This is a genomic window from Shewanella sp. 5S214, assembly GCF_041439795.1.
In the GTDB taxonomy this organism is placed as follows: Bacteria; Pseudomonadota; Gammaproteobacteria; order Enterobacterales; family Shewanellaceae; genus Shewanella; species Shewanella vesiculosa.
The window spans coordinates 1-115,343 of the sequence record NZ_JBGOOV010000003.1; the positions used below are offsets into that span (position 1 = coordinate 1).

Sequence of the window (115,343 nt, forward strand, 5' to 3'; positions counted from 1 at the left end):
TGGCCAACACAGATGCGTCATCGACAGGTGTGACTTCGATGGTCAGCGTCGCGGTTTCACCAGTGTTAGTCGTATAGGTAATGACCGGCACTTGGCCATTCCAATCTTCATTAGGAGAAAAAGTAAAAGAACCATCAGGATTGATAACGAGCACGCCACCTTCAAGCTCGATTTCTGTACCCGCAGGATAGGTTTGTCCATCTACTTCAAAACTCACTACACTCAAACTTGAGTCAGTATCGCTGTCGTTATCTAAAACATTTCCAGAAGCAACTTGATCTTCGCTAACTGTAATGACGTCATTTAATACAACCGATGGGGAATCATTTTCAATAAGCACTTCTTCTTGAGTCACTGCTGTTGGGGTAGCAGTTTGTCCTGTCGTGTCGTAGCCTGTATTCGCAATGGTCTCTGCACCATCTCTTGATACTGAGACATAACCAAAATCACCTTGGTTGGCTGTTGGGGTGCCAGCGGCGGTTTCTGGTAGGTTTGCTGTTGGATCTTCGCCAGATGCAATTAATGTCTGCAAGGCTGCGATTTCATCTATAGCTTGTTGATCTGCTACTTGCTCGATAATGGCATCATCAGGAGTATCTGCACTATTAAAAATAGTGCCGTCATCGAATGTAATAACAAAAGCAAACTCATTGCTGCCTGAAACTAATGCTCCAGCAGGAATTGTCTGGCCAAGTTGTAATTCCTTGGTTTCATTGTTAATTGTTATTGTTACTGTACCTTCTGAAGCAGAAAGTATTCCATTTTTTGACGTAGTAATTGATTCCATTTGAAGCTCCCAACAGCTTTATATACTTAAGATAACAATGAGTTAATTTGCATCATATTTGCTTAATATAATAATAGTATTAACATTAAAATTATTTTATAAACATTAGGTCAAATAATATCACTTACCACAATGGTAGTCAATTTTTTGACGTTAAGGCGTTTCTAAACAAGCTAGTTATAATAAGCATATAAAACAAAGTATTAATTTTTTGACGTATGAGTCCTATATATTTTTACGTCATAAAAAAGTCGTAATTACTTGTAGTGGCATATTCTCGTTTATTTCCTTATATCGGCATAGATAACAAAAATGAAGCAGAATAACTAAAAAAGCCTACGAGATTGTAGGCTTTGAGATGAGCTTAAAAATAACTTTATTGCTTAGATTATGTTTGCAGCATTACGATAACTGTTTGCCGCAGAAGAGTTTTCACCTAACTGTTCTTGGGCTTGCGCTAACGCTAACCATGATTGATGTGTTGGTGCTATACGACAGACATTTTGCCAATGAGTTTTAGCTTGTTTAGTGTCACGACTTTGAATGGCAAGCTTTGCCAGACACATTTGATAGTCAGCATCATTTTCATGAGTGGTTTCTAGTCGGCTGAGTAATTTACGCACCTCTTGATCTTGTGCATCGATCAAATCAGGTATTGCGGCAAATAAAGTCGCCGATGGTGCAGCGCTAAGTTGTTTAATGATTAACTTTATTGCTTTATCTTTATACCCATACTGAGTTAATCCATGAGCATAAGCGACAACTAATTCATCTTGTTTACGCTCCGACTGACTTAACCAATGCCAACATTTATTCAATTCTGCTTCAGAAGTCTTAGCTGCATTTACCATTAAAATACTGTTGGTTTTAGTGTTTAATTGGTTGAACTCAGTTTCAGAAAGTAATTGGCGTTTTTTCAGGATTGGTAACAACAATTTTAATGCCTGCCAATCATTTTGCTGCAAATATAACTCTTGTGCTAGTTTCAGTACTGGTGCACTACTTTTACTTGTTGGATTTAGTTTATCAAGTACTACTCGAGCTTGAGTGAGCTCCCCCTGCTTCATTAAGTAGCGGGTACGCGATGTATAAACCGCTGTCTTGGCAATAGGGTTATTTTCTGCTTGAGTTAAATAATGATCTCTCGCAGTAATATCACCTTGATAGTGAGCTGCTCTTGCTGCCGCAAAAAGATTTAATACTGGAATTTCACCTTTTTCAGCACCTTTAGCCATGGCTTTTTCAGCCGCAGGCCAATCTTCTTCAGCCAGTGCTAAAGCGCCGGTTAAAGTATGCTTTTTAGCCGCTTTTCTGCGCCATTGCTCTGGCAGGTAGCGACTGCTAAGTAGCATATTTAATAATAATAAAATTAACCACTCGAGTAATTGCAGCGCAAAATAAAATACAATTAACCCCACAACACCTATGACCAAGCTAGTTTCAATCTGATAGTCACCAATTGCGATATAAACGTAACCGCTTTGTCCAACAATAAGTGGGCTGAGACACAGTCCAATTAAAATGAGAACAACATAAACCAGCGTCTTAATCATTGTGCTGGCTCCTGTGTAGGCATTATTTCACCATAGGTAACCAGCTGCTGGAGTAGTGGCGAGGCTTGAAATTTATTAAGAGTCACTTTTTCAACTTTAACCTTGGCTAGTTTATCCAAAGACGCAATTATTGCTTTAGTCTTTGGATCTGTTAAGTCAAAGTATTGTTGTAACCACTTGTCTGCTAAAGCAATAGATTGCTGATAATTCACTTGGTCAAATCGGTACAGTGCTAATTGTGCTTGCAATAATTTGTTGCGAATATTTTCAACTAAATACCATTGCTGTTCCGGTGATAACAGCGGCTCCAAATCAGTGGTCCGTTTGCGGATAGTAATAAAACCATCAGTTAAGTCATGCCAGGTTGTGGCGAGATTTTGTTGCCAATCATCAATGGAGTCGGTGACTGCCTGGGTGTTTTTATTTTCTGTAAAATTATCATCCACACGATTTAACGGTAAACCTTCTACATCATTGATAATATTATCTAAGTCAAAGATGGTATTGGTTATGTCAGTGGTTTTTAATGCGTTAACTTTAATGATGTCTTCAGCTAAGGCTTTACGTAAAAGAGTTAATGCAGGATCTTTCATCGCACTGATACGTTCATCTGCAGACTGTAATAAACCAATTGCTGTTTGCGGATCGTTTTCTAACCATAGTTTTCTGCCAGCCATGCGAACTAAATATTCGGCTTCTGATGCCATCCAATGGTTAGGACTGCGCTGGGCAATAACAGCTACACGTTCTTGCAGTTGTTTATTTGATTGCTGTAGTTCAGCTAATTTTGCATAAGCTTTAGTATCGTTCAGCTGTTGTTGCTCTAACGTACCAAAGCGTTTATTGGAAGCCATGACGGTTTGTTGTAATTCATATTTTAACGATTTATTTTGTGTAACTTGTTCAGTGATACTTTGTTCTAATTGAGTTTGGCCTTGAATTTGTTGGCTAAGCTGCAAATAAAGCCAGTAACAAGACGCCACAGCAACAATGGCAACCAGTAAACTGAATAATACCCCAATACGGATCCACCAAGAGCTAGGTTTAGCTTTGCGTCGGCTGTTATTTACCGGAGAATTTGTCTGATTATTTTTGTTGTTGTCAGCAGATTGTTGGCTCGTTGCATTGACTTTTTTTGCCTGTAGCGGCTTTTCTATTGGATTTTGCGCAGGAGAAATCACTTTCTCATCCTTGTGTGCTGGCGAGTTTGGATCTTTTTTATTGTTTTCCATGAACAGTCCTTGAAAGCAAAAATACAACCAATATAAGCAATATTAGAAAATGTGTGTCGATGCAAGGTAACAATACAATAACAAATTATAACGCAAGACTCGTGAGTATAGCTTGAGTATTTGCTCCATTTGCATTGGTAATATGGCTTAATCCCATTGCTTTTGCTTGTAATTCGACGCGATGACTAGGCACTATGATATGACATGCACGTAACCATGCAAATAATTCTTTTGGGACAAGGTCAACTAAATTGGATAATATTTCGCCGCTGGTGACCACAATGGTATCAATACCGAAGGATTGCCATTGTTGAATGGTCTGTTTTGCATTGAGCTTAGGTCTCACGCGCTGATAGACCTGCCAATAGTTCACCTTTGCACCTCGAAGCGCTAATTGTTCAGCGAGCATTTCACGTCCACCTAATCCACGTACAATAATAAATGACTGCTGATCGACATCTCGTAATTGGGGTTGTGATAATAAACCTTCACTATCTTGGCTTTCTTCGGGCGAGCTAATCGCTTGGATATTATAGTGAGCTAGGCTATCGGCGGTTGCTTGACCAACAGCGAAATAGCGACAGTGCTGTGGGAATGAATTGTGGAGTTTAGTGGCGGCAAAATCGACGGCATTAGTGCTAATAAAGAGCAAATTATCAGTGTGGGCTAAAGTAGTATTGCTCATTGATTCGTTTGTTTCAATTACCGCTAAAAGTGGGGTAACAAGATAAGCAACGTCTCGTTGTGAGAGTTGCTCTTCCATTGCTTGATTGCGCCCTTGTGGGCGCGTTAGCAAGACTTTCATGGCCAGTTATCTCTTAACTAGCATAAACAGCATCTAAAATAGTTTTAGCCCCGCGACTAAGTAAATCTTCTGCAAGAGACTCTCCAAGTGCAACGGCATCAGTTTTAGAACCCGATACCATACCCGTTATTATTTCACTACCATCAGGATTGCCGACTAAACCACGTAGGGTTAAATTATCGCCTTGAATTTCAGCAAAAGCACCGATAGGCACTTGGCATCCGCCTTCTAGGCGAGTGTTCATTGCTCGTTCAGCCAGCACTCTGTAACGGGTTTCTAAATGTTCAAGTGGTGCGAGTAATGCTTTAACACGCTCGTCATTTAGACGACATTCAATGCCGACAGCACCTTGTCCATTGGCTGGAAGTGACTCTTCTGCAGAGATAAATCCTGCAATTCGTTGATTGAGTTTTAAGCGGATTAATCCCGCAGCAGCCAGGATAATAGCATCATAATCACCACTATCGAGTTTGGCTAAACGGGTACCAACATTACCGCGTAAGTCTTTAATAATAAGATCTGGACGAGCGGCTCTAATTTGACACTGACGGCGCAGACTTGAGGTGCCCACAACCGCGCCTTGAGGTAATTCACTAATGGATTTATAGCTATTTGATACAAAAGCATCGCGTGGATCTTCACGTTCGCAAATTACCTGTAGGCCTAAACCTTCAGGAAAATCTACTGGTAAATCCTTCATTGAGTGCACTGCAATATCGGCACGATTTTCAAGCATCGCGACTTCTAACTCTTTAACAAATAGCCCTTTGCCACCAATTTTAGCTAAAGGAGTATCTAAAATGACATCACCTTTGGTGCTCATTGGTAATAATTCAACCGTGAGATCGGGGTGAATGCGTTCAAGTTCAGCTTTAACAAATTCAGCTTGCCACATTGCCAGTGGGCTTTTACGTGTTGCGATACGAATTATATTTTCAGACATGGTAGTAGATCCATTAGATAGCCTCAATGGAGTAATGCTATCACCGCTCTCGCTTGGATGTAACAAATCGATGGTAATTGTTTGAAGTCTGTAGGGCTTATTTGTGATTCATCTTGTTGAACAACTACTGGTGAAATACAAAATAAATGCTACGATGATCACTGTTTTGACGAAAGCGTGACCTTGGTCGAAAATTTGAGCTTAGGTTCGAGTGTGTTAGAAAAATTTGTCACCAAATAGTTTGTGTAGCAAAAAGCGTAAATGGAGTGAGTCTTGACCGATAAAACGGCATATTATCAAAAGGATTTAGCTGAGAAACTAAATAACATTAGATTAACTAGAGTGACTAATGTTCTGCCTGATTTGCAGCAGCATTTATTTCATATAATTCCTTTTTTAATACATCATAATCAAATAGATGTGTCCGGTATTATCGACCCCAACACGCCGTGTGGTGTTCATGGGTTTGATTTGTCAGACGCAATGATTGCAGCATGTGATGCCTTATGTTTGTCTGTACCCTCCGCGATTGATTCAAGCGTTGATGCTTTTGAAGGTATCTATGCCATGGGCAGTACTGCTAGTTTTGGGCAAAATCCTCAAAGCGATTTCGATATCTGGTTGGTTTACAATAGTAAACTGACTCAAGCACAACTTAAACTCATTGAATATAAAAACAAACTCATCAGTGACTGGTTTGCCGGTTTTGAGTTTGAAGTGAATTTTTATCTAGTACATCCGATGCAATTTAGAGAATGCAGCGCATTTGATAATTGCCAACCAGTAGGATTAGAGCACAGTGGCAGTAGCCAACACTGGTTATTATTAGAAGAGTTTTACCGTTCTCATATTAGGCTCGCCGGTAAAACTGTGGCTTGGTGGCCCGATGCACAAAGCCAAGATACTCAGTCTAATGCCAACTTACTTTATCTTGGCAATGTCAATTCATTACCTGCGGCAGAGTATTTTGGCGCCTCATTATGGCAGCTCTATAAAGGGCTCAATAAACCTCATAAAGCCTTGTTAAAAGTGTTGTTATTGGAAACTTATGCCTCAGAATATCCCCATACAAGACTAATAACTCAACAACTTTGGCAATATTGCCTAGATCAAGATTTTAGTGTTGCTAATGACGCTTATTTATTGCTGTATCAAAGAATTGAAACTTACTTGATAGCTCAAGGTGATGATAACCGTTTAGAGATCGTTAGGCGTTGTTTTTATTTAAAGTCTGGTATCACTTTATCGAGTTTGTCACCTACCAATAGTGCAACAGACTGGCGGGTTGAAAAAATGGCCAGCCTGGTTAAACAATGGGGCTGGAGCCATGAGCTAATCACCACATTGGATAATAGTCCTTATTGGCATGCTGGCCAGTTGAAATGGTTCAACCAGCAGCTCAGTGAACTGTTATTAGTCAGTTACAAAAATCTATTGAAATTTGCTTCAAAACAAACCTTAAGTGAACGTATGCGAGTTGAAGAACTCGGCTTATTGGCTCGTAAATTACATACTTATTTTAGTGATGATGACCATTTAATACAGCCTCTAAACCGACTTTGGAGTTTATCGACAGCTGAAAAATCGTTGACTATCTTTCATTGCAAGCAAGCATCACGTTTTTATCTCTATCGCCAAACTTATGTCGAACAGGATCCGTCTCAAGCTGTTACAGATAATCAAGGACATGAGTTCGATAATCATCCCATCCATGAAGCGGATAATATATGCAGTTTAGTTGCGTGGTCAGTGTTAAATGGGCTCGCAACTACCGATACTAAGTGGTTTCAAGTTGGGCGAGGTAAAAGACGGACAGATAAATTGAGTTACCTAACCCGTAAACTTATCCCTATTATGCACAATGTACCCACTGTCTATAAACGTGATTTATGCGAACCTTGGTGCTATCAAAAAATTGTGTTGATTACCAATATGGATAAAGATCCGACCACTCAATTGAATGAGCAAGAACTGATGTTGGAACATATTAATGCCAATATTCTTTCCTTTGGACAGAAAAAAATCAGTATGTTGTCGTCGGTGGCGGTTGTGTGTTTAAACAGCTGGGGAGAATGGCAAAGCCATCGTTTTAATGGCAATACCGCATTACTTGAAGCTATTTCATTTATTATTCTGGGATTAAAGCGTTCAAATGACCAAGTTGATTTATCGATTATTAGTTGCTCATCTAAGCTAAAACAACCGATTTTTAATCAGCTTAAAACCTTATTATTACGATGTTATGGTTTAATGAAAAAGGTCAATCAGAGCAATACATTGATGCATCCAATAATTATGGGCGATCAACAATACAGTATGTACTTTAATGCGTTAGGTATGATGTATCGCAAGACTGACGTTGTGGCACAGGTCAGAAATGATCACACTCATGAGTTACCACTACCTTATACCGTGGATGATACTAACGTTAATGTACCATCGGTGATTCGCAAATTTATTGTCATGGATGCTAAGCAATATTTTGTCCGTCAACGTAAGCAAGTGCTTGATGTGTTTATTGCAGACGAGAAGAATCAGCTTGAACATTTACAATATCAACATACCAGTATCAATGATTTTGTGGCTAAAGAAAGCCATTTGTATGTCTTTGACGAACAAAAACAGCACCGGCCTGTTTTTAATATGCCGCAGTTTTTTCAACTTGTGCATATTGAAGGTAAATTAACCGTAATGCCATTTGGCTTGTCAGTAGATGAAATGGGCTCAGCATTTTAAGCACAAGCCCAAATTCAATGACCATTTAATCACTCACTTAGTGCTATTACACACTAAGTTATTGTGTGGTTTATGCGTTTATCTCGAGCAAAATACCGCTTTGTTTATTGATGGCATCAATCACAAAAGACATAAATTCTAATCCATTACGGGTATCTAACCATTTGCCATCATTGTAATTAAAGTGATAACCACCTGATTTTGTCGCCAGCCAAATTTCATGAAGAGGCTCTTGTTTATTGATGACGATTTGCGAATTATCTTCAAAAGCCAACTGCAAAACATTGCCGCTGGCATTAATATCGACATCGGCATCTTGCTCGTCAATTGCTTTTTCTACCGCGTTCTCTATTTCGCCAAACATTTCATCGGCTAATCGATGAAACTCAGTATCTGTAATAGCCATGTATTTCTATCCTTTGCTTTCTGCGTTATGAATGCGATTATAAGACCATTATTCACTAGATGCACAGATGTTGAAAAAAATGAGACTGCTTTTATTTATTATGCTTGCTAGCCTATTTGTAACCGCATGTGGTCAAAAAGGCGTTTTATACAAAACTCCTGAGCCAGTGGCCAATAAAGTCGCCCCAAAATCTGCCAGCACAGATGTGCCCAAGCAAACAGAGGTGCTCGACTCTCAACCTTCAACCTCACAACAAGAATAGCATTTATAAGGGACCGCATTTTGGATTACTTTTCATATCAAAATGATTCACTATTCGCAGAAGACTGCGATGTAGCAAAACTGGCTAAAACACACGGTACGCCGTTGTATATTTATTCTCGTGCCACATTAGAGCGCCATTGGCATGCCTTTAATAATGCCGTTGCTGATCATCCTCATCTTATTTGTTATGCGGTTAAGGCGAATTCAAACCTTGCAGTGTTAAATGTATTGGCCCGTTTAGGCAGTGGTTTTGATATTGTTTCTGGTGGTGAGCTCTCGCGTGTATTACAAGCGGGCGGCGACCCTAAAAAAGTGGTTTTTTCTGGTGTGGGCAAAACGGTTGCCGAAATGGAGCAAGCCCTAAACATTGGTATTTACTGTTTTAATGTTGAGTCCAGTGCTGAACTTGAACAGCTTAATGACGTCGCCGGGCGCTTAGGTAAAGTGGCACCGGTTTCTTTGCGGATTAATCCCGATGTTGATGCTGGTACTCATCCTTATATTTCCACAGGTCTTAAAGAAAATAAATTTGGCATCGCCATGGATGAGGCTGATACGGTTTTTGCTCGTGCCGCTGAATTAGCTCATTTACATGTAAAAGGTGTCGACTGCCATATTGGTTCACAGCTTACCGAGATTAAACCCTTTTTAGATGCGATGGATCGCATGCTGGCGTTGATCGACCGTTTAGGTGAGCAAGGTATTAAGATTGAACATTTTGACGTGGGTGGCGGCTTAGGGGTTACCTATAATAGTGAAACTCCGCCGCATCCAGATAAATACGCCGCAGCATTACTCGATCGTCTAAATGGTCGTAAGTTAACATTAATTTTTGAACCGGGTCGTGCGATTGCGGCTAACGCAGGTATTTTCGTCACTCAAGTGCTTTACCTAAAAGAAAATAGCGATAAGCGTTTTGCGATTGTCGATGGTGCCATGAACGATCTTATTCGCCCTGCGCTTTATAGTGCGTGGCAAAATATTATTCCGGTACAACAAAATGATGCGCCAACTTTCGCTTATGATATTGTAGGTCCTGTATGTGAGACTGGTGACTTTCTCGGTAAAGACAGGCAGTTAGCGGTAAAAGCGGGTGACTTATTAGCCGTTCGTTCAAGTGGTGCTTATGGTTTTGTGATGGCCTCAAATTATAACTCTCGTCCAAGAGTCGCGGAGATTATGGTTGATGGTAGTGATGATTTTGTTGTTCGTCAGCGCGAAACGCTACAACAACTTTGGCAAGGCGAATATTTATTGCCATAGGCAATAAGCAAACGGCATAACGTTTTATAAGGAAACTTTTGTGATCCATTTCACTAAGATGCACGGACTGGGTAATGACTTTATGGTCGTTGATGGTGTAACACAAAATGTGTTTTTTTCGCCTGAACAAATTCGCCGTCTTGCCGATCGAAATTTTGGGATTGGTTTTGATCAATTATTGTTGGTCGAGCCGCCCTATGATCCTGATTTAGATTTTCATTATCGCATCTTTAATGCCGATGGCAGTGAAGTTGAGCAGTGTGGCAATGGTGCACGCTGTTTTGCTCGTTTTGTTCGCAATAAAGGCCTCACCCAAAAAAATAAAATTCGGGTGAGTACTAACTCAGGTAAAATTACTTTGCGGATAGAGCGTGATGGTAACATCACAGTTAATATGGGGGTTCCCGTTATTGAACCAAGCCAAATTCCGTTTAAAGCTAAAAAAAGCGAAAAGACCTACTTACTGCAAACCGCAATGCAAACTTACCTGTGTGGCGCTATTTCTATGGGTAACCCCCATTGCGTTATCGAGGTTGAAGATGTGCAAACCGTCAAGGTTGATGAAATTGGCAGTATGTTAACTCGCCACGAACGCTTCCCTAAGGGCGTCAATGTTGGCTTTATGCAAGTCATTAACCCTGGGCATATTAAGTTGCGCGTGTATGAACGTGGCGCAGCAGAAACGCTAGCCTGTGGCACGGGCGCATGCGCTGCAGCAGCCGTTGGTCAATTACAGGGTAAGCTTGATAAGCAGGTGAGAGTCGATTTACCTGGTGGTAGCTTAGTCATTAATTGGGACGGCGAGGGTAAACCTCTGTGGATGACGGGCCCGGCAGAACATGTATATGATGGACAAATACAACTATGAGTGAGATTACCTCCGAAGTCAGTTTAGCTAACGAAGTGGCAGGCAATACGGTTAGCAGTGCACAAGCCAAAGATATCAATTCAATTGGCCAAGATCTTGCTGTCGACATGATGGCCAGTTTGCAACAAGCCCCTTTTGATGAAATGCTGATCCGCGAATACTTGTTAGATAATCCTGACTTTTTTAATCGTTATCCAGAGTTGTTAGTGGCCATGCGTGTTCCGCATGCAGAACGTGGTGCGGTTTCATTAGTTGAGCGTCGACAAGAGCTGCTTCGCCAGCGCGTCAATCAGCTTGAAGAAGAAATTACTTCGCTGATGAACATAGCGACTCATAATGAGAGAATCTTTAAATTTAATACTGAGTTATCGTTTAAAATGCTTGCAAGTCAAGACTTAGGCGAGCTGCGTCAAGTATTGTCTGAAGGATTAAAAACTGAGTTTGGCTTTAGTCACGTTAGGTTGATTACGGTGCACGATATTGACAGCGAATTAGCAAAAATTTGGCGTCATCGTGTCCAAAGCGGTTATTACTTTGGGCGGCTCACGCAATCAGAATCTAAACGTTTATTTGGCAGTGATGTGGGGTCTGTAGCATTGACTAAATTATCTGATGACAATGGCCAGGTGATATTTGCCATTGCCAGTAAAGATCCCACTCATTTTCATCCTGATATGGACTCATTGCTATTTAGCCAATTGCGTCGTTTGTTAGACCATAAGCTACCGCAACTGTAATAGTTAATGCTCAGTGTGTTGTTTAGGATGCACAGCGTACTCCAATCGTTCATGTACTGGGAGCATTGTGATGCAGCCAACAGACTGGCAAACGATATTTAGCCAACATTTAACTTCAGAAAGGCAACTATCAAGCTATACCGTGCGTAATTATATGTTTGAATTACGAAGGGTTGAAGGCATCTTAACCGAATCAACTCAGCTTATTGATGTTACCCGCGACGAGCTACAATCTATGTTGGCAACATTACACCGCAAAGGCTTGAGTCCACGTTCGTTATCTTTGTGTTTGTCAGCCGTAAAACAGTTCTTTGATTTCCTATTGCGCGAAGGTGCCATAACGGTTAACCCAGCACACAGCTTAAGTGCTCCAAAACAAAACAAACCTTTGCCAAAAAATATGGATGTCGATGCCGTCAGTCATTTGTTGTCTATCGAGGGTGACGATCCGTTGTGCTTACGTGATAAAGCTATTATGGAATTATTTTATTCCAGTGGCTTACGTTTAGCTGAGCTCGCCAGCCTAGATTGCGCTGACATTAAGTTTGATCAAAGCGAAGTTAAAGTGCTGGGTAAGGGCAGTAAACAGCGGGTTGTGCCCATTGGCAAACTAGCCTTAAATGCATTAACGGCATGGCTAAACTGCCGCAGCCAGTTACCTTGTAGTCAAGCGGGTGATGCATTATTTGTCAGTAGCCAAGGTAAACGATTATCTCATCGCAGTATTCAAGCGCGGATGGCTAAGTGGGGTCAGGAACAAGCTATGGCGGTAAAAGTTCACCCACATAAATTGCGTCATTCGTTTGCAACCCATATGCTTGAATCAAGTCAAGATTTACGTGCCGTACAAGAACTGCTTGGTCATGCTAACTTATCGACCACGCAGATTTACACTAGTTTAGACTTTCAACACCTTGCCAAAGTGTACGATAACGCGCATCCAAGAGCGAAAAAAGACAGGGGGAAATAATGACAACGCCATTACTTAAAGCATCAATGATCCAGTATCAACGTCTACAACCGTTTAGCGCGATCAGTTTTGATTTAGACGACACACTCTATAATAATCTTCCTTACGTATTACATGCCAGCGATGAACTGTTTTCGCTAATTAATCAAACCTATCCCGCCACTACAGCATGGGGGGCAGATCAATGGCAGCAACTTAAACATCAGTTATTTATTCATCATCCAGAGTTAGTACACGATACCACTGCAGCCCGTTATGCCATGTTGCGCCAAGGCCTTTTACACTTTGGTTATAGCGAAGTTGAAGCCAGCAAAGGGGCCCAAGATGGCATGGCATGTTTTACCCATCATCGTAGTAACTTTACCGTTGATAATAATGTATTGCAGGTACTAGAGCGTTTAAGTCAACGCTATCAGCTTATTGGTATTACTAATGGCAATGTCGACAGCCAACGTATTGGCTTAGATAAGGTCATGAAATTTGTGCTTCATCCAGGCCACGGAGTTAAAATGAAGCCTGCTGCCGACATGTTTAGCCTCGCTTGCCGTCAACTGGATATTAAGCCTGCAGCATTATTGCATGTGGGTGATCATCCGCTGTCTGATATTGCTGGGGCAAAAATGGCAGGGTGCCAAACTGTGTGGTTAAATCCTTGTATGCAGCAACGGCATAAAAAAGCTCAACCGGTTTTGCCACACATTGAAATTAATCATTTAGATCTTCTGTTAGGCTTACTTTAGGGTGACGTTAGCGTTTTAGGTCTATGCCTGCTTTAAGGCTCATTTGTTCTACTTGCTCGCGGCTAGCATGCATATCGGCATCACCTACACGAAAGTAGGTGCCGCTATACGGATCAGTACCAACATAAATAGGCCTAAGTTTTACATCGACACATGGCACATGGATACGAATAAGCTTTTTCGTCATAATTTCAATAATTTGTACATCAGTTGGAGCTAAAATATTGTGACTGATCTTTTTCGGATCGTGTAATATTTGCCAAATTTCACTCAGCATCGGCATAGGATTAACAATCCCCTCAATAGTAAACTCACCTTGTTGCTCCTTTACGCCTAAAATAATTTCACCACCTAAGGTGTTGGCAAAAGCGCTATAGCTTTCCCACATGCCTTCGGGCAATGTACCCTTGCCGTCTCGTCCACCTGCTAATTTAAATTCAACTTGAGCTGATTCATGTAAGTTAGCAATGTCGTCTAAGGCAAACGTTGGGTAATGATGAGGTGACATTTAGGCTCCATATCGTCTTATGCAATCAGTAGATAAAAATAGATATGATCACTGTATGAAGTTTTGCCCACAAAAGGAAGATCATCAGTTCGGCTGTGCTGGAGGTTAATTAACCAATCAGCTGTTTTAGTACTTAAATTAAATCCGCAATTGTGAATTATTTACTGTAAAGTTATCTTATATATTAGTTGGTTAATTCCAGAAACCATTTAGTCGTAGGTTTTACATTGTCAGCACAATATTCAGTTAACCCTATTCCTCACAGTTGGTTCGGACATTTATATCATCGCAATGCCAATGCGCTTGAGATAACGGCAGAGGGCATAAGCTTTGTTCCAACCCAGAGTCTATTTTTATCGCGTTTGCCATTGACGAATCTTGAGCATGTATCTTGGCAGCAGTTAGATCATCCACCACTGTTTAGTGCCAGCTTACTGGGTAGCTTATTAAGTTTTACCGCCTCTGGCGTGAGCTATCAAATTCCATTTCTGAGTTATTTTGCTCGCTCTCATTTTAAACTCCAAGTCGAATTACTGTGGGCGTTATCCCATGAACAAGCATTGTATGATTTGATAGCACGGATTGAAAAAGCCATATCGAAGCGCTATTTACGTCAGTCATTGCTAGCGAAAATGAGTTCAAGAATCGCGCGCGAATATCGCCGTTGGTTTCCGTGGAGTGCAAGTGTTGAATTACCACCTAAAACACGCGCGGCATTAACTCAATTACACCATTTTTACCATTGGAAGAATGCGCATGTAGAGCATTTGCGTGAAGATTATATTCAATCGCAGTTAGTGGCATTTGCTGATTTTTTCGATAGTGTTGAATCAAATCCATTAACGGATAAACAGCGCCGCGCCTGCATTATTGATGATGATAACAATCTACTGTTAGCGGGTGCCGGAACCGGTAAAACCAGTGTTATGGTTGGCCGTGCAGGGTATTTAGTCGCCAGCGGTCAAGCGAAAGCGGATGATATTCTATTGTTGGCTTATGGTACAAAAGCCGCCAAAGAAATGGATCTACGGATTAAACACAAACTTGGTACTGCTGACATTAAAGCCAGCACGTTTCATAGTTTAGGCTTAAAAATTATTACCGAGGTTGAAGGTGTAAAACCAAGCTTATCAGCGTGGGTAAATGATGAACCCGCCAAAGACAAATGGGTGCATGATAGATTAGAAACGTTGATTGAAAATGAGTCTTACCGTAAACACCTTTTCGACTATTTTAGCCGTTACTATTACGTTGAAAAAAGCCCATTCGAATTTTCAACTGAAGGTGAGTATTTTGAATATTTACATGACAACGACATTCGTTCATTAAAAGGCGAAAGAGTAAAAAGTTTTGGTGAGCTGTATATCGCCAACTGGCTATTTAGCAATGGCATTGAATATCAGTATGAAGCTAAATATGAATATGATGTCAGCACGCTTGAGTTTCGTCAGTATCAGCCTGATTTTTACCTACCACAATATAACGTTTACATTGAATATTACGGCATCGATTCCGCCAATAATACCGCTCCTTATATTGATAACGCAGCGTATTTGGCATCAATGGCGTGGAAACGCCAGTTACATCAAAAACAGCAAACTAATTGTATTGAATTATTTTATTATCAGCACAAGAAAAATCAGTTAATCAACAAGCTTGAACAGGCTTTAACGGTATTTAAGGTTAACTACTCGCCTTTGCCTGATGACGCGATATTGGCCACCCTTTATGAGCTGGGGCGGGTAACTGAACTGGCTAAATTGTTCAGTCAGTTAATCGGTTTGTACAAAGCGGCTTGTGTGGATAAAACAGGTTTACAACGCATATTTAGCCAAGCAGCGGATCCTCAACAAGCTCGTAAAGCATTTCAATTGCTGCAACCTATTTTACAGCAGTATCAGGAGTATTTATCTGCAACGGGTGATATCGACTTTGAAGACATGATTGCTAAAGCGCTGGCCTATCTGCAAAGCGGCCAATACGTTAGCCCGTGGCGATATATTATGGTCGATGAGTTTCAGGATATTTCAGAACCTAGAGCGCGTTTAGTGCGTGCGCTGCGAGATTCAAGATCGAAAACCTCCAGTAGTGAAACTTCACTCTTTTGTGTGGGTGATGACTGGCAGGCTATTTATCGCTTCAGTGGGGCAGATGTCAGCTTAACGACGCAATTCGCCCAGTATTTCGGTCAGACTAGCGAAACTCATTTGGACCTAACGTTTAGATTTAATAACCGTATCGGCGAAGTTGCCAGCGCTTTTGTGACTAAAAACCCGCATCAACTTAATAAAGAGGTTCATTCGTTAATACAGGTGGTTGATCCTGCTATCTCGATACTACGCCGCGGAGTAAATGAGCGCGCACGCCAAGATGAACCGAGTGCTAATGCATTAGCGCAAGCTTTGAACGCCTTGTCTGTTCATGTGGCTAAAGCCAGTGCGACATCTACTACTGAGCCCTCGACTAAATCCATAACGAAACCGACAGTCTATTTACTGGCACGTTTTTGGTTTCAATTACCCGATAAAGATCTATTGTGTCAGTTAAATGCTCAGTACCCCATGTTATCGATTGAGTGTTTATCTTTTCATGCCTCAAAGGGCAAAGAGGCCGACTATGTGGTAATACTGGGGCTGACTCAAGGTATACACGGATTTCCATCACAGAAAATACCCCCACCTTTACTCGACGCTTTCTTGCCCCAAGCTGAAGCTTTTCAATTTGCCGAAGAGCGACGCTTGTTTTATGTCGCACTGACTCGAGCTAAGCATCGTGTTTATGTATTAGCGGATATGACCAATGTCAGTCCCTTTGTGGTTGAGCTTATTCAGCAACCCTATAAGGTTGAACTGAATGAATTCAGTACTTCATTGGTACAAACGTTATTTGAGCAAATTAAATGTGCTCGATGTACGACTGGCACATTAACAGCGCGAACTGGCAAGTTTTCATCATTTTTCTCATGCTCGCATTTTCCTTTGTGCGATCACCAAGAAGCGGGGTGTGACCTCTGTGGTAGCCCGATGACGCGCAAGCGCACTAATGGTTTTGCTGTTTGCTTAGATGAACATTGTGGTCACATAGCACCGCTGTGTAACCTCTGTGGCGCAGACATGAGCTTAAGAGAAAGTGCTCGAGGAACTTTTTGGGGGTGTAAAAATTATCGCGGTAACAGCGTGCCTAGTTGTAGCAATACCATTGATACAGCGACAATATCCTTTAAAAGCAAACCACATCAAAAACTCAAGCAACCACGTGATACAACACTGCCTAAGCCGCGGCAAAAGGTGTAAGTACAACTATTACTATGGGTCAATGATCTGGTAAAGCGCCGTTAAGTCTCCATTGCGGTAAAGGTATATCACATTGGATTTTTTATACCTATTTCACTGCACCTGTATAGATTTAGCCGCTTTATATACATATGGGCATGGTCTTAAATGAAGGTTAAAGATGTCGATGCCATCGACATTAGTAAATCAATGTCGCATTACATGTCGATAAATTAAGGTTTTATAAACATGTTTTCACTTAATATAAGCGAGGATAGTTTGGTCATAATGATATCGATCATATCTAGTGTAGCTCTCTAGCTTGTTAGTCAGTAATCATCTTGTGACTGACTATGAATGAAATTAATAAAACAAAAAGGGCTTGTCATCACTGATAAGCCCTTTTCATTACAATTAATTATGAACGAGCTATTAGTTCATGTTGAATTCATTGAGACATTTATGCTTTACGAAAAAACGTTACGGGCGTTATAAACCAATAGAACTTTCTGATGCTAAAGGATTAGGTGTCCGAATCTCCAGGAAAATGCTGGAATATGTGGAGTAGGCCACATCATAGAGGCAAGCGAAATAGCGAGTTTGTGTTCAAATTTATCAGCACGAACTTCTGCCGTAAACTGTAAAAGCTCTGCAAAAATGCAGAGCTTTATTTCGATTACATGTAGTTAATAAGTAAGCTTTTTATGGGCAGCTAGCTATACCAATATCTACCCAAACAGCAGCCATACCAGGAATATCACCTTTGGTCCAATAACTGGCTTGCCATTGACGGCCGTTATAACTGGTCGTAGCGCCACCGCTATAGGCAATGGTAGCATCCCAACCTAACTCAACTTCACTTATTAGCTGCCATTGATCCGCAGTGCGGGAAGGCTTATTGCCTTGAGTCCAGTACTTAGCTTTCCAAACTAAACTACTGTAGCTAACGGTATCACCCGTGTTGTAAACCACGTTGGCTTGCCAAGTAGGATATTGATCCGCATTAGGGTCGGTTGCATCACAGCCCCCACCGATTACCTTAGGTGTGACTGTCAATGTGGTTGAGCCATTGGCATCTAAAGCACCATCAGAAACTAACACGCTTAATAAGTAGCTAGTCGACTCTGTGACATTGGCACCGGTGACGACTAGCGTGGCACTATTTTGTCCTGTTGCAGAAATATCTGCTGGCACAGTCCAGTTGTAAGTGAGTGCATCACCATCGGCATCAGAGGCATTGGCTACAATACTGACAGACTTACCGGCTTCGACAATGGCTGTCGCAGCCACACTCACGACTGGGGCTTGGTTAGGCGCATCCGCCTTATTCGTTAAAAGGACTGAATCTGTTGCCGATGCACCTTGAGGATCCGTTACTTGAAGGCTAAAACCATAGACGACATCGGTCAGAGTGGCTTCTAATGGGATAATGACATTGGCCATATCCGCGTTAGCGAGAGTTATCGTTGGGCCGGATACTTGTGTCCAAAGATACGTTAGGGCGCCATTTTCAGGATCACGTGAACCATTTCCATTAAGTGTTACATCGGCAGGGCCAGTTACTGATATGTCTGCTCCAGCATTGGCAATAGGGGCTTTATTCACCGGTGGCGTAGTGCCTTCATCGTGGCCAAGACCTTCGTGCATCGCATTAAGAATATCGCCATTATCAGCATCAATTTCCCAAGCGAATAGTCCTCCAAGTTGATTTGATAACACATATTGGCCTTTGGCTTTTACCGAACGAGGATCGTCAAAGGTAATCAAATCGCCTGTCGTTGGGTTAAACACTGACGGTGCTTCGGCGGTTTCATCGTAGTTATAAGTCCAACCGCTCCCCATGTACTCATTCACGATCTGGCGATAATCCACCACGCCATCTTCCCATGTGCCTTTTACTTTACCGGTGGCCGTACCCGTGAATGGATTATTGCCAGTGTAGCCATTAACGCCAGTCCAACCACGGCCATACATAGCCGCACCGACCACAATTTTACCAGGCGTAACACCTTGCGCTAAAAGGTTTTTCACCCCTTTGTCTGTGGTGTAGCGGGTATCAGGATCCCAACTGGCTTCATACAAATTGGTTTGATGGCCAAGTTCGGTATTGGTCCAGCCGCCGTTGAAGTCGTAGCTCATTAAAAAGATGTAATCCATGTATTGCTGGGCAGCTTGATAATCAACTTTGGCAATTTTATCGTCACCAGCGCTAATGGCTGAGGTCAGTTCATAACTTCGTCCCGTTTCAGCGCTTAACTCATCTAACATGGCTCGCAGTTCTCGCATCAAAATGACATAGGTTTCGCCATCATTAGCATTGCCTAAACTTGGGTTTGCACCGCTCCCCCCGGGGAACTCCCAATCAATGTCTACACCATCGAAAAATTTCCACGTTTGTAAGAATTCTTTAACTGATGCCACAAAAACATCACGCTTGGTTTTATCTCCTAGAAAATAGAATGGATCGGATAATGTCCAGCCGCCAACAGAAGGCAAAATTTTCAAATCAGGATAAGCTTGCTTAAGTGCCATCAATTGACCGAAATTACCTTTGTAAGGATCAGAAAAATCACTCACACCAGCCTGAGGCATTTGGACCGCCGCCCAAGGATCGTGGATAGCCACTTTAAAATCTTCACGGCCACTACAGGCACGTTGGAGCGCTTGGAAACTGCCGTCGATTTCTTTCAAGCTGTCGTTGATACCATCCCCGCCGCATATTGGGGTAAAACCATATAAAATATGAGTTAAATTTTGTGCAGGGAGCTTATCGACCGCGAATTTGCGGCCGTACACCCCCCATTCAACAAAGTAACTGCCGACCACTTTGCCTGATTTATTGGCATAGGGACGGTTGTTTTCTTTAAGCGGAGCATTGAGTGGCACTAAGTGGCTGCCATCTGTATCTGCGACCATAATTTCTTTGGCATCGCTCGCCGTACAACCATCGCTGTTACACAGCTGAACTTGCATTTGATAGCGGCCACCTTGCTGTACCTTGAAACTTGCAGAGCCAGATGCACTCGAAGGGCCTTCCCATACCGCATTACCATCAAGCAGTACTTTCGCCACAGTGCCAACATCACCACTCCAAAGATTCCAGTTAACTGATACATCCGCTGCATCTTTGACTTTCACTAATTGGTTGTAGGCTGTTGCGGCTTGATCAACCTCGATGATGGCAAACTTTGTTTCACCCCAACCAATAGTGGGTTTACCCGGAGTGGCAGCGATAACATGTGCAGATAACGAAGATGAAATAATCAACGCTAATGTTGAAATACGTGTATTAAACATGAGACTTCCCTATTGAATTATTTAAACCAATAAGGCAAAAAACGCGAACAGGACAGCTGTTCTTTCTAAAACTCATGCGTCAAAAATGCATGAAGAAGGATCCCTGTGGTGTCCCCGCTATCATAGGTACTAAATTCCCCTTAGACCGGAGGCTTTGCGTCCCAATCTTTCAATTGGTTTGCCTTTCTCAAACAAGTGACAGCGTTGTCATTTGTTTCATTAGCATAGTCTTAACTTTTATAAAAATGCAATGAAATAATCCGATTAAGATAAATATTTTTATATGTGATGTTTTTTTGACAATGATGAAAATCAAATGCTTCTGTTTATTTTTAGTTAAGGATTTGTAATTAATGAAGTATTTTTTGGTTGAAAATCAAGGTGTCAAAAAATAAGAAAAATACTTAAGCGTTAAACATTAAGTGTTAGGGTTACCATCTAGCAACTGTTGCCACTTTTTATCATCTGCGAGTTTTATTTTATTTGAAAAGGTTGGGCTATTGAAGAGCGTTAGCCTTAGTTCAAATTCATTAAGAAATTCATCAAGGTTGAGATCAGCGATGCATTCATCATGATTGAGAACTCATTAGGCTATTGAGGATGTTGCGAGTTTTTGATTTTGGGTGGATCAGGAGTATGAGTTTTTATTTACGTTACTTTGTAAGGAATTTACTCAGGGTACATATGAAGGTACATATAAGCAAAACGGGCTTATCATTACTGATAAGCCCGTTTCATTACAATCACTTAGACGCTAGGTCTTAGTTCATGCCGTATTTCTTTAATTTCTTACGTAAAGTACCACGGTTGATACCTAACATATTAGCAGCGCGCGTTTGGTTGCCACGAGTGTGTTGCATGATGATGTCTAGTAAAGGTGCTTCAACTTCGCACAATACCATTTCATATACTTCAGAAGCTTCCTGACCGTCTAACTGAGAGAAGAAGTTAGTCACGGCACGTTTTACTGCGTCACGTAATAACTGCGGCTTGATAGTGCCGTTTGCTGTTTCGATTTTGCCTACGGTAAGCTGGTGAACTTCTGTGTTAGTTGTCTGATCAAACATTCTATTCTGCTCTTTATTAAATTCTAAACTAATTCATCAAAATAACATTCTACGAGGGAATGTTGCTGGGCAGCGGTTTCAAGCCGATTGAAGTCAGCACGAAATTGGCGCTGTTCCTCATGGTTTAGGTACCACCCGACATGCTTTCTAGCAAATCGGACACCTTTGTATTCGCCATATAAGTCATAAAGTTTATTAAGGTGTTCAAGCATCACAGTGCGTTGCTCTTCTGCCTTAATTGGCGCTAACTTTTTACCTGTTTCCAAGTAATATAGGATTTCTTTAAAAATCCATGGCCTTCCTTGTGCACCTCTTCCAATCATCAGGGCGTCAACGCCAGTGTAGTCAAGCACAAACTTGGCCTTCTCTGGTGTGTCGATGTCCCCGTTGGCGACAACAGGAATTGAGACAGTCTGTTTAATTGCTTTAATGGTGTCGTACTCAGCAAAGCCTTTGTACATGCATTGTCTGGTTCGGCCGTGAACGGCGAGCGAGACAATGCCACAATCTTCAGCAATTTGGGCTATTTCAACACCATTACGATGTTCAGGCTCCCAACCTGTGCGGATCTTTAACGTTACTGGCACATCTACTGCAGCAACCACGGCTTGTAAAATCTCTTTTACTAAGCTTGGGCTTTGCATTAGCGCTGAACCCGCAAACTTTTTATTCACTTTCTTTGCTGGGCAACCCATATTGATATCAATGATATGCGCACCTTGTTCAACGTTGAACTTGGCAGCGTTAGCCATTAAATCAGGGTCTGCACCTGCTATTTGTACGGAGCGTATACCTTCTTCACCAGAATGCATCATGCGCTGGCGGCTTTTATCGCTATCCCAAACCTCAGGATTAGATGAAAGCATTTCTGATACGGCTAAAGCTGCGCCATAGCGTAAGCAGAGATTTCGGAAGGCCTGATCGGTGACACCTGCCATTGGTGCCACAATCAGCTGATTTGACAGTTGATACGGGCCAATTTGCATTGCGAACTTCACCTTGCTCTCCAAAGGGGCGCTATAGTAGCCCTTTTTTACGCTTGTGAAAAGGTCAATAAATGACCTAAATGCAACTTTTTTGCTTGACTTTTATTAGCCGTCACATCTTTGACTAATAAATGGCAAATTTCGGTTATTTTTGAGCACTGGTGCGAGTTGCAGAGAGACTTTTTCCTGTATACAAGTGTCAATAAACAATGTTAATAACCTGTAAACTAGGATGGATGCACTCAATTAGCTCAAAATATAGCCCATAATTGAGTGCATTTTAGGCTTGCGAGTAGACTACTTACGCACCCCTGTTAAGCGGCTCCAGTCTTCTTTGTTGCTAACCGGATCCATGACGAACCATTGGCTGTAAAAGTCGGATACTTCTTGTGCTTGTTCTTGTAATAAACCCGATAGTGCCAGTTTACCGCCCACACGTACTTTTTCTGCTATCAATGGCGCGAGTTCTTTTAACGGGCCAGCAAGAATATTGGCGACTAATACGTCTGCTTGTAAGTTGGCAGGTTGATCTTCTGGTAAGTATAAAGCCAGTTGATCGACGACATCGTTCCGTTCTGCATTGGCTTTTGAGGCGTCAATAGCTTGATAGTCAATATCAACACCCGTGACTTTCTTAGCTCCGAGTTTAATTGCTGCAATGGCCAAAATGCCTGAACCACAACCAAAGTCGATAACTTCTTGGTTTGATAAATCTAGGCTGTCTAACCATTCTAAACACAAGGCCGTAGTAGGGTGGGTGCCAGTACCAAAGGCTAAACCAGGATCGAGAATAACGTTAACCGCGGTCGGGTCAGGAATTTCACGCCAGCTTGGGCATATCCATAAGCGTTGACCAAATTGGATTGGGTGAAAGCTGTCCATCCACTCGCGGATCCAGTCTTTGTCTTCGACTTGTTCAATTTTATGAGTAAAACCTTTACCCAGAAATGGCATAGATTCTAAAAACTCTATGGTTGGCGCTAAGTCTGTGCCTGCATCAAATAATGCAATCATAACAGTGTCTTGCCACAGCGGTGTTTCACCAAGCTTGGGTTCAAAAATAGGTTCATCTTGGCCATCTTCGTAAGTGATGGAAAGCGAGCCTTGATCCATTAATAAGTCGCCAAGCATGTCGGCATTATCGCGATGAGTGTGAATACGTAATTGGATCCAAGCCATGGGGTTTTCCTAACTGTGGTAAAAGTAGTATCAAATTGGCGCTTATTATACCCAAGTTATTTTAAGATGCTCGTTTAGGTGAGAGTTTATTGGTTATTAGCTCGGTGAAGAGGGATCCTTCACGGCCGTGTTTAGATAAAAAAACGCGCTGGATGCAAAACATGCAGCGCGATTAAGTGATGAGGTACTGCGGATTAACGAAGCAGAGCGTTAAGCTACAAATCCTTCCAGGACTATTTTCCCGACACTCGTGTTAGTTTCTATTTGCTGGTGGGCACGGGTCAAGTTAGCGGCATTGATGTGACCATAATGTTCGCCCAGAGTGCTTTTTATCGTGCCGGCATCAATGAGTTGGCTCACTTCATTGAGTAAGTGGTGTTGGGCAATCATATCGTCGGTAGCGAACATGCTACGGGTAAACATTAATTCCCAATGCAGTGAAATGCTTTTTAGTTTTAGCTTCATAATGTCGATTGGTTGTAGGGGATCGTCAATTAAGGCTATTTTGCCCTGTGGCTGAAGCGATGCGACGATTTCGTCAAAGTGACTGTCGGTGTGATTTAAACTGATAACATGGGTCACGTTATCAAAACCGGCATTATTTAACTCAGTTGATAAGGGTTTACTGTGGTCGATCACAACATCGGCTCCTAAGCTCAGAACCCAATCGCGGCTTTGCTGACGAGAGGCTGTAGCAATCACTTTAGCGCCAGTAAGTTTAGCTGCCAATTGCACTAAAATAGACCCGACACCACCGGCTGCACCTATAATCATAATCCGCGCATCTGTTGCGCTGCCATCTTTAGGTAAGCCCAAGCGATCAAATAAAATTTCCCACGCGGTAATGGTGGTTAACGGTAATGCTGCCGCTTGTGCATCTGTTAATGATTGCGGTTTATGACCCACTATCCGTTCGTCAACCAACTGATATTCGGCGTTGCTTCCTTGGCGAGTAATGTCACCTGCATACCATACTTTATCGCCAACTTTGAATAAACTGACCTGATCACCAATGGCTTTGATAGTACCCACTGCATCATAACCAATGATGTTAGGCTGGCCTTCCTCAGGCTGTCTTGCTTGACGAACTTTTGCATCTACAGGGTTAACGGCTATGGCTTGTACCGCAATTAATAAATCATGCCCAGTGGCCACTGGCGTTGCTATTTCAATGTCTTGAAGTGCATTTATCGCATCAATATTGCCTGCTTGATAGTATCCAATCGCTTTCATGGTGACTCCTTGAGTGGTGAAGAGTGTCAGTTATGCTGAGTTTATACGTGCTGAATGCTAGGTTTTGGTTATTGTGGCCTAATTTATTGTTAAAATTAACAGGGTAATATTTGTATCTTTACCAAATTATTTTTGGTAAAGATGAGGCTGACACAAGCAAAATAACCGAGTATTTACGCTGGGATGACAGATGTTAATTAACGATTTAAGCTTGTTTGTTAGGGTGGCTGATTGTGGCAGCATTGCAGGCGCAGCAGTTGAGTTAGATATTTCAGCTGCCGCCGCGAGTGCCGGATTAAAGCGCTTGGAGAAACAATTAGATGCAGTGCTGTTTATTCGTACAACTAGAAGCCTACGGTTAACTGCGCAGGGTGAGCGTTACCTTATTCATTGTCGTGAAGCATTAGCTAGCTTGCTGTTAGGTGAGCAAGCATTGGCGAGTGAAAAAGGGACTATTTCGGGCGAGTTAACCGTTTCTGTATCATCGGATTTTGGCCGTAATGTGTTATTGCCATGGTTAGATGGCTTTTTAAATGATTATCCTAATTTGTCGATTAAGTTAGATATTGGCGACAATTTGAGTCATTTCTTACATGATAAAATTGATGTTGCTTTGCGTTATGGTCAGCCGCCTGATTCTAACCAAGTGGCATTTACGATTTGTAATACTCGACGTATTTTATGTGCTTCGCCTGGTTATATTGCGCAACATGGCGTGCCAGAAACCTTGGCACAGTTAAGCCAACATAACTGTTTAATTTTTAAATTAGACCAACGTGATCATGATTTATGGTCGTTTAATCGAGATCAGCAACAATATAAAGTTCGTGTTAGTGGCAATCGTAGCAGTAACGATGCAGAAATTACCCGGCGCTGGGCGGTCGCGGGTCAAGGAATTGTATTTAAAGTGGCTCTTGATGTTGCTGATGATTTGAAAACCGGCAAGTTAGTACCGATACTTACCGAATATATTGGTGAGTCAGTTGCGCTAAACTTGATCTGTCCTGGTCGCGAGCATGTCACTCCGGTCATGTTGCTATTACGCGATAAGTTACGCCAACATTGCCAGCAAATATTACCGTAATGCGACTTTTTTAGCTAAAGCGTTCGATAGGTTTGAACTACCGAACACTCGTGCCGATATTTAGTTAACTATCAGTATTGTTTAGATTTTACTTTCTAGTTTGTGTGACCAGCTTCTAACTCCCGCTGATTAGTAGGTGAACATTATCACGGTTTGATGATTGTTCATTGCCGCTATTGAAAAACTCTTGCTATGGTCAATACTTGTTATTGTGCCTGACAGGATATGATGCTTTATGGCTGCGAATTTTTTGCAAGGGAAAGCCGACCGTGCGGTAAATACCGATAAAGGTTTTACTCACCCTCTTTGGGCTGCTCGTGCGGATAAACTACAAAGTCTATCTGGAGTGTTGCTGGGGCTCTTCCTGGTGCTGCATTTGCATTTTGAGTCGAGTATCTTGTTTGGCAAAGAAGCTTTCTACCAAGTGGCACAGTTTCTTGAGGGCGGAGTATTTAGTGAAACTGGCCATGGCTACCCTTTGGTGACCCAAATTTTTTCCTGCTTTATGTTATTGGTTGTGCTGATCCATGCGGTATTTGCCTTACGTCGTTTTCCGACTCAATTAGGTCAATGGCGCGCCTTACGAAATCAAATGCGTTTTTTACCCCATGAAGATACCAAAATTTGGTTTTGGCAAATGATCACGGGTTTTTTATTGTTCTTCCTCGTACCAACGCATTTATTCACCATGATAACCCATCCTGAAATAGGCCCACATCTTTCGGCCGAGCGGGTGTATCACTTCAATGCTTGGGCGTTATATATCCTGCTGTTACCGGTCGTTGCAGTGCATGGCGTATTTGGTTTATATCGCGTGGTGGTGAAATGGGGCTTGGTTGAGCAACGTTTTGCCATGCTCAAATTTGCTAAGGTGTTGTTAGCGTATTTAATGGTGTTAGGAGTGGCGAGTTTGCTGACTTATCTTTTGATTGGCCACTCGTTAGCGTTACCCGTAGTGCCATATATGTCGACCTTATAAGGAATTCGCATGAAAATTATCTATACCGAGACCTTAGTGGTTGGCGCAGGGCTAGCAGGATTAAGAGTCGCGATAGCATCAAAAGAGCGCGGACTTGATACCTTAGTTTTATCGCTTATTCCTGCAAAACGTTCGCACTCTGTCGCTGCCCAAGGTGGTATGCAAGCCAGTTTAGCCAATACCATTAAAGGTGCTGGTGACGATGAAGATATACATTTTCAAGATACGGTAAAAGGTTCTGACTGGGGCTGCGATCAAACCGTGGCTCGAATGTTTGCTCATTGCGCGCCTAAAGCGGTAAGAGAGTTGGCTCAGTGGGGCGTCCCCTGGACTCGAGTGACTAAAGGCGACAGACAAGTGATTGTTAACGCAAAAAAGGTCACTATTACTGAGGCTGAGGCTGCTCACGGATTAATTAACGCGCGTGACTTTGGTGGCACCCAAAAATGGCGCACTTGTTACACCGCAGATGGTACCGGTCATTCTTTGTTGTACGCTGTCGATAATAAGGCTATTTCGTTAGGTATTCCTGTGCACGAACGCATGGAAGCATTAACCCTTATCCACGACGGCAAGCGCTGTCATGGGGTGATTGCTCGCTGCTTAATTAGCGGTGAACTGCGTGCCTATATCGCTAAATCGACCACCATTGCCACTGGCGGCTACGGACGGATTTATGCTGTGTCGACCAATGCCATGATTTGTGAAGGTATCGGCCAAGCGTTGGCGTTAGAGACTGGCGTCGCGACGCTGGGCAATATGGAAGCGGTACAGTTTCATCCTACGGCTATCGTACCGGTGGGGATTTTAACCACAGAAGGCTGTCGAGGTGACGGTGGTGTACTGCGCGATAAAGACGGTTACCGCTTTATGCCTGATTATGAGCCCGATAAAAAAGAGCTAGCTTCTCGCGATGTGGTCTCTCGCAGAATGACCGAGCATATCCGCAAAGGTAAGGGGGTCAATAGTCCTTATGGGCCGCATTTATGGCTAGATATAACCTTATTAGGTCAAAAGCACATCGAGACGAATCTGCGTGAAGTGAAAGAAATTTGTGAGAACTTTCTGGGCATCGATCCGGTAAAAGAGTGGATTCCGGTTAGGCCGACTCAGCATTATTCTATGGGGGGCATTCGGACTAAGGCGAACGGAGAAAGCCCGCAATTATCAGGATTGTTTAGTGTTGGAGAAGCCGCTTGCTGGGACATGCATGGCTTTAATCGGCTCGGCGGTAATTCTTTGGCTGAAACAGTGGTTGGCGGGATGATTATTGGTAAATATGTCGCTGATTTTGGCGAGCAAAACAGTTTGGTGATTGATACTGAATTAATTGCGCAGTTTGCGCAGCAGTTACAAACTGAAATAGATCAGTTAATTGACGGCGAAGGTACTGAAGACCCCTTTAAGCTTAAAGCTGTGATGCAAAAAATTATGATGGATTATGTGGGTATTTTTCGAAATGGGCCGGATCTTGAGCTGGCTGTTAATCAATTGTCTGAACTACTTAAACGTTCGAAAAATTTGGGCTTAAAGTGCAAAAAACGTCATGCCAACCCAGAATTAGTTGAGGCGTTAAGGATTAAACGGATGCTGAAAGTCGCGCTTACCGTTGCATGTGGAGCCCATGCTCGCACAGAAAGTCGTGGCGCCCATTCTCGTGAAGACTTTCCACAACGTAACGATAAAGACTGGTTAAACCGGACATTAACCAGTTGGCCAGATACCGATAGTTTTCGGCCACAACTACACTATGAAGCGATTGATGTCATGCAAATGGAGTTACCGCCCGGGTATCGCGGTTATGGTGTTGATAATGTTATTGCTCATCCTGATACGCAAAAACGTCAGCAACAGGTTGAAGCTATTTTGGCTGATCTAGATGAAAACACCGATAGGCATGTCAAGCAAGCGGCATTAATGCCTTTTGAGTTACCCGAAGAATATCAACCTGGAAATCAGCGATTAACTGATGTCATAGCGAATGCTTCGACGGGAGTAAAGTAACATGAGTCAAGCTCGTACGTTAACCTTCTCTATTTTTCGATATGACCCACAAGAGCCTGGTGATAAAGCGAAAATGGTCAGATACAGCCTCACTGAAACACCCGGAATGACGGTGTTTATCGCCTTAAATCAATTACGTGAAACTCAAGACCCATCGCTGCAATTTGACTTTGTTTGCCGTGCAGGTATTTGTGGCAGTTGTGCCATGGTGATCAATGGTAAACCGACTTTAGCTTGTCGAACCTTAACCGCTAATTATCCTGATGGGCATATTAAGCTCATGCCATTACCAGGCTTTGAGCTGATTGGCGATTTATCGGTGAATACGGGCAAATTTATGCGCCAATTATCTGAGCGCTTAGCGCTGTGGTTGCATCCCAATACAGCTGATAATGATATTCATCGAATTGAAACACCGATGTCGCCAGAAGAAGCCACCAAACTTTATGAGTTAGAGCGATGTATAGAGTGCGGTGTGTGTGTCTCAGCTTGTGCCACTAAACAAATGCGTGAAACCTTTGTTGGCGCTGTGGGGATGATGAAAATTGCCCGTTTTGAATTAGACAGTCGTGATACTCGCAGTGCAGATGATTTTTATCATGTGATTGGTAATCAAGACGGTGTTTTTGGCTGCATGACATTATTAGGTTGCCAAGATACTTGCCCGAAAGATTTACCGCATATGCAACAAATTGCCTATTTACGTCGAAAAATGGCATCTGTTTAAGGCGGGAAGAGTGGTAACCAGCGCTAGAATGATAACCGGCGATAGCAAGCGAAAAGCATAGAGGCTAGGGCGCTTGGGCTGCTAGATGCTATACAAGCTAAGGCTTTAAAAGCGGGAACCAGCGCTAGAATGATAACAGCGATAGAAAGCAGAAAGGCTAGATGTTAGAGCGCTTGGCTGCTAGATGCTATACAAGCTAAGGCTTTAAAGCGGTAACCAGCGCTAGAATGATAACCGGCGATAGCAACCCGAAAGCCTAGAGACTAATACTTTTATCGCTGCGGTTCGGGCGAGTAGGGCTGAGTCTTATCAAGATCTTTAGTCATAGGTTATTGAGACATAAAAAATGCCGCTAAATTAGCGGCATTTTTGCGATTATAGTGCGTGTTGGTAATAAATTACTTAGCGCGCTTCATTGCAGTGAAGAATTCTTCGTTAGTTTTGGTCATCGCCAATTTATCGATTAAGAATTCCATTGCTGAAACTTCATCCATTGGGTGTAAGATTTTACGTAAAATCCACATCTTCTGAAGTTCTTCCGGTGTCGTTAGTTTTTCTTCACGACGAGTACCAGAGCGGTTGAAGTCAATCGCTGGGAATACGCGTTTTTCAGCGGCTTTACGAGAAAGGTGTAACTCTTGGTTACCAGTACCTTTAAACTCTTCGTAAATCACTTCATCCATTTTTGAGCCGGTATCAACAAGCGCGGTAGCGATAATGGTCAAGCTGCCACCGTGTTCGATGTTACGTGCTGCACCAAAGAAACGCTTTGGACGATGCAGTGCGTTAGCATCGACACCACCGGTAAGCACTTTACCTGATGATGGGATAACCGTGTTATATGCACGAGCTAAACGAGTGATAGAGTCTAACAAAATCACCACGTCTTTTTTATGCTCAACAAGACGTTTTGCTTTCTCGATAACCATTTCGGCTACTTGAACGTGACGGCTGGCTGGTTCATCAAAGGTAGAAGCAATCACTTCACCTTTAACCATGCGTTGCATTTCGGTCACTTCTTCAGGACGTTCGTCAATCAGTAATACCATTAACACCACATCTGGGTTGTTGTAGGTAATACTTTGAGCAATGCTTTGAAGTAATAATGTTTTACCCGCTTTAGGCGGCGCAACAATCAAACCACGCTGACCTTTACCGATCGGTGAACATAGATCAAGGATTCGCGAGGTGATGTCTTCAGTAGAACCATTACCGCGTTCCATACGAAGACGTTCTTCAGCATGAAGTGGGGTTAAGTTTTCAAATAGGATTTTATTACGAGAGCTTTCTGGTTTATCGAAGTTAACTTCACTGACTTTCAATAGTGCGAAGTATCTTTCGCCTTCTTTTGGCGGTCTGATTTTACCAAAAATGCTGTCACCGGTTCGCATATTAAAGCGGCGGATCTGGCTTGGAGAAACATAAATATCGTCAGGACCCGCAAGGTATGAGCCATCTGAACTTCTTAAAAATCCAAATCCATCTTGGAGGATTTCTAATACACCGCCACCGAAAATGTCTTCTCCGCTTTTAGCGTGAGCTTTCAAAATAGAGAAGATGATATCTTGTTTACGGGTACGAGCCATGTTTTCCAGATTCATACTTTCAGCAAGCGAAACTAGATCTGAAATTGGCGTGTCTTTTAATTCTGTTAAATTCATGTATGGGAGTCTTGTATTGCGCGACGAAGCTTACCGCAATCAATCAGTAAGGTTGAAAAGATATTTTTTGATTGATAAGCGAGAAGAGGTTAATTGAAAAAATCTGATGATTAAATTAGCACTTTATGTGTTGGCCGTCCAGAAATTTAGACTAAATAAAAACTAAAAATGGCACAAATTGTTTAAAACTTGTGCCATTTAACATTTTTAGCTACTTCTGATTAGATTTTAGCGTCAATGAATTCTTTTAGTTGCGTCTTTGATAATGCACCCACTTTGGTTGCTACCAACTCGCCAGCTTTAAATATTAACAATGTTGGAATGCCGCGCACGCCGTATTTAGCTGGTGAAACGCTGTTTTGGTCAACGTTAAGTTTTGCTACGGTCAGTTTGCCTACATATTCTTCAGCAACGTCGTTGAGAATTGGAGCAATCATTTTACAAGGACCACACCACTCAGCCCAGAAGTCTACTAATACTGGTGTTTCAGACTTTATTACATCGTTTTCAAAGCTGTCATCGCTTAGGTATACAATTTTATCGCTCATGTTGTTCTCCAGATTTGGTTCCATTGCTAGTTTATTAATGGCTTACCATGTATATTGGGTCAGTTAAATAGCTTTTCAAGAGACCGTTTTAGTAATGTAGCTATTTCAAACGATCGAATCTTTTTTTGCAACCCCTACAGGTATGCTTGTGCTATGAGCCAAACACATTTATCGACCAAGAAATTCGCCGACTTCCCTTTAAAGCCCGAAGTACTAGCGGCGTTAAACGAGAACGGCTTTGAGTTTTGCACGCCCATTCAGGCGTTATCTTTACCAATATTACTTAATGCAAAAGACATTGCCGGACAAGCCCAAACCGGTACAGGTAAAACCATGGCCTTTTTAGTGGCCACGTTTAACCATTTATTAACCGTTGCTGCACCAGAGGGTCGCAAAGTAACAGAACCTCGCGCTATTATAATGGCGCCAACCCGTGAGTTAGCAATACAAATAGCCAAAGACGCTAATTTATTAGCGGCACATACCGGACTCAAAGTCGGTATTGTTTACGGTGGCGAAAGCTATGAAACTCAACGTGCAGTATTAGACAAAGGCGTTGATATTCTGATTGGTACCACAGGGCGTATTATTGATTATGTTCGTCAAGGTGTCATCAGTTTAAGCCACATTCAAGCAGTAGTGCTTGATGAAGCTGACCGTATGTTTGACCTTGGTTTTATTAAAGACATTCGCTTTTTATTCCGCAGAATGCCTGATGCTAAGTCACGCTTAAATATGTTGTTTTCTGCCACGCTTTCAATGAAAGTGCAGGAACTAGCTTATGATCATATGAACGACCCTGAAAAAGTTGAAATTGAACCATTAGAAAAAACCTCTAAAAATATCAAAGAGGAAATTTTCTATCCGTCAATGGAAGACAAGATGCGTTTATTACTGAGCTTAATCGAAGAAGATTGGCCAGATAAAGCGATTGTGTTTTCGAACACAAAACACAGCTGTGAAAAACTGTGGTCTTATTTAGAAGGTGATGGTCATCGAGTGGGTTTGTTAACTGGTGATGTTCCACAAAAGAAGCGTATTCGTATTCTTGAGCAATTTACCTCTGGTGATTTAGATTTATTAGTTGCAACAGATGTTGCCGCTCGTGGCTTGCATATTTCTGATGTGTCACACGTGTATAACTATGATTTACCAGATGATTGTGAAGATTATGTGCACCGTATTGGCCGTACAGGCCGCGCAGGACAAAAAGGCATTTCGGTGAGTTTTGCATGTGAAGAATATGCATTAAATCTTCCCGAAATTGAAACCTATATCAATCATTCAATTCCCGTATCTAATTACGATCGAGATGCACTATTGGATGATATTCCTGCACCGGTTCGTATTCACCGCAAGCCTGCGCCATCTCGCTCACGCGATGGTGCGAGTAAAGGTGCGCATCGTAGTGGCGGCAATACTTCGCGTCCTCCACGTCATAGGACCCGTAGACCATAGTCAATGCTAACAGTATCTCAACCCTATGCGGCGATAACATTAGGTTCTAACAGTTTTAATATGTTGGTGGCTAATTCGGTGGGAAATAAACCGATTGTTATCGCTAAATATAAACGTAAAGTTCGCCTTGCCGAAGGTATAGGTGACGATGGCATGTTGTCTGAACATGTTATGCAGCGTGGTTTAGAATGCTTGGCCATGTTTGCCCAGATGTTAAAGCAACACCATATTAATAGTGCTAACGTTGCCGTATTTGCTACCGCGACATTGCGTGTTATTGGTAATGCCGATGAATTTCATCAACGTGCGATGCCTATTTTACAGCATCCCATTGAGGTGATTTCAGGGCTACGTGAAGCTGAACTCATTTATCAAGGCATGGTGGCCACCACTAAAGGTGAGGGGCGCCGGTTAGTGATAGATATTGGCGGTGCCAGTACCGAGTTTATTATTGGTGACGGTAGTAACGTGCTGTTTAAAACCAGCCTGCCAATGGGATGTGTGCTGTTTAATCAACGATTTTTTAGTCAAACACCACTACAAATCATCGATGTTGAACAGGCAATAGACTATGTTAATCATATTTTGGCTGAATGTCGGCCTCAGTTGCTCGACTTAGGTTGGCAAAGTGTTGTCGGCGCTTCTGGAGCTGTGCAATCAGTCGTATCTGTATTACAGCACAGACAACGCCCAGAAGTGATTACCCTTAAGATTTTGTATGCTTTTCGTGATGAAATATTATCGCAAGCAGATGCCAGGCTTAGTGGCATTAAGGGCTTAAATGCCGAACAAGCTCCTACATTTGCGGCGGGAGTGGCAATATTAATCGCGCTATTTGAAAGTCTTTCTATTAGTCGTTTACATCTTGCTGGTGGTGCACTTCGTGAAGGTGTATTACAACTGTTAGCCGATCGTATCGCCGCTAAAGCATCGATGTAGTGGCTGACATAAGCGCAATAAAAAAATAGGTCGCCCATGGCGACCTTTTTTGATTATTTAAGTGATGACGATATTTGAGTTAAATAAGTCATTTACATCACTACTTTAAAATCTCAACTAAATCGGCTTCTAATGTGGCTTGCGGGCGTTCAACGATACGACCTAGCTCATTGCCCTGTTGTTTAACGATAAACGTTGGAATTCGGCTGAATGCGTATTTTGCCGCTAAACCTTCAGGATCCTGCTTGTTTCGGTCGACACCAATGTATTCAACCTCAATGTTGGGATTGGCTGCCGCTTCAATAATTCGCATAAAGTGCGGTGTTTCGCGATGGCAGTCTGGACACCAAGTGCCAATAATCACCACTATTTGTATCGGTTGTTTAATGGCTTTGAGTACATCGATGGCTTGCGCATCAACTTGATAATTAGTGAACCCTTCAGCATAGCCTGGTAATTGAGTTGTTAGAGTGTGTGGTTGGATTATGCCAGTTAAAATCACTTCTTGTTTCTCCTCGCTGCATGTTGCAATAAAGCCTTGTTGATCTTTTTCAAATGCGCATCCAGGATTTGCTGATGCGGCCATAGGCAACATTTGGGTACTGAAAAAGAGTGCGGTTGTGGCCAATAATGTTCTAACGTTATTGTGCATGATAATGTCTCGCTTAAGAAGAAAATACTGTACTTGAGTGTATTCAAGCATGCTTAATCAAGTCTGTTAAGAGGCGATAGCTTATGATGCAATGCTGATCACGATAATAGGAGGATTCACTTACTCAATAGGGTTAATGCTAGTGCAGAGTCTGGAGTATAAAATAAAAAGCCAACCCTGAATGGATTGGCTTAATACCTCAATAAGCGAGTTTTATTGGTTTTGCTCTTTAAGCCACTGGGCCGCGCGTTTAGCAAAGTAGGTTAAAATACCATCGGCACCAGCGCGTTTAAAGCAAAGTAACGACTCCATGACAATGGATTTTTCTGCAAGCCAACCGTTTTGGATAGCAGCCATGTGCATGGCGTATTCACCGCTGACTTGATAAGCAAAAGTCGGTACCGCTAATTCTGTTTTAACGCGGTGTACTATGTCTAGATATGGCATACCGGGCTTAACCATTACCATGTCGGCACCTTCTTGGATATCTAATGCCACTTCATGTAATGCTTCGTCGCTATTGGCAGGATCCATTTGATAACTGTGTTTATTGCCACCTTTTAGGTTGCTAGCCGATCCGACAGCATCACGAAATGGTCCATAATAGCTGGATGAATATTTAGCGGAATAAGCCATAATTTGGGTATTCACAAAGCCATTAGCTTCTAGAGCTTGGCGAATTGCGCCAATACGACCGTCCATCATGTCTGATGGCGCGACAATATCAGCACCTGCAGCAGCATGTGATAGCGCTTGTTTGACTAAAATGTCTGTAGTGATGTCATTGAGGATATAACCCGTATCATCAATGATACCGTCTTGCCCATGAGTCGTGTAAGGATCTAAGGCGACGTCAGTCATGATGCCAAGCTGTGGGAATGCTTGCTTTAATTCACGTACTGCACGTTGTACTAAACCATCAGGATTATAAGACTCTTCTGCAAGTAAGCTCTTTTTATCTGCCGGTGTTACCGGGAATAACGCGATAAGTGGAATACCAAGTTCAACCAGTTCAGCGGCCTCTTTTAATAATAGATCAACTGAAAAACGCTCGATACCCGGCATTGAAGCAATTTTCTCTGAACGTTGAAAACCTTCCAACACGAACATTGGATAAATCAGATCGTTAACGGTTAAAGTATTCTCAGACATTAAACGACGGCTAAATTCATGTTTACGCATGCGGCGCATTCTGCGCTGTGGAAAAGCACTGGTAATAATATTCAATTTCGACTCCTGGTTTAGATCGTGTCTGTTTCACGCTGGTAATAGCAGACTTGGTTTCGACCACTGCGTTTAGCTTGATACAGGGCTTTATCTGCTTGTTCTAGTAATAACATTGGATGCTCATCACTGTCGATAATGGTCTCGCTAATACCAATGCTAACAGTAACGGGTATTGTGTCTTCATTGTGTACTATGTTGAGTTCACTAACGGCTTGGCGAATTTGCTCTGCAACGAGCAGAGCACCTTCAATATCTGTGCAAGGTAAAATAATAGCAAATTCTTCACCACCAAAACGTGATACGAGATCCGTTGGACGTTTTACGTATTCAGACAGTGTGTTGGCTATTGCTCTTATGGTGTGGTCGCCACCAAGGTGTCCATATTTGTCATTAATATTTTTAAATTTATCGATATCAATCATTAGCAAAGACATTGGTGTTTGCTGACGACGGCTAATACGACCTTCAGCAATGAGACGGCGATCAAAAGCGCTGCGGTTTTTTACCCCAGTCAGGCTATCGATAGTATTTTGCTCAGTGAGCTTTTGATTAACCTCACTCAGTTCGCGCAAGGTAATTTCTAACTCAAGGGTACGCTCTTGTACCATTTTTTCCAATTTTTCACTGTTCTCTGCTTCACTTCGAAGTGCTTCTTCGCGGGTTTCACGCAATTTTTGGGCTTGTTCTAACGTGTGTTGCTGGATCTCAAATTTGGCTTTTCGTTCATCGTTATAGCGTAACGCAAGCACTGCAGCCATAGTAATAACTTCAAAGGTCAGCCCTAGCATTATGGGTATTTGCGGCGATATATTGGTAGAGAACAGGCCAAGATAAATGAGCCCTGTAACAATACAACCCAACATAAATCCCATACGGCCAATGGCGTATAAAGGGGCATTCCGTTGGCCGCCGAAGGCTTGGATCAATGAGAATGCCATCAAGATAGTACTGATTGTTAATACCACAAATACCAATACATACAGGGCAGAGCTGTAATTAATAAATGGCATGACAATCGTTAACCCAAAACTCAGTACTGCCATGATGCGGCATATACGTAACATTTTCAGATTATGATATTTAAGTTGTAAAACTTTCTCAGTAAACATCAATGAAAATCCCAGGGTTAAGGGGATAACAATAATGAAAATATACTGCTGCATAATGGGCCATTGAGGCCACAAATAGCGAAATGATACTCCGTGTATTGACGCCGAGAGTATCGTGAGCCCTAATACATAGCCGCTGTAATAACTGTAACTAAAAGATGCAGAAGCAAGTGCAATGAATAAACTGAACAAGCAAATCGCAAGTAGTACACCTATTTGCATGCCACTGAACAAGTTCTTGGTTTCGGTCAGTTGGGTAAGATCATTCGATGACCACAATATCAATGGTAAGCTGATGGTACCTTTATTATCGATTTTGAGATAAAAAGTATGGGTATCACCAGGTTCAAAGTTAACGGGATATAAAAAAATATTACTTTGTAATGGCCGTTGCTTAAACGGTAATGTATCTCCCATGACTTCAGTGCTGACCAGTTCCCCATTAATCAGGTGGTATATTTTAATGCTGTCGAGCAAAGGATTGTCTAAGGCAATAATGCGTGCAAGATGATCATTGGGGGTAAATATACTAAAACTCACCCAATAGTTTTTAACGCCTATTTTATAGGGTTGATCTGTGTTGAGCTTTTTCCAGCTATTTTCTGGCTGTTGTAATAATTGGCTTAGGGTTTCAATGTCGTTACTTTGATTGGCATATACCCAGTCTTGCAATTCAATTTTGGTGATGGAATTAGCGGTTAGCCGCAGCGGAGTAGGGTAAAGGGTATTAGACCAACTACTTTGGCTAATGAGCAGTAACAAAAGTCCAACAATAATCCTAACATGATATTGATTGTACAGCGTCAAACAACGATATTTTATGCTCATAATGCGTCGTTACTCGTGTGTAGAACCATAGGTAGTTGGAAAAAATCACAACTGTTTTGGTAACATTGTTGCGCTAGTAATATCGGCGACTGTTGACGTAAATTAGCCATATACTCAACAATATAAGGTAAGTATTGGGGTAGGTTCTTACTCGATTTTGGTTTAGGTCGCATGCTGCGCGGTAATAAATAGGGGCTATCTGTTTCTGCCATTATGCGATTATTGGGGATAAAAGGTACTAGTTTTGCTAAATCTTGGCCTCGGCGTTCATCACAAATCCACCCCGTAATACCAATATATAAATCTGTGTCTAGGCATTCAATCAACTCATCTCTGTTACCCGTAAAGCAGTGAAGTAAAGCATTTGGAAGTTGAGTTCGATATTCATTTACTATGGCAATAAAGTCGCTGTGGGCTTCACGGCAATGCATTAAAACCGGCATATTGAGTTCACAAGCCAGTTCTAATTGGGCGGAAAATGCTTTTCTTTGGGCAGCTCTTGGAGAGAAGTCACGGTTGTAATCAAGGCCACACTCACCAATCGCCACCACAGTATCTTGCTGCACAAGTTGTGTTAAACGTGTTTTGCTGTGTTGATCCCAAGAGGATGCATGATGGGGATGAACACCGGTAGTACAGTAGAGTTGTTGCGGATATTGTTGGCAGGTTGATATGGCTTCAGTGCTTTCATCGAGATCGCTGCCAATAACAATTAACGGCGAAACATGGTGTTTCGCCGCATCATTAATAACAGTGTCAATATCGTGCTTGAGCCTTTCGCTAAGCAGATTGACAGCAATGTCGATGTATTGAGTCATGTCATCATAATCAAAGTAATCAGGCTACTTTAATCGTTTAACTCGAGTCGTCGCATTACGATCATCACTGCCTAATAAAAACGAGTTTAATGCACCCGTTTCAATGAATATGTGTTGACCCTTTTTGATTCGATAACGCTCAGGACTATTTTGTTTCCAAACTTGGCCATTAGAGAGAGTAATTGTTAATTTGCCATACGGACCTTTTTTAACTGCTAGTACTTCCGAATAAATTTTGTTAATTTGTTTCTCTAATGCTTTTTTAGATAGACCAAAAGTATTCACAGTTTCGACCTGAGTTTGAGTTACAGGTGTTGGAGTCGGTTGTAATACTTCTATAGCGGTGGATTTTGTCGTAGCGACAATGGCTGTTGGGTGAGTAAGGGTTTCAACATTCGCCGCTAATGTGTCATAACAGGTCAATCGCGCCGTTTTGTCGGTTTTAGCGGCGCATATAGACAGCTGCTGACCAAGATTAGTATTGGCATATGCATTAGCTGACATCAATATGATCCCAGCAGCAATTAAACTTAAACGCATTGATTGTTCCTCATTATTATTTGCTTCTGAGCCTTAGAGACTTGTGCTATTGCCTAACTATCAGCTTGTTCGTTCTCTGGCTCATCATCTTCATTTTTACTGTAAAAACGTGCAGCGATTAGCCCACCTTCAAACAATAACAGCATTGGGATTGCTAGCATAGTCTGCGAGATAATATCTGGTGGTGTCAGTATCATACCAATAACAAAGGCGCCGACAACGATATAAGGACGTTTTTGACGTAACTCGTCAGGTGTAGTGACACCCGCCCAACAAAGTAAAACCACTGCTACTGGAATTTCAAAGGCTAAACCAAAAGCAAAAAACAGCTTTAAAATAAAACTCAAATAACTGCTGATATCAGTAGCGACTTGAACGCCTTCAGGAACTACGCTGGTAAAAAAGCCGAAAACAACCGGAAAAACGATGTAGTAAGCAAAGGCTATTCCAAGGTAAAACAGCAAGGTGCTACTAGCCAATAAGGGCACGACTAAGCGCTTTTCATGTTTGTATAACCCAGGGGCAACAAACGACCATACTTGATAAAGGACATAGGGAATGGCAATGAAAAATGCTAACACCAATGTTAGTTTAAATGGTGCAAAAAAGGGTGCAGCCACGTCGGTTGCAATCATGCTACCTGTTGCTGGCAGCGATCGCATTAATGGTAGGGCGATGTAGTGATAAATATCGTTGGCCCAATACACAATAGCAATAAATACCAGTAATACGCTGCCAATGGCTTTAAGCAATTTATTACGTAATTCAAGCAAATGGCTAATAAGCGGTTGCTGTTGCGACATGAATTATCCGTTTTATTTAGGGGTTGAGCTGCTTTCGCTAGTCACTTCTGATGACTTAGCTTCTGCGACAGGGGCCGAAGGTTCAGTTGGTTTTGCTGGAGTAACAGGTGATGTGTCTTCAACTTTGTAAGGTCTATTCACAGATGCAGCCGCTTTTTTTAACTGATCAATTGATTCTTGTAGCTCTGGCGATAAACCAGATAAACCTTTGCTTTCCGCTTTTTTTAAATCAGCATGCAACTGATCAATTTTAAGCTCTTGTTCAAGTTCATCTTTGACAGAGTTAGCCATGCGCTTGAGTGCGCGGATCCAACCCGTTACTGAACGCACTGCAATCGGAAGTCTTTCGGGGCCGAGAACCACTAGCCCCAAAATACCGATCAGCAGCAGCTCCATAAAGCCGATACCGTCAAACATAATAAATTACGCCTGTTTATCTTTAGATTCAGGTTGCTTTTCGTCAGCCTGTTGCGAGGTCGCTGCTGTCTTGTCTTTATCTTCTAATGATTTACTTTCATCTTCTGGTGTCATGGCGTTTTTAAAGCCTTTTACTGCCCCGCCTAAATCACCGCCCAAAGAACGTAATTTTTTAGTTCCAAATAATAGAATGACAATTAACGCTACGATTAGAAGCTGCCAAATACTGATGCCGCCCATGAAGATTATCCTCTTTAAATAAAAAATGGTTTTTGTAAAAAAATTATTTCAAAATCCACAATACCACCCAATTCTTTAAGTATTATGAACGTCTCATAAATTAGTGCTAGCTAAAATTTACGATTCTTTGGTCTAGATCGCCATCCTACCGCCCAAATTAATATACCAACACTAATACAGGTATACGCTGGCCATAGTGTAGCTATCTGAGTAAATAAAATTGTGCCACAGATCAATAATACAGCAGAAGTGATAAGTAGATAATTACTTTTGTGAGATTTTTGCTGATATTTTAAATACTTATCTAGCATCTGCTGTTGGGTGCCGAGTAATTTACGGCCTAATTTTAAGTTATCATAAATCAGTTCAGGAAATTCGGGGAGTTTATCGGCCCAAAACGGTGCATTGGATTTGACTTTTTTGAACATGGCTTTAGGGCCGACTTGCTCAGACATCCAGTTTTCTAGGAAGGGTTTTGCCGTTTGCCATAAATCTAATTGTGGATATAACTGGCGGCCTAAACCTTCAATATACAGTAAGGTTTTTTCCAATAATACCAGCTGTGGTTGCACCACAATATCAAAGTGGCGAGCTGTTCTAAACAGCTCCAGCAATACATGGCCAAATGAAATTTCATCAAGTGGTTTGTTAAACATGGGTTCGCACACTACTTTTACAGCTTGTTCAAAAGCAATGATATCTGTGTGTTCTGACACCCAGCCAGACTCAATATACAGCTGAGCAATCCGGTGATAGTCGCGATTAAAAAAGGCTAAAAAGTTTTCTGCAAGATAGCGCTTATCCACCTCGGTTAAGGTGCCCATAATGCCGCAGTCTAGGCCTATATAGAATGGGTCGTCTGGATGTTCACGACTAATAAAGATGTTACCCGGGTGCATATCGGCATGGAAAAAATTATCGCGAAATACTTGAGTAAAAAAGAGTTCTACGCCGCGTTCGGCAAGCAGTTTAAAGTTGGTTCCTTGTGCGCGAAGCGCTTCGGTATCAGAAACTGGAATACCGTAAATACGTTCCATGACCATTAATCGTTGGTAGCTGTGTTCTTCGTATACAAATGGCACGTACAGCGAATTGGAATCAATAAAATTATTGCGCAGCTTGATGGCGTTAAGTGCTTCGAGTTTAAGGTTTAGCTCGCCCAAAATAGTGGTTTGATAATCTTCAATCACTTCAGCAGGGCGTAAACGATTACCTTCACCTAATATTGCTTCCAGGATATTGGCTGTTTGCGTCATTAACTGGAGATCAGCTAAAATTTGCTGCTCAACATTTGGGCGTAATACTTTAAGCACCACAGCTTTACCGTTAGATTTTAAGGTTGCGGTATGCACTTGTGAAATTGATGCCGATGCTAATGGAGTATCGTTAAAATCATCAAAGTAGGTCGTGATGGGTGCACCCAGTTCAGCTTCGATTGCTTGGCGTGCTAAAGCGGAATCAAACGGCGGTACTCTGTCTTGCAGCATAGCCAATTGATAAGCCCATTCGTCGTCAAGTAAATCTCGACGAGTCGACAGCATCTGCCCTAGTTTGATGTACACAGGCCCTAAATCTTGCATCGCCAGTTTTAAGCGTTCGGCAGGTGATTTATCTTTGTGTTTATTGCGGATCCAAAACAGACTATTGCGCAGGATTGAGAAATACCAGGGCTTTTTGTGTCGAGGAATTAGGTCATCTAAGCCAAAATGTAAAATGGTTTTAATGACATGGTAACCACGCCTGATACTTGCAGTTGTCATTGAGTTATGTTTTCTCTTAATTGGGCTATTTTGGCTTCAATACTATCGGTTTGGCTAACGAGCTCATCCAGATTATCACGAAAATGTAGCCATTCAATTTTATGCGGTGCCAGACGATATTCTTCAGTGGTTAACTGGCTGATGTGCGAGCGTGTTTTATGGATGACTTGTTTAATATCATGGCTAAATTGTTTGGCGCTAGAGACAATTTTATGTGTCGGAGCATCACCGATATAGCGTGATATTGGCTCGGCAAAATCAACATGAATGTGCTGTAAATAGTGGCTTAATGATTGTAATAATTGAATATCACCTTGCAAGCTGAGCTTATCTTGTTTGATGAGCTCAGTTAAGTTGGCACCTTCGGTAAGCTGATATAAAGTCGATATATCAGCGCGCACAGTTACCGCAACGTCACCTTCATAATGGCTAAGCACTTGAACTTGCTTAGCAAATACTAAGTAAATAGGCCAATTTAACTGGCTTAACTGGATACAAAATACTTTGCCGTGCAATGATTTTTGTCGCGCATAGTCACTTTTAGCCTGTGCTGGCAGTTGGTTAAAAGCGGTTTCTATCGCGGCACAAGTTAGCAAAGCAAAGTGATTAGGTATCATTAGAACTTATAACCTCTGTGCAATGCGACAACGCCGTCTGTCATATTGGTGTAGTCAACTTGCTCAAACCCAGCATCTATCATCATTTGCTTAAGGGTTTCTTGGTCTGGGTGCATACGAATAGATTCAGCTAGGTATTCGTAGCTGTCAGCATCTTTGGTGATTATCGCGCCCATTTTTGGCAATACTTTAAAGCTGTACATGTCGTACACTTTGCGCATTAACTCATGTTTTGGGGTAGAAAATTCCAATACTAAAAGTTTCCCACCCGGTTTTAAGACGCGCTTCATCGAGCGTAACGCGGCATCTTTATCGGTTACATTACGTAAACCAAACGCAATAGTAATGATATCAAAATGGTTATCTGGAAACGGCAGTGCTTCAGCGTTAGCTTGTACATAGCTGACGTTATTGACTATGCCTTTGTCGCGTAATTTAGTGCGACCCACTTTGAGCATAGAATCATTAATATCGGCAAGTACCACTTGGCCACGTTCGCCAACTAAATGAGAGAACTTAGCGGTTAAGTCACCTGTTCCACCGGCTAAATCCAGCACTTTCATTCCTGGGCGAGCTGCAGCGACTTCAATAGTGTGACGCTTCCAAAAGCGATGAATACCAAAAGACATTACGTCATTCATAATGTCGTATTTTGCCGCGACGGAATGAAACACATCAGCGACTAAGTCTGCTTTTTTATCGGCTTCGACAGTTTTATATCCAAAATGAGTGTTTTTTGGTTCGCCTTCAGACATCGGTATATTCCTATAATGTGCGATTATTAATAGCAAGTGTATGCCATTGCGAATGATTGCTGAAATGTTGCGGTGTGAGAGTGTGACAACAATCAATTAGTTGTCTTGCTTTACACCTAATATACATTCCACATCAACTTGAACATAGCAATGATCTTCGCGCCAATTAGCCTCAATAAATATCCACTATTAGGGCTAAAAATTTGCACTGCATTAGAGCATAAAATTAGTGTTTAATGAATAGCTGCTACTGATTCTAATTGAGACAAGTTAGTCGTCCCTGGATATATGCATAGATTAGCTCGCTTAGACTTTGGCCTACATCGCGATATCCCGCATCTATCCCTGCGTGATGACATGCTGGAGCGGCTTCGGCAAAATGAGCATAACGACATGAACAATGCTTAGCGATATAGTGCACATAATGACAGGCATCGAGGAGTGGAATACCGGCAAAGGTAGCCGCGCTGCTAGGCATATTGGCAATCGCATCGACATCAAGCTCTAATGCTACTGGCAATTGGGTTTGATTTAATGATTTAGCGATCTGTTTTAATGCTGTTTCAAGTGACAGTTCACGCCGGATCCAAATTTGTTGAACACTGTTCCATGTAGCGCCAAACAAACTCAGTTGTTCTAGGGTTTGTTCGCTGTTTTTTAGCTCGTGCAATCCGAGGATATGATAATGGTCGAGGGCGCCATTAGCTGCCGCGTAACTGAACCCATTACCACTGTGGCGGCCTTCACGCGGTCTAAAGTCACTGTGAGGATCAAGGTTTACCGCTGCAACGGGTAAGCCTGTAATAGCCTTAGTCGCCATCAATAATCCATAGGCATTGTTGTGGCCGCCGCCAATGACGATAGGTTCTAGCCCGGCTTGCATTACATCACTTATCGCAGTAATAACGATGTCATCTAATTGCGCAGTTGCATCACGTAATTGTTCAATACTCGCTGTTATTGGTAGCGAATGGTCAAGACTAATTTGCCCCAAAATGGCACATTCATTGCCATTAAAAAAGCGATTGGACTGTAAGTTTAACAACTGCTGCATGCTGGCGATAAAGGCATCATCCGCTCCACCCCGGCCTAAATTAGCCCTTGGTCCAACATCTTCTGCAATGGCGATAATGGCAAACTGTGCGCCAGCAGATTTAGCCTGCTGGGCATTTTGTGCTAATGACCATTGTGTCGATGCCAGATAAACTTGCTGACCGAGTTTTGTTTCATTAGGCCGCAAGGTTAATAAGCTATCGCAGTGCTGTTGGGTAAATGCACTAAACATGATGATTCTCCAAATTACCTGAAAGACAAGATTCAGAGTCTCATCATCGGTTTCAATTCGAGTTAAAAATACAATCTAATGACGCTGTCATTGCATGCATTTCTAGACCACGAAACAGGGCCGATGATGGACTCCAAAGGGCCAGTGTTTTTGGCCGACAGCTTGCGTTAACCATTCTAGATGGAGAATAACTAATCCATGAAAATGATTACTTTGTCTAACAACCAAGCTATTTTTGCTGAACTAAGCATATTCAGGTCGCTTAGGTATAGCCATAAAAAAACCAGCATAGCTGGTTTTTAAAGTAATCGTTTGCCAGCTTTTTACAAAGCGAAATCGGCTATGAAGTCATTAATCAATATCTAATGGTTCTGGCGATAAAATAACACCGGTGTTATCGGCATAGATATGGTCACCAGGTAAGAAGGTTACGCCACCAAAATTAACTGGAATTTCGATTTCGCCTACTCCGTTACTTTCAGCTCCCACAGGAATTGAAGCAAGTGCCTGAATACCAATATCAAGTTCTTCAAGAGCATCAACATCGCGCACTGAACCGTAAATGAGAATACCTTCCCAGTTATTGGCAACAGCTAGTTCAGCTATTCTGGCATCAAGCAGAGCGCGTCTTAATGAGCCACCGCCATCAACAAGTAATACTTTACCTTCACCGTCTTCTTCTAAGGCTTCTGCAATCAGACCATTATCTTCAAAACACTTAATTGTACTGATTGAGCCACCGAAGGAGCTGCAACCACCGTAGTTACTGAACATTGGTTCAACGACATCGACTACATCTATATACATGTCGCAAAGTTCTGAGGTGTTGTATTCCATATTTAACTCCTGTTGGACAGCAAAGGTAAAATGCTGGGTAAAGCAAAGTTAAATGAATTATATGAGCTTTTTATGAAAATAAAAGCCTTATCAATCACCGGATTGTTATAAATCAACTTATGGTGTTACATATGCCTAAATATGCCATTGACCTAAATACAGAACAGGGATCAGATTTGGAAGTAATTTTCTTTCAAATTGAATGTATTAGTTGATATATGTTGATTTAGGTCATCCTAATACGTTTTTTAATTACATTTTTACTCAGCAGTTTGTTAGCATATTGGTAGATTAATTAATGTTAGTTTACAAAATAATGCTAGCTTTAGGGGCATGGAATCCTCGTTACGCTTACGGAAGGCAGAGAGCCTGATACAGAGGTTCTTATGGAAAATATCAATATTATTGAAATCTTAGGGTATGTTGCATCAGTTATGGTTGCCATTTCTCTGATGATGAAAGACATCATTTTACTAAGATGGTTAAATTTTACCGGTTGTGCTTTTTTTGTTGCTTATGGATATGCAATTGAAGCGTGGCCAGTGGCGGGCATGAATGCCTTTGTTGCATGTATTAATATTTATCACTTAGTGAAGATCTATCGTAATAAAGGTCAGCAGGCGCAAACGGCATAACGTTTGTCAAAGTGGGTTGACTCCACTTACGCTAAGCTTCTAAAAATACCCCCGCATACTTGTATGCGGGGGTATTTTTATGGGAATTAATCATCTGCTATTGATTGTATTAGTTAGCGGTATAGTCCAACACACTTTGACGACGCTCATCTTGACTAGTGATGAGCTAACATATCTCGGCAGACCGTTGATTCATTTCAGCTGTCACAAAACCTTAGGCTAACTGTCACCTCGCGTTCATTCCCTCACTCTATTATTCAGACTGTTAACAAATACATAACTTTAGTCAGACTAATATTAGCGCAATAATATTGCTGACATTTGGCATGGAGGCAAACATGAAGATGAGTATTAGTCAGTTAGATAAATATTGTTTTTATTGGATTGTACAGTTTAGCCGAGATAACGGCTTAAATGTGGCGGCTAAGCGTGTGTCAGCAACAGGTGATGGACATTATTATGCGTATCTATCTGTCGCATTATTATTTCTTCATCCAAATGGGCAGCATTTTTTTAATTTGGCACTTGGCAGTTTTGTCGTTGAATTTCCGTTGTATTTATTGTTGAAAAATACTATTCGACGTCATCGTCCATGTCACGCATTAGCCGGTTTTACGTCAAGTTATGAGCCTTCAGACAAATTTAGTTTACCTTCAGGGCATACCGCAGGTGCATTTTTATTTGCTAGTGTCATCAATGTGGTTTTTCCTGCCTTGGCCCCAGTAGCCTTTGCCTGGGCGTGCTTTGTCGGCATTTCACGTATCTCTCTTGGAGTGCACTACCCTATGGATATTATTGCTGGAGCAGGGTTAGGGATCGCAAGCGTATTATTTGTTGAACAATTCATATTATAGCGACATATATGGTAATTCTTCATAGTGCCACAGCGTATGTGGTAACCAGTGTAGCGTCTTGCAATCTTAATTAACAAGCCGTCAAGGAAAGTGAGCTAACATGAAAATTTTGTACGGAGTTCAAGGCACTGGGAATGGTCATATCAGTCGCGCTCGTGTGATGTCTAAAGCGCTTAAGCAACAGAATATTGATGTTGATTTTCTATTCTCTGGTCGCGCACCCCAACATTATTTCGATATGCAATGCTTTGGCGATTATCAGACTCGAAATGGTATGACATTCGTGACTGAAAGTGGCCGTGTTAATACTGCAAAAACGGTCATGTCTAATATGAAAACCTCAATTTTATCTGAGATAAAACAGTTAGATTTATCAGGTTATGATTTAGTGTTGAATGATTTTGAACCCGTGAGTGCCTGGGCTGCAAAGCAACAAAATGTTCCATCAATTGCCATTAGTCATCAGGCGGCATTACAATATCCTGTGCCTAAACAAGGTAATAGCTGGTTTAATGAGTATTTACTGAAACATTTTGCTCCAGTTGATATTGCTTTAGGCTGTCACTGGCATCACTTTGGCTTTCCTATTTTACCTCCTTTTGTTGAGGTCTCACCCAATGGCGGCGATCATAGTCATCAAATTCTAGTGTATTTACCGTTTGAGGATGCCGATAGCGTCGCTGAATTTTTAGCACCCTTTGATCAATACCACTTTTTTGTTTATCACAGTACACAACCTTTGAAACCGTTATCGGATCACATTCATTGGCATGGCTTTGATCGCGATGGTTTTAAGCAGCACATGGCGCAGTGCGGTGGCGTTATGGGTAATGCTGGTTTTGAGTTAGCCAGTGAAGCGATGACATTAGGTAAGAAATTATTAGTTAAACCTCTACAGGGACAGTATGAGCAATCAGCCAATGTTGCAGCGTTACAATTACTCGCCGCCGCAGATAGTATGCAAACGTTAGATCCTGTGGTGCTGAAACGCTGGTTGAAAAGTCCATCTCCTAAGCCTATCGCGTATCCGCAAATAGGAGATGCATTGGCTGAGTGGATAAAAATGGGGGATTGGCAGCAACCGCAAGAGTTATGTCAACAATTATGGTCACAAGTTGAGATACCTGAAAACTGGCGTAAGCGTCAATAATATTGGCAGTAATATAAACTTGTTGTGGTAAAATTCCCACGGCATTTAAAAGTGCGTAAACGTCGCACTTTTAAGAAACCATTTCACTTAAGGAAGGCGTTGGTATAGTAGTTCTATTAGCTCATCTTCTAATTCGAAACGTGACTCCATTGCTTGTGCCAAATGGGATAAATCGTTGTCGAGTTGATACAATACTTGCTCGTCTACCGCATCGGTATATTTATCATTAAAGTCTAATGCGATGTCAGTGCTTTCACTTATCATTGGCAATAAGCCGTTAGCGGTTTCTATACTGGCTTCACCAAACTTTTCACAGGCTTTAACAACATTGTTGTACACCTCAAAGTGGCCTTCCGAAACATAATCAACTAATTGAGCGCAAAACTGTTTTACTTGATCCATGCTAGGAAGTGATTTTTCGCTACGAGAATAGGGTGCTAAACCTGCAACGATAAAATATTGGATCAATAATTTACGGCGATGATTAATCCATTGGTCGATCAAATTATGAGAACCACCCCAGCGTTTCTCTGCTTTTTCTAATTTAGTTAGCATGTTTTCTCTCTAATTAGCCGTTTTTCTATAACAACTAATGTATTGGACAAAGTATATAACGATCAACTGTTTTATTTTATTTGCCTAGGAATAAGCCACTTTTGTGCAAAAGACATCAGATATTAAAACCACACTCATAAAAAACCCCGTGATGGGCATGCCATCACGGGGTAACTAAGTTTTCAAAGGCTCGATGTGTCGGGCTTCTTGATTGTTCTTGCTAGCGCACACTTTTTATACCAAACCCGATAACTCGACGCAACTTTTAATCCGATAAATTGCGATTTACACATCAGAGTTGTGCGTTTTGTGAGCATAAGGGCGGTTGTGCTAATAAAATCGCCAATAGATTTAGGATTAGCTCACATAAATTCGGCATCAGTGGTTACATTAATCGCGTAAGTGCTAAACTAACGCCCAGCAGAAATCATAACAGTCTAGGAACAAAGTCCACATGGCAGAATTAAAAAATGATCGTTATTTACGTGCGTTGCTAAAGCAGCCAGTCGATGTCACTCCAGTTTGGATGATGCGTCAAGCAGGCCGTTATTTACCTGAGTACAAAGAAGTTCGTGCCCAGGCTGGTGACTTTATGTCGTTATGTCGTAATGCGGAACTCGCTTGTGAAGTGACATTACAGCCATTACGTCGTTATGATTTAGATGCTGCGATTTTATTCTCAGATATCCTGACTGTGCCAGATGCAATGGGCCTAGGCTTGTACTTTGAAGCGGGTGAAGGTCCTCGTTTTGAGCGTCCAACTGACACAATTGATGCCATTAAAAAATTATCTATTCCTGATCCAGAAGACGAGCTAGGTTATGTAATGCGTGCTGTGAGCACCATTCGCCGTGAATTAAATGGTTCAGTGCCATTAATCGGTTTCTCTGGTTCACCTTGGACTTTAGCCACTTATATGGTTGAAGGTGGTTCAAGCAAAACCTTCGAAAAAATTAAGCGCATGGCCTATGCAGAACCTGCTGCATTGCACATGTTATTAGACAAGTTAGCAGACTCAGTAGTGTTATATCTTAATGCTCAGGTGGCTAATGGCGCACAATCGTTAATGATATTCGACTCGTGGGGCGGTGCATTATCGCATCACGCTTACCGTGAGTTCTCATTACGTTACATGCAAAAAATTGTTGATGGTTTAACCCGTTTTGCTGACGGCCGTAAAGTGCCTGTTACCTTGTTCACTAAGGGCGGCGGATTATGGTTAGAGTCTATGGCTGAAACCGGTTGTGATGCATTAGGTTTAGATTGGACTGTTGATATTGGTGATGCTCGTCGCCGCGTAGGTCATAAAGTGGCTTTACAAGGCAACATGGACCCATCAATGTTGTATGCTACGCCAGAGCGTATTCATCAAGAAGTTGATCAAATTCTAGCAAGTTACGGTGAAGGTACTGGCCATGTATTTAACTTAGGCCATGGCATTCATCAACATGTTGATCCTGAACATGCAGGTGCATTTATCAATTCTGTGCATGAGTTGTCTGGTAAATACCACAAGTAATTTAGTGGTACTGACTAACAAAAAAAGCGAATCTTCGGATTCGCTTTTTTGTTGCCAAAATTAAAAGTTGTTTGATGTTTTTCTAACATAGCCAGTTAAAATATACTTATCATTTTTGAGTAGGCCCTGCTTTTATCATAGTTATTTATGACTATGGAACGAAAAGGTTAAACATAATAAAATTATCCGTAATTACATTTGAGCTATAGATTGTGGTTCAAACATAACGTTTATTTAAAATGTGCACTTAATTAATCAAGGAAGATATTATGCCAATTGAAATTTGTATTTGCCCTAAAGGGCGGATAACAGGTCTTAGTTCTAATACACACCATCAATCTTAGAAGCAACTTTTCAGGCTCCAGGTGTTCCACAAGTTAACTTCATGGATAGTTTTAAAACAGCATATACTCAAGACCATTTATTGAATAATGAATTAGGTAAATTTAAAACTAAACCATTACATCAAAGACAAACCATTGCGCAGGTTAACGCAGCTGTTGGGCCTGATATGCTATTAGCATTATCTGATTTCTATGATCAACAGCTAGATAGTTTACCAAAAGATTTTTTTGCAGAGCAGAATAAAGCAATGATGGGAGCATCCATCGGTGCTATGGGTCATCATTTATCACAATTACAAAACGTAATAAAAGAATACCAAATGGCGCTTGAAAACGTGCGAAATGCTTACCTTTCAAAAATGCCAAAGCTAGAAGTCCTTAAGTTTGAACAAACGGCGCGGCAGTTACATAGTCGGTTAAATACACAGTTTCACAATGAAATTTCAAAACGACTAGCTAGCTCAAGAGCTCGTAAGGCGAGTATTTGGAACAATGCTGATCGTGGCCTTAATCAGGCCAAAAGTGCTAGAACGACTAAACCGATTCAAATTTCGTCTGCAAAAGAGCTAAGATCATTAAGTAAATTTGCTGGCGCAGCTAAATTTGGTGGTAATGCTCTATTACTGCTGGATGTTCACTCTCGAGCGACAGGAGTAAGGGATACCTTTGAGAGCGGCGGTAATTGGGAAAAACAGGCTTTGCAAGAAACTGTCGGTTTTTCTATGGGATTTGCTGCAGGAACTGCTACAACAACTGGTGTCTATGGCGTTGCGGTAGGAATTGCATTAGCGTTTACGCCCGCAGGATGGGCTGTGGTTATTGGTGTTGGAGTGGGAGCATCTGCTGGATTTTTAGCTGACCAGTTTGGGAAAGGTATAACAGGATCTGTTTATGAGTTAAGCAGTGGCTGGTGATTTTAAATGTTTGAGTATAAAGATCTATTTGTAATTATCAGTGTTTTAGTAATGATAAACTTTGGTGTATCACTACTAATATTTGCACAATTGACTGTTCATCCTTTAGAGAAAAAAATTAAGAGTTCAGGAGGAGAATTACCCAAATGGGACAGTATGGGAATTCGTATCTCGAGTTATGCCTTTTCTTTGATATATAGTATTAAAGAAACATCTGCACAAATGGTGGATGAAAATTCGGTACGAAAATTTGCAACTAAAAATGATCGTATCAGAGCTATTTATACTATAACTTCTCTTGTTATTTTTTTATTATTTGCAATATTCTATTCGCTTTTTTTGACGAAAACTAAAAACTAAACAGGTAGAAATTTATATGCTTACTGCAATGGTTAGTGGCTCCGCTTAAGCACTTGTTCAACTCAGATTGGTTTTTTCTGGAGGTTTCGCGCTGGAACTGTCGCAGCAGGTAGTGCTTATAGCATTGGAGTTGGTATTGCGCTAGCATTTACACCAGTTGGATGGGCTGTTGTGATTGGTGTTGGTGCAGCCGCTTCTGTTGGTTTCCTTGTTGGATTGGGTTTCGATACAGCAGGTAAAAAAATTACGGGTAAACTTTATGATGCAAGCAGTAATTGGTAATTGATGATGGAAAATTATGAAAGTATATTTTGGTTGTGTTGCTGTATTCCGTTAGTCAATTTCTTTATAGCTTATTTGGTTTTTGCGCAAATGACCGTCCACCCTATAGAGAAGAAAATTAAGGCTTCAGGTGGAAGCATACCGGAATGGGATAATATGGGGATGAGAATTCCGAGTTATGCTGTAGCAATGCTCTTACCGGTTAAAGTAAAGGCTGCACAAGCTATAGATGAAGATTCTGTTCAGAAGTTTACTTCTAAAAGTGATAAAAAAAGAGCTATATATTTTATGTGCTCGTTTGTCATTATATTAATACCAGTAATGGCTGGCTACTTTATATTTGGTCCCAATTAGAGCCCAAGAAATTCATTTATTATAAGTACCTTTATATTCAACTAAAAGTGTTGAGATCCTCATGTTTTCAATCACAACAAATTCAACCTCTAACTCTGCGTTCCAAGCTCTATCTTAAATTCACTGCCTACACTCAGTTGACTGTGTATTCCAATTATATATTTCAATAAGCCTAATAACTGTCTGATGATGGCAGCCCTACGCCGAACTGTGGCAGGCTTTGATTAGCGTTAAACGACAATGTGATTATCGGCAATTGTTTAAGAGCATCAAGGGTATACCTGCGCCAGAGTCGCGCACTAACAAGTATTTTTGACCATTGTGGAGTGCATTGATGATTTGACTTTGGCATCCGGTGGGAGTGTAACGCAGGGCATGAACGGCCAATTTGTGAGCCTATTTTGCCATGTTCAAGAGAGGTAAACTCTAAAACTTTGTCTGTAGATGTTTGCTGGCCAATGTTCAAGCTGTCATGGATTTGGATGATCTAGTATAGGATCATAATCAAAATTCTTTATTTAATTGCGACCCGTATGAATAAGGAGTCTCAACTAATTTTTGCCAATTTATTACAAAGGCTTAACATCGTAGCCGCTAATATAGGCGTGTGCTAAAGTGTGTTAACACTCACAATAATAAAATGAATATGATTAGAGAGCTTACTGCCACTGACTTTGACGCGGTGATCAACTTAGGTGAAATCGTCCACGGAAGTGGCTATATGGATTTGGCTGAACTAACAGCTATTTACCATAAAGGGATAAAAAAGGGCATTAATGCCAATTTTGTCGCACTTGAAAATGAACAACTTATTGGCTTTCGGTTAACGTATGCCGCAGGACAATGGCCGCAAGATCAATGGTGCACTGTTGATCGATGGGGCGTTGATTTTAATGATGTGTGTTATTTCAAATCAAACACTATTGCTGAATCTGGCCGCGGTCAAGGGCTTGGTGGTAAGTTGTTAGCAGCCTCTAAAGCGGCAGTCATGGCACAAGGCGCTAAGGCGGGAGTGAGTCATTTATGGCAGCAAAGCCCTAATAATGCTGCGGTGCGTTATTTTACCAAGGCAGGTGGTAAGCTGATCAAGCAACATCCTCAGCGCTGGCATCAACGTTATATGGGCGAAGATTATATTTGCGTATTATGTGGTGAAGATTGTCACTGTGTTGCCTGCGAAATGTTGCTGGTATTTTAATGTCTACTGTCTAAATTAATAATAAAAAAAGAAGACTAATATGTACGATCCGCTGATTAATTCTCACCCCAATAAGCAACAGTTCGCCTCCAGTTATTGGGCAAGCACCCAAGCATTACCCGAGCCGACGGCACCATTATTGGGTCGCCAAAAAACTGATGTCGCCATTGTCGGGGGCGGCTATACCGGCTTATTAACGGCGTATTATTTAGCAAACGAATTCAATATTGATTGCCATGTACTTGAGGCCAACCAAGTCGGTTTTGGTGCCAGTGCCCGCAATGCCGGTTTTGTATTAAAAGGCTCGGGTCGTTTAGGTTATGCGGCAATGACTCAGCGTTGGGACTTAGCGACGACTAAGGGGATATATGATGAGTTTACTCAAGCAGTGTCTAGAGTTGATGGTCTGATAAAACAGCACTGTATTGCTTGTGAACCGCAAGAGGCGGGATACTTAAAAGTGGCGCATAATCCCAAGGCGCTAGTGTCGCTGCAAAATGCCGCCAATTATATTCAACAAAACCTAGCAAGTAACCAAGATTCAGGCGCTGAATTTATTTCAAGCCAAGACTTTCGGATGCAGTATTTAGATCATCATCAAGCTTTTGGCGCGCTTCGCTTAAAAGACGGTTTTGGGGTCAATCCGTTAAAGTTACTGCTCGGTTATAAAGCGATGGTGCAAGCTCAAGGGGTGACGATTTCTGAACAGTCGTGCGTGTTAGATTGGATTGAAGAGGGCGGCAAACATCGTCTGATCACCGACAGTGGCGAACTGGTTGCCAATAAAGTGATCATGGCTGGCAATGCTTATACACCTAAACGGTTTAATCACCGCGTAGATGATAAGTTTTTACCAATACTAAGCAATGTTATTGTGACCCAGCCGCTTACCGCTCAAGAGCTTACAGAGGCGGGTTTACATACTCATCAAGTGACCATGGATACCCGTATTTTAAAATACTATTACCGATTATTACCCGACAACCGTTTATTGTTTGGTGGCCGAGGCGCGGTGTGGGGTAAAGATGCTGCTAACCCTGTTTACGGCGAGCGTTTAAAAATGGCGTTAAATAAGTGCTTTCCAAGCTTAACTAATAAAGCCATTACCTATAACTGGACCGGGTGGATTGCAGCCGCAATGGATGATATGCCTCATGTGTACAGCAAAGGTGGTGTGGGGTATAGCTTAGGATATTGCGGTGCTGGAGTGTCTTTTAGTAGCCAAGCTGCGTATCGCTTAGCGCAAAGTATTGCCGGTGAAGCTTTGCCCAATTTACCCTTGTATCAGCAACCACTGCCGAGATTCCCCTTTACCCAAGCAAGGCGGCTTGGGCAATGGGGTTATTATCATTATGGCTGGTTAAAAGATCGCTTTGGTTAACCGACCACTTCACCTGTGCTGATTTTAGTTTCGTCTAATGGCTCGATTTTAAAATTAAAATAAGCATAAGAAGCACTCACCAATGGGCAAACTAGGTTAAAAAAGGCGTAGGGTAGGTAAGCGATAGTTGCAACACCTAGGGTACTTGCCATAAATGCGCCACAGGTATTCCAAGGCACTAGTGGGCTGGTTACTGTTGCAGCATCTTCTAGTGTGCGGCTTAAATTAACTGCGGCTAATTTACGGCGAGTGTACTCTACTTTTAACATTCTGCCTGGCAGTACGATGGCAATGTATTGGTCTGCAGTAATGATGTTAGCGCCAATACACACTCCCAGAGTGGTAATGATCAAACTGGTGGTACCGCTTACTACAGTAAGAATGCTTTCTAAAATGCGGCTTAATAATCCGGTCACTTCCATCACGCCACCAAAGGCCATCGCACACAGTATGAGCCATACTGTCGTTACCATACTGCTCATGCCGCCGCGACTTAATAAGCTGTCTAATACAGCATCACCAGTGTTAGCAACATAGCCGTCAAACATGGCTATCCAGATACCTTTCACAAGGGCGACAATGGGTAGCAAGGTGTCATCGTGTACAAAGGCTATCACGTTATCAAACTGAAATAGCGCTGCACATACTGCGCCCGCCAAGGTGCCTAATATGACCGTTGGGAATGCTGGCATTTTTCGGTTCGCTAAATATAACACCACTAATAATGGTATTAATAAATGCATTCCAGGATGATAGGTTTGATCCAGTAATGCCAGAGTATCGGTCAGTTGGTTTTCAATTGGTGCGGCATCTGCGGTCAGGCCTAAAAAGGTAAAACCAATAAGTGCAATGATAATGCTGGGTACAGTGGTCCACGTCATGTGGCGAATGTGGCTAAAAATATCCGTACCCGCAACGGCTGGAGCAAGGTTGGTGGTGTCTGACATTGGCGACATTTTGTCACCAAAATAAGCGCCACTGATAATAGCGCCAGCAGTGATATTAACATCTAATCCCATCGCTGAAGAAATTCCCACCAAGGCAATACCAAGCGTACCGGCTACTGTCCAAGAGCTACCAATACTCAACGCGACTACTGCACACAGTAAGCAGCAGGCGGTGTAAAAATAATCAGGGTTAAGGATTTGCATACCGTAATAAATCATCGTCGGTACTGTACCAGCGAGAATCCAGGTACCAATCAGTGACCCCACGCTGAATAAAATCAGTAATGCGCCTGTGGCTACGCCAATACTTTTTACAATACCGCGCTCCATTTGATTCCAGCTATAACCATTTTTATAACCGATAATCATCGCAATACACGCCGCCAGCACTAGGGCAATTTGGTTAGCGCCAGAGGAACTGTCTGATGAAAAAAGATACACTGCCGCCGCGAGCATAATAATTAGCGCAAAAACGGGGATAAGAGCATCGAATAAAGTAGGTTTTTTGTGCTCGGATGGAGATGGGTTTTGTGGCGCCGATTGAGACATAGTACTTCCCTTGTTGTTATTATTTTTGACCAATATCTCATTCGTGTGAGTTGGCTAAGTGTTATCGTAATAGGTTGGTAACTTATTCGTAACAGGTCCACATCCTGACATAAAAATACCTGTTAAGTCGAACATTGTTGGGCTTAACAGGTATTTTTATGATGAGGTTTTATTACGGTTAACTATGAGTGTGCTTGGTTAAGTACTTTGTATGGTTATATATGTGATATATAAGGTTTGGTGTGAATAAATAGCAGCCGAGGATACCTGGTGTTACCAGACGTATCCTCATGGAAACGAAGAGCGTTAATAGAGCGATATGGGCAATACATCAGTATTGCTATGACACAGATTATTTATTTAAATGACTTATTATGGTCTTTTCAGCATCTGCTTTAGTCGCCTTTCCTTTGACTACATCGAGTTTTGCTGTCGCGCTGTGACCTGTCATGTCTTCTGCAATATGTAACCAATCAGGATGCCAATAAAAAGAGGTTCCTGACACGGTATTCCAATTGTGTACCCCTGATTTTTCACCTTGATAAATCAGGTCGCCGCTAGAAAATTTCATTTAATCCTCCAAAATCTTTATGAATAGGCTATCTAAAGTACAGAAGTTGAAAGAGCTGAAAAGCTCATCACACTCCTTTGGACTTATTAGATTGCGCCATGGGATAAGATGTTTTTGTGATCTAAATCAAAAAAATGGCTGATGATGGATAATCTAAACAGTAATTAATTTATCGCACTACATTGTTAATAATGAAAAATCCCTGGGATGTTGCCATCACAGGGATTTTTATAATGGGCTAAATGATACTTGCTATTTAGCCTTTAGCTTGCTCACGAGCTATTGCGCGATAAGCAATATCGGTACGGAAATAGACATCATCCCAGTGGATGGTATTCACTAATGCGTAAGCCGCTTTTTGTGCTTCAGTGACGGTATTTCCTAATGCGGTAGCACATAACACGCGGCCACCATTCGTCACTGCATGGCCGTCTTTGATGCAGGTTCCTGCATGGAACACTTTCCCGTTAGTATCGCCAAGGGTTAAGCCGTCAATCACATCGCCTTTGTTATACGCGTCAGGATACCCGCCTGCAGCCATAACAACACCAACAGCTGCACGTGGGTCGAAGTCAGCAGTGACTTTGTCTAATTCGCCACGAGTTGCGGCTAAGCAAAGCTCCACAATATCAGACTGCAAACGCATCATGATCGGTTGGGTTTCAGGATCACCAAACCGGCAATTATACTCAAGCACTTTGGCGCTACCGTCTGGTGCAATCATTAGACCTGCGTATAAAAAGCCAGTATAAATATTACCTTCAGCCGCCATGCCATCAACCGTTGGGCGAATAACATTAGCGATAGTCCAGTCGTGTACAGCTTGTGTTACCACTGGAGCTGGTGAGTATGCACCCATGCCGCCAGTGTTAGGGCCGTAGTCGCCATTATCTCGGGCTTTATGGTCTTGGCTGGTGGCCATAGCAAGAATATTTTTGCCGTCTACCATGACGATAAAGCTGGCTTCTTCACCTGTTAAAAATTCTTCAACTACCACGCGCGAACCAGCATCACCAAACTTATTGCCTGCTAGCATGTCATCAATGGCGGCATCAGCTTGGGCTTGATCTGCAGCGATAATCACCCCTTTACCCGCAGCCAAACCGTCGGCTTTAATCACAACTGGAAAGCCTGTTTTGCTCGTCAGCTCAGTCACGTACGCTTTAGCTAATGGAATGTCAGTAAAGTTTGAATACTCAGCTGTAGGAATATGATGACGGGCTAAAAAGTCTTTGGTGAAGGCTTTTGAAGATTCAAGCTGCGCAGCGCCTTTAGTTGGGCCAAAAATCGCTAAACCAGCGGCATTAAAAGCGTCAACGACACCTAACGATAATGGTACTTCTGGGCCGACAATTGTGATTGCAATAGCGTTATCTTGAGCAAAGGCGACTAAGGCGTCAATTTGCTCTACATCAATGGCAACGTTTTGTAATTTTGGTTCTAAGGCAGTGCCGGCATTACCGGGTGCAACAAAAACTTTTTCAACTTGAGCAGACTGAGCGGCTTTCCAAGCTAGAGCATGTTCACGACCACCGCCACCAATTATAAGTACCTGCATCTTTAATCCTTTTATAGCTGCGCTATGTTCTCTATTTCTGCTTCAAGCATGCTCACTTATCCCTATAAGCTGCGCGTGCTTTCATTGAATTAGAAAAAAATAGCTACGCTCTAATTCGTTTAAAAAAATTTAAAAAGTATCGCTTGTTATCTACTTTTGCAAAAACATTTAGCAAAGCAAGATTGATAAGCGATACCCATATTTGCGTTTATTAGTGGCGGAAGTGGCGCATGCCCGTAAATACCATGGCCATACCGTGCTCGTCTGCTGCAGCGATGATTTCTTCATCGCGAATAGAACCACCCGGTTGGATAATGCAGCTAATACCAGCCGCGGCAGCCGCGTCGATACCATCGCGGAATGGGAAGAAGGCATCTGATGCCATTACTGAATTTTCAACCACTAGACCTTCATCTGCAGCTTTAATACCCGCTATTTTAGCTGAGTAAACGCGGCTCATTTGGCCTGCACCCACACCGATCGTCATGCCGTCTTTGGCGTAAACAATAGCATTCGATTTAACAAACTTAGCCACTTTCCAGCAGAACATTAAGTCTTTTAATTCTGCAGCAGTGGGTTGACGCTTAGATACCACTTTAACGTCGGCTAAGTCGACCATGCCTTGGTCGCGATCTTGTATTAATAAACCGCCATTAACGCGTTTGTAATCGAGCGTTGTGGTTTTGGTATTCCACTGGCCACATTCGAGTAAACGCACGTTAGCTTTAGCGGCAATAATATCGCGAGCAGCTTGGCTCACTTTCGGGGCGATAATCACTTCAACAAACTGACGGTCAACAATCGCTTGCGCAGTGTCAGCATCTAACTCTTGGTTAAAGGCGATGATGCCACCAAACGCTGAGGTTGGGTCGGTTTTAAATGCGCGGTCATAAGCTTCTAACAAGTTAGCGCCTAATGCAACGCCACAAGGGTTAGCATGTTTAACGATAACGCAGGCAGGGCCTTCAAATTCTTTAACACACTCAAGGGCTGAGTCTGTGTCGGCGATATTATTGTAAGACAGTGCCTTACCTTGTAACTGAATCGCACTGGCAACAGAGGCTTCATCAATTTGGGTATCAACATAAAACGCCGCTTTTTGATGGCTGTTTTCACCGTAGCGTAAATCTTGCTTTTTAATGAACTGAGAATTAAACGTCCGCGGGAACGTTGAGTCGTCATGGCATTCGTCGTTACTGTGCGCCGGAACCATAGTACCAAAGTAATTAGCAATCATACCGTCATAGGCTGCGGTATGTTCAAATGCGGCAATCGCTAGGTCAAAACGCGTTGCTAGCGTGGTGCTGCCGTTGTTAGCTTGCATTTCTGTAATGACGCGACGGTAATCTTTTGCATTAACCACAATCGTAGTGTCTTTGTGGTTTTTCGCGGTTGAACGCACCATGGTTGGGCCGCCAATGTCGATGTTCTCAACAGCGTCCGCTAAGGTACAACCTGGTTTTGCAACGGTTTCTGCAAATGGATACAAGTTAACAGCAACTAAGTCGATAGGCTTAATGGCGTTTTGCTCCATGACGATTTCGTCGATACCACGACGCGCTAAAATGCCGCCGTGAATTTTTGGATGTAAGGTTTTAACACGACCATCCATAATTTCTGGGTGACCTGTGTAGTCAGAAACTTCAATTACCGGGATGTTGTTGTCTGCAAGTAGTTTTGCAGTACCGCCCGTAGACAGGAGTTCGACACCTTGTGCATGCAGCGCTTGTGCAAACTCAAGGATTCCAGTTTTATCTGATACGCTTAATAGCGCGCGACGAATTGGTCTGACATTATTCATGTAGGTACAGGGTCCACTAGTTTGATTTTAAGGATCTTTCGTAAAACAGAATCAGGCTAAGTCTGCTTTACCAAAGTCCCTCATAGTGTTTTTACGATTGCTTAATACCTTCTAGGCCGACTGTGTTGTGATCAGGCGGACGTATTTTATCGTAATCCGCTTCTTTAAGGTGTTTTTTCTACGTGATTTCACAATATTGAAATAAGAACAAAGATACGCAAACATAATCATTAAACAACCCTTGACCTTGGATTAAACTCTAAGGTTTATACTCAGGTAAAATCTACACTAGATTGATGGCTTCATTATCTCAAGCGGCGGTGACGATATGTATCGAATAGGCGAACTTTCTGCCTTGTACGACATTAAGGCTGACACATTACGGTTTTACGAAAAACACGGCTTATTATCACCATCAAGCCGTTCAGATGCCGGTTATCGACTCTATAACAGTAGTGATTCCGAGCGACTTAAATTTATTTTACGTGCTAAAGCGGTTGGTTTTTCGCTTAATGAAATTGCCGATTTGCTGTCTATTGAAGTGGACAAGTCAAACCGTGCATGTGCCGATGTTAAAGGCTTAGTCGATACTAAGCTTGAGCAAGTCGAAGCCAAGTTAGCTGAGCTACAACATTTTGCCACTTCACTGAAGAGTTTATCGAATACCTGCTGTGGCGGACCTGATAGTGCTGAGCATTGCTCAATACTTGAAGCGTTAGAGTCGTCAGACAAACACATTATTGCTAAAAAAGAACATCATCATTTTTCTCAACCAGGTCATAAGGATTAAGCATGTTATTGACCAATTTTCTGCACTTATTTTTAGAGTCTGCTCCGTGGTTGTTACTGGGTCTAGTGCTTGCTGGGCTATTAAAAGTATTTGTGCCTATGGTATGGATGCAAAAGCAACTCGGTGGCCATGGAATGAAAACCGTGGTGAAGGCGGCATTATTAGGCGCGCCTTTGCCTTTATGTTCCTGTGGTGTTATTCCTGCTGCAGTCGGTTTGCGTCGAGCTGGCGCCTCAAAAGCGGCGACCACCTCTTTTTTAGTATCGACCCCAGAAACTGGCGTTGACTCTATTACCGTATCCTATGTTTTGCTCGGGCCTTTTATGGCTATTGTGCGTCCGATTGCGGCGATTACCAGTGCTATAGTGGCGGGGTTGTTAGTCGGCCGTGATGACGATGACGGTATTCCAGCATCAGCATCTGCAAAAGGGCAAACGGCAACAGATGCCTCAACAAGTGCCAAAGCGGTTTCATCGTGTTGCGGCTCTAAATCAACGTCTAACCCTGAAACAGCATCAACACATCAAACCCCTGCTAGTACAATGCAAACTGCTAGCGTAAAAATGACGGCGATTAACTCAGCATCAGTTAAGCCTGAGTCTGTGTTGAGCCCGATGGCGCCAGCGCGTTCATTTTCAACCAATACTGCAGAAGCAAAGCAGAGCTGTTGTGCCTCTAAAGCCGCTGATAAACCCATTGAATCTATACCCTCAAGCTGTTGCAGCGCGACAGTAAAAGATGAAGTAAAACACGAGACAAAAGCTGAAACGGTTACATCAAGCTGTTGCAGTAGCAAAATTGAGCCGCAAGCTGAAGTGGCAGCAACAAGCAGTTGTTGCGCCTCTAAAGCGCAAAGCCAGGCGCCAAGTGAGAGCAGTGATCAAGCCAGTTGCTGCGCTTCGACCCAAGATATGGCAACAGAATTGAAGCACAACAGCGTATTAAGCCGAGTGTTATCGGGTTTGCATTACGCCGCAACAGATTTAGTTAAAGACACAACTTTGTGGCTATTAGTCGGATTATTTTTTGCAGCCTTAGTGCAAACTTATGTTCCAGCGGACTTTTTAGTCAAATGGGGCGACGGTATTCTGGCGATGTTCGTGATGGTATTGGTGTCGATCCCGATGTACATCTGCGCCACTGCTTCAACCCCCATTGCTGCTGGTTTGCTATTAGCTGGGGTATCACCAGGTGCAGTATTGGTATTTATGATGGCGGGGCCTGCGACCAATATTGCCACTTTAGGTGTGGTGACTAAAGAGCTAGGTAAGCGCGCATTATATGGCTATCTTGGTGGCGTGATTGGTGTAGCGTTAGTCTTCGGCATATTAGTCAATTATTTAGTCAATACCTTTGGTTTTGAAGTGATGCCGCAAATTGGCCAGGAGCATGCTTTATTACCTCAAGGCATCGTGGCTGTTTCTGGCATTGTGCTTGCGGTGTTAATGGCCAAAGTATTGTGGGACATGATCCCAAAAGGCCATAAAGAGAAGGGCTGTTGCTCGTAATCTGTTACGCCAAATAGGTTAACTAAAGTGAGTTAAGTACATAACAAAGCCAGTGATAAATATCACTGGCTTTTTATTAAGCTAAACATTGCTGTCCTACAATAAAGATAATAACTAGTAATAGCGCTAGTTAAAAATAGCATTGAGTTTTTCTGCCAATCTGATGCCTGCTTGCTGCAATCGCTGCTCGATAATTGGTTTACTGGTAAATACATAGTTAAAACGTAAATCGTCTTCACCTTGATAATTCTGTTCGAGCTGGTAAGCACCTTGCCTTAATGCTTTTGACTCATCTGCCCATTGGTAATAGCTTTGACCTATCCACTTTTGGCGTTGTTGCTCGTTAATACGCTTTAAAAAATCACTGTACTCTGTATAGCTTAACTGCTGCTGTTCTATTAGTTTGCTGTCCCACACTGTATGCAAATTTGTAAGTTCGCCGAACCACTTCAGGTTAACGGTATTGCCACCTTTATCATGGCTATGACCCACATGTAGTGGTTGGTGAATGTCGCCAACAAAATGTACGTAAAATGCCAATGCTTGCCATTTTTCTTGCTGGCTGGCTTTAGGGTTCGCTAATACTTTTTCAAAGCGTTGCAAACTTTCGATGATATCGCCATCAGGATTACGCTTAACGGTCTTCCATGTTTCATCGTCTTCAATTGAAATGTAATGCCATGGGGCAGCACGATTCCAGGTCTTATCGGAGCGGATTTCATCTGCCCAAGTCGACATTTGTGCTAAGCCTTCGCCATCTGTCAGTTGGTTTATTTGCTGTTGAGCCGTTGGGGACAAATTGGCTTGAGCGATTTGGCCTATAATTCTGTGACCTAATTGACCAAATGCTTTGGCTGGGAGGCTGAATGTTAAGGTGAACAAAGCACAGCTCACCAGCAATAACATGTTATTCAGTAAAACAGACGATTTCATAAAAAATTTCCAATTCATTATTGTTTCTAAAGCAAGAAGCGCGTCTTTAATGTGCCAGCATACGAGATGATTTTTATGTCGTGACACAGACTCGAGTCGCGACTATATAGCAACAATATGACATTTATGTGTTACTCCAAAGTTGTTTTTCTGTGGCTTTTTTCGTTTAAAAATGACATTAAAATGCAACATATCGACCTTAGACTTCGCCCTGAAGTTTTTGCTCTATTGATTTACCAAGCCCGATAAACGGGTAACTAAACATTAAAATATAAAAAATATTCAGGGGTTTGAAATGTTGCTTAATCATAAGATGAGTCGTCTCGCGCTGGCGACATGTTTTGCTATGGGAATTGCTCTACCTGCAATGGCGGCCGATACCGCATCTGATATTCGTGGTCAGATTATAGGACCTGCGGGTAATGCTGTGACTGATGCAAAAATTACTATTATCCACCAGCCAACCGGAACTGTTACTGAAGTTCCAGTGAGTGCCAACGGGCAGTTTACTGCCCGCGGTTTGCGTGTCGGTGGTCCTTATATTATCAAAGTTGATTCTGATGTGTTTGCTGACACAGTTGAAGACAATGTCTACTTAGGATTAGGTGAAACATTCCGTTTTAACCGCACGCTAGAGGCCATTTCTGCTATGGAGCGTGTAGGTGTCGTTGGCAATGCGAGTTATTATCGAAGCGCCGGCAGTAACAGTGATTTTGGTGAGCAAGATATTGCTAATGCACCCGGTATTAGCCGTGATTTAAAAGATGTATTACGCCAAAACCCAATGGCTGTTGTGGGCACTGACGGTATTTCAATGAGCGTGGCAGGCATGAATCCACGTTTTAACACTTTCGTCGTCGATGGTATTTCTCAAAACGATGATTTTGGCCTTAATTCAAATGGCTATCCAACTCAGCGTTCACCTATTTCTATCGACGCAGTAGAGAGTGTTGCCCTAAACGTATCGCCTTATTCTGCTCGAAGTGGTGGCTTTACGGGTGCGCAAATTAACGCGGTCACTAAGTCTGGTACCAATGATTTATCTGGTACGGTTTTTTGGGAAACCACCAACGATAGTATGGCTGGTGATGGTAAAGACCAAGACTCTGGTGACACCTTAACCCAAGATTTTGAAGAAACCACATTTGGTGGCACGGTTGGCTTCCCTCTAATTAAAGATACCCTGTTTTTCTTTGGCTCATATGAAAACTTTGATGCGCCAAAATCAGCTGAGTGGGGGCCAAAGGGCGCTGGTTTTGCCAATGAGTCAGATGTGACTTCAGAAGAGCTTATTCGAATTGAGCAAATTGCCCAGTCTGTTTATGGTCTTGATAGCATTGGCGGTTACACCACCTCACCACAAGAAAAAGATGAAAAAATCTTAGCTAAAGTGGATTGGAATATTAATGACCAACACCGTGCTAGTTTTACTTACCAATCGACCGTAGGTAATTTAACTAACAACATGTCATCGAATAGTTCGTCATTAAAATTATCAAGCACTTGGTATGATAAAGAAGAGACTTTAGAAACCTACGCGGCAAACTTATATAGCGATTGGACTGACGATTTTAGTACTGAGATTAAAATTGCTTATAAAGATACCACCACTAAATCGAAAACCATTGATGACTTAGGCATTGGTATGGTGTCGGTACAAACTTTCGAAAAGTCAGGTGATAAAGTTATTTTTGGTACTGACAGTTCTCGCCAAGCAAACGAGTTAAATAACCAAAATCTTGAGCTACGTTTTGTGGGCGACTATTACTTAGGCGATCATGATATTGGCTTTGGTGCTCAATACAATAGCGTTGAAATATTTAACTTATTTGCTCAAGATGTGTTGGGTAATTGGGAGTTTGATTCTATTGATAACTTAGCGACAGGGACTGTCGATGGTTTCCGTTATCAAAATGCAACCTCGGGTAATCCAAATGATGTAAGTGCTAATTTTAACATGGACACCTTGGCATTATTTGTTGAAGACACATGGGATATTACGGCCGATTTAGAACTCACGTTTGGCATGCGTTATGAAACCATTAGCATGTCAGATAAACCAGCCATAAATGAAAATTTTGTTAATCGATATGGTTTTGCTAACAACGAAACCTTAGATGGCCAAGATATTTGGTTACCTCGCGTAGGGCTTAAATACCTGTTAAGCGATGACGTGACCCTATACGGTGGTGTAGGTCGTTACAGTGGTGGCTCGCCATCAGTATGGATTTCAAATAGTTTTTCAAATGATGGCAACAGCTTATTAAGCTATAACGACGGTTGGAACCCAGCTTGGGGCACCCCAGATTTTGGTAATGTCCCAGCTGATGCTCAAGCGGGGTTAGTCGGGGGCGACGGTAATGTTAATGCCATCGATCCTAACTTTGAGTTACCTTCTGACTGGCGTGCAAGTATTGGTTTTGACAGTACATGGGATTTAGGTGCTTTAGGTGATAATTGGTTTGTGGGTGGTGAATTTTTATACATTCAAAAAGAAAACGACTTAGCTTGGGTTGATTTAGCCCGTCGCCAAGTGAAAACCGATGCCACTGGCCGTGTGGTATACGAAACATGGGACCCATTAGCCAATAATGGTGCTGGTGGTAATACCGAGCGTTATGACCTCATGTTAACCAATGCAGAAGAAGATGGCTCAAGTAAGACGTTAAGTTTCTCGATTGCCAAAGAGTGGGATATGGGCCTTAGCATGCGTGCGGGCTATGCATACAACTCAGTTGAAGAAGGCAACCAAGGCTCGTCATCTACAGCAACGTCTAATTATCAATATACTCCAGTACAATATGATCGTAATGGCACCACTATGGGGACTGGCTATTATGAAACACCGCATCGCTTCACCTTTAGCTTGGGTTATGATGTAGAGTTTGTTGCAGGTTATAACTCTAGCTTTAACTTATTCTACGAAGCTCGTGAAGGTAACCCATTAACCTGGACACTAGGTTCATATCGTGATGGTAATTTAGGTGATCAAAGTAAGTTTGCTGGCGCATCATATTACTTACCTTACATTCCAACGGGTGCTGATGATGCCAATGTTGAGTATGCGGGTGGATTAACTTATGAGGAGTTTAAAGCGGCTATTGATGAAATTGGTTTAGGCCAATATGCCGGTGGTATAGCACCAAAAGGTACTGACAACCAGCCATGGATACATCAGTTAGACTTCCGCTTTACGCAAGAGTTGCCAGGATTTACTGACGAGCATAAAGGTATTTTATACTTTGATATCAAAAACGTACTTAACCTAGTTAATGAAGATTGGGGCGTGGTTGAATACCAAAGTTTTAATAATGCTAAGTTAGTTGATCATGACTACAATGCGACGACGGGAGTTTATACTTATTCTGTTCCATTTGGCCAAGATGGTATTGAGACTAACAATTATGATACTTATGACATCAACAAATCAGCTTGGCAGCTTAAAGTGGGCGTGAAGTACAAGTTCTAGCCATCTGTTAAGTAGAATGCTGTTAAGCAGGGCGCGAATAAATAAGCGCTAAACAAAAAATACCGAGCAATTAGCTCGGTATTTTTATGTGCTCAGCATGCCTGCATCAAGCTATTTATAGGTTAAACGACGCATAAATTATTTGATCTTGCTGGCAAAATTTTCAGGTGAATTTTTTGACTGCTTAACTGCACGTTTCTCTTTTAAAGATAATGCCGGTTTTTTCTTCGCTTCTTTTGAATTATTACGTTCTTTGCTCATTTGTATAGCTCCTAGCGCGCATAATGCGTGACTAATAAATGTAATGTGTGTGGTTAGTATTGAAGCAGACAATGGATCAGTCGCTTAATACTTACCTAGCCTTTGAACAATTTCCTGAACCAAACTTATCATTGATATTGCGAATTAATAGTGCGAAAGCTGACCTCTACGATCTCAATTAATCACTTTATTGAGTTGATACTAGCACCTAGTCAGTTAAAAATATCTATATATCCTATAGATTATTTTGTGCTTAAAAACTCATCTTTAATTATGATTGTTTTGTACTATAAAGTCGGGGATTTCCAGCACACCATCTCCCCAACGCTGAAACAGGGCATCATATAAAAATTCGATGAATACTCGGTATTTTCGTGGAAGATATATTCGCTTGGGAAAGCTGAGTGTGACCTTAGTTTGCATCATGGGGAAATCTTCTAATACTGGCAGTAGTTGCTTACTATCAATCGCTTCTTGAGCAATAAAAACCGGTACCGCGGTAATACCTAGGCCTTCAATGGCTGCCTCTCGGGCAAAGGTAACATTATTGACCTTCAGCTGTGCTGGTGGATCCAGATCTAGCCATTTGATGCCATCAAAAATACGCCAGCCACCATCAATATGGGCCGATTGAAGCTTGATTGCAGTATGATTCATTAAGTCCTGCGGTGTTGCGGGAGCTCCATGACGTTTAAGGTAACTTGGACTTGCCATTAATTGTCTGCTTGCGGTCACCAGAGAGTAACTTTGCAGCTTTGGATCGTGTTGTTCGGTAATTTGAAATAAGAAATCGACGCCTTCTTCTATTACGTCCACTTTGCGGTTAGTCAGTTCTGCATCAATGGTGATGTTGGGATAAGTCGCCAAAAAACGCGCAAGAATCCGCCCCAGATATAACTGACCTAGCTCGATGGGACAAATTACTTTTAAATTGCCTTTAATGTCTTGTTGGCTTGCGCTGAGTAAGTCTTCGGCATTTTGTAAATCTTGCAAAATTTTACTGATGCGATGGTAATAACTCGAACCCGCTTCGGTCAGTTTTAATGATCGAGTGGTTCTAAATAGTAATAGCACACCGGCATCGGCTTCGAGTTCAGCAACCTTTCTGCTCACTGTGGCTTTGGTGATCCCTAAAGCTTTGGCTGCACCAGTAAAACTGCCTTGTTCAACCACCTGTGAGAAAATTTGTACACGATTTAGATCCATATTGTTACACCTGTGGAACAGTGGGTTATATTTTTACTATCTAATAAACTAAAGGAAACAGTAGTAAACTAGGCGAGAATAAATTAGGAGTCAAACATGTCTATCAATAAGCGCTTAGTATTAGTGCCAAGTATTATCCTTGTATTAGTTGTTGCCGGTGTTTATTGGTGGTCACAAGTTCGATTTATAGAATCAACGGATAATGCTTATGTCGAGGCCGATATTTCTAATATCAGTGTCAAAGTGCCAGGTTATATTGTCCAGTCTACCGTGGTAGATAATCAACATGTCAGCAAAGGTGAACTATTGGCTCAACTTGAAGATAGCCAATTTGTTGCCAAGCTAGCCCAAAGTAAAGCCTTATTAGCCAGCTCGCAAGCTAACTTGCAAACCTTGGCGGCGAAGGTTGATTTGCAGCAAGCGTTAATTAATCAGGCTAAGGCTGCTGTTGTGGCCTCACAGTCTGAACAGTTAATCGCCCAGCAACAATTAAAACGTTCACAAAAATTAAAAGTCAGTAATTACAGCTCACAAAATGATGTTGACCAACTTCAGGCGGGTTTCGATTCTGCCTCGGCACATGTCGATGAAGCTCAAGCTGCATTGGTGGCTAAACAGCGTGAATTATCAGTGTTTAACGCTCAGCTATTGCAAGTGCAAGCAGATGTTAAGCAGGCTGAGGCTAGTGTCGAATTAGCCAATATTCAATTGGCTGATACACGCGTTACAGCGCCATTTTCAGGCATTATAGGTAAGCGTGGTGCCATGGTAGGCCAGTATGTTCAACCGGGACAGGCATTGTTTAGTTTAGTACCAGATACTCAAGTGTGGGTAACGGCTAACTTTAAAGAAACTCAAATTGAGCACATACAAGCCGGACAAAGCGTTAACGTCAGTTTAGATGCCTATCCTGATGAGGTGTTTAGTGGATTTATCGACAGCTTAGCTCCAGCATCGGGCTCTAAATTTAGCTTGTTACCTGCAGAAAATGCGACCGGTAACTTTACTAAAATTGTTCAACGTATTCCGGTGCGCATTCGGCTTGAACGAAAGCCGTCTTCATCTGCTATCGGACGTATTTTGCCTGGACTGAGTGCGGTGGTTGAAGTCGATACTGAATCTGCTGCTCAATCTCAGGCGCTGGCTAAGTCGTCCGCTGATCAAACCACGTTAGCGGCAGCAGGGCATTAATATGAGTCAATCAACTGCAGAGGTAAATGCTTCTGAAGTTAGCTCTGCTAGTAAACAGGATGATAAACCGACTGGGTACCAGCGTGGTAGTGTCCGATCTTGGATAGCCGTTGCGGGCGGCCTAATTGGTGCATTTATGGCGATTTTGGATATTCAAATCACCAATGCGTCGATGAAAGAGATCCAAGGTAGTTTAGGCGCCACTTTAGAGGAGGGTAGCTGGATTGCTACCGCCTATTTAGTGGCGGAGATGATCGCGATTCCCCTTTCGGGTTGGTTAAGTACCGGATTATCGACTCGACGTTATTTACTCTGGACCACAGCGGCTTTTATCTTGGCATCGATATTATGTTCTTTGTCTTGGAACCTTGAGTCGATGATTGCTTTTCGTGCCTTGCAGGGGTTCTTCGGTGGAGCATTAATTCCGTTAGCATTTAGACTCATACTTGAGTGCTTACCTGACAATAAACGTGCTATGGGTATGGCTTTGTTTGGGGTGACGGCCACATTTGCCCCTTCTATTGGGCCGACGCTGGGAGGCTGGTTAACTGAGCAATTTAGTTGGCATTATTTATTTTATATTAATGTTCCGCCAGGCTTATTGGTAATGGCGATGTTAGCTTATGGTTTAGAGCGCAAACCCATTATTTGGGAAAAGTTAAAAGATGCTGATTATTCCGGTATTGTGACGATGGCACTGGGTATGGGTTGCCTAGAAGTGGTGCTAGAAGAGGGCAATCGTAAAGACTGGTTTGGTTCAGATCTTATTCGTAACCTCGCGATAATTGCCGCCATTAATATCAGTCTATTTATTTGGATTCAGTTACGTAAAGCACAACCCTTAGTCAATATCCGTCTGCTTGCTCAGCGTGATTTTGCCTTGTCTACCGTGGCATACTTTTTACTCGGTATGGCATTATTTGGGGCCATTTACATGATCCCCTTATATCTATCACAAATTCATGACTACACTCCGCTAGAAATAGGTGAAGTCATTATGTGGATGGGTTTTCCACAATTACTGGTGCTACCTTTAGTGCCTAAGTTAATGCAGAAGTTTGATCCGCGTTATTTGGCTGCACTTGGATTCGCTTTATTTGCCACCAGTTATTACATGAATAGCAATATGACTCTTGATTATGCGGGCGATCAGATGATTACCTCGCAAATAGTACGCGCCTTGGGGCAACCGTTTATCTTAGTTCCTATTGGTATTTTGGCGACCATGCATTTAAAACCACATGAAAATGCTTCGGCATCGACTGTGCTCAATGTGATGCGTAATTTAGGTGGGGCGTTTGGTATCGCTTTGGTGGCAACGTTAACCGATAACCTGGCAAGGGGGCATTTGGCACACATAAAAGAAACGTTACCCGCCGTAAGTTCGCAAGCCTATAATTATATCGCTCACACCAGTTCGATATTACAAACTGCTGGCTCGGACGCTGTAAGCGCTAACTCGCAAGCTTATGCTTTACTTGCTAAAACCATGTCGCAACAAGCGTATATTCAAGCCTATAATGATGTGTTTTTTATTATGGCATGTTTTCTTTTTATCGCAGTCTTTGCAGTATTATTTATTCGAAAACCCCCAGAAAAAAGCCCATCAGATGAGCCTAGTGAGATACATTAATCATGCTAATATGGCGTATAGAGCAGGGATAAATAAGGTTTGTGATGACATTACAATGGGTAGATGTTGGCTTTTCTGAATTGACGCTGGAACAACTTTATGGGTTATTACAACTTCGAGTTGATGTGTTTGTGGTGGAACAAAATTGTCCGTACCCTGAGTTAGATGGTAAAGACAAACACCCGCAAACAAGGCACTTACTTGGGCTGGACGAGCTTGGCCATGTTGTGGCCTATAGTCGTGTGTTAGCACCTAGTCTGAGTTATCCTCAGGCCAGTATTGGCCGTGTTGCTGTGGCGAAAGTAACACGGGGTCAGGGGATTGCTAATCAATTAATGCAAAGAGCTATTAGTATTGCCAAACGACATTGGCCCAATGACAATATCCAAATCGGTGCGCAAGATTATTTACGTCAGTTTTATCAACAGCATGGTTTCGTGGTTAATTCTGCTGTGTATCTTGAAGATGGGATTGAGCACTTAGATATGCTGTTAATTTATTAATGTAAGGAAAAATAATGTCAGATTACGCAATAAACACCCAACAAATTGTCTGTGTCGCTCAGTTTACCGCTAAAGCAGGAAAGCGCGATGCCTTAGTGGCTGCATTGGCAAGTTTAGTTCCAGATACTCGACGTGAGCTAGGCTGTATTCGTTATGAACTGAATATCAGTATTGATGATGACAATAAAGTCGCCTTTGTGGAAAAGTTTGTCGACCGAGCTGCGTTTGATCAACATTGCGCTAAAGATGCGATTGAGCATTATTTTCACCATGTGATGCCAGAGTTGGTTGAGTCACATCATGTTGAAGTGTTCAATCAAGTGATTGCTTAGCTGACGGTTGTTAATCGTAAAGTGCAACAGCCTAATTTTAAATCACTGTTTAACATCTGATGACCACATCGTAATGATGGTATTACAAATACAAAAATGCCAGTCTACATAGACTGGCATTTTTAATCATTTATGCTGTTAAGCCGAAGCGGCTAGCACTATGATTAGAAGTCGTAACGTGCACCAACAGTGAAGATATTGTCATCTTCTAAATCAACAGTAGCAGTACCGACTTTGTGGTCGCCTTCATACATAGCATAGTGACCATAAACTAAGGTTGACTTAGAGATACGATAGTCAGCACCCACAGTAATTTGAGTGATATTTACGTCTGTACCTGTCGCTTCTTTAATATTTTTGTAGTAACTACCAAAACCAGCTTCATCTTGACCGTATTCAGCTTTTAAGTTTACGCCGTTTAGGTTGTAAGATACGTTAAGGAAGAAAGAATCACCTTCTTGATCAGTGGTTTGGCTTTCAGTGTTTTGGTATAAACCACCAAGCTTGAACTCACCTAGCTTAACTTGCGCCACACCACGATAAGCATCAATACCACCAATAGTGTTATAAGCTGCAGCAATATAATAAGGTTGTGCTTTAAGACCTTTGTCACCAAGGGTTGCACTTAATGCATATTGGTCTTCATCTGAACCTTCGTAGTTGTCATCCATTAAATAAGTTGCGTTTAATGTGACTAAACCAGCAATCACTGGTGAGTAGTACCAAATACCGTCAGCTCTACGTAATTGGCCACCAATCATACGATCGATATCGGCGTTAAAGTTACCGAATAAATCTATGCCACCTTCAGATTGTTTGAATACTGTATCGTTACGGCCGACTAACACAGTACCAGCGTCACTTTTTAAACCTAAGAATGTGTTACGCGCTTTGAATACGACTTCGTCACTGCCATTTTTGCCTTCAGTTTGAGTGGTATTTTCAACTTGGAATTCCATTTGGTATAACAGTTCAATACCGTTAGCAAACTTTTCACTACCTTTTACGCCTAAGTTAGAAAAGTTGTTTTCTAATACTGTGCCTTCTTTACCATTTTGAGTTGTAGCGCCTTTATCAGAATTAGTCACAGCTAAATCTAAACGACCATAGAAACTTGGGCCTTCAGCAAGTGTAGCGAAAGAAACTAATGTGAGTACTGATGCTACCGATGCAGAGATTAAGGTTTTTTTCATCTTTCATGCTCCCTAGAACGTTATGTTCTATATTCCATTTTTCATGGTTTTAGTTAGTGAAGTTTGTCGCAGATTTAATTCTGTAACAATCTGGTGCAGATTTTCACAGATTTAGTTCCTTCATAGTGTGGGCTAGATCAAATAAACAAGCCCAACTTGAAATTTTGTCGATAAATCTGTGATATCAGCGACCATCTGTGTAATTAAATCAATATATGTCTTAAATCTGCCTCTTAGGGGCGTACCTATTTATGTAAAATCGGCTAGCGCTCAACCACAAAAGTTGCAGAATTGTATTTTAGCCCATGTTAATTTAATCATCGCGAATATTGAATGATAAATTGATCTCTTTAGTCTAATAAGGTCATAAATTAAGCATTTTTTAAGCGTTTTGTGATAATCGATTAGTTTGAGCGACCCATTTATATTTGATTACCTCCAGAGTGAGGCCTTTATTGACCACTACAAAATGCTGTTCCTGGCTTATTGCGAAGATTAATTGCTTGTATTAATTCGTAATAGACGTGCTCTTGAGGTATCAATCCACTTTTTAGTAACTAAAGTGTCAGTTTTATTTGGATAGTTTAACCACAGGTTATTTTTGATTGCTTTATCGCAACACTTATCCAAGTTGATGTGGAGCATTATCAGTAAATGCTTACATCAGATGCTTATGAATAACTTGAACCGCCACCTTAATCAGATTCATGTCGAGCAAATCGTGACAAACGTTTAGCTTTGGCGATAAATCGTTTAAAATTAGCCGCGAAAAAAATAGTCGTTAATTAGGGCGTAACCAATGTTGTCAGAATCTTATACTCATCGTTTTGCTGGTGTCGGCCGTTTATATGGCCAAACAGCACTCGCGACTTTTTCAAAAGCACATGTGGTGGTTGTGGGTATCGGTGGCGTCGGAACTTGGGTCGCTGAAGCCCTAGCGAGAAGTGGTATAGGACAGATCACCCTTATCGATTTAGACGATATTTGTGTTACCAATACCAATCGCCAAATACATGCATTAACCTCTACTATCGGCCAATCAAAAGTCGAGGTTATGGCAAAACGTATTGGTGAAATCAATCCCGAGTGTGTGGTTAATGAAGTAGAAGATTTTATTACTTTAGACAATCTGGCGGAGTATTTTAAGCCAGCCTCACAGGGTGGTGATATTGATTATGTGATTGACTGTATTGATGCGGTAAAACCTAAAGCAGGTTTAATTGCTTGGTGTAAGCGCAATAAAATTGCCCTAGTGACTATTGGTGGTGCTGGCGGCCAAACCGATCCGACCTTAATTCAAGTGACTGACTTGGCTAAAACAGTACAAGATCCATTGTTGGCAAAAGTGCGCAACATATTACGTAAAGATTATAATTTTACTAAAAATATTCAGCGCCGCTTTGCGGTAGATGCGGTGTTTTCGACCCAACATCTAGTCTATCCTCAAGCTGATGGCAGCGTATGCAACACTAAGGAAACAGCACAAGGCAGTATGCGGATGGATTGCGCTTCTGGTTTTGGCGCCATTACTATGGTGACGGGAACATTTGCTTTTGTTGCTGTGAGTCGTGTACTGAGTAAATTAGCCGCGAGAACAGTTTAGCATCGTTAAGTGCTGCTTTACTGATGTTATCGCGGCACGCTTATCACGAACATAGGTCCTCCAAGGGGTGACATAGCAACATAGCGAATGCTACCTTTTATCTGCGTAATTGCATTAAATGCAGCTGCGAGCCCTAAGCCGACGCCACCTTTGTGGCGAGCGGTGGTAAAGAAGGGTTCAAATATATGCTCTGCAATATCACTTGGAATAAGCGCACCATTATTTTGAATTTCGATATCAATAGTGTCAGGTTTAGTTATTACATTAATGCAGATCTTCGCTTGTGAGGTATCTTTAAATGCATGTAAAAATGCATTTGATATCACGTTATTAATAGCTTGGGAGAGTAGGCTGGAATTAGTGTAAACCTGCAATTGCTCATCAATATTGACTGTTATCTCAACCTTTTGCGGCGAAAATATCATTAAGGTTGAGTCGGTAATATCGCGTAATTGGTGATTAAGATTAAATAGAGTGTATTTTTCTTGGCTTTGTTCTGCCGCAATAGATTTAAACTGCTGGATTAAATAACTGGCACGAGTGATATTACTCACAATTAACTGACTGCTTTTTTGGTATTGCTCTAAAATCCCATTGATTTGTTCTAATGTGGCATGATCGCTATGGATAAGCTCGATCAGATCTTCTACATAAGCCAATTGTGAACTTGCAGCCGTTAGACAAATACCTATCGGGGTATTAATTTCATGGGCGACGCCGGAAACTAATCCTCCTAATGCGGCCATTTTCTCTTTTTCTATCAGCACTTGTTGTGTTCGTTTTAACATTTGCAGTGATTGTTCAAGTTCTCTGGTTTGCTCTTTTACTTGGCGAGCAAGTTCATCTTTATAACTACGCTCTAATAATAGTAAGCGATCTCGATCTTCAACGGCATGCATTAAATCGACTTTTGATTGCTGCAGATCTTGATAAGACCCTCGAATTTGTTGTTGCATTGTATTGACGGCTTCGGCGACTAAACTGAACTCATCACGTTGTGGCTTACGGTTAAAATTTAAGGGCGTAAAGGGGTTGTCTAAGCTAATTTCATCACAATATTGGCTTAATTGGCGCAGATGTTTGGTGACATTGAACCAGACCAAAAACAAAATAAAACCTGCAACGAAGAAGGTTTTGATCGCGTTGGACAGTAAAATCAGTATTGTTTTATTATACAGACGATCATAAATGGCATTGAGATCGGCTTGTACTGTAAGGGTCCCAACAGGAATATTTTCATTGTTGGTATAAATCAACGGAAATTGCTTTTCGATAACGGCCGTTTTCTGATACTCACCAAAATGCCATTCTTGATTACTGTCATCACGGATAGAAATATATTTAATGTCAGGTAATTGGCTTAAACCATAGAGTTGAGTGTTAATTAAGTCTTCGTCTATTACCCAAACACTGGATGCTAATACTTCTAAATTTACCGCTTCTATACTTGAAAATACGCGATCAATTCTATTCACATCCTCCTGATAATCACTTATAAGCTGATAAGCTGTCGTCACAATCGTAATCAAAGAGCTAAACACCACGATAGACAGTGTTAACTTTCGGGCAATAGGGCTCTGGAGCAATTGACGTATGAATATCAGCATATTTTCTTCAATGTGATTAATGATCAATGATGAGTGACATATAAAATACGAGCTTACAGCTTGTTGCGCTAGTGTTAATTCCAACTTTCTGAATTTTATTCAAGCATAGCTTGAATGTCCTAATATGGAATTGAAATGGTGTAAATAAAGATAATGTTAGTGATGTTTTTTATGGCATATATTTTGCTTTAAGTCAGTATGATCAAAAATCTGACACTGCGGGTAAGCTATGATGAAAATAAAAGTAGGTTCAATAAAGTTGTTTAATAGCAAACGTTTATTCGTAAGTGCTATGACATGGGTTGTTGTAACATGTACTAGTTTACTGTTTGCGCCTAAAGATTTACTGGCGTTTTTATCGTTAGATCACCTAGTCAATCAATATGGTCAGTTTATTGGCTTAGGATTAATAATGGGAGTCGCGTATTTTTTAAGTCAAATTTTTGCCTTTGTGGTTGATGAGTCTATTGTTTTTTTTCGCCAAAAACGCACAGTAGAAACCATCGAAGCAAAAGTGAAGCTACTCGACCCGGCAGAAAGAGCCTTGTTACGCGAATTCTTTTTACAGGGACAGACTATTTTAACCTTACCGCAAAATGAGTTAGCAGTTAAAAATCTAGTTCATAGCAGTATACTTGAGATGCTTGGAAATGAGCGTCACTATGCGATTCAAGGACCAACGGCAGAATACAAGATATCGATGCCGGCGCGAAATTATTTAAATCGCGATGTATTACGTTTACCAGCAGGTGAGCCGAGTGCTGAGGAAATGACCTATCTAATCAAAACACGTCCACATTTTATTAATGGCTTGGTTCAATCACGCAAGCATGCCGCTTAATTTAATATTTTGTGCAGTATTTGATTGGTATAAATAAAAAAATGGGGGCCATATAGCCCCCAACTTGACATAAAAACACTCCATGTGTTTTATCGCCAATGTATGATTCGCAAGGAAGAATCCATATTGATCATGAAATAATAAGCAGTAAAATACTTAGCCTAGTTAGAGACTCACTTAGTAGGTGCAGACTTCACAATAAACATCCACATTAGATAAGACATTATTCCAAAGGTACAAAAGATTACAGTCATCGATAGTAATCCTATTGCGTTACCAAACATTAAATCTAACCAAAATGCCATGATATTTATCCTCTGGAATGTGAAATCATGATCATCATAAAGTCAAAACTCTGTCGTGATACTGATCTTGATCAATCTTCAGCAGTGATAATGTTATATTTGTGTGAAACTGCTAATTAGCTCACAAAAACCATCAGCCATTGTTATTTGGCACTATGAATGACTTTTGAGCAATTGAGTGTTTTTTATAGAAATAATAGGTAAAGTACTTGCGATTATTAAATGCAAAGGTATAATCGCCAACACTTAATTGTGACAACATAAGTTGATTAATTGAGTGGTTAGTTTTGCAAAGATATTTGCGTACAGCAGATTTTTTTGCAAAGCTAAATACAGCTTACAAGTCTTTGCCTGAGTGATGAAATTGGTATACATGGGGGATTCAAAATCCCCTGCTTCGCGGCGTGTCGGTTCGAGTCCGACCTCAGGTACCATTATTTAAAGCCCTGTTCTTAATCGAACGGGGCTTTTTTATGCCTATAATTCAATGATAATCCATAATACCTCCTTTTAGCAACGCCAGTATACGACCTCTAGACAGTAAGTATAATTTGACTTGCAAAACGTTATTGCTGGCTTGTGAGCTCATTGTAAAGCCTGAGTATTATTGCTTTATAGCGACTAAGGTTCACATTTGCCTATTCAGAGTTCAGATAATTATGATAGCGACTTCAAATTGAGCTGAGCATAACGACGCTAACTGTTGGGATGATCAACTAATGGAACGCGTTATAGAAGTTAAAAATAAAATAGATATCGACATAAAGGGTCATTTTTTTTTCTGGAGCAAATAAAGAGCTAAAAAATACGTTACTGCTTGTTATCGCGATACATTGTTCTATCAATATAATGCTTGATGGACGCCTAATGAGCAGAATGATGATATTGAAATGAAGTTAAAACGTTGGCCATAAGACTTGGCCATTAAAGACAAGCGTAGCAGTGATATATCTGGTTCGGGTAGGTCAGTTGTTCATTGATAATGTTCATTGTTCATCTAATTGTCATCGCTAACAATGACCTACTATCTGGCTGTTTCATATTTAATTCAAAGAATAGCTTACAATATGATGTTTAATTTTTAACTAAATTAATACCATATAAACAAAGTTTAATATAACGCTTAATGTGTTATTTAGATAATATAAAGCATTTACTATCAGTGGGTTATATTCTTATCGGTAAATTGTTATCTCACATTTTTTGTTTTTAAATCGATCTAGTGTTGCGCTCTTACATGCAGGGCTTTAGTTTGGCTAATGTGCGTCAATTTTTGATGCTCACCTGAAGGAGTTTCCATGACAGCACAATTTAATGTTCAAATTGGTTCTTTTCGTAAAATCAACAAGATCCCTAACGCCTGGTCAAATAAAGATTACCTTCAATTGATGGCTATTATGGGCTTAAATGATGGCTTAGATGATATGGAGGAGTCTGAACTTAGAGAAATGTGCATGATGTCTTTAAATGATTTAGAGGCCACCGAAGCCGCTAAAATTGTCTTAACTCATTTATTCACTGAATTAGCAGAAGGTAAAATTGACCAGTTAAGTAATGACATGATTGGTGACAGGATGTGGGAAGAATATTCTGATTGCTTGCTTCATGAAGGCTTTTTTAGTGCTTATGCATTATTGAGAGAAGCTTTTAATGGTGTCTTTGCTGAGCCTACCGGTGTTGAGTTTATGGTAAATGTGACCGCAACAGATGCAGACGATTTAAGCATATTTGATCAGTCGCTACATGCATCTATGGTACGTCTTTTAGCATCAGGGCTATCTCCCGATGTGTTATTACATCGATTGTTTGAAGATCAAATTACCGGCACACAATTTCCAGAAGCAACTGGCATATTATGGCAGTTAGAATCTGTTACAAGTGAAGGCTTATCACGTCAGTTTAAGATGGTCAGTTCAGATTTCTGGTTTGGACAATTAGCCAATATTGAGATGTTTGAGGCTTCAGCTCATGCTGATGAATCAGATGAAGAGGAATAGTTAACGTTATTTCATAGACATAATCTTTAGCACAGGCATAAATAAAGATAGAAGAAAGGCTCTTGGTATGAGCAGATTAAGTCGCTAAACACAATCTAATCACCAACCCAAAAGCCATGACTATTATCGATGCAAGCCAACATCTAAGACAACTGTTTGATGAAATTGGTTGAATGAAACTGCCAAGAACAGGTTTCTGTAAGAGACGGCGATATATTCGCCCTTTAGATCTTGCTTCTAGTCTGGTTTCTACACTGGGTGATGAAAAGGTCGACGCTATCGCTGGTTTGCATCGAAGCTTTAACGATATCCATATGGAGGCCTTTGCAGGCGCGGCCTAAAGTCATTTCAAAGCAACTGCGAAAAGCCGAGTTTTCTATTTTATGCAAGTTGTATCTTGCCTAGCGTTACCAGAAAATTTCATGCGTTTTAAGTAAGTCTTATTACAAGATAGATCTTTGTGCACTCCATCAGGACTTGGCTGAAATATATGGTCGATATCTAACTCAACAATGGCTTCTAGCTGATGCTTGCAACCAAGCAAATTAATCCAACGATCACCCGAGCTATCTACTCTGAGAAGAAACAAGTAAAAGCTTGGACAGTGCTCAAGGTAAAAGACTTGAAATAGCGGCGCGGTGCGCAAACACAATTGATTTTTAGTGGCAACGGCATGAGCGCAGCACTTGGACGAAGGGTTAAGCTGGGCTAGTCTACTAAGTTTACTATTCAAGCATTATATCAATACTTAAAATCGCCAAATCTACTCAAGGTTGGTTCGAGCCCGTAATGAAGTCGGTGGTAGGTAAATCTATCACTCAACTAAAGGCTGATCTGGGCTGTAACATTTATCATAAAAAAATGTGCTCGATTCAAACAAGTAAAATCGATATAAGACAACGGCTTGGTGTTGATATTTGAGTATTTAAATGTTTAAGGCCCAGTTTATGAATGTTATTTAGTTTATATTTTTCCCAATAGAAAAAACAGCTGATATTAGCTAGTTTTTATATCATTTGGCTACAGTCAAACTATTCATTCCTCACGGCTATTACCAATGGCGGCTTAATGTGTCTAATAGTGGTTATATAATTAACCTGTTCAGTTAGTAAGAACATAAAATATGAGAACATATTGATTTAAGCTAATATGGTCTAAAGGTTAATAGTAAATGAGTATGATTAATGTTTGAGTTTTATGTTGAAATTAGTTTTTTTATTAATAAAATGTACATTTTTTAATTGTAATAGCCGTATTAATTTAATATCTGGATTTTTTACTAATCGATTATAGATCGTTATGTCTTTGTAAGTTAATGTTTTTGTGCGGAATTAACTTGGATGTATTAAGGTTGAATATAATAAGGTATTAATTTAAAGGTTATATAAAATAGTGTTATGGTGAGACATTAAATTTAGAGAAGCATTTTTGGAGATAACAAAGGGCATGTGTAACCACTTAATAGCTTTTAGTTATCAGATTTATTTTAGCCAATTACACAGAGAGCATAAAAGCAGATGTTGAATTATTCTAGACTAGATTATTTTTATTCCTCATAATAGTCGCTACAATGAAATCTGCAAGTGCACTGTACTTATTCCATTCGAGTTCATTTTTAGGTTATTAATCGGGGGGCGTCGTATCCTATTACGTTGATTGCTAAAATCAGTCTAGTGGTAACATTTCAATGATTTGGTGTGCCATATATAATTGGCAACGATTGTTTTAGTCAGCATTGAGTTTATAGATTTAATAGTTGTTATATGATTAGTACTATATCATTTTTTTACATAAGGATTAACATGAAAAAAATTATAATTGTAGCGTTATTTACTGCATTGAATGGGTGTAGTGCTGATGAAACGACGAAGTTTTCCGACAATGGTGAAACTATAACCTCTCCAGCGTCGGCAACTCTAACGGCTGATGATAAAAATAAGCCTAAGGAAACGATTGTAAAAAGTCCTGATTCTATTAATCTTAAGAATAAAAATGGTAGTTTTGAACAGTCTAAGTATACAATTCAATTTAATAAACAAAAATTTACGACTAAAAGTCGAGTTTTAAAAGCGAATCAGTCAGTTTATAATTTGGATATTAATAGTTTTGGCATGATTAAAGGTTCTTTGGTTGTTGTTTCGACTATTGAGCCAAAGGAATTACAACCAGATTTTGATATCAAAAAGTTAGCAGACGATACCTATCAACTAACCGCTAAATCAGCTGAATTAGATTTATATTACTGGTATACAAAGTTATCCGGTGATCCACGGTATAGCGCTGTTGAATTAGAAATTGATTACAGTCCTAAAAATGAGCTCAAAACATATTAGTTTTTGTCTTAGATTTGTTAGAGAAAAAAGCCACAGTACTGATTACTGTGGCTTTTTGATTTTCAATCGACGCTCGGTTACTTACGGCGGCGAAGCGCAGCAATAGGTAATAGTAATAGTCCTAACCATCCAATTGAACCACCACTAGAATTTGATGATGGAGGAGTAACAATTGCCGGGATATCATTCACTTTTATTGAGGCTGGAGTCACGACATCTGCAACACCATCATTCACGGTTAACGTAAACTCTAATGTTTCAGAAGAAGTGCTAACCAGTGGTGCTGTGAAACTTAATGTAGCAGAATCTGCACCTGTCAATGTCGCTGCAGTTCCTGACGTTTGTGTCCAGATATAGGTTAAAGCATCACTAGCATTTGCATCTACTGCTGTAGCTGTGAAGCTTACTGGCTCGCCTTCTTTAACCTCAGTAGCATTAGCTGCAATCGACACGTTTGGTAGTCTGTTTTCACAAGCAAATGTGTCACCAGCGACTAACTCATGAAAAACTGGAGTTACAATATTTGAGAATTTAATATTGTCGATAACCCAGCCAAACTCATTACTGTTTGTATCAGTTACCATGCGGAATCGGAAACGTACTTCATTGCCATTAAGTGTTGTTCCGAAGTTCACTGATTCCATTCCACCTGGGAATGGGCTGAAACCAGTAAATGTTTCACGACCTGGTAGCAAGTTTTTTAGTTCTCCGCTATAGCCAGGGCCTTCAAAAGTACCTTCCATATCTGTCACATCGACCCAATCACCATCATTAACGCTGATTTCTACGACGCCGCCATCCCAGTTTTCTTCAATTTCAAAATATTGGAACCAGCTAATTACAAAATCACCAGCATAACCAACAGTAACTTTATTGGTTTCATATGCAACATCAGATTCAAAGCCATTATTTTTTATACGTAAATATTGGCTATCAACTGGGAAGTAGGCGGCATATTGTGATTCAAGATTGCCGGTACCTTTAGCTAAATCACCACCAGAGTATATTGTTTCAACGAAGTCTTTTAAACCTGAAACATCTTCCATATCACTAGTTGAGCTATTGCCTACAGGAGCTTTAACATTGAAGTCCATGTTAACTATTGTCGAGAACTGGTATTCACTAGTTTCAATTTCTTCAGCTAAATCAGGGAAGGAAACTTTAAACTCAAGTAAATCAGCAGTTGCAGCTTCATTTAATGTGAATTCAATTGGGCTACTTGTGGTTTCAGCAAATAAATCAACAGAACTAAACGTGATTTTACCATCATTTGCGAATGTTACATCTTGTCCGCTTGTCACTTCAACTATAGCGTCAATAGATTCGAATGCTTCACTGCCTTTGTTCATCACCGTAAAGCTAACTGTTCCTGTTTCACCTTTGTCGACAATTCCATCGCGAGAACAATACCCGACTGTCATACCTTCATAGTTAGCGTCAAGAGTGTTACTTGTTACAGCAAAGGTTGCTAGCTTAGTTTCGTAAGACTCAACAACACCTTCATGTTTAGTGTTGAAACGTTCTGGAGAAACTGCGCCAAGTCCCATACCACGACGAGCAAATGCATTTAAGATGATCTCATAATCTTTAACATCATTAGCGTATGCCGCTGCAAGAAGTGCATCTCTCGCTTCTGTATAAGTTGGAGCGATAGGTGTTAATTTATATCCAGCAACTAAGTAATCCATCATTAGACTACGGGCTTCTTCAAACGTATGGCGTTCATCATTAATTAAGCCAACGTAGCTATCCCAAAGCATTGCAGCCCAAGGCTCACCTGCATCATGAACTTCAGCGTTTCCATCTTGATCTGCACTCGTGCCTTTTCCTAACTCAACATTTAAGAATGTTAGTGGGTTTATATCCATATCAGTACTATATGGATAGTTACGAATACCTTCATAGAATGAAGCAACATAGGTAATTGCCGCGTAAGGTTTTTGGAACATTTCATTGCCAGCGATCATTGCGTCATCTGCTTCAGATATTAACAATAGTGCGTGGAAATCACCCCAACCTTCACCCATTGATCGGCCTTGCTGGTTGATAAGGCCTGATCCATTACCCACTAAACGATTACTGATATAGTGGCCCCACTCATGAGCGACAATAGCGTTATCCCATGAACTTGCTTTATATGGTTTTTGGTTAAACATTGAAATAGATACTGCTACATCGGCATCTAATTGTGCATAAATTTTGGCGCCATCATCTTTTGATAATCCCATACTTGGGATTTTAACTTTGTCATCTGTGCCACCCATTGGTGCAGGCTCAGTTGTACCTGAGTTATTAGCGATTAGCACAGCAATTGCGCCAGCATTTTGTGCTGCAAGTGCTTTGGCTGTGAATCCACAAACCCCACGGTCAATAATGGCTATTTTACCCGCTAAGTCAGCTGCATTTGTTGCCGCGGTACAACCATCATTTAATGGTGCTGTATCATCTATTAAGCGAACAACATCACCAGCAATATCAAATTGACCTTGCCCAAAGCTTGCACGTTGTGTTGACGTTAATAAACCGATACCTGCATCAGATGTAACGGTGACTCCATAATGCTCACCAACAATCGCATCTTTGCTATCCCATAAATACATTTGCATGCGCGGTGAGCCACCGTCAGCAGGTGTGCTCATATTGGCATTATTAAAGCCTGAGTTATCTTGAACTTCAGCGTTAATTGCATCGCCTTCTTCACCACCTCGGTCATAGTTAAGCGCTTGGGCATTACCTGATGCCTCATCAAAACCGTGATCATAGAAGGTGTCATGTAGATAGTTATTAATGTAGAAAAGGTTAACAATTGCAGCTTTACGATTATTAACGGAGCTTTCAAGTTCGTTTGTATTGTACTTGTAATCAAAAGTCATTGCGGCTGTTGTTGCCGCGGTGTAGTCGCCATTGCTAAAGCCATCTGGTGCAATAGCATCAACATATGCAAACACATTATTGCCGTTAGTTGTAGTTGCATCTTCTGTTAGCCAAGCATCATTTGTGCTAATTGGACCTGAACTAATAGTGACCATTGGTGCATCTAAATAAGCTGTTGCGTCAACTTGATCTTCGCTGGCTGCAGGTACTACATTACCATGAGGACTATCCCAAGGCACACCGGTTTCATCCGCATAGACTCGGTAATTAAATGCTGAGTCTTGCGCTGTTAAGTTGTGCTTAAATAATATTTCATTAGTTTGGCTATTGATAACGAAGCTATAATATTCCGAATCAACACTTTCAGCATCAGCGACCTCAAGCTCAACATAATATGATGGGACAAGTTTACCTTTATGCTCAAAGTAGACTTTTTTAGTTCGTGGCGTACCTTTAACAAATTTGTTGTCATCAGCGTTAGTAACAGTAAAGCTAGTGTATTTAGAATGGGTGCTATTTTCTGATACTGAAAGGTTGTTACCTCCCATAGCTGAAAATGCCGATTTGACAGCTGTTGCCGCTGAACCAAAATTATCATTGATAAATCGGCTATTCTCTCCGTTTGCTGAAGCGAATCTACCTGAAGAGGCTACTAAATTGTATTCTTTATCCATTAGAATATTAATGGATTGATTGAATACTTCAATGCCTAGATATTCTTGCTGATATTTGGCAATAAATGCACCTGTGCGATTTTCATGCACGCTTGCAAGTACAGGCTTTAGATTGGTATTTTTATTAGTAGAAACTCCAGCAACACGATTTAAATAGAAATCAGCAGCAAAAGTGAGTTTGTACTTAGCTTCTAATGGGCCTAAATCTGGTTTAATTCGATCATGTTTAGCCCACTGGAATGTAGTTTGGCCAGTAACGCTATCTTGTTGATCTTTTAGACCACTGATAGAGCCAGTTTGATTAATTTGGTTTTTTGCATTTGTCGGTTGAAGAGAAACCTGATTGATAGTGTTATTGTTTTGGGCATATGCATTGCTAGTTAGCAGTGCAGCCGAAATGGCTAGAGCTAATTTTGTCTTCACAACTTCTTCCTTGTTTTATACATCACTCAATGTGGGGGGAGGATATCGTTTTAAGACGATGTATATTAAGTGATGGTGTTTATATTAATTTCTGCTTATGTGTTGCACTCTGTGGTGCATCAACAGCATTTGTAGCACAAAGAATTAACAAAAGTAACACTCCGATTTAAAAAAAAGGCAATTAATTGTTAATAAGTATGTGTAGGTTTGTGATTTAGGTTACGAAATGCTCTTGTAGCGTTTGACAATTCTGAAGGTAATACAGATGGGGAAAGAGATTAAGCCCTCAATGATTTAGGGCTTTACCGATCGGACAATAGGGTTTTGAAGGCTAATAAGTGTTTCAGTAGACTGGATTTCATCAATTGATTGGATACGGTTAATCAGCACATGCTGTAATCCATCGATAGATTGGCACATTACCTTTACAAATACTGAGTAATTACCAGTGGTATAATATGCTTCTACCACTTCTTCTAATTCATTTAGCTTGGCAATCGCTGCTGGATAATCGCCAGCACTTTTTAAATTGATGCCAATAAAGCAGCAAACATCATAACCCAGTGCTTTGGGGTTAACGGTAATTTGTGCGCCGGTGATAATGCCAGCTTGTTTCATTTTTTCAACGCGAACATGAATTGTCCCTGCACTGACATTGAAACGTTTCGCCAGTTCCGCAAAAGGTGTTCTGGCATCTTGCATCAGTGCGGTAAGAATATGATTGTCTAATTCATCACGATGAAATGAGCTATCCACGATATTAAGCCTAACAAACCATTAATTGGCCATAAATCTACGACTTTCATTGCGTAATAGCTACTACAATCCACATATTTATTAATAATGTTTAATTTTTACTGTTCATCTGTTGGCGTCATGAACGTGACGGCTGCTTCAAAATGCATTACTTGTCGTGAGTATGGATGAGTTATCGATAATGCTGCCGCATGCAGCAGTAACCTAGGTGATAAGCTTTTTGCTAAAGGATCGGCATAGAATCCATCGCCAAGGATCGGGTGCCCTAACGCCATCATATGAACTCTCAGTTGATGAGAACGTCCCGTAATTGGGGTGAGTTTTACTAACGTTGATTTAGCACCGTAACTGACAACTTCGACAAGTGTTACCGAAGGTTTGCCAATGGCGTGGTCGACTTTTTGCTTGGGTCTATTAGGCCAATCGCAAATGAGTGGTAAATCAACCTGAGTGATACTAGGCTTCATGTGGCCGGCAACCCGAGCATAATAAGTTTTGGCCGTTTCTCTATCACGAAATTGACGTTTTAATTCGCGCTCTGCACTGCGTCTAAGTGCGACGACAATCACCCCAGAGGTTGCCATATCTAGGCGATGTACAATTTGGGCATTAGGGTGTTCAGCTAAAACCCGCGCATAAATACTGTCATGATAAATGGCTTCTCTTCCCGGTACCGATAACAGTCCAGATGGTTTGTTTGCGACCAGAATATCTTTATCTTGATACAAAATATCCAGCCAAGGGCTGGTGGGTGGGTTGTATATGAAATCAGCCATAGTTGCTCTCGTGAGTCAATTCGCGGCAAAGATACCGTTAGGGCTTATGATGTGCAAGTATAGAATGGTACTGAGAAGTGGCGACTTAAGAGAATGCATTGCCGTTAACGTGCATTATGGTGAACGTCCACACGACAAATGCGAGCGGGATATGCACTAATGCATAAAAACATTGATCAAGTCGACTCATGCCTTTTGCTAACCAAATTAAATACAGGTGTGTGGCGATCACTGCGGGAAATAGCACCAGCAGAGGATAAAGCGAAAATGGACTAGCATCAGCAAAAATGGCGTGAGTCACTATTGCCCACGCCACCATAAAAGCGGTCGTCATTGGCGGCATTGCTATGCGATATTGATCTGGGTAAGGGAACATCCCATGTCCTTAAAGTCATTTATAGTTGGGTATTAGCCTTTTATTTCTTTTTTACTCTGAATCACCTTCCGGTGCACTATCGAATAATGCCGCAATCCGGCGGGTCCATGAGATACAATAACAGATAATAAAATAATAAAGATGATTAATTCAGAATAGCATTGGCTTATTTGAATAAAAAATCCTAACAATATGATTTTAAATAAGGTTAATACTCCTTTGAGTTGGATTAACCAGCGCCAATCTCTAATGATTTCCCAACTCATTAGCAGTACGCCAGATGTAATCGCTATAATCCAATAATTAAGCCATAGAGATAATTCAAGATTAAAGATAATACCGCCGCCACTGCCCACTATACCGATAATATGCAGTGCTCTTAATGACGTTTTACTGATCCGTTCGATCCAAAAACGACGGTTTGAGACTGGTAGTTTTTTTTTATGATTCATAGTGTCGTGGGCTTAATAACATTGCGCTAATATTAGCAATTTCAATATGTAAAAACAGTGATATACGCAGCAGTTCTTTTTATTATCAATGTGATTATATTGCTGGTGGATCAAATTTTATTTCCTTCAATATGGTTAGTATTTGACTCTAATATTAATTATGGTCATGGAATATTAGTGTGGCGAACGGGACAGATTTATTATCGGTATGACCAAATCCACTGAATTGCCAGTCACTATCCTTAAAGGCTCTTCACCAGAGAGAATCTAGATCACAACTTCATCGTTATTCAGTGTGATATTGACGACAATAACCGTTAATTCACATACAATTAATTCATATCTAGGGGCTGATCATATTGATGATTTGCTCATCAATTCGCTATTAGTAAATTTGGATACCTATGAAAATTGGATTTTTTAGCGCCAAGCCTTACGACATTCGCCATTTCACCAGTATTAACCAAACTTTTAAGGTTGATATTGAATTTTTTGATTACCGACTTTGCATGCAAAACGTCAAACTAGCGGAAGGCTATGAAGTTGTTTGTGCTTTCGTCAATGACTCCTTATGTGAAGAAGTATTAGTTGAGTTGGCCAAAGGTGGCACAAAAATTATTGCTATGCGTTGTGCTGGCTTTAATAACGTTGACTTAGTGGCTGCTGAGCGTTTAGGCATGAAAGTGGTCAATGTGCCCGCGTATTCACCAGAATCTGTTGCTGAGCATTCAGTGGCACTCATGTTGACGTTAAATCGTAAAATCCACAAAGCTTATCAGCGCACTCGTGACGCTAACTTTGCTTTATCGGGGCTTGTCGGTTTTAATATGTTTGGCAAAACCGTTGGCGTGATAGGTACGGGTAAAATTGGCCTAGCCACCATTAAAATCTTATTAGGTTTTGGCTGTAAAGTATTAGCATTTGACCCTTATCCAAACCAAGCTGTTATTGATCTTGGTGTCGAATATGTTTCATTAGAAACCCTCTATCCTCAATGCGATATCATCAGTTTGCATTGTCCATTGACCAAAGATAATCATCATTTACTCAACAACGTTAGCTTTAATCAAATGAAGCAAGGTGTGATGGTGATTAATACCAGCCGCGGTGGACTATTAGATGCATTGGATGCCATGGAAGCGTTAAAAGATGGCAAAATTGGTTCATTAGGACTTGATGTATACGAAAATGAAAAAGGTCTGTTTTTTGAAGATAAATCAAATGAAATTATTCAAGATGATATCTTCCGCCGCTTATCGGCTTGCCACAATGTTATTTTTACCGGTCACCAAGCTTTCTTAACTGAAGAAGCGCTGAACTCGATCGCCTCAACAACATTAACCAATGTGACTCAGTTGATCACAGGGCAAGTTTGTAATAATGAGCTGTTTTAATTTGTTATAGTGAGCAGTAATAGCAGCTCATTAATACCAACTCACGACAAACATCAGCTTACTAATGCATAGGACATACGCTGGCAATTGCCATTATGTTGGGTAGAGCCTTGTGTTGGGTATAGTGTGAAATAAATGGAATATTATGATTACAACAACTGAAATTCACGATATTAAAACGGCCACGGGCTTGATGCGTACCACGCTTTATCGTCCGGATACTAAAGGCCAATTTGCGACTATCATTTTCTACTCAGAAATATTCCAGCAAACTGCTCCGATAGCTCGATCTGCTGCTATCTTGGCTGGGCATGGGTTTGTGGTGTTAGTACCCGAAGTGTTTCATGAGCTCAACCCTATCGGAACTGTGTTGGCGTATGACGACGCAGGTAAAGATAAAGGTAATGCAGACAAGTGGGCTAAGCCGTTAGAACAACATGACAGTGACACTCAGGCGCTTGTCGATTTTGCGCGTGCACAGTCATTTTGCAGTGATAAAGTTGGCGCTATGGGAGTATGTATTGGTGGTCATTTAGCCTATCGAGCAGCGCTTAATCCTGATATTAGCGGGGCTTTTTGTTTGTATCCTACAGATATTCATTCCAATACATTACCTTGTAAAGAGGGCAATGATTCATTGGCTCGTACTGGCAGCATAAAAGGCGAGTTAGTGATGGTCTTTGGTAAACAAGATCCACATGTGACTAAAGAAGGTCGTAAGCTTATTTATCAAAAGCTTGAACAAGTGAATGCAAACTTTACTTGGCTTGAGGTCAATGCTCAACACGCTTTTATGCGCGATGAAGGTGAGCGTTTTGATGCCGCTTTAGCGTTGCAGATGTACTTGCAAGCCGTAGCGTTTTTCCATCGAGTATTAAACTAGCACCGCAATATGTCTGCGCAGAGCTTAAGTCTGAGTATAAATATGGGCTTAAATAAAGCAGGCATTATTCTATTCGATACATAAGCCCAGTTAATGTTAATAAGATTATGTATCGATTCTCTACTTATTACGGCATTATTCAGCCGAAATTGTGGTCAACATGGCTAAGACAGCAGAGCATTGGTTGCTATTAGTCAGATATGAATCACACCACTGGGTATACGCTAAAAGCTTACTTAAGCCATTTTGCTCTACTTGCATTAATCTTCGCCTTGGTTTTGTTGCTTGTTGCAAGTGAACTAGGGTGGCGTGGTTCGGGTAACTTAATCACCGCTTTTTGGAGCATCAAGCTGTTAGGGTAAGTCATCACATCGCCGATATCCCGTTTGATCAATACGTGAAACAAACTGATTTCGACAATAATGCCACTCATATCCTCTTCTTTATCGACAATTTTTATGCGATCGCCAATTCGATAAGGAAATGCAAAAAAGATCAATACACCAGCAGTGATGTTGCTCAATATCGACCATTGAGCAAATAGGGCCACGCCCAATACCGCAAAGGCTGAAGACACAAATAGCGACACCTCTTGATAGCCTAAACCTAATGACACCGCCATGACGGATATCGTCACAAAGAACAACAAATAAGAAATTAAACGAGTAATCAAACGGCTACGAACCTCGCTGACTTGTTTCTTTTGTGCTTGCTGACGGATCCATTTTTTGACCTGTCGCTGGGCTAGAAAGAACACCGCCAAATACAAAATTATCATCAATAAATGGTTAAACATGTCGATTTCCTATCTGGTCGTATTAATTTAATTCTGCGAGTTATCTGTATCACTTGTCGCCAACTTTATAGTGTATTCTGGGGTATAATAAGGTTTTAAAGTAGAAAAATCTTGCTGTCACGTATTGGCGAGACTCCTCACAGAGTGAAGTATGTCTGATTATAAAGTATTGCACGTCGACGGTGATCGGTTTGGTGATTTTTGTGTGCTCGACGATGGCGACTATCGGGTCTTATCATTTGGTGATAATGATGAGCAAAGTAAGATGGATAAGAGTCAACCTCATGTACCGCAACATACTTATGTTCAGGCCATGTTAGCAGTGCTGTTATTCAGCCAACCCAAAAGTGTGATTATTTTAGGCTTAGGTGGTGGTGCACTCGTGCATTCCCTTAGGCATTTTGATGCAGCGATTAAAATTACTGCAGTTGAATTGCGCCAACAAGTTATTGAAGTGGCTAAACGCTTTTTTCAATTACCTTTAGGTAAAAAACTGACCATAGTGCACCAAGATGCCTATGTCTTTTTAGCCCAAGCAGAGCATAAAAAAGTCGATGTTATTTTTGCTGATATCTACAGCGACAAAGGCGTAGATAAACAACAGTTGTCTAACCAATTTATTCAGCAAACAAAACAGCTGCTTAAAACGGATGGCTTTTTAGTATTAAATTGTTGGAAAGAACACAGTCGAGACTTACAGTTACGTGACACGCTTCATGAGCATTTTAATCAAGTCTTTGCTTGTTTAACCGGTGGTGGGAATTGGGTGGTATTTGCCACCAATAAAGCCAATTGTTTTTCTGCCGCAAATAATAAGCAAGATTTACAAGCCCTTTCACAAAAGCTCGATATTAATGTTAGCCGCGTACTGACACGATTTGGTCCTTGGGAATAACATCCACCAATAAACATCATTAATCGAGTACCAGCTTTCAAGCGTACTCGGTGTTGATGATTTATACCCTTCATACAAATAGTCTCTCAAAGATAGTTCAATATGAAAAACCGATTAGGGTGATAGTTTTTATCCGTTATACTTAGTTAGCCTCCATCGCTATTATAGCTACATCAGATGACGAGCACAGTTTGTTTATCATCACCGAAACCATATTGGTATCGGGTTTAATGTAAATCTAAATGGAGCATGACATGACACAATCTATCATCAATAGCACTATCAAACCGTTCAAAGCAACTGCATTCCATAATGGTGCTTTCGTTGACGTTACTGAACAAGATTTATTAGGTAAATGGGCAGTAGTGTTTTTCTACCCAGCTGACTTCACTTTCGTATGTCCAACTGAATTAGGCGACATGGCTGATCATTATGAGAAGCTACAGGCAATGGGCGTTGAAGTTTACTCAGTATCAACTGACACTCACTTCACTCACAAAGCTTGGCATTCAAGTTCAGACACTATAGGTAAAATTACTTACCCAATGATAGGTGATCCAACTGGCGCAATCACTCGCAACTTTGGTGTGATGATTGAAGAAGACGGTTTAGCACTACGTGGTACTTTTGTGATTAACCCAGAAGGCCAAGTTAAAGTCGCTGAAATTCATGACCTAGGTATTGGCCGTAGCGCTTCTGAACTAGTTCGTAAAATTCAAGCTGCACAATATGTTGCAACTCACGATGGCGAAGTATGTCCTGCAAAATGGCAGCCAGGTGAAGAAACATTAGCTCCTTCAATTGACCTAGTCGGTAAAATCTAACCACTAAGATAACCCTTAGGTTAGGAATATCATCTCCAGCTAGTCGGTGTTCCCCCGGCACTGACTAGCATCTTGTAAATTCATCGATTATTTCCCATTTTTAGGAGTTGTTATGTTAGATGCGAATGTAAAAAATCAACTGAAAACCTATCTGCAAAACCTCAAGCGCCCAGTTGAACTTGTCGTATCTGCAGATGACTCAAACAAAGGTAAAGAATTAACCAGCCTAGCCCAAGACATTGTTGACTCATCAGACTTAGTTTCAGTCACGTATCAGCAAGGCAAGCGCACACCAAGCATGAGTGTGATTAACCCACAAGCTGCAACCAACATAACCTTTGCTGGATTGCCAATGGGCCATGAATTTACCTCACTGGTGTTAGCGTTATTACACAGCGGCGGCCATCCGATTAAGTTGGATGCGGATATCATTGAGCAAATCCGTCAATTACCTGGTGAATTTCATTTTGAAACCTATATTTCGTTAAGTTGCCAAACCTGTCCAGAAGTGATCCAAGCACTTAATATGATGGCAGCAATTAACCCCAATATTACTAACGTGATGATTGACGGTGCGCTTTTCCAACAGGAAGTGAGCGATCGCAATATCATGTCAGTGCCATCAGTATTTTTGAACGGCGAAGCCTTCTCTGTGGGCGCCATTAGCGTTGTTGAAGTACTGAATAAGTTAGATAAAAATGCCGCTAGCAGACAAGCCGAACAATTAAACCAAAAATCAGTTTTTGATATGTTAGTGGTTGGCGGCGGCCCGGCAGGCGCAGCCGCGGCAATTTATTCAGCTCGTAAAGGGTTAAATACCGGCATTGTTGCTGAAAAGTTTGGTGGCCAAGTGGCCGAGACGGTCGGTATTGAAAACTTTATTTCAGTGTCTAAAACCGAAGGTCCAAAACTGGTGGCGAACCTTGAAGCTCATGTTAAAGATTATGACGTCGATATTATGCAAAACCAACGTGCGTTGAGTTTAGCTAAAAACGGTCTGCTTAATGTGACGCTTGAAAGTGGAGCCACCTTAAGCAGTAAAACGATTATCTTAGCAACCGGTGCACGTTGGAGAGAAATGAATGTCCCTGGTGAACAAGAGTATCGTAATAAAGGCGTAGCGTATTGCCCACACTGTGACGGTCCGTTATTTAAAGGTAAGCGAGTTGCGGTTATTGGCGGCGGTAACTCAGGTATTGAAGCGGCTATTGATCTAGCAAACATTGTCGAACACGTCACTGTACTTGAGTTTGACAGTAAATTACGTGCCGATGAAGTGCTACAGCGTAAGGCTAAATCAATGGGGAATATTACGATAATTACCCAAGCCATGACCACGGAAGTTAAAGGTGATGGTACTCGTGTAACCAGTTTGGTTTACACCGATCGCGCCAGTGGTGAAAGTCATACCGTAACCTTAGCCGGTATCTTTGTACAAATTGGTTTAGTGCCTAATACCGAGTGGTTAAAAGGTGTGGTTGATATGACTCCTCGCGGTGAAATTATTGTCGATGAGCGTGGTCAAACATCTATTCCTGGTGTATTTGCTGCGGGTGATGTCACTAATATCCCCTTTAAGCAAATCATTATTGCCATGGGTAGCGGCGCCACAGCATCATTGGGAGCATTTGATTATTTAATAAGACATTCAGAAGAAGCCGATGTTCAAGCTGCATAAAATGTTGCAATAGCCATTTAATGAGGTGCTGTAATCGCCTCAATGAACCAAAAACAGCCCGCTTTTGCGGGTTTTTTGTTGTTATATTGATTTATAGTCTTTAAGTGAGTGGATTAACCGTCTATAAATAAGCACAAACAAATTGATATATTAGAAAAATTTCAAGTATATTGATGTTAGGCCGATATTGATTTACACCGATATACATTGAAAACTTCGTGATTTACAGCAACAAAAATTTATACTTGGTTAAGATTAAATAAAATTATGCTCTTATTATCAAAGATGCTTATAACAATAAAACATATAGTTAATTGACTAAAGAATAGCGTTAAGCGGTATTTTTACAGCACATACAAACTCAAGGAGCGAGCACAGGCATCAATAGCCTTAATAACAATATTTTGGTCGCTGCATTAAGAAGTTTTACGTTTGCTTTATCTTCATTTGATTATCGCTTAGGGGCGAAATATGAATTGGTTTAGTAACATGTCGATCTTTAAAAAGGTAGGACTGATTTTTGTCTTATCAGTGATTATTTTTGCCGTTAACCTTGGCATCAGCACCGTTGCGATTAATAAAAACCGTGACACATTATCTTTCATGGAGACCAAAGTTGCACAGCGTGTTGAGCTTGCAAATCAAAATGTCATATTTGTCCAACGATTAGATGAGTTGTATACCCAATCAGTATCCTTTGCCGATGAAGATTTGCTCGGGAACGCCATGAAAACCTTTTCTTCACTCAAAGATAACTTAACCAATCTATCAACTATTGATCAGCCCGAAAGTGCATTGTTATCGCAATTATCTAACAGCCTAGACGAATACAATACCATGACACTGTCACTGGCTAGAGGAATGCTAGACGGTACTATTGATATGGCTGATGTGGGGCAAATTAGTCAGAAAAAAGCCAAAATATTCGAAAGCTTAACGAATGGGATCACGGCTTATAAGGCCGATAAAGTGGCAGAGTTTAGCTCTACTATTAAAGAAGCGGGTGACCGCTCTGAACAGAGTTTATACCTGTCATTGGGCATAGGGGTCGCATTGTTGGTCTTTATGGCTCTTTCAACTATTTCAATTGCGCGTGCCATTAGCGGCGCTGCGGGTGATGTGGCCAACTCATTAGGTGAATTAGCTGACGGTAAAGGCAATTTACGTCACCAACTGACGGTTGTCGGGACTGATGAATTAGGGCAGGTATCAAGCAACTTTAATCGATTTTTACGCTTACTTGCTGAGTCAATTCAAAGCGTTGTGAGTGTGACTAAACCATTGCTAGACAGTGCATCATCGCTAAAAGAGCGCATGGCGGTTGCAACTAAAGCGACTAAGCAACAAAGTCACGATGCTAAAACTGTGCATATGTCGATGGAAGAAATGCGTCATTCGGTCAATGATATTTCACACAGTGCCCAACAAGCGGCTGAAGCTGCACAAGTTGCTGAACGTGAGGCAACGGAAGGTTTAGCGGTAGTGCAGCGCACGGTGAGAATTTCACAAGAACTTAATTCAGGTATTGAACTCGCATCAAATTCTATCAATGAGTTAGCCAAAGATACCGAAAGTGTTGGCTCTATTTTGAACGTGATTACCTCTATTGCAGAACAGACCAACTTGCTCGCGTTAAACGCTGCCATTGAAGCCGCCAGAGCGGGAGAACATGGACGAGGCTTTGCCGTGGTTGCTGATGAAGTTCGTGCACTGGCGTCTAAAACTGCCGACGCGACTAAAGAGATCCGTGGCGTATTAGAAAAGCTTAAAGTAGCGGCTGAATCATCGGTTAGCACCATGGATGTGGCCATTGCTAAGTCATCAGAAAACGAGCGTTATGCCAAAGATACCGGTGCAGCATTAAGTTCAATTCAATCTAAAATTGTCAGTATTAACAGTATGAATACCCATATAGCAGCAGCTACAGAACAGCAGTCTTTAGTTGCTGCACATGTTGCCAATAACGTAGTTGAAATGAATGCTTCATTTGATCAAACACTGGGTATTCTTGCACAAGTGCAGGGGATTTCAGAAGGATTAGATGGGTTTGCTAATGAGCTTAGCCATGCGACCTCACAATTTAAATTGTAACGTTAATCTTAATATAAAATGCTCAGATAAATTTTAGTACCGCATAACAAAAAACGCAGAGAGAAATCGCTGCGTTTTTTGCTTTATTGCAGCGAAAAAAGATCTTATTTACCCCCAAACTTGAGCACATTTATGCGACATAAACCGTTTCTGCTTGTTTGCTGCATTGTTAGCCGCCATTTTTGAATTATTTAGCGTATTATAAAGCCAATTTTTGTGGGTGAAAATTGCCTCTAGGCCGCGTTTGTTTTACTTTATTGACATTGAAAAAACAGACGTTATTTTTTCATCCGTATTTTGCTTTTTAGTCACTGCAATGTGAGCTGTTTGGAAAAGGATTATCATGCCAAGCTTGATTAGAATCGTGTTAATTAATACCCACCTACCGGGTGTGGTCGAACTGTTATTAAGTGGTCACACCAATATTTGCGGTACCAATGCCTCGGGTAAAACAACCTTACAACGTCTGGTGCCGGTATTTTATGGCGAATATCCAAGCCGAGTGGTGCCTTCAACGCGTGACAGTTTTGAGCGTTGGTATTTACCCCATGATTCAAGCTACATTATCTATGAATATCAAAAAGATGATGGCTTACTTTATCAAGCTGTTTTAGCCTCAGCAGGTGATGGTAAAGGGGTTAACTACCGCTTTATAGCCCGCGGTTTTGAGTTAGATCATTACATTAAGTCACGTAATGGCGACACCATTATTTGTCATTCAATGGCAGAGCTTGGCCGTGAAGTAAAACGTGATGGAGTTGCTCATACTAACTTGTTAAATACCCGCGAGTTTCGCGCGATCATTCAAAACGATCGCAGCTTGCTGAACACCGGCAGTAACCGCAATGAGTTGCGCACTTATGCGCGTCAGTTCTCCTTGTGTGACGGCGACCATAGCTTGCGTCATATCGAAAAACTCGCCAAAGCAGTGCACTCGAAAGAGGGCAAGATGGAAACGGTTAAATCAATGATCGCAGCCATTTTAGAGGAAGATGGTGTTAACCCGCCGACTTCTAGACTCAATCCGCAGCGAGTAGAAACCTGGATCCGTGAAAGCCAGCTGGTGCAAGGTTTTGAGCAAATCCGCCCAGAATATGACAAGCTCGAACAAGAATTTAATCAGTTATTAAGTGCCGAGCTACGCTTGGCCAGTTTATCGCGCGGTTATCGCGCTGATGAAACCTTAGAGTCTGAGCGCCAAGACCGTAATCAAACTCATGGCAAAGAGTTAAACCTCAACTTGCGCTTGTTAGATGAAGAGTGGAAAGATGTTCGTGATGAGCTAAACCAAGAATTATCAGCAGCAAAAGGCGATTCTGGTAAGTTTGAAGATGAACTCAATGCCATTGAAGATCAGCACGCCGCTTTTTTAGATGCCGATATTGAACAAGCCAAAGCAGACCTTGATAATTTGCCGAATTGGCGCAGTGATGTTGAAAATCTTAACGAACGTCATAAATTACAAACCGAAAAACACCAAGACATCGAAGCGGCTTTTAATGCACGTCGCAGTAAAATTGCTGAGCAATTACATCGTGAACTTGAAGTCTTACATCTTGAACAAGACGCTCAACGTGAAGCCCGCGATAAGCAGCGCGAACTCGCCAATGACGACCTTGCTAAGTTAGAACTGCAATGGCGTGAACAAACCGATGTGGGTAAAGCAACATTCAGCGAACAAGAATATCAACTCAAATTAACTGCTGCCGAGCTCAAACATCAAGTGGATGGTGTGACTTATACCGAAGATGAAAAAATGCGCCTAGCCATTTTTGATGAGCGTATTAGTTTGGCCGACGAAGAACAAGAAACCTGCAATCAAAAGGTCGATCGCTTAACCACTGAAGAACGTAAACAACGGGCCAAACGCGATCAAGCGAATGAAGCGCTGCGCATTGCCACCATTCGTGTCAGCGACAGAGAAAATGCCAAAGAAGAACTGCACCATATGTTGTTCCCGCAGTCGCATACACTATTGGAATTTTTGCGAAAAGAAGCCCACGGTTGGGAGCACACCTTTGGTAAGGTTATCGCTCCAGAGTTGTTGCATCGCAGTGACTTACACCCAAGCCTAACCCAAGACAGCAGTGAAGCCCTCTTCGGGGTGAATCTCGACCTCAAAGCGATTGATGTTCCCGAGTATGCCGCAACAGAGCAAGATTTACGTATTCGCTTAGCCAAAGCAGAAGACGCATTGCAAAGCGCTCAAGAAATGCATGCAGAAGCGGAAGATCAGCTGGTTGCCATGAATGCAGCGCTCGATAGTATTACCCGTGAGCTGACCTTTGCTCGCACAGCCTATAAAAATAGTCGTGAAGACTTGCGCCGTTTATTTGATGAAAAACGTAACGAACAACAAAAAATTAATCAAGCAGTAACCGATCGCAAAGCAGATTCGAGCAAAAGATTAGTGCAGCTTGAGCATGAGCTTAAGCAACTTCATAATCAGCATCTTGGTTGGTTAACAGAGCAAAAAGAGCAGGCGCTGGAAGCGCGTATGGAAAAAAATGCTTATTGGCAAGAAGTGGTCGGCGCCATTGATAATCAATTGGGGCAAATTAAAGCCAATATTGAACAACGCCGCGCTAATGCTAAAACCGAACAAAAGGCCGGTGAAACCTGGTACAAAAACGAGCTTAAGTCACGTGGAGTTGATGAAGGCACGATTTTGGCGCTTAAAAAGCAAATACGCGATCTTGAAGCCAAAATTAGTCATGCTGAACAACGTCGCAGTGATGTGCTGCGTTTTGATGATTGGTATCAGCACACTTGGTTGGTGCGTAAGCCAAAATTGCAAACTCAATTAGCTGATGTTAAGCGTGCTACGCTGGAATTAGAGCAACAATTAAAAGCGAAAACCACAGAAATTAAGCAACGTCGTGACAGCCTAGAAACCGACCGTAAAGCTTGTGATGCTGCCCAAGTTGAGGCCTCTGAAAACCTCACTAAACTGCGTGCAGTGATGCGCAAACTCGCAGAGCTTAAACTGCCCGGCAACAATGATGAAGCGACCGGCGGTATTGGTGAACGTTTGCGTCAAGGCGAAGATTTATTGCTAAAACGCGACTATTTAATGGGTTCAGTGAAGCAATATGTTGAGCACTTTGATTCGGTTATTGCCAGTAAATCAGGTTCAAGTTTAGCCGAGTTTTGGGAACGAGCCCGCGATGAGTCGAGCTTTGTCAACGATAAAGGCATTCGTTTACTTGACTACCGTAAGTTGGTGCCACAGCTTGAACAGCTACTGAATGTGATGGTGCCGCAATCGTTAATGGCGATTCGTGAGCAAGGACGAATTTTTGGTATCGACTTAACCGCGTTTTATGATGTGTTAACTGATATCGATCGCCGTATTGCCAGCCAAAGCGCGCGCATTACCCGTGAAGTGGGCGAGGAGTTATTTCTTGATGGCGTATCAGAGTCTGCGGTCCGTATTCGCTCGCGCATTAGTGAACTTGAATTTTGGCCCGAACTTGAAGTGTTTGTTAAAGCCTTTAAAGCGTGGAAGGCAGACGGTTTTAGTCAGCTACCAGACGAGCACTACACTAACTCAATGCGCCGCGCTTTAGACATTATTGGTCGCGCAGCATTAACTGGCGGCATAGCCAAATTACTCGAAATCGAATTACGTTTAAAAGAAGGTAACAGCGACTTAATTATTCGTACCGATCGCCAATTAAACGAATCGTCTAGTCATGGTATGGCCTACCTAATTTTATGTAAATTCTTATTAGCGTTTACTCGTTTATTACGTGGCAAAGCCAATGTGACCATTCATTGGCCCATCGATGAGTTAGGCACTTTGCATCACACCAACGTGAAGAAAATTTTCGATGCCTGTGAAAACAATAATATTAGTGTATTAGGCGCATTTCCGAACCCAGAATCTGAAGTGTTAAATCTATTTGCTAACCGTTATATCATTAATAAACAAACTAAAAAATTGCAAGTGGTGAAGCCAAAAGCCAACCCATTAGCGGCACGTTTATCACAACGGAATGCTGAAATGACCCATACCGACACCAGCATGACTGAAACTGCTAAGGAGCACATCTAATGTCAGATTCGACTGAAACAACCTTAGTAGGTACTGGTGCGTTAATTGAGCAACTGCTGCGCGGTGAATTTGTTTGCCGTGTGACTAACGAAGACGGCTGGCGCGCCCTAAAGAATAATAGTACTCGTGACCGAGTTGAAACCTATCTGAATCAAATTAATCGTACCGTTGCCAGCGCTGGTGAAGGCGAAGTGTTTTTTTGCGGCTATTTGCAGCTGGGCGAAGTGGAACGTAAAGTGATTTCGTCGCAGTTTAAAGATATTTGCGCCGCGCTGATCCCACTGGTGGAATGGTTAGTTCTGGTGCAAGAAGCCAGTGGTCAAGATGCGCCTTTAAGCGAAGGTGCCCCTATTCGCTTAACCGACTTACAAGCACGGATTGAAGACACGCCAGCCTTCAGAGAACAGCTGACTAAGTTGAGCCATTATCGATTATTTGGTTCAAGCAGTACTAACGTTGATGGCCAAATTAAGTTGGTGTTTAAGCGGTTAGTGGAGCTGGGTTATTTAACCAAACCCAATAGTGAAAAACAGATTTATATCGCCACGGGTAAACTCGATTATTTGTACGAAGTGATCCGTTTTATTGATGAAACCGAAGGCTTAAGTCTTGAGGCTCAAGCCGAAACCGCGACCCAAAGGGATCTTATATGAGCAGCAACTTACACCAAGCTGGGGTAAAGCTGCTCAAACAACTTGGGCGGCATGCCGACGTCATTATGGATGCCTATTTAGCGGGGTCGATTAGCGATACTGCCCATGATAGTGGCGTTATTGAAAAATTAAGAAAAAGTGGCATTTTATGGCGCCCTGAGCCCGATCAAGAACTGCGCTTAAAGCGTTCAGTGCGGGCATTATTGGAAGAAGCTTTAAGCGATGAGCGCAACAGACAAATTGATGCTAACGTCGGTTCGGCGCTCGCAACGATAAAAACCTTAGCCGATCACTATAAAGAAGCGCGCCGCGATGTTGATTTTAGCGCAGCGGAAGCCTATTTAGCTGATTTAAATGAGCATGTGTACAGTTTTACCGACAGTTTACGTTATTCAATCCGGGTGTTGTGGAGCCGCATTAATAATGAATTTGGCTATGTAGGCACCATAAGCGCGAAAATTCGCGAAAACGAATTAGCTCAAAGCCAAGTATCAGAACTGCTCAATGGTTTAGACATGTTCCAATTTAGCGAGCTAGGTGAAATTGCTGGTGATATCCGCGAACTGCGCCGCTTACTAATGACGAGCTTGCAAGAAACCTTAAGTCAATGCACCCAGGAATTAAGCATTGTGCAAGCGCGATTGTACGAGCTATTGGGCCGGTTTAGACAAATACAAGGACGCACCAGATTACTAAAAGGCTGGTTATTACACACCAGCATGCATCCAGATTATCAACCTGAAAACCATGTGGTGCATAAAACAGTACCTGTATTGTTCAACTGCGCTGAAGCCTTGATAGCCCCCGCGAGTGTTGATGTTGCTAATCCGCATCATGAACTTGAGCTAATGAGTTTGGTCGCGCAAGTGAAAGCCATCAGCCGTGATTCATTACCGGCCATGCTGCGTGAACACAACGTGACCTTTGAAATGGGTGACAGTGAAGATTTTGATATCCCTGAAAACCCACTGAAAATTGCTGTTGATGAGTATTTCTGTGAAGTGATTGATTCAGGTCTGCGTCAATCGGCGCTCAGTTACCTTACAGAGAAACAATTGCAGTGGGATGCAGAAAGTTGGCTATATCAGGTGATTGGTGGCTATGAAGGCTTAGCTGATGAGCATAAGAATTACTTTGAGCTTGAACCTATAGGAAAGCCTGACCCGGTATATAGTGGCAACTTTGTCATTCACGATGTTGAACTTTGGTTAGCGTAACCTTGGGGTCATTTCGTTGGCCATTAAGCTTGTCGGCGATCAATATTGTTAACGTGTAATAAACTGAAACGATCAATATAAAAGATGAAGAGTCTAGATGGCGAGTATCAGTAAACATCACTTGCAAATGTTGGCTCGCGCAGCAAAACAACGATTGCCGCGAGTGCCATTTAATGCCGGTTGGCAACATGTTTATCGTCTATGGCAAATAGGTGAAACCGACGGCGCCCAAAAGCAATTGTACTTAAGCGTTAACGATCATCTGTTACTGCGACAAATGGCACAAATCGATACCGGCCTAGATATTCTAGCGCTAGACTTTGATGTGACACGCCAACAAATGTCGCAGCAAAGCGCGAATGAGAAATACGCCAATATTGCGCCAGAAGCCGACTATCTGCTGCTAAAGTTAGCCCCACCGTTATGCCAAGGCCTATTGGCCGAGCATGATTGCGCACTAAGACTTAAGGTTGATCGTGCCGTTAACCTTTGCGAACAGCTCGCCATTAACTGCATTATGGTGGTGGAAAACTTAGACAGTTTTGATAACGTTTTCCAGTATCAGTTTGATCAATCTATGACTAAGCTTATGGAACGGTGCATGGTGGTGTATCGCGGCAGTCATCATTATTCCCCCGCTGGACGCAAACATTTCTTAGGTTTGATTGATCCTGCCAAGGTGCAAGTGATTGCGTTTACCGATTTAGATCCCGCCGGGTTAATGATTGCCCATAGCCTAGATCATTGCCAACACCTCGTCGTTCCTCAATTAGCCCTCAGTGCACCCGCAACATTACTGGCATTGCCGCAAATCAATTCAGCGACAGATTTTTATAAGCAGCAGCGTCAGTTAGCTTATATCAATGAAACTATCGCGGCTAAAAATAACCCCGGTGAATACCTTGGGTTACAGCCATCGCCTTTAGTCAATCGACTTATGCCGAGTTCATCGACCTCTGATGTCATTGATGGCAGCAAAGGCTTAGCAGTAGATTGGGATCAATTAGTGGCTTGGGTGGCACGCTATCATGTCAGTATTAAGCAACAACATATGCTGGCAAAAAAGCTCATCTTGTCGTTATTGCGCTTTTAGAGGTTATAAGCACTGTCCATTTATGGCATTTGAGCCAGCATAAATCAGTGTTGAAGTTATGATAAATGGTTTTCTGCGATAAATATGTCCTTACTTACTAATGTTTTGATTGGCTAATCGTATGTTTATTATGGCATTTATAATTATTTCGATATGAAGTCTGTAAAAAGTGGTCAGCTTTGTTCAGATGATGATTGAATTATCTTTGTCTATGTCTCAGTATCACTGCGCTCGAATAAAAAAAATGCCTAGGATTGGGTATATTAATAATAATTAGCAACTAATGTTGCATTTCGAATGGGAAAAAATATGACAAAATCACTTTCTGCACGGATCTTTATTGGTCTATTTCTCGGGGTTGTGCTGGGCAGTATTGTGCAGTTTTTATTAGCCGATAATGCTTTTTTTGGTGGCACATTAGTGACTCTGGCAAGTGGTGTTGGCACCATGTTTGTTAATATGATCATGATGCTAGTCGTGCCACTGGTGTTTGTGAGTATTGTTTGTGGTGTGTGTGAATTACAAGATTTAAAAAGTTTTGGTCGTTTAGGCGGTAAAACCTTTGGTTTTTATATTATTAATACCGTGATTGCTATTTTAGCTGCCTTTACCGTTGCTATGATATTTGAACCTGGTAAAGGCGTGGATATGTCGAGCAATGGCTCGCTGGATATTACTGCGACTGAACTGCCAGATTTAATGTCGTTAATTGTGAGTATTGTGCCAAATAATCCTTTTTCAGCTTTTACCTCTGGCAATATGCTGCAAGTGATATTTATGGCGCTATTAATGGGCGGCGTGATCAAGTCAATGGGCGCATCTGTTGAAGGTGCGGTGAAAGGATTTCAAACTGCCAATAAAATCATGATGCGTTTAATTTCAGTGGTTATGAGTTTAGCGCCGTACGGTGTATTTGCCCTGATGTTTAAATTAGGTGCAACCTTAGAGCCTGAAATTTTTGTTAGTGTTGTCGAGTATTTAGTGCTTATTTTGACATTGTTGTTGATATGGATTTTTATCGTATATCCCTATTCTGTCAGTTTATTTACCCCAGTTTCAGCGAAAACCTTTCGCGAGAAAACCCAAGAGCAAATTTTATTTTCGCTATCAACAGCCAGTTCAAATGCGACAATTCCAGTCACTATGCGCACACTGACAGACAAGTTAGGGGTGAGTAAAGCAGTTGCTGGTTTTGGTGTACCGCTTGGTGCAACTATGAATATGGGTGGGGTATCGATTTATATCACTATTGCGATTTTCTTCGTTGCTAATGCCTTTGGGATGCCTATCAGCAATGAGCAAATCCCGTCGTTACTGTTTAGCGTGTTTTTATTGTCAGTAGGTGCGGGTGGCGTTCCTGGCGGCGGCATGGTGATGATTGGGGTGTTGATTTATCAATTAGGTTTACCAACAGAGGCATTTGTTATTGTGGCTGCATTGGATCGTATTATTGATATGGTGCTGACATCATGTAACGTGGTGGGTGATACTGCGGTATTAACTATTGTCGATCAAACTGAGCAAGTACATCAGCTTGAGGCGGCAAAAGCTGCTGAAGAAGCATAGCCATAATCGAGTGATCATCATGGTGATTTAGTTGTTGATAAACATGGCCTGCACAAGCAGGCCATTTTTATGTTTAATGTTTTTACGCAAACGATGTGCTGAGGATTGTATCGTTGGGATTTTCTATTCAAACCTATGGCTAGAATGGTTAGCGATACTATAAGACCTTATCTATGCTGCATTTTATTTTCAATTTTAGACATAATCTTTAATGTAGATGTTTCTAAATCATCTAAACGGCGATGCGCAACCAGTTCATAAGAGCGATTAATATATCGATAAGCTTGCGGGTAGTTATGTTCAACCATTTCTAATTCCGCTAAATCGTTGAGCGCTTGTGTTTGCCCCACGGGGTAGCCCATCATTTTATGATATTCAATGGCTTTTTTAAATTGCTCTCTGGCATCAGCATTACGGCCGATGCGCTGATTTATCACACCAGCAAGCTGTGATATATAACCCAGCGTTAGCCAGTCTTGCACTTTTGCAGCATTAGTTTTGGCGATACTAAGCACGCTTAGTGCGTGTTCTATCTTATTGGTTTCAGTGTAACTTTGGGCTAAGAGTAATCTGAACCTGGCCAGCTCTCGTTCATCTTTTTGGCGAGAAGCTTCAACGATTGCGGCAGTCAATGTGCTATTCAGTCGTTGATATTGATGTCGCTGTAATTGAATCATGGCAAGTAGGCGCTGAGCGACTAAGTTATCGGGCGCAGTATCTATCAGCGCAGATAATTGCTCCTCTGCTGCGACGCTATCACCACCTTGCATCAGAGCTATTGCGTGAATTAGTTGTGGCGGGCTAAAACGTGAATCGAATTGCTCTGTGATTTTACTGTGCTGTGGATGGACCTGTTGATTAATCAACTCGGCTGCAGTGAGCAATGCTTGCTCTATGCTCGCTACATTAACGACATCACTTTCACTACTGTGTTGTTGGTGTAATGTAAAGGCTAATTGGTATTGATTATTAGTGCTTTTAATACTTGATTCAATCACCAAGACTGCGCCAGAAATCGCCATAATTTGCTTAATATCGGCCGCTTTATCTGAGTGCTTTCTAGAGATAAGTGAGATGATATTGATAATATCCTCAGTTTGCAGCAAGGGGTAATTAACCCCTAGATTGAGTTGATGGATAAGCATATCCATCGCAGCATAGCGATTCCATAGTGGTTCAATCTTGTCTGATGTGATGTTTACAGGGAGCACTAAAACCGTACCATTTTGTAAATATGCTGGTTTAGTTAACGTGAGATAGACATAACATCCTAGGCTGATAAGCAGTAATACTACAATAGCTGCAATATATGTCTTTTTATTCGATGAGCTGACTTGCTGCATCGCTATAGTCCATTATCAATATTGAATAAATTAACTTAGAGGTTATTTAAGTTATTGTAAAGAAATGCTTCTTTCTCTCCGTACTTAGGGGGTGAACTTAAGGTTTTATCGATGGTAAGTATCTAATACTCATACTCATACTCATACTCAGAAGATTGATGCTGATGGACTTGGTTACTTAGCGCCCCAGACTAAAAAACCGCCCAAAGGCGGTTTTTTTAATGGCTCAATTTAGTCGATTGATGGTTCTTCGCTGTAATCAATACCGTGGTAGCTCAAGCAAGTATCGACTTCGTTGGCGCTACCTAAAATCACCGCTACACGCTGATGAATGGCTGTTGGCTCAATATCCAATATGGTTTCGTAGCCGGTTGAAGCTTTGCCGCCCGCTTGCTCAACGAGCAATGCCATTGGGTTCGCCTCGTACATTAAGCGTAACTTAAAAGGTTTTTCAGGGTTTTTATTGTCTGTTGGGTAAGTAAAAATACCACCACGGCATAATACGCGATGCACATCACCTACCATGGCGGCAATCCAACGCATATTAAATGATTGCTCGCGTGGACCAATTGAACCGAGTAATAAGTCGGCTATATAGGTTTGCATTGGGGCTTCCCAAAAACGTTGGTTTGACATATTAATGGCAAACTCCGCAGTGTCTGGAGTGATTTGTACGTTATCGTCGGTCAGTAAAAACTCTTGGCTGTCGGGAGCTAAAGTATAAAACTGCGTACCATTACCCGTCGTAAGCGCCATCATGGTTGATGGTCCATATAACACATAACCGGCTGCCACTTGCTTGCGACCAGCCTGTAAAAAACTTTGCTCGTTTAAGGCTCCGTCTGGTGCAGGTAATACAGAGAAAATGGTACCGACCAATGAGTTTATATCAATATTTGATGAACCATCAAGTGGATCAAAACACACCAAATATTCTCCATTAGCACTCACTTCAACCACATAATCTTCTTCTTCAGAGGCTAAACCACGAACGTGACCGTCGGTTTTTAGCGCATCTTTAAGCATGTCATTAGTGATAACATCGAGTTTTTTCTGAGTTTCGCCTTGAATGTTTTCTTGTTCTGTCGCGCCTAAAACACCGGCTAATGCACCGTGACGAACAGCAACACTAATGGCTTTTGAAGTGTCAGCTAAGGTTAACAGTAATTGTGCTAAAGACGTATTTACGGCTTGTGCGCTAAGGGTTTGTGCCAAAGTCTGCATGATTTTTCCTATGAGATTTTGCGAAGTTAAGGTCGAGGTAATTCTTTCTTATCAGTTATATGCAAATCATACCCCACAATGACGCTAATTTCAGCGATTGTTATCTGGGGTTTTGGTTTTGCTGTAAATTAAGGCAGAATGTGGGCGGATTGAATTGCCCAAGGATTAATAATAATGACAATAACATGGAAGCATCATGCTTTAGCGGCAGTGTCTGCCGTACCATTCCTTTTTACCAGCGCGGTTTTTTCCGCAACAGCAACCGCTAAAGGCAGCATCATGAACTCATCGACTACCGCAACATTGACGGCGATAAAAGGTAACACTACGCCACTCACTATTGAGCGTATTCATGCCTCTCCCGCATTGGCGGGTTCAAGCCCTCGTGGATTAGCGCTATCCCCAGACGGCAAGCGAGTTACCTATTTATCGAGCCGAGCAGATAATCAGCATTTTTATGATTTGTGGCAAATGGATATTGCTAGCGGCAAACGCAGCATCTTGATTAATGCAGATCAATTAGAAGGGGGAGAACTGTCTGATGAGGAAAAAGCCCGCCGTGAGCGTCAACGTATTTATGGTCAAGGGATCATGGAGTATTTTTGGTCGCAAGACAGTGCAAGTATTTTAATTCCTGCCGCAGGTAAGTTGTATTTATATCATGTTGCCAATAATAAAGTCGCTGAATTAGCTACCGGAGAAGGCTTTGTTACCGATGCTCGTTTATCTCCAAAAGGTCACTTTGTGTCGTTTGTACGCGATCAAAATTTATATGTGTTGTCGTTACAGACGCAAAAAGTGATCGCTTTAACCACCGACGGTAAAGGCCCGATAAAAAATGCCATGGCAGAGTTTGTCGCCCAGGAAGAAATGGATCGCATGACTGGTTATTGGTGGGCGCCAGATGAGTCGGCGATTGCTTTTACTCGCATTGATGAATCAGGTGTCGAGTTAGTCACTCGTAATGAAATATATGCCGAAGGGATTAAATTAACTGAACAGCGTTATCCTTATGCAGGTAAAGCCAATGTTGAGATAGCACTTGGCGTTGTGAGCTTAAAAGATCGTAGTATTAACTGGATCGATTTAGGCAAACAAAAAGACATGTACTTACCTCGTGTCGATTGGTTGCCAGATAGCCAACATGTGTCATTTCAATGGCAAAGTCGCGATCAACAAACGCTCGATCTTCGCATTGCTTCGATAAGTACACCGAAACAAGCTGAAACCGTGATTGAAGAGCGCAGTAAAGCGTGGATTAACTTAAACAATGATCTGCACTTTCTAAAGCAACAAGCTGCCTTTATTTGGGGATCTGAACGTGATGGTTTTAATCATCTGTACTTATTTGACTTGCACGGTAAGCAGCTTAAACAATTAACCCAAGGTGATTGGGCTGTAGATGCACTTGAATTTGTTGATGAAGCTACTGGGTGGGTGTATTTTTCTGGTCGTAAAGACAGTGTGGTTGAGCGTCACTTATACCGCGTTAATCTTAATAAAGGCATTGATTCAATTGAGCGAATTAGCCAAGCATCGGGTATGCATGAGGCGGTTTTTGCGGATAAAAAACCCATTTATTTAGATTACTTTAGTAGCTTGCAGCAACCACCACAAATTAGTTTACACAACGATAGCGGCAAACAACTCGCTTGGGTTGAGCAAAATGAGATTGATAAAAATCATCCGCTTTATGATTATGCCGGATTATGGCAAATGCCTGAGTTTGGCCAACTAAGTGCTGAAGATGGTCAAGCACTCGAGTACCGATTGTTTAAACCAGTACCTTTTGATGCCGCTAAACAGTATCCGGTTGTGGTGCGCGTATATGGTGGACCGCATGCTCAGTTAGTGGTTAACAGTTGGAGCGAAGCCGATTATTTTACTCAATATTTACTGCAGCAAGGTTATGCGGTATTTCAATTAGATAACCGTGGTTCGGCGCACCGAGGTACTCAATTTGAACATGTGATTTATCAAAACATGGGTGATGCCGAAGTGAACGATCAAAAGGTAGGTGTTGATTATCTGCGAAGCTTACCCTTTATTGATGGGGACAACGTGGCTATTTATGGTCACAGTTACGGTGGTTACATGGCGTTAATGAGTCAGTTTAAGGCACCAGATTATTTTAAAGCGGCGATATCGGGTGCGCCAGTAACCGATTGGCGTCTGTATGACACTCATTATACCGAGCGTTATATGGGCAACCCTGAAACTAACCAACTCGGTTACGATGCCAGTAGTATTCTACCTTATGTGAAAAATTATCAGTCGGGTTTATTGATGTATCACGGCATGGCAGATGACAATGTCTTGTTTGAAAATAGTACCCGAGTCTATAAAGCATTACAGGATGAAGGTAAATTGTTCCAAATGATGGATTATCCTGGGTCAAAGCACTCTATGCGCGGCGAGAAAGTCCGAAATCATTTATATAAAACATTAGCAGCGTTTTTAGATCAACAGTTGAAATAATCGTTTCGCTGACTATTATTTCATTTGCTAAAAAATAAACATAAAAAAACCAGGTGATTAACCTGGTTTTTTTATTGTGTAAACTTAACAATATTACGCTTCTAAGTCACCACAAAAACGATAGCCTTCACCGTGGATTGTTGCGATGATTTCTGGCGTATCAGGTAAGCTTTCAAAATGCTTACGGATACGACGGATTGTCACGTCAACAGTGCGGTCATGTGGCTTTAATTCACGGCCAGTCATTTTTAACAATAAGTCAGCACGGGTTAAAATCTTACCTGGGTTTTCAACAAAGTGAAGCATTGCACGGAATTCACTGCGTGGTAACTTGTAAGCTTCACCTTGTGGGTTAACCAAAGAACGGCTGTTGATTTCTAAGCTCCAGCCATTAAAGCGATAAAACTCAACAGAACCTTTTTCTTCGGTTTCTGCTGCAGCGTTATTTACGCGGGTTAACAAGTTGCGAGCACGGATGGTTAATTCACGAGGATTGAATGGTTTAGTGATGTAGTCATCTGCACCAATTTCAAGTCCAAGAATTTTATCAACTTCGTTGTCACGACCCGTTAAGAAAATAAGGCCGATGTTATTAATTTCACGTAATTCACGTGCTAATAACAAGCCATTTTTACCGGGTAAGTTAATATCCATAACAACAAGGTTTATCTTATTGTCTTGCATCGCTTTATGCATTTCTGCACCGTCATTGGCTTCGGTAACAACGTAACCTTCAGCTTCAAAAATACTGCGCAATGTATTACGAGTTACAGCTTCATCTTCAACAATTAAAATGTGCGGATTTTGCATGATATTTACCTGATTTTATAAAATTCGATTCTAGCCACTTTGTGCTAATAGGTTGCAAAAGCGCTTGGGCTAATGCACTAATATTCCGATATTTCTTTGGTGTTTATCTATGTCTACCCTGAATTAAACACTCTCTATAAACTCTATTTCGTAACGGTTAATGCTGGTTACTGAGTCTGCTTGCGTCTATTTATTATCATGACACTATGATGTGCGTTTGCACTTAAAGCATGATGATGTAAAAAGTGGTGTAAATTTGTTGTAACTAAGCTTACTTACTATGAATGCCATTTAGAAAGATAGTTCCTTCTATCGCAAACTTATTTAATCGTATGAATGTTTTATCAAATGTAGAACAAATTTAGTACGACTGTAAACTTTACATCAATAAATCATCACACTCTCAACAATATTTGCTGAGCTTTTGAGGTGTATGTAGCCAACTTCGCTAAAGTGATTTATTAATGAGTAGAGGGTATTATACTCGTTTTAGGTATTTGTTAACAAATTAAATGTTAAAAAATTAATATACCAATGAAGTACATAAAAGATTAATGTTGATAACATTATAATAGTTAATGATTTTTAAATATTATTCTTGTGATCTAGATCTCAAACCTTTTAGATATTTAAGCTATCTGATAGACTATTTTTGGCTTAATTGACGAAAATTTACTATGAAAAATGTTATAGATTCATTGTGGGATGACTATCAAACAACTCATTTTTTGTTCACTCAGCGTCTTTCTGATGATTTCCCATTTGCAATTGTTACTGCTCATAACCCCCTCGGCACTAGGCTCTCTCCTAGTCAAAATCGCTTACTTGATCGCCAGCTTCAATCTAAAATCCAACAATATAATCGTCCCTATCGCGCACTAGTCGGTGCGGCACCTGATTTGTCGCATATGGAAAAGAGCTGGGCTATTTTTATTGATAAAGAACAGGCTGTTGAGCTTGGTCGCGAGTTTAATCAATATGCCATTTATTACGTTAATAGAGGTTTAATATCCTTGATTGCATGTCTTGATACCATTAAACCGGAAGTGGCTATGGGGGCGTTCAATCACCGACTGCGTTTGGTGTATGAACTGCCAGAGTGCGGTCATATCCGTGATGAGTGATAAGTTATTCAAGCAATTAAACGGTTAAACAACACATTGCACTATAAAAAGATACAATACAGTGGCAATTGTCTCGACATTTTGCGTTAATGATGTTTTTTAGCTTGATATTGGCTTTTATTTCGTAATTTAGAACAATTATATAACCGCTATTGCTGTGCCTGAATTATCAAATATTCACGATTTTTAGCAGAACTGTGTTTTTTACTGTTTTTGCTGATTGACTTGATAGGGTATTTGTTGCTATTTTCAACTCCCTCCTTAGGGAGGAACAGAAGAGGAGCGTTAACTAGGTAGTAAGTGAGAGGATGCCAGTCCAATGACCACTTATGATGGAGATTAGCGCCGAGGTATCAGTTTGTTTGGCAAACATTGATATCGGTCGTTTAGGCTGAATCCTAACGATTGTCACCTATTTTTTTGGTGGAGAGCTTCTGGTGATGATTGCTGTTTCCCTTCTATAAGGGTGCGTTATCTTAGCACCAGGCTCTTCGAACGTAGTGTGTTCGGGGCGTATATCATGTTAGTAAATCACATCTTATTTTGTTGTCTTTCGCAAACTGCGGAGGCGTCTGTATGAACCTTGCCCCAGATAATGTTGCGCCTGAGAGTCATCGCTCAGAATTAGTGGTTGCCAAATTTGGTGGCACGTCAGTGGCTGACTATGCCTCTATGAGTCGTTGTGCCGATATCGTTTTGGCGAATCCTGCTACTCGTTTGGTGGTGGTGAGCGCCTCCAGTGGTGTGACTAACTTATTAGTTGAGTTAACCCAAGCGAATGTTAATGATGAACGTCGTTTGATATTGCTTAAGCAAATCGCCAAAATTCAATATGCGATCCTAGACGAATTAGGACGTCCTCAAGACGTGGCCGCCAGCATTGATAAAATTCTCAGCCGGATGTCGGTATTAAGTGAATCGCTAGAGCTGGATCGTAGCAAAGCGGTGATGGACGAATTACTGTCGACGGGCGAGCAATGTTCTTCGATTTTATTTTCAGCCGTTATCCGTGAAAAAGGCACCGCATCCGATCATTTTGATGTACGTCAAGTGTTACGTACCGACAGTCATTTTGGCCGTGCAGAACCACAAATTGAAGCTATAGCAACATTGTCAGGTGATTTTTTACAGCCGTTACTTGCCCGTTATGTCATTGTCACTCAAGGTTTCATTGGCGCAGATGACAGTGGTAAAACCACGACATTAGGCCGTGGAGGCAGTGATTATTCAGCAGCTCTACTTGCTGAAGCTCTCTGTGCTACAGCGGTTGAAATTTGGACTGATGTTGCCGGAATTTATACCACTGACCCTCGACTTGCGCCTAATGCTCGCCCTATTGCAGAAATTAGTTTTAATGAAGCGGCTGAGATGGCCACCTTCGGCGCTAAAGTATTGCATCCTGCGACCATTTTACCGGCCGTTAGACAAAAAATTCAGGTGTTTGTAGGATCCAGTAAAGCACCTGAAATGGGGGGGACTTGGATCCGTCATCAAGTGGAAGATACCCCTGTTTTTAGAGCCGTTGCATTGCGCCGCGATCAAACTTTATTGAATCTTCATAGTTTACAAATGTTGCATGCTCAAGGCTTTTTAGCAGAAACGTTTGCAACCTTAGCAAGGCATAAAATATCGGTTGATTTAATCACCACTTCTGAAGTAAACGTATCGCTAACGCTGGATAAAACGGGTTCTGATTCAAGCGGGCAAGGATTATTAAGCGAATCGTTATTACAAGAGCTATCGCAGCATTGTCGTGTCAGAGTTGAAGAAAATTTAGCCTTAATCGCCATTATTGGTAATCGTATCGCCTCGACGGCGGGTATTTGTAGCCGGGTGTTTAAAGTGCTTGAAAACCATAATGTACGGATGATTTGTCAAGGTGCTAGCCCACATAATTTATGTGTGTTGGTGGCTGAATCTGAGGCGGCGCAAGTGGTTAATGCCTTACATCAAAATCTGTTTGAGTGTTGAGATGACTAAAGCAATCCAATCGTCTGTTCAGGTCGGGGAGTTGGCGACAGGGCAAGCATTGACAGTGCCGCTATATTCATTCATTGGTAGTGAGAGTTCTGCGC

The 115,343-nt window shown here is 41.5% G+C and carries 96 protein-coding genes, 1 tRNA gene and 2 riboswitches (1 of these 99 running past the window's edge); of the genes, 50 read left to right on the forward strand and 47 right to left on the reverse strand.

Translation table 11 applies throughout. The features are described from left to right. From ACED29_RS02360 to hemC, 5 genes are all read right to left on the reverse strand, one after another. On the reverse strand, positions 1 to 787 hold a 787-nt coding region (locus ACED29_RS02360; protein ID WP_371696922.1), incomplete at its 3' end, for a retention module-containing protein. Between the two features lie 383 nt (positions 788 to 1,170). Continuing rightward, positions 1,171 to 2,340, reverse strand: coding sequence for a heme biosynthesis HemY N-terminal domain-containing protein (locus tag ACED29_RS02365; RefSeq protein ID WP_371696923.1), 1,170 nt, complete (start codon positions 2,338 to 2,340; stop codon positions 1,171 to 1,173). Continuing rightward, a complete protein-coding gene (locus ACED29_RS02370; protein ID WP_371696925.1) occupies positions 2,337 to 3,572 on the reverse strand; it encodes a uroporphyrinogen-III C-methyltransferase in 1,236 nt (411 codons plus the stop codon). Before ACED29_RS02370 ends, ACED29_RS02365 begins: the two co-directional genes overlap by 4 nt. 85 nt (positions 3,573 to 3,657) lie before the next feature. Then, positions 3,658 to 4,377 carry a uroporphyrinogen-III synthase gene (locus tag ACED29_RS02375; RefSeq protein WP_182723333.1) on the reverse strand — a complete coding sequence of 240 codons (720 nt, stop codon included), beginning with the start codon at positions 4,375 to 4,377 and terminating at the stop codon, positions 3,658 to 3,660. Between the two features lie 13 nt (positions 4,378 to 4,390). Further along, complete coding sequence (gene hemC / locus ACED29_RS02380; RefSeq protein WP_124017230.1) at positions 4,391 to 5,320, reverse strand: hydroxymethylbilane synthase; 930 nt, start codon at positions 5,318 to 5,320, stop codon at positions 4,391 to 4,393. Positions 5,321 to 5,593: 273 nt separating this feature from the next. Between hemC and ACED29_RS02385 the strand changes: the two genes are divergently transcribed. Further along, positions 5,594 to 8,056 (forward strand): class I adenylate cyclase, encoded by a 2,463-nt coding sequence (locus ACED29_RS02385; RefSeq protein ID WP_371696927.1) that lies wholly within the window; start codon positions 5,594 to 5,596, stop codon positions 8,054 to 8,056. 70 nt (positions 8,057 to 8,126) lie between these two features. Here ACED29_RS02385 and cyaY read toward each other — a convergent pair whose 3' ends face one another. After that, a complete protein-coding gene (gene cyaY / locus ACED29_RS02390; RefSeq protein WP_124017232.1) occupies positions 8,127 to 8,462 on the reverse strand; it encodes an iron donor protein CyaY in 336 nt (111 codons plus the stop codon). A gap of 79 nt (positions 8,463 to 8,541) precedes the next feature. Between cyaY and ACED29_RS02395 the strand changes: the two genes are divergently transcribed. The 6 genes from ACED29_RS02395 to ACED29_RS02420 all read left to right on the forward strand — a co-directional run bounded on the left by ACED29_RS02395 (position 8,542) and on the right by ACED29_RS02420 (position 13,304). Further along, complete coding sequence (locus ACED29_RS02395) at positions 8,542 to 8,724, forward strand: lipoprotein (RefSeq protein ID WP_165870137.1); 183 nt, start codon at positions 8,542 to 8,544, stop codon at positions 8,722 to 8,724. Positions 8,725 to 8,744: 20 nt separating this feature from the next. Beyond that, complete coding sequence (gene lysA / locus ACED29_RS02400) at positions 8,745 to 9,989, forward strand: diaminopimelate decarboxylase (protein ID WP_182741629.1); 1,245 nt, start codon at positions 8,745 to 8,747, stop codon at positions 9,987 to 9,989. A gap of 40 nt (positions 9,990 to 10,029) precedes the next feature. After that, positions 10,030 to 10,857 carry a diaminopimelate epimerase gene (dapF, locus tag ACED29_RS02405; RefSeq protein WP_124017235.1) on the forward strand — a complete coding sequence of 276 codons (828 nt, stop codon included), beginning with the start codon at positions 10,030 to 10,032 and terminating at the stop codon, positions 10,855 to 10,857. 110 nt (positions 10,858 to 10,967) lie between these two features. Then, complete coding sequence (locus tag ACED29_RS02410; RefSeq protein ID WP_182741635.1) at positions 10,968 to 11,594, forward strand: DUF484 family protein; 627 nt, start codon at positions 10,968 to 10,970, stop codon at positions 11,592 to 11,594. Positions 11,595 to 11,664: 70 nt separating this feature from the next. Next, entirely contained in the window at positions 11,665 to 12,564 is a 900-nt protein-coding gene (gene xerC, locus ACED29_RS02415) for a tyrosine recombinase XerC (RefSeq protein ID WP_124017236.1), read from the forward strand. Then, positions 12,564 to 13,304 (forward strand): HAD-IA family hydrolase, encoded by a 741-nt coding sequence (locus ACED29_RS02420; RefSeq protein ID WP_124017237.1) that lies wholly within the window; start codon positions 12,564 to 12,566, stop codon positions 13,302 to 13,304. The genes xerC and ACED29_RS02420 overlap by 1 nt, the downstream gene beginning before the upstream one ends. 7 nt (positions 13,305 to 13,311) lie before the next feature. Here ACED29_RS02420 and ACED29_RS02425 read toward each other — a convergent pair whose 3' ends face one another. After that, complete coding sequence (locus ACED29_RS02425; protein WP_371696931.1) at positions 13,312 to 13,812, reverse strand: helix-turn-helix domain-containing protein; 501 nt, start codon at positions 13,810 to 13,812, stop codon at positions 13,312 to 13,314. A 227-nt stretch (positions 13,813 to 14,039) separates the two neighbouring features. Here ACED29_RS02425 and ACED29_RS02430 point away from each other — a divergent pair, with 227 nt between their 5' ends. Continuing rightward, positions 14,040 to 17,105: a UvrD-helicase domain-containing protein gene (locus ACED29_RS02430; RefSeq protein WP_371696933.1), complete on the forward strand. Its 3,066-nt coding sequence runs from the start codon at positions 14,040 to 14,042 to the stop codon at positions 17,103 to 17,105. A 681-nt stretch (positions 17,106 to 17,786) separates the two neighbouring features. On the opposite strand, the gene ACED29_RS02435 is transcribed toward ACED29_RS02430, so the two are convergent. The 5 genes from ACED29_RS02435 to ACED29_RS02455 all read right to left on the reverse strand — a co-directional run bounded on the left by ACED29_RS02435 (position 17,787) and on the right by ACED29_RS02455 (position 24,846). Then, the gene (locus ACED29_RS02435; RefSeq protein ID WP_371696935.1) at positions 17,787 to 20,381 is read right to left on the reverse strand and encodes a glycosyl hydrolase family 18 protein; all 2,595 of its coding nucleotides are present in this window, start codon (positions 20,379 to 20,381) and stop codon (positions 17,787 to 17,789) included. A gap of 104 nt (positions 20,382 to 20,485) precedes the next feature. After that, positions 20,486 to 20,574, reverse strand: a riboswitch (cyclic di-GMP riboswitch). A 568-nt stretch (positions 20,575 to 21,142) separates the two neighbouring features. Next, entirely contained in the window at positions 21,143 to 21,448 is a 306-nt protein-coding gene (gene fis, locus ACED29_RS02440; protein WP_011635942.1) for a DNA-binding transcriptional regulator Fis, read from the reverse strand. Between the two features lie 23 nt (positions 21,449 to 21,471). Continuing rightward, positions 21,472 to 22,434 carry a tRNA dihydrouridine synthase DusB gene (gene dusB / locus ACED29_RS02445; RefSeq protein WP_124017241.1) on the reverse strand — a complete coding sequence of 321 codons (963 nt, stop codon included), beginning with the start codon at positions 22,432 to 22,434 and terminating at the stop codon, positions 21,472 to 21,474. A 297-nt stretch (positions 22,435 to 22,731) separates the two neighbouring features. After that, positions 22,732 to 23,613, reverse strand: a complete 882-nt coding sequence (gene prmA, locus ACED29_RS02450) for a 50S ribosomal protein L11 methyltransferase (protein ID WP_124017242.1) — start codon at positions 23,611 to 23,613, stop codon at positions 22,732 to 22,734. Between the two features lie 210 nt (positions 23,614 to 23,823). Beyond that, positions 23,824 to 24,846: a zinc-binding alcohol dehydrogenase family protein gene (locus ACED29_RS02455; protein WP_371696937.1), complete on the reverse strand. Its 1,023-nt coding sequence runs from the start codon at positions 24,844 to 24,846 to the stop codon at positions 23,824 to 23,826. Between the two features lie 190 nt (positions 24,847 to 25,036). Here ACED29_RS02455 and ACED29_RS02460 point away from each other — a divergent pair, with 190 nt between their 5' ends. The 4 genes from ACED29_RS02460 to ACED29_RS02475 all read left to right on the forward strand — a co-directional run bounded on the left by ACED29_RS02460 (position 25,037) and on the right by ACED29_RS02475 (position 29,640). Then, positions 25,037 to 25,930 (forward strand): LysR family transcriptional regulator, encoded by an 894-nt coding sequence (locus ACED29_RS02460; protein ID WP_371696938.1) that lies wholly within the window; start codon positions 25,037 to 25,039, stop codon positions 25,928 to 25,930. A gap of 235 nt (positions 25,931 to 26,165) precedes the next feature. Next, positions 26,166 to 26,909 carry a fumarate reductase cytochrome b subunit gene (locus tag ACED29_RS02465; RefSeq protein WP_273060022.1) on the forward strand — a complete coding sequence of 248 codons (744 nt, stop codon included), beginning with the start codon at positions 26,166 to 26,168 and terminating at the stop codon, positions 26,907 to 26,909. A 9-nt stretch (positions 26,910 to 26,918) separates the two neighbouring features. After that, entirely contained in the window at positions 26,919 to 28,913 is a 1,995-nt protein-coding gene (locus ACED29_RS02470) for a fumarate reductase flavoprotein subunit (RefSeq protein ID WP_371696941.1), read from the forward strand. Between the two features lies 1 nt (position 28,914). Further along, positions 28,915 to 29,640, forward strand: coding sequence for a fumarate reductase iron-sulfur subunit (locus ACED29_RS02475; protein ID WP_182698436.1), 726 nt, complete (start codon positions 28,915 to 28,917; stop codon positions 29,638 to 29,640). 398 nt (positions 29,641 to 30,038) lie between these two features. On the opposite strand, the gene rho is transcribed toward ACED29_RS02475, so the two are convergent. Both rho and trxA read right to left on the reverse strand, forming a co-directional pair. Further along, positions 30,039 to 31,301: a transcription termination factor Rho gene (gene rho, locus ACED29_RS02480; RefSeq protein ID WP_124017248.1), complete on the reverse strand. Its 1,263-nt coding sequence runs from the start codon at positions 31,299 to 31,301 to the stop codon at positions 30,039 to 30,041. A gap of 221 nt (positions 31,302 to 31,522) precedes the next feature. Beyond that, positions 31,523 to 31,849 carry a thioredoxin TrxA gene (trxA, locus tag ACED29_RS02485; protein ID WP_371696943.1) on the reverse strand — a complete coding sequence of 109 codons (327 nt, stop codon included), beginning with the start codon at positions 31,847 to 31,849 and terminating at the stop codon, positions 31,523 to 31,525. Between the two features lie 153 nt (positions 31,850 to 32,002). Here trxA and rhlB point away from each other — a divergent pair, with 153 nt between their 5' ends. After that, complete coding sequence (rhlB, locus tag ACED29_RS02490) at positions 32,003 to 33,307, forward strand: ATP-dependent RNA helicase RhlB (RefSeq protein ID WP_124017250.1); 1,305 nt, start codon at positions 32,003 to 32,005, stop codon at positions 33,305 to 33,307. Between the two features lie 3 nt (positions 33,308 to 33,310). Continuing rightward, positions 33,311 to 34,246, forward strand: coding sequence for an exopolyphosphatase (locus ACED29_RS02495; RefSeq protein WP_182741620.1), 936 nt, complete (start codon positions 33,311 to 33,313; stop codon positions 34,244 to 34,246). A 100-nt stretch (positions 34,247 to 34,346) separates the two neighbouring features. Here ACED29_RS02495 and ACED29_RS02500 read toward each other — a convergent pair whose 3' ends face one another. The 13 genes from ACED29_RS02500 to rraA all read right to left on the reverse strand — a co-directional run bounded on the left by ACED29_RS02500 (position 34,347) and on the right by rraA (position 46,134). Then, positions 34,347 to 34,898, reverse strand: a complete 552-nt coding sequence (locus tag ACED29_RS02500) for a thioredoxin family protein (RefSeq protein WP_182741634.1) — start codon at positions 34,896 to 34,898, stop codon at positions 34,347 to 34,349. A 213-nt stretch (positions 34,899 to 35,111) separates the two neighbouring features. Beyond that, the gene (gene hemB / locus ACED29_RS02505; protein WP_124017252.1) at positions 35,112 to 36,125 is read right to left on the reverse strand and encodes a porphobilinogen synthase; all 1,014 of its coding nucleotides are present in this window, start codon (positions 36,123 to 36,125) and stop codon (positions 35,112 to 35,114) included. 14 nt (positions 36,126 to 36,139) lie between these two features. Beyond that, complete coding sequence (locus tag ACED29_RS02510) at positions 36,140 to 38,062, reverse strand: diguanylate cyclase (protein WP_371696944.1); 1,923 nt, start codon at positions 38,060 to 38,062, stop codon at positions 36,140 to 36,142. Continuing rightward, a complete protein-coding gene (locus ACED29_RS02515) occupies positions 38,059 to 38,880 on the reverse strand; it encodes a TatD family hydrolase (protein ID WP_371696946.1) in 822 nt (273 codons plus the stop codon). The genes ACED29_RS02510 and ACED29_RS02515 overlap by 4 nt, the downstream gene beginning before the upstream one ends. A 24-nt stretch (positions 38,881 to 38,904) precedes the next feature. Further along, positions 38,905 to 39,420, reverse strand: coding sequence for a hypothetical protein (locus tag ACED29_RS02520; protein WP_371696948.1), 516 nt, complete (start codon positions 39,418 to 39,420; stop codon positions 38,905 to 38,907). 53 nt (positions 39,421 to 39,473) lie between these two features. Further along, positions 39,474 to 40,223 (reverse strand): twin-arginine translocase subunit TatC, encoded by a 750-nt coding sequence (gene tatC / locus ACED29_RS02525; protein ID WP_124017256.1) that lies wholly within the window; start codon positions 40,221 to 40,223, stop codon positions 39,474 to 39,476. 12 nt (positions 40,224 to 40,235) lie between these two features. Further along, positions 40,236 to 40,640: a Sec-independent protein translocase protein TatB gene (tatB, locus tag ACED29_RS02530; RefSeq protein WP_124017257.1), complete on the reverse strand. Its 405-nt coding sequence runs from the start codon at positions 40,638 to 40,640 to the stop codon at positions 40,236 to 40,238. 6 nt (positions 40,641 to 40,646) lie between these two features. Further along, entirely contained in the window at positions 40,647 to 40,880 is a 234-nt protein-coding gene (gene tatA, locus ACED29_RS02535; protein ID WP_124017258.1) for a Sec-independent protein translocase subunit TatA, read from the reverse strand. A 110-nt stretch (positions 40,881 to 40,990) separates the two neighbouring features. Further along, entirely contained in the window at positions 40,991 to 42,640 is a 1,650-nt protein-coding gene (gene ubiB, locus ACED29_RS02540; protein ID WP_182755747.1) for a ubiquinone biosynthesis regulatory protein kinase UbiB, read from the reverse strand. Beyond that, positions 42,637 to 43,257: an SCP2 domain-containing protein gene (locus ACED29_RS02545; RefSeq protein ID WP_371696949.1), complete on the reverse strand. Its 621-nt coding sequence runs from the start codon at positions 43,255 to 43,257 to the stop codon at positions 42,637 to 42,639. The genes ubiB and ACED29_RS02545 overlap by 4 nt, the downstream gene beginning before the upstream one ends. Further along, on the reverse strand, positions 43,257 to 44,012 hold the full coding sequence (gene ubiE / locus ACED29_RS02550; RefSeq protein WP_124017261.1) for a bifunctional demethylmenaquinone methyltransferase/2-methoxy-6-polyprenyl-1,4-benzoquinol methylase UbiE: 756 nt from the start codon (positions 44,010 to 44,012) through the stop codon (positions 43,257 to 43,259). The genes ACED29_RS02545 and ubiE overlap by 1 nt, the downstream gene beginning before the upstream one ends. Before the next feature lie 256 nt (positions 44,013 to 44,268). Beyond that, positions 44,269 to 45,297 carry a formimidoylglutamase gene (locus ACED29_RS02555; protein WP_371696950.1) on the reverse strand — a complete coding sequence of 343 codons (1,029 nt, stop codon included), beginning with the start codon at positions 45,295 to 45,297 and terminating at the stop codon, positions 44,269 to 44,271. Between the two features lie 351 nt (positions 45,298 to 45,648). Beyond that, positions 45,649 to 46,134: a ribonuclease E activity regulator RraA gene (rraA, locus tag ACED29_RS02560; protein ID WP_124017263.1), complete on the reverse strand. Its 486-nt coding sequence runs from the start codon at positions 46,132 to 46,134 to the stop codon at positions 45,649 to 45,651. Positions 46,135 to 46,520: 386 nt separating this feature from the next. Here rraA and ACED29_RS02565 point away from each other — a divergent pair, with 386 nt between their 5' ends. The 3 genes from ACED29_RS02565 to ACED29_RS02575 all read left to right on the forward strand — a co-directional run bounded on the left by ACED29_RS02565 (position 46,521) and on the right by ACED29_RS02575 (position 48,773). Then, a complete protein-coding gene (locus tag ACED29_RS02565) occupies positions 46,521 to 46,769 on the forward strand; it encodes a YgjV family protein (protein WP_124017264.1) in 249 nt (82 codons plus the stop codon). Between the two features lie 338 nt (positions 46,770 to 47,107). Beyond that, on the forward strand, positions 47,108 to 47,623 hold the full coding sequence (locus ACED29_RS02570) for a phosphatase PAP2 family protein (protein WP_182723352.1): 516 nt from the start codon (positions 47,108 to 47,110) through the stop codon (positions 47,621 to 47,623). Positions 47,624 to 47,723: 100 nt separating this feature from the next. Next, positions 47,724 to 48,773, forward strand: a complete 1,050-nt coding sequence (locus ACED29_RS02575) for an MJ1255/VC2487 family glycosyltransferase (RefSeq protein WP_371696951.1) — start codon at positions 47,724 to 47,726, stop codon at positions 48,771 to 48,773. Positions 48,774 to 48,860: 87 nt separating this feature from the next. On the opposite strand, the gene rsd is transcribed toward ACED29_RS02575, so the two are convergent. After that, a complete protein-coding gene (gene rsd / locus ACED29_RS02580; protein WP_124017266.1) occupies positions 48,861 to 49,328 on the reverse strand; it encodes a sigma D regulator in 468 nt (155 codons plus the stop codon). A gap of 454 nt (positions 49,329 to 49,782) precedes the next feature. Here rsd and hemE point away from each other — a divergent pair, with 454 nt between their 5' ends. From hemE to ACED29_RS02610, 6 genes are all read left to right on the forward strand, one after another. Beyond that, on the forward strand, positions 49,783 to 50,847 hold the full coding sequence (gene hemE / locus ACED29_RS02585; protein WP_182698426.1) for a uroporphyrinogen decarboxylase: 1,065 nt from the start codon (positions 49,783 to 49,785) through the stop codon (positions 50,845 to 50,847). A 385-nt stretch (positions 50,848 to 51,232) separates the two neighbouring features. Continuing rightward, positions 51,233 to 52,105 carry a hypothetical protein gene (locus ACED29_RS02590; RefSeq protein ID WP_371696952.1) on the forward strand — a complete coding sequence of 291 codons (873 nt, stop codon included), beginning with the start codon at positions 51,233 to 51,235 and terminating at the stop codon, positions 52,103 to 52,105. 6 nt (positions 52,106 to 52,111) lie between these two features. Next, a complete protein-coding gene (locus ACED29_RS02595) occupies positions 52,112 to 52,465 on the forward strand; it encodes a hypothetical protein (RefSeq protein WP_371696954.1) in 354 nt (117 codons plus the stop codon). Between the two features lie 288 nt (positions 52,466 to 52,753). Continuing rightward, the gene (locus ACED29_RS02600; RefSeq protein WP_182698425.1) at positions 52,754 to 53,101 is read left to right on the forward strand and encodes a hypothetical protein; all 348 of its coding nucleotides are present in this window, start codon (positions 52,754 to 52,756) and stop codon (positions 53,099 to 53,101) included. Between the two features lie 646 nt (positions 53,102 to 53,747). Further along, a complete protein-coding gene (locus tag ACED29_RS02605; protein WP_371696956.1) occupies positions 53,748 to 54,299 on the forward strand; it encodes a GNAT family N-acetyltransferase in 552 nt (183 codons plus the stop codon). 40 nt (positions 54,300 to 54,339) lie between these two features. After that, positions 54,340 to 55,680, forward strand: a complete 1,341-nt coding sequence (locus ACED29_RS02610; protein ID WP_371696957.1) for an NAD(P)/FAD-dependent oxidoreductase — start codon at positions 54,340 to 54,342, stop codon at positions 55,678 to 55,680. Here ACED29_RS02610 and nhaC read toward each other — a convergent pair. From nhaC to purH, 4 genes are all read right to left on the reverse strand, one after another. Then, entirely contained in the window at positions 55,677 to 57,176 is a 1,500-nt protein-coding gene (gene nhaC / locus ACED29_RS02615; RefSeq protein WP_124017270.1) for a Na+/H+ antiporter NhaC, read from the reverse strand. The two genes, ACED29_RS02610 and nhaC, sit on opposite strands and share 4 nt — an antisense overlap. Positions 57,177 to 57,528: 352 nt before the next feature. After that, complete coding sequence (locus tag ACED29_RS02620; protein ID WP_182698421.1) at positions 57,529 to 57,747, reverse strand: hypothetical protein; 219 nt, start codon at positions 57,745 to 57,747, stop codon at positions 57,529 to 57,531. Positions 57,748 to 58,003: 256 nt separating this feature from the next. After that, positions 58,004 to 59,305 carry a phosphoribosylamine--glycine ligase gene (purD, locus tag ACED29_RS02625; RefSeq protein ID WP_371696959.1) on the reverse strand — a complete coding sequence of 434 codons (1,302 nt, stop codon included), beginning with the start codon at positions 59,303 to 59,305 and terminating at the stop codon, positions 58,004 to 58,006. Between the two features lie 211 nt (positions 59,306 to 59,516). Further along, on the reverse strand, positions 59,517 to 61,106 hold the full coding sequence (gene purH, locus ACED29_RS02630) for a bifunctional phosphoribosylaminoimidazolecarboxamide formyltransferase/IMP cyclohydrolase (RefSeq protein ID WP_124017273.1): 1,590 nt from the start codon (positions 61,104 to 61,106) through the stop codon (positions 59,517 to 59,519). A gap of 328 nt (positions 61,107 to 61,434) precedes the next feature. Here purH and zntR point away from each other — a divergent pair, with 328 nt between their 5' ends. Further along, positions 61,435 to 61,896 carry a Zn(2+)-responsive transcriptional regulator gene (zntR, locus tag ACED29_RS02635; RefSeq protein ID WP_124017274.1) on the forward strand — a complete coding sequence of 154 codons (462 nt, stop codon included), beginning with the start codon at positions 61,435 to 61,437 and terminating at the stop codon, positions 61,894 to 61,896. A 2-nt stretch (positions 61,897 to 61,898) separates the two neighbouring features. After that, entirely contained in the window at positions 61,899 to 63,404 is a 1,506-nt protein-coding gene (locus ACED29_RS02640) for an SO_0444 family Cu/Zn efflux transporter (protein ID WP_371696961.1), read from the forward strand. A gap of 126 nt (positions 63,405 to 63,530) precedes the next feature. Here the strand turns inward: ACED29_RS02640 and ACED29_RS02645 are convergent, their stop codons facing one another. Then, positions 63,531 to 64,337 (reverse strand): S1/P1 nuclease, encoded by an 807-nt coding sequence (locus ACED29_RS02645; RefSeq protein ID WP_371696962.1) that lies wholly within the window; start codon positions 64,335 to 64,337, stop codon positions 63,531 to 63,533. A gap of 295 nt (positions 64,338 to 64,632) precedes the next feature. On the opposite strand from ACED29_RS02645, the gene ACED29_RS02650 reads away from it, so the two are divergent. Continuing rightward, the gene (locus ACED29_RS02650) at positions 64,633 to 67,806 is read left to right on the forward strand and encodes a TonB-dependent receptor (RefSeq protein ID WP_182741791.1); all 3,174 of its coding nucleotides are present in this window, start codon (positions 64,633 to 64,635) and stop codon (positions 67,804 to 67,806) included. 138 nt (positions 67,807 to 67,944) lie between these two features. Here ACED29_RS02650 and ACED29_RS02655 read toward each other — a convergent pair whose 3' ends face one another. Next, complete coding sequence (locus ACED29_RS02655) at positions 67,945 to 68,067, reverse strand: hypothetical protein (protein WP_011635985.1); 123 nt, start codon at positions 68,065 to 68,067, stop codon at positions 67,945 to 67,947. Between the two features lie 267 nt (positions 68,068 to 68,334). Continuing rightward, positions 68,335 to 69,273 carry a LysR family transcriptional regulator gene (locus tag ACED29_RS02660; RefSeq protein ID WP_124017278.1) on the reverse strand — a complete coding sequence of 313 codons (939 nt, stop codon included), beginning with the start codon at positions 69,271 to 69,273 and terminating at the stop codon, positions 68,335 to 68,337. A 96-nt stretch (positions 69,274 to 69,369) separates the two neighbouring features. On the opposite strand from ACED29_RS02660, the gene ACED29_RS02665 reads away from it, so the two are divergent. The 4 genes from ACED29_RS02665 to ACED29_RS02680 are packed head-to-tail and all read left to right on the forward strand — an operon-like array spanning position 69,370 to position 72,932. After that, positions 69,370 to 70,464: an HlyD family secretion protein gene (locus tag ACED29_RS02665; RefSeq protein WP_371696965.1), complete on the forward strand. Its 1,095-nt coding sequence runs from the start codon at positions 69,370 to 69,372 to the stop codon at positions 70,462 to 70,464. A gap of 1 nt (position 70,465) precedes the next feature. Beyond that, a complete protein-coding gene (locus tag ACED29_RS02670; RefSeq protein ID WP_124017280.1) occupies positions 70,466 to 72,097 on the forward strand; it encodes a DHA2 family efflux MFS transporter permease subunit in 1,632 nt (543 codons plus the stop codon). Positions 72,098 to 72,141: 44 nt separating this feature from the next. Next, positions 72,142 to 72,600 carry a GNAT family N-acetyltransferase gene (locus tag ACED29_RS02675; RefSeq protein WP_273060060.1) on the forward strand — a complete coding sequence of 153 codons (459 nt, stop codon included), beginning with the start codon at positions 72,142 to 72,144 and terminating at the stop codon, positions 72,598 to 72,600. A gap of 14 nt (positions 72,601 to 72,614) precedes the next feature. After that, entirely contained in the window at positions 72,615 to 72,932 is a 318-nt protein-coding gene (locus ACED29_RS02680; protein WP_124017282.1) for a putative quinol monooxygenase, read from the forward strand. Positions 72,933 to 73,096: 164 nt separating this feature from the next. On the opposite strand, the gene ACED29_RS02685 is transcribed toward ACED29_RS02680, so the two are convergent. Next, complete coding sequence (locus tag ACED29_RS02685; protein ID WP_124017283.1) at positions 73,097 to 74,125, reverse strand: porin; 1,029 nt, start codon at positions 74,123 to 74,125, stop codon at positions 73,097 to 73,099. 799 nt (positions 74,126 to 74,924) lie between these two features. Here ACED29_RS02685 and tcdA point away from each other — a divergent pair. Further along, positions 74,925 to 75,728 carry a tRNA cyclic N6-threonylcarbamoyladenosine(37) synthase TcdA gene (tcdA, locus tag ACED29_RS02690; RefSeq protein WP_371696967.1) on the forward strand — a complete coding sequence of 268 codons (804 nt, stop codon included), beginning with the start codon at positions 74,925 to 74,927 and terminating at the stop codon, positions 75,726 to 75,728. 26 nt (positions 75,729 to 75,754) lie between these two features. On the opposite strand, the gene ACED29_RS02695 is transcribed toward tcdA, so the two are convergent. Further along, the gene (locus tag ACED29_RS02695; protein ID WP_182723363.1) at positions 75,755 to 77,335 is read right to left on the reverse strand and encodes an ATP-binding protein; all 1,581 of its coding nucleotides are present in this window, start codon (positions 77,333 to 77,335) and stop codon (positions 75,755 to 75,757) included. 229 nt (positions 77,336 to 77,564) lie between these two features. Here ACED29_RS02695 and ACED29_RS02700 point away from each other — a divergent pair, with 229 nt between their 5' ends. Next, positions 77,565 to 78,176: a superinfection exclusion B family protein gene (locus ACED29_RS02700; protein ID WP_124017285.1), complete on the forward strand. Its 612-nt coding sequence runs from the start codon at positions 77,565 to 77,567 to the stop codon at positions 78,174 to 78,176. A 173-nt stretch (positions 78,177 to 78,349) separates the two neighbouring features. On the opposite strand, the gene ACED29_RS02705 is transcribed toward ACED29_RS02700, so the two are convergent. Then, on the reverse strand, positions 78,350 to 78,481 hold the full coding sequence (locus ACED29_RS02705; RefSeq protein ID WP_011635995.1) for a DUF3149 domain-containing protein: 132 nt from the start codon (positions 78,479 to 78,481) through the stop codon (positions 78,350 to 78,352). A 349-nt stretch (positions 78,482 to 78,830) separates the two neighbouring features. Here ACED29_RS02705 and ACED29_RS02710 point away from each other — a divergent pair. The 3 genes from ACED29_RS02710 to ACED29_RS02720 all read left to right on the forward strand — a co-directional run bounded on the left by ACED29_RS02710 (position 78,831) and on the right by ACED29_RS02720 (position 82,811). Then, positions 78,831 to 78,915, forward strand: a tRNA-Leu gene (locus ACED29_RS02710). Between the two features lie 864 nt (positions 78,916 to 79,779). After that, entirely contained in the window at positions 79,780 to 80,478 is a 699-nt protein-coding gene (locus tag ACED29_RS02715) for a hypothetical protein (protein ID WP_182723372.1), read from the forward strand. A gap of 1,802 nt (positions 80,479 to 82,280) precedes the next feature. Further along, the gene (locus ACED29_RS02720; protein ID WP_371696971.1) at positions 82,281 to 82,811 is read left to right on the forward strand and encodes a hypothetical protein; all 531 of its coding nucleotides are present in this window, start codon (positions 82,281 to 82,283) and stop codon (positions 82,809 to 82,811) included. Between the two features lie 77 nt (positions 82,812 to 82,888). On the opposite strand, the gene ACED29_RS02725 is transcribed toward ACED29_RS02720, so the two are convergent. The 5 genes from ACED29_RS02725 to ACED29_RS02745 form a co-directional block, all read right to left on the reverse strand. Beyond that, on the reverse strand, positions 82,889 to 86,782 hold the full coding sequence (locus ACED29_RS02725; protein WP_371696973.1) for a rhombosortase-dependent M36 family metallopeptidase: 3,894 nt from the start codon (positions 86,780 to 86,782) through the stop codon (positions 82,889 to 82,891). Between the two features lie 294 nt (positions 86,783 to 87,076). Then, a complete protein-coding gene (gene asnC, locus ACED29_RS02730) occupies positions 87,077 to 87,538 on the reverse strand; it encodes a transcriptional regulator AsnC (protein ID WP_124017288.1) in 462 nt (153 codons plus the stop codon). A gap of 98 nt (positions 87,539 to 87,636) precedes the next feature. Continuing rightward, complete coding sequence (gene rluA / locus ACED29_RS02735; protein ID WP_371696975.1) at positions 87,637 to 88,314, reverse strand: bifunctional tRNA pseudouridine(32) synthase/23S rRNA pseudouridine(746) synthase RluA; 678 nt, start codon at positions 88,312 to 88,314, stop codon at positions 87,637 to 87,639. Positions 88,315 to 88,399: 85 nt separating this feature from the next. After that, positions 88,400 to 88,690: a hypothetical protein gene (locus ACED29_RS02740; protein WP_124017290.1), complete on the reverse strand. Its 291-nt coding sequence runs from the start codon at positions 88,688 to 88,690 to the stop codon at positions 88,400 to 88,402. Positions 88,691 to 88,722: 32 nt separating this feature from the next. Beyond that, complete coding sequence (locus ACED29_RS02745) at positions 88,723 to 89,142, reverse strand: hypothetical protein (protein WP_371696976.1); 420 nt, start codon at positions 89,140 to 89,142, stop codon at positions 88,723 to 88,725. A 404-nt stretch (positions 89,143 to 89,546) separates the two neighbouring features. On the opposite strand from ACED29_RS02745, the gene ACED29_RS02750 reads away from it, so the two are divergent. Next, entirely contained in the window at positions 89,547 to 90,536 is a 990-nt protein-coding gene (locus ACED29_RS02750) for a 2-hydroxyacid dehydrogenase (RefSeq protein ID WP_124017292.1), read from the forward strand. 145 nt (positions 90,537 to 90,681) lie between these two features. Then, on the forward strand, positions 90,682 to 91,419 hold the full coding sequence (locus ACED29_RS02755; protein ID WP_273058376.1) for a dienelactone hydrolase family protein: 738 nt from the start codon (positions 90,682 to 90,684) through the stop codon (positions 91,417 to 91,419). Positions 91,420 to 91,651: 232 nt separating this feature from the next. On the opposite strand, the gene ACED29_RS02760 is transcribed toward ACED29_RS02755, so the two are convergent. Beyond that, complete coding sequence (locus ACED29_RS02760; RefSeq protein ID WP_124017294.1) at positions 91,652 to 92,215, reverse strand: mechanosensitive ion channel family protein; 564 nt, start codon at positions 92,213 to 92,215, stop codon at positions 91,652 to 91,654. Positions 92,216 to 92,366: 151 nt separating this feature from the next. On the opposite strand from ACED29_RS02760, the gene ACED29_RS02765 reads away from it, so the two are divergent. The 9 genes from ACED29_RS02765 to ACED29_RS02805 all read left to right on the forward strand — a co-directional run bounded on the left by ACED29_RS02765 (position 92,367) and on the right by ACED29_RS02805 (position 106,289). Then, complete coding sequence (locus tag ACED29_RS02765) at positions 92,367 to 93,110, forward strand: spermidine synthase (protein ID WP_124017295.1); 744 nt, start codon at positions 92,367 to 92,369, stop codon at positions 93,108 to 93,110. Positions 93,111 to 93,364: 254 nt separating this feature from the next. After that, positions 93,365 to 93,934 (forward strand): alkyl hydroperoxide reductase subunit C, encoded by a 570-nt coding sequence (gene ahpC, locus ACED29_RS02770; protein ID WP_124017296.1) that lies wholly within the window; start codon positions 93,365 to 93,367, stop codon positions 93,932 to 93,934. Positions 93,935 to 94,046: 112 nt separating this feature from the next. Further along, entirely contained in the window at positions 94,047 to 95,612 is a 1,566-nt protein-coding gene (gene ahpF / locus ACED29_RS02775) for an alkyl hydroperoxide reductase subunit F (protein WP_371696978.1), read from the forward strand. Positions 95,613 to 96,083: 471 nt separating this feature from the next. Continuing rightward, positions 96,084 to 97,703: a methyl-accepting chemotaxis protein gene (locus tag ACED29_RS02780; protein ID WP_124017298.1), complete on the forward strand. Its 1,620-nt coding sequence runs from the start codon at positions 96,084 to 96,086 to the stop codon at positions 97,701 to 97,703. A gap of 343 nt (positions 97,704 to 98,046) precedes the next feature. Continuing rightward, positions 98,047 to 101,760 carry an ATP-binding protein gene (locus tag ACED29_RS02785; protein ID WP_371696980.1) on the forward strand — a complete coding sequence of 1,238 codons (3,714 nt, stop codon included), beginning with the start codon at positions 98,047 to 98,049 and terminating at the stop codon, positions 101,758 to 101,760. Continuing rightward, positions 101,760 to 102,413 (forward strand): hypothetical protein, encoded by a 654-nt coding sequence (locus ACED29_RS02790; protein WP_124017300.1) that lies wholly within the window; start codon positions 101,760 to 101,762, stop codon positions 102,411 to 102,413. Before ACED29_RS02785 ends, ACED29_RS02790 begins: the two co-directional genes overlap by 1 nt. Further along, positions 102,410 to 103,630, forward strand: coding sequence for a phosphoenolpyruvate carboxylase (locus ACED29_RS02795; RefSeq protein ID WP_124017301.1), 1,221 nt, complete (start codon positions 102,410 to 102,412; stop codon positions 103,628 to 103,630). The genes ACED29_RS02790 and ACED29_RS02795 overlap by 4 nt, the downstream gene beginning before the upstream one ends. 97 nt (positions 103,631 to 103,727) lie before the next feature. Then, positions 103,728 to 104,723 carry a hypothetical protein gene (locus tag ACED29_RS02800; RefSeq protein WP_182698394.1) on the forward strand — a complete coding sequence of 332 codons (996 nt, stop codon included), beginning with the start codon at positions 103,728 to 103,730 and terminating at the stop codon, positions 104,721 to 104,723. Positions 104,724 to 105,032: 309 nt separating this feature from the next. Further along, complete coding sequence (locus tag ACED29_RS02805; RefSeq protein WP_371696982.1) at positions 105,033 to 106,289, forward strand: dicarboxylate/amino acid:cation symporter; 1,257 nt, start codon at positions 105,033 to 105,035, stop codon at positions 106,287 to 106,289. A gap of 167 nt (positions 106,290 to 106,456) precedes the next feature. Here the strand turns inward: ACED29_RS02805 and ACED29_RS02810 are convergent, their stop codons facing one another. Further along, on the reverse strand, positions 106,457 to 107,632 hold the full coding sequence (locus tag ACED29_RS02810; RefSeq protein WP_371696983.1) for a tetratricopeptide repeat protein: 1,176 nt from the start codon (positions 107,630 to 107,632) through the stop codon (positions 106,457 to 106,459). 231 nt (positions 107,633 to 107,863) lie between these two features. Beyond that, entirely contained in the window at positions 107,864 to 108,856 is a 993-nt protein-coding gene (locus tag ACED29_RS02815; RefSeq protein WP_124017305.1) for a class 1 fructose-bisphosphatase, read from the reverse strand. Between the two features lie 174 nt (positions 108,857 to 109,030). Here ACED29_RS02815 and ACED29_RS02820 point away from each other — a divergent pair, with 174 nt between their 5' ends. After that, complete coding sequence (locus tag ACED29_RS02820; protein WP_371696985.1) at positions 109,031 to 111,334, forward strand: DPP IV N-terminal domain-containing protein; 2,304 nt, start codon at positions 109,031 to 109,033, stop codon at positions 111,332 to 111,334. Positions 111,335 to 111,427: 93 nt separating this feature from the next. Here ACED29_RS02820 and arcA read toward each other — a convergent pair whose 3' ends face one another. Further along, on the reverse strand, positions 111,428 to 112,144 hold the full coding sequence (gene arcA, locus ACED29_RS02825; RefSeq protein WP_124017307.1) for a two-component system response regulator ArcA: 717 nt from the start codon (positions 112,142 to 112,144) through the stop codon (positions 111,428 to 111,430). A 677-nt stretch (positions 112,145 to 112,821) separates the two neighbouring features. Between arcA and ACED29_RS02830 the strand changes: the two genes are divergently transcribed. The 3 genes from ACED29_RS02830 to ACED29_RS02840 all read left to right on the forward strand — a co-directional run. Then, positions 112,822 to 113,268 (forward strand): DUF3293 domain-containing protein, encoded by a 447-nt coding sequence (locus ACED29_RS02830; protein WP_124017308.1) that lies wholly within the window; start codon positions 112,822 to 112,824, stop codon positions 113,266 to 113,268. A gap of 267 nt (positions 113,269 to 113,535) precedes the next feature. Continuing rightward, positions 113,536 to 113,710: riboswitch (Lysine riboswitch) on the forward strand. Between the two features lie 134 nt (positions 113,711 to 113,844). Then, positions 113,845 to 115,239, forward strand: coding sequence for a lysine-sensitive aspartokinase 3 (gene lysC, locus ACED29_RS02835; RefSeq protein ID WP_124017309.1), 1,395 nt, complete (start codon positions 113,845 to 113,847; stop codon positions 115,237 to 115,239). 1 nt (position 115,240) lies between these two features. Further along, positions 115,241 to 115,343, forward strand: partial view of a succinylglutamate desuccinylase/aspartoacylase family protein gene (locus tag ACED29_RS02840; protein WP_371696986.1) — the start only. It continues 1,016 nt past the right edge of the window; 103 of the gene's 1,119 nt are visible here — the first part of the coding sequence; it begins with the start codon at positions 115,241 to 115,243; its stop codon lies off the right edge, out of view.

What these genes read in the sequence shown, in the direction of transcription:
- ACED29_RS02365 (WP_371696923.1), bottom strand. Translation starts at nt 2,340, where the DNA reads ATGATTAAGACGCTGGTTTATGTTGTTCTCATTTTAATTGGACTGTGT.
- ACED29_RS02370 (WP_371696925.1), bottom strand. Translation starts at nt 3,572, where the DNA reads ATGGAAAACAATAAAAAAGATCCAAACTCGCCAGCACACAAGGATGAG.
- ACED29_RS02375 (WP_182723333.1), bottom strand. Translation starts at nt 4,377, where the DNA reads ATGAAAGTCTTGCTAACGCGCCCACAAGGGCGCAATCAAGCAATGGAA.
- hemC (WP_124017230.1), bottom strand. Translation starts at nt 5,320, where the DNA reads ATGTCTGAAAATATAATTCGTATCGCAACACGTAAAAGCCCACTGGCA.
- cyaY (WP_124017232.1), bottom strand. Translation starts at nt 8,462, where the DNA reads ATGGCTATTACAGATACTGAGTTTCATCGATTAGCCGATGAAATGTTT.
- ACED29_RS02395 (WP_165870137.1), top strand. Translation starts at nt 8,542, where the DNA reads ATGAGACTGCTTTTATTTATTATGCTTGCTAGCCTATTTGTAACCGCA.
- ACED29_RS02410 (WP_182741635.1), top strand. Translation starts at nt 10,968, where the DNA reads ATGGCCAGTTTGCAACAAGCCCCTTTTGATGAAATGCTGATCCGCGAA.
- xerC (WP_124017236.1), top strand. Translation starts at nt 11,665, where the DNA reads ATGCAGCCAACAGACTGGCAAACGATATTTAGCCAACATTTAACTTCA.
- ACED29_RS02420 (WP_124017237.1), top strand. Translation starts at nt 12,564, where the DNA reads ATGACAACGCCATTACTTAAAGCATCAATGATCCAGTATCAACGTCTA.
- ACED29_RS02425 (WP_371696931.1), bottom strand. Translation starts at nt 13,812, where the DNA reads ATGTCACCTCATCATTACCCAACGTTTGCCTTAGACGACATTGCTAAC.
- ACED29_RS02435 (WP_371696935.1), bottom strand. Translation starts at nt 20,381, where the DNA reads ATGTTTAATACACGTATTTCAACATTAGCGTTGATTATTTCATCTTCG.
- fis (WP_011635942.1), bottom strand. Translation starts at nt 21,448, where the DNA reads ATGTTTGATCAGACAACTAACACAGAAGTTCACCAGCTTACCGTAGGC.
- dusB (WP_124017241.1), bottom strand. Translation starts at nt 22,434, where the DNA reads ATGCAAATTGGCCCGTATCAACTGTCAAATCAGCTGATTGTGGCACCA.
- prmA (WP_124017242.1), bottom strand. Translation starts at nt 23,613, where the DNA reads ATGGCTTGGATCCAATTACGTATTCACACTCATCGCGATAATGCCGAC.
- ACED29_RS02455 (WP_371696937.1), bottom strand. Translation starts at nt 24,846, where the DNA reads ATGAAAGCGATTGGATACTATCAAGCAGGCAATATTGATGCGATAAAT.
- ACED29_RS02460 (WP_371696938.1), top strand. Translation starts at nt 25,037, where the DNA reads ATGTTAATTAACGATTTAAGCTTGTTTGTTAGGGTGGCTGATTGTGGC.
- ACED29_RS02465 (WP_273060022.1), top strand. Translation starts at nt 26,166, where the DNA reads ATGGCTGCGAATTTTTTGCAAGGGAAAGCCGACCGTGCGGTAAATACC.
- ACED29_RS02470 (WP_371696941.1), top strand. Translation starts at nt 26,919, where the DNA reads ATGAAAATTATCTATACCGAGACCTTAGTGGTTGGCGCAGGGCTAGCA.
- ACED29_RS02475 (WP_182698436.1), top strand. Translation starts at nt 28,915, where the DNA reads ATGAGTCAAGCTCGTACGTTAACCTTCTCTATTTTTCGATATGACCCA.
- rho (WP_124017248.1), bottom strand. Translation starts at nt 31,301, where the DNA reads ATGAATTTAACAGAATTAAAAGACACGCCAATTTCAGATCTAGTTTCG.
- trxA (WP_371696943.1), bottom strand. Translation starts at nt 31,849, where the DNA reads ATGAGCGATAAAATTGTATACCTAAGCGATGACAGCTTTGAAAACGAT.
- rhlB (WP_124017250.1), top strand. Translation starts at nt 32,003, where the DNA reads ATGAGCCAAACACATTTATCGACCAAGAAATTCGCCGACTTCCCTTTA.
- ACED29_RS02495 (WP_182741620.1), top strand. Translation starts at nt 33,311, where the DNA reads ATGCTAACAGTATCTCAACCCTATGCGGCGATAACATTAGGTTCTAAC.
- ACED29_RS02500 (WP_182741634.1), bottom strand. Translation starts at nt 34,898, where the DNA reads ATGCACAATAACGTTAGAACATTATTGGCCACAACCGCACTCTTTTTC.
- ACED29_RS02510 (WP_371696944.1), bottom strand. Translation starts at nt 38,062, where the DNA reads ATGAGCATAAAATATCGTTGTTTGACGCTGTACAATCAATATCATGTT.
- ACED29_RS02515 (WP_371696946.1), bottom strand. Translation starts at nt 38,880, where the DNA reads ATGACTCAATACATCGACATTGCTGTCAATCTGCTTAGCGAAAGGCTC.
- ACED29_RS02520 (WP_371696948.1), bottom strand. Translation starts at nt 39,420, where the DNA reads ATGCGTTTAAGTTTAATTGCTGCTGGGATCATATTGATGTCAGCTAAT.
- tatC (WP_124017256.1), bottom strand. Translation starts at nt 40,223, where the DNA reads ATGTCGCAACAGCAACCGCTTATTAGCCATTTGCTTGAATTACGTAAT.
- tatB (WP_124017257.1), bottom strand. Translation starts at nt 40,640, where the DNA reads ATGTTTGACGGTATCGGCTTTATGGAGCTGCTGCTGATCGGTATTTTG.
- tatA (WP_124017258.1), bottom strand. Translation starts at nt 40,880, where the DNA reads ATGGGCGGCATCAGTATTTGGCAGCTTCTAATCGTAGCGTTAATTGTC.
- ubiB (WP_182755747.1), bottom strand. Translation starts at nt 42,640, where the DNA reads ATGACAACTGCAAGTATCAGGCGTGGTTACCATGTCATTAAAACCATT.
- ACED29_RS02545 (WP_371696949.1), bottom strand. Translation starts at nt 43,257, where the DNA reads ATGATACCTAATCACTTTGCTTTGCTAACTTGTGCCGCGATAGAAACC.
- ubiE (WP_124017261.1), bottom strand. Translation starts at nt 44,012, where the DNA reads ATGTCTGAAGGCGAACCAAAAAACACTCATTTTGGATATAAAACTGTC.
- ACED29_RS02555 (WP_371696950.1), bottom strand. Translation starts at nt 45,297, where the DNA reads ATGTTTAGTGCATTTACCCAACAGCACTGCGATAGCTTATTAACCTTG.
- rraA (WP_124017263.1), bottom strand. Translation starts at nt 46,134, where the DNA reads ATGGAATACAACACCTCAGAACTTTGCGACATGTATATAGATGTAGTC.
- ACED29_RS02565 (WP_124017264.1), top strand. Translation starts at nt 46,521, where the DNA reads ATGGAAAATATCAATATTATTGAAATCTTAGGGTATGTTGCATCAGTT.
- ACED29_RS02570 (WP_182723352.1), top strand. Translation starts at nt 47,108, where the DNA reads ATGAAGATGAGTATTAGTCAGTTAGATAAATATTGTTTTTATTGGATT.
- ACED29_RS02575 (WP_371696951.1), top strand. Translation starts at nt 47,724, where the DNA reads ATGAAAATTTTGTACGGAGTTCAAGGCACTGGGAATGGTCATATCAGT.
- rsd (WP_124017266.1), bottom strand. Translation starts at nt 49,328, where the DNA reads ATGCTAACTAAATTAGAAAAAGCAGAGAAACGCTGGGGTGGTTCTCAT.
- hemE (WP_182698426.1), top strand. Translation starts at nt 49,783, where the DNA reads ATGGCAGAATTAAAAAATGATCGTTATTTACGTGCGTTGCTAAAGCAG.
- ACED29_RS02590 (WP_371696952.1), top strand. Translation starts at nt 51,233, where the DNA reads ATGGATAGTTTTAAAACAGCATATACTCAAGACCATTTATTGAATAAT.
- ACED29_RS02595 (WP_371696954.1), top strand. Translation starts at nt 52,112, where the DNA reads ATGTTTGAGTATAAAGATCTATTTGTAATTATCAGTGTTTTAGTAATG.
- ACED29_RS02600 (WP_182698425.1), top strand. Translation starts at nt 52,754, where the DNA reads ATGGAAAATTATGAAAGTATATTTTGGTTGTGTTGCTGTATTCCGTTA.
- ACED29_RS02605 (WP_371696956.1), top strand. Translation starts at nt 53,748, where the DNA reads ATGATTAGAGAGCTTACTGCCACTGACTTTGACGCGGTGATCAACTTA.
- ACED29_RS02610 (WP_371696957.1), top strand. Translation starts at nt 54,340, where the DNA reads ATGTACGATCCGCTGATTAATTCTCACCCCAATAAGCAACAGTTCGCC.
- nhaC (WP_124017270.1), bottom strand. Translation starts at nt 57,176, where the DNA reads ATGTCTCAATCGGCGCCACAAAACCCATCTCCATCCGAGCACAAAAAA.
- ACED29_RS02620 (WP_182698421.1), bottom strand. Translation starts at nt 57,747, where the DNA reads ATGAAATTTTCTAGCGGCGACCTGATTTATCAAGGTGAAAAATCAGGG.
- purD (WP_371696959.1), bottom strand. Translation starts at nt 59,305, where the DNA reads ATGCAGGTACTTATAATTGGTGGCGGTGGTCGTGAACATGCTCTAGCT.
- purH (WP_124017273.1), bottom strand. Translation starts at nt 61,106, where the DNA reads ATGAATAATGTCAGACCAATTCGTCGCGCGCTATTAAGCGTATCAGAT.
- zntR (WP_124017274.1), top strand. Translation starts at nt 61,435, where the DNA reads ATGTATCGAATAGGCGAACTTTCTGCCTTGTACGACATTAAGGCTGAC.
- ACED29_RS02640 (WP_371696961.1), top strand. Translation starts at nt 61,899, where the DNA reads ATGTTATTGACCAATTTTCTGCACTTATTTTTAGAGTCTGCTCCGTGG.
- ACED29_RS02645 (WP_371696962.1), bottom strand. Translation starts at nt 64,337, where the DNA reads ATGAAATCGTCTGTTTTACTGAATAACATGTTATTGCTGGTGAGCTGT.
- ACED29_RS02650 (WP_182741791.1), top strand. Translation starts at nt 64,633, where the DNA reads ATGTTGCTTAATCATAAGATGAGTCGTCTCGCGCTGGCGACATGTTTT.
- ACED29_RS02655 (WP_011635985.1), bottom strand. Translation starts at nt 68,067, where the DNA reads ATGAGCAAAGAACGTAATAATTCAAAAGAAGCGAAGAAAAAACCGGCA.
- ACED29_RS02660 (WP_124017278.1), bottom strand. Translation starts at nt 69,273, where the DNA reads ATGGATCTAAATCGTGTACAAATTTTCTCACAGGTGGTTGAACAAGGC.
- ACED29_RS02665 (WP_371696965.1), top strand. Translation starts at nt 69,370, where the DNA reads ATGTCTATCAATAAGCGCTTAGTATTAGTGCCAAGTATTATCCTTGTA.
- ACED29_RS02670 (WP_124017280.1), top strand. Translation starts at nt 70,466, where the DNA reads ATGAGTCAATCAACTGCAGAGGTAAATGCTTCTGAAGTTAGCTCTGCT.
- ACED29_RS02675 (WP_273060060.1), top strand. Translation starts at nt 72,142, where the DNA reads ATGACATTACAATGGGTAGATGTTGGCTTTTCTGAATTGACGCTGGAA.
- ACED29_RS02680 (WP_124017282.1), top strand. Translation starts at nt 72,615, where the DNA reads ATGTCAGATTACGCAATAAACACCCAACAAATTGTCTGTGTCGCTCAG.
- ACED29_RS02685 (WP_124017283.1), bottom strand. Translation starts at nt 74,125, where the DNA reads ATGAAAAAAACCTTAATCTCTGCATCGGTAGCATCAGTACTCACATTA.
- tcdA (WP_371696967.1), top strand. Translation starts at nt 74,925, where the DNA reads ATGTTGTCAGAATCTTATACTCATCGTTTTGCTGGTGTCGGCCGTTTA.
- ACED29_RS02695 (WP_182723363.1), bottom strand. Translation starts at nt 77,335, where the DNA reads ATGCTGATATTCATACGTCAATTGCTCCAGAGCCCTATTGCCCGAAAG.
- ACED29_RS02700 (WP_124017285.1), top strand. Translation starts at nt 77,565, where the DNA reads ATGATGAAAATAAAAGTAGGTTCAATAAAGTTGTTTAATAGCAAACGT.
- ACED29_RS02705 (WP_011635995.1), bottom strand. Translation starts at nt 78,481, where the DNA reads ATGGCATTTTGGTTAGATTTAATGTTTGGTAACGCAATAGGATTACTA.
- ACED29_RS02715 (WP_182723372.1), top strand. Translation starts at nt 79,780, where the DNA reads ATGACAGCACAATTTAATGTTCAAATTGGTTCTTTTCGTAAAATCAAC.
- ACED29_RS02720 (WP_371696971.1), top strand. Translation starts at nt 82,281, where the DNA reads ATGAAAAAAATTATAATTGTAGCGTTATTTACTGCATTGAATGGGTGT.
- rluA (WP_371696975.1), bottom strand. Translation starts at nt 88,314, where the DNA reads ATGGCTGATTTCATATACAACCCACCCACCAGCCCTTGGCTGGATATT.
- ACED29_RS02740 (WP_124017290.1), bottom strand. Translation starts at nt 88,690, where the DNA reads ATGTTCCCTTACCCAGATCAATATCGCATAGCAATGCCGCCAATGACG.
- ACED29_RS02745 (WP_371696976.1), bottom strand. Translation starts at nt 89,142, where the DNA reads ATGAATCATAAAAAAAAACTACCAGTCTCAAACCGTCGTTTTTGGATC.
- ACED29_RS02750 (WP_124017292.1), top strand. Translation starts at nt 89,547, where the DNA reads ATGAAAATTGGATTTTTTAGCGCCAAGCCTTACGACATTCGCCATTTC.
- ACED29_RS02755 (WP_273058376.1), top strand. Translation starts at nt 90,682, where the DNA reads ATGATTACAACAACTGAAATTCACGATATTAAAACGGCCACGGGCTTG.
- ACED29_RS02760 (WP_124017294.1), bottom strand. Translation starts at nt 92,215, where the DNA reads ATGTTTAACCATTTATTGATGATAATTTTGTATTTGGCGGTGTTCTTT.
- ACED29_RS02765 (WP_124017295.1), top strand. Translation starts at nt 92,367, where the DNA reads ATGTCTGATTATAAAGTATTGCACGTCGACGGTGATCGGTTTGGTGAT.
- ahpC (WP_124017296.1), top strand. Translation starts at nt 93,365, where the DNA reads ATGACACAATCTATCATCAATAGCACTATCAAACCGTTCAAAGCAACT.
- ahpF (WP_371696978.1), top strand. Translation starts at nt 94,047, where the DNA reads ATGTTAGATGCGAATGTAAAAAATCAACTGAAAACCTATCTGCAAAAC.
- ACED29_RS02780 (WP_124017298.1), top strand. Translation starts at nt 96,084, where the DNA reads ATGAATTGGTTTAGTAACATGTCGATCTTTAAAAAGGTAGGACTGATT.
- ACED29_RS02785 (WP_371696980.1), top strand. Translation starts at nt 98,047, where the DNA reads ATGCCAAGCTTGATTAGAATCGTGTTAATTAATACCCACCTACCGGGT.
- ACED29_RS02790 (WP_124017300.1), top strand. Translation starts at nt 101,760, where the DNA reads ATGTCAGATTCGACTGAAACAACCTTAGTAGGTACTGGTGCGTTAATT.
- ACED29_RS02795 (WP_124017301.1), top strand. Translation starts at nt 102,410, where the DNA reads ATGAGCAGCAACTTACACCAAGCTGGGGTAAAGCTGCTCAAACAACTT.
- ACED29_RS02800 (WP_182698394.1), top strand. Translation starts at nt 103,728, where the DNA reads ATGGCGAGTATCAGTAAACATCACTTGCAAATGTTGGCTCGCGCAGCA.
- ACED29_RS02805 (WP_371696982.1), top strand. Translation starts at nt 105,033, where the DNA reads ATGACAAAATCACTTTCTGCACGGATCTTTATTGGTCTATTTCTCGGG.
- ACED29_RS02810 (WP_371696983.1), bottom strand. Translation starts at nt 107,632, where the DNA reads ATGCAGCAAGTCAGCTCATCGAATAAAAAGACATATATTGCAGCTATT.
- ACED29_RS02815 (WP_124017305.1), bottom strand. Translation starts at nt 108,856, where the DNA reads ATGCAGACTTTGGCACAAACCCTTAGCGCACAAGCCGTAAATACGTCT.
- ACED29_RS02820 (WP_371696985.1), top strand. Translation starts at nt 109,031, where the DNA reads ATGACAATAACATGGAAGCATCATGCTTTAGCGGCAGTGTCTGCCGTA.
- arcA (WP_124017307.1), bottom strand. Translation starts at nt 112,144, where the DNA reads ATGCAAAATCCGCACATTTTAATTGTTGAAGATGAAGCTGTAACTCGT.
- ACED29_RS02830 (WP_124017308.1), top strand. Translation starts at nt 112,822, where the DNA reads ATGAAAAATGTTATAGATTCATTGTGGGATGACTATCAAACAACTCAT.
- lysC (WP_124017309.1), top strand. Translation starts at nt 113,845, where the DNA reads ATGAACCTTGCCCCAGATAATGTTGCGCCTGAGAGTCATCGCTCAGAA.